This is a genomic window from Corynebacterium jeddahense (assembly GCF_028609865.1).
Taxonomy (GTDB): domain Bacteria; phylum Actinomycetota; class Actinomycetes; order Mycobacteriales; family Mycobacteriaceae; genus Corynebacterium; species Corynebacterium jeddahense.
This window is the reverse complement of sequence record NZ_CP063194.1, coordinates 1-115,343: the sequence shown is the minus strand read 5'-3', so window position 1 is coordinate 115,343 and position 115,343 is coordinate 1. Positions and strand designations below refer to the sequence as shown.

Here is a 115,343-nt window from a genome sequence, read left to right as displayed (position 1 = left end):
GACTTCCGGGCGTCTGGCGTTCAGAGAAGCGCTTTTTAACAGCGGATTGCGTCACTTCTTGCTGAAAATAAGAGTGGAGGGGGTTCCGGTGAAAGTTTTCCGAACTCTTTCGAAAAGTTCTCCGAACCCCCCACCGAATTGTGCCCCAGGTGAGGTGGTCACCGTCGGCGTCTCAGTCACCGTCGTCGTCGGCGTCTCAGTGTCCGTCACCGTAGTGGTAGTAGGCGTAGGAGTTTCGGGCGGGACGATGCCCAGGTCGTAACTCATGTCGCCTTCAGCGGGCACCGGATCGGTGGTGAACTCGAGGCCGTTTGAATCGTTATCGCGGGTTCCGGCGGCCAGTTTTCGTCACCTCATACTTCGCGTACTCGCCGGTAGTCGCAAGCTCAAACTTGACCTTGCGCGCAACGCGGTTCTTCCTAGTTTTCTCGCTCATGTTCGACCTCCACATCGTGAGCGGGTTGTCGCCGGGTAACCCGCCCCCGTGGGAAAATTCGAAGCGAGACGGGAATGACCGGCACTATACACCCGTCTTAGATCCGGTTGCCAGGGTAATCCTAAGAATTGATCGAAATTTCAGGTTCGCCCCTTAAGCAAAAGTCCCCAAAAGAAAATGGCGGAGACGGCGGGATTTGAACCCGCGGAGGGATAAACCTCGCCGGTTTTCAAGACCGGTGCATTCGGCCACTCTGCCACGTCTCCAACGCGAGCAGTCTAACGTAGCCTGGCCGCATGAAAGCAATCAATGATGAGCTCAAGCTTCACGACGTCGCAACGCCCGCCCTCCGCGACGGCGAAGTCCTGGTGAAGGTCGCCGCCGCCGGCGTCAACGGCGGGGACCTCGCGCAGGCCGCCGGCAAGTACCCGCCGCCGAAGGGCGAGTCCGAGATCATGGGCCTGGAGTGCGCCGGCGTGATCGTGGACCCCGGCACCACCGGCCGCGCCGAGGGCGAGGAAGTCGGCTGCCTGCTCGCCGGCGGCGGCTACGCCGAGTACGTCGCGGTGCCGGAGGGCCAGCTCACGCCAAAACCCGCAAACCTGACGCTGGAGGAGACCGCGGCGGTGGTCGAGGCCGCCTGCACCGTGTGGTCGAACCTGGGCATGGTCGCCGGCATTGAGGAGGGCGACCGGGTGCTCATCCACGGCGGCTCGGGCGGCATCGGGTCCTTCGCCATCCAGCTGGGCAAGGCTTTGGGCTGCAAGGTCGCGGTCACCGCCGGCAGCGCCGAGAAGCTGGAGTACTGCCGGGGCCTCGGCGCGGACGTCCTTATTAACTACAACGATCAGGACTTCGCCGAGGAGCTGCCCGAGTGGGCGGACGCGATCCTCGACGTCGTCGGCGGGCCGTACCTGGAGCAGAACATCAAGACCCTGCGTCACGACGGCCACCTGGTGGTCATCTCCGTCCTCGGCGGGCCGAAGGGCACCCTCTCCCTTGGGCGGATGATGCCGCGGCGCCTCTCCGTCACGGCGACCACGCTGCGGGCGCGCCCCCGGCCGATGAAGGCCGCCATCGTCGCCTCCACCGTGGAGCACGTCTGGCCACTCATCGAGTCGGGCCAGATCACCCCCAACATCTCCGAGCGCTTCCCGCTCGCGGACGCGAAGAAGGCGCACGAGCGCCTCGCCTCCGGCGCCAATACCGGCAAGATCATCCTCACCGTCTAGGCCAGAGAGGCCACCGTCCGCACGAGCTGCTCGATGTCGTTCTGGGTGTTAAACGGCGACATCGCGATGGTCACTGCGCCGCCCATGTCGGCCACGCCCATGTCCTCGAGCAGCTGGCAGTCGCGCGTGCGCGTGGCCACGATCCCGTTCGCGGTGAGGCGCTGCAGCACAGTCTGCGAGGGTACCCCGGTCACGCCAAACGCGAGGCGCGGAATGCGCTCCACGCGCGCGTCCGCCGCCGCCTCGCCGCTCACGCCCACGATGTGCACCGCGGGCAGCGTGCCCAGAAACGTGTGCAGGTCGTCGCGCAGCCCGTTGAGGTAGGCCGTCGTCTCCCCCATCGAGTGCTTCAAGCGATTGCGTCTCGACGCCCTCCCGGCCGGCCCCGCCACCAACGACGCGTAGTGGTCCACCACCGCCGGCACGCCCCCGGCCAGCCCCGGCGAGACCTCGAGCTCCAGCGCCTCGGTGTCCAGCCGCTTGAACATCGCCGCGTCCCGGAAGATCAGGGCCGCGATCTCCGGCCCGCCGAGCTGCGCCATGTCCACCGCCGCGACGTCAGCGCCCCACGCGTCCAAGTCGAGGGGCCTGTACGGGGCGTACGCGGTCGCGTCGACAAGCACCCACGCCCGCGAGCGCTCCCGCACCGCCTCGGCGATGTCCGCAACACCCACGACATTGCCCAGCTCCGCGTGCGCCGCCGGCACCGACACCAGCCGCGTCGAGCCGTCCGCGATGTCCGCGTACTGCCAGGCGGGCAGGTCGCCCGTGGCCAGGTCCGCCTGCGCCCACGCCGCCTTCGCGTCCGCGCGCCGCAGCTGGGCGGTGAGCTCCGGGCGGTCGAGCGGGTTGAGCACGATCGCGGAGCTGCGGCGCAACATCGGCTTCATCGCCGCGACGAGCGCCGCGTACAGGGCCGGCACGCTCGGGCCGAGCACCACCTGGTCCGGCGCGACGCCCGCGAGGTCCGCGATCGCCCGGCGCGCCGCCGCCGGGTATCCCGCCCCCTCGGGCTGGCCCGCCGAGTGCTTCGAGTGCGAGCCGAGCGCGGGCTCCGGCGGCGGCACCGACGCGGCGGAGCGGAAGCTGCGTGCCACCGCCGAGGCGACCTTCTCCGGGATCTGCGGGGTGTCGTGGGCGTTGAGGTACGTCCAGCCGCTGCCCAGCGACGTGTACAACCCGCGTACCCCCCACACGTCGTACGCCACGGCCAGCCTCCCTTCACGCAAGAACGCCCCCAATTATGCACGGGCGTCTGATACAGCGCACACCGCCAGCTCGGGCGCGGAAATCCGGTGCACTAGGGTGAACAGCGTGCACAACGTAGAACAGCTGCGCGCAGACGTCGCCCGGATGACCAGCGCGCCCGGCGACGACACCCCACCCTCGAAGTCGAAGACCTTCCGCAAGGCGTTCGACGACCTCGTCCGCGGCTGGGGCCAGCACGAGCTCTGGCTGCAGCTGGGCTGGCAGGACATCAAGCAGCGCTACCGCCGCTCGACGCTCGGCCCGCTATGGATCACCATCGCCACCGGCGTGATGTCGCTCGCGCTTGGGCTGCTCTACTCCATGCTCTTCCAGATCTCCGTGCCGGACTTCCTCCCGCACGTCACCGTCGGCTTCATCATCTGGGGCTTCATCTCCGGGTGCATCAAGGACGGCGCGAACGTGTTCATCGAGAACGAGGGCCTGATCAAGCAGCTCCCCTCCGCCCTGTCCGTGCACGTCTACCGCCTCGTGTGGCGCCAGCTGCTGTTCTTGGCGCACAACATGATCATCTGGCTGCTGCTCGTGTTCATCTTCCGCATCCACCTCGGCTGGAACTTCTGGCTGTTCCTCCCCGGCCTGTTGTTATTGGTGGTCAACGGGGTGTGGGTGGCCATGTTCTTCGGCATGATCGCCACCCGCTTCCGAGACGTCGCGCCGCTGCTCGAGGCCCTGGTTCAGCTGCTGTTCTACGTCACCCCGATTGTCTGGACGACCCGGACGCTCAAGGAGCAAGGCGGAGCCGTCGAGAAGCGGGCGATGCTCGCGGAGATCAACCCGCTCTACCACTACCTCGAGATCGTCCGCGCGCCGCTCATCGGCCAGCCCGTCGCCGGCTACCACTGGCTCGTGGTGCTCGCCTGCACGGTGGTCGGCGTGCTGGTGACGCTGCTGGCCATGAAGCGTTGGCGCTTCCGCGTCCCCTACTGGGTTTAGGAGTTTGCCGTGGTTTCCATCGACACCTACAACGCCTGCGTCGACTTCCCCATCTTCGACGCAAAGTCCCGGTCCCTGAAGAAGGCGATGATGTCCACCGCCGGCGGCAAGATCGGCAAGAACGACTCGAACACCGTGGTCGTCGAGGCGCTTCGAGACATCAACCTGCACCTTCGCGAGGGCGACCGCGTCGGTCTCGTCGGCCACAACGGCGCCGGCAAGTCGACGCTGCTGCGCCTGCTCTCCGGCATCTACGAGCCCACCCGCGGCGTCGCCGACGTGCGCGGTCGCGTCGCCCCCGTCTTCGACCTCGGCGTGGGCATGGACCCGGAGATCTCCGGCTACGAGAACATCATCATCCGCGGCCTATTTTTGGGCCAGACGCGCAGGCAGATGAAGGCGAAGATGGACGAGATCGCCGAGTTCTCCGAGCTGGGCGACTACCTCTCCATGCCGCTCCGGACCTACTCCACCGGCATGCGGGTTCGCCTGGCCCTGGGCGTGGTCACCTCCATCGAGCCGGAGATTTTGTTGTTGGACGAGGGCATCGGCGCCGTCGACGCCGCCTTCATGGCCAAGGCCCGCGTCCGCCTCGCCGAGATGGTGGAGCGCTCCGGCATCCTGGTCTTCGCGTCCCACTCCAACGACTTCCTGGCGCAGCTGTGCAACACCGCGCTGTGGGTCGACCACGGCGAGATCCGCGAAGCGGGCCTGGTCGCCGACGTGGTGGGCGCCTACGAGGGCCCGGAGGCCGGCCGGTACGTCGGGGACTTGGTGGAGCGGTTCCGGGGCGAAGCTGACGTCGAATAGTTCAGCCGCCCCTGAACTATCCGGGGGCCAGCGCCAAATTGTTCAGTTTCCCCAGCTCGGCTGCGGGTGCCCGGCGGAATAGTTCAGTCACGCGGGCCGCTGGGCTGAACTTTTCTGCATGACCTCCTCGATGAAGGCGAGGCACTCGAACATCGTCGTCGAGGAGCAGCGGGCCGGCGTCCACCCGGCGCTGGCGATCTTGAGGTTGATCGACGAGTCCTTGTTGCGCTGCTTCCATTCCCAGTGGTGCTCGCCGTCGTACATGATGGCGATCTGGAGCTCCGGAATTGCCAGGTCAAACACCGTCACAATCTCGCCGTCGACGATGAGCGGCATCTGTTCCCGGACCGTGTAGCCGTACCGGTGCGCGAGCGCCGTGACCAGGAGGCGCATCTCGGTTTCTTTCGGCGAGTCGGCGAGGGCGCTGCTGCTGGCCAGCAGCGGGCGCAACCACTTCGCATCCACCTTGCCGCGCGCCGCGCCCAGGACGTCCGGCGCGGAGACGTCCAGGAAGCGCCGGGCGCAGTCGATGAGCTGGAGCGCCATCACATCGCGCGGCTCCCAGCCGGCGACCTTGACCGTGCCCCACCCGTGCTCGCCACGCCTGACCTGCTGCAACGCCTGGACCACCGCGTCGGCGGGGGCCGCCGCCCTGAATGACACGCCGCGGTGGGTGAGCGTCCACGTCGAGGACACCGCGCGGGACGGGCGCCGCACCGTCGGGGTCAGCTCGCCGCCTTGGGTAGACCGCGGCGCCGTCGGCGAAAACAGCAGCGTGTCCGCCCCCTCCACGAGGTACGGCTGCCCGTACAGCGCCAGCGCCGAGAACCCGCCGACCACGCACCCCGGCCGCTCGACCGCGTGCGCGACGGCGCGGGCAGCCGCCGGAGCCGCATACTCCACCCCGCGCGGGTGGTACCGGGCGCCAAGGTCCACCTGCCACGGCTCCCGGCAGTGCTCGGCCGCCACGTACCGTTTCGCGCTCACCCGCGTGTACCCGGCCCCTCCCACGCGCTGGGACTCGTGCACCAGAACCGCCGCGAACTTCACATTCATGCCGTCGTGCAAATTCACCATGTCCAATCAGACGCAACCGACACCCCCGCGGTTCCCTCGGGCACAATAAACCCCATGACCGCGCTGAACCCGAACGGCACCACCGCCGCCGTGATTGTCACCCACCACCGCGTTGAGCTGCTCAAACACTCGCTGGAGCAGGTGGTGGGCCAGACCCACCCGGTGGACTGGGTGATCGTGGTGGACAACGGGGCGCAGGAGGAGGTCAGGCAGCTTATCGACGCCCTCGCGGCCGACCGCGCCGTCTACCTGCCCAGCCGCACCAACCTCGGCGGCGCGGGCGGCTTCGCCTACGGCTTCCTCCACGCCCTCGCGCTCGGAGCGGACGCGATCTGGTGCGCCGACGACGACGGCCGCCCCGCCGACGAGCACGTCCTCGAGGAGCTCTACCGCACCGCCGCGCAGCACCAGCTCGCGCAGGTCTCCCCGGTCGTGGCGAACATCGATGACCCGGCGAAGCTCGCCTTCCCGCTGCGGCAGGGCACCACCTGGCACCGGCGCGTGGACGAGCTCGAGGGCGACTTCCTCCCCCAGTACGCCAGCCTGTTCAACGGCGCGCTCATCAGCGCCGCAGCCATGGAGCGCATCGGCGTGCCGGACTACCGCCTGTTCATCCGGGGCGACGAGGTGGAGTACCACCGCCGCCTCGCCCAGTCGGGCCTGAAGTACGGCACGGCGCTGACCACGTTCTACCTGCACCCGGACGGCTCGGGCGAGTTCCACCCGATCATGGGCGGGCGCGCCCACGCGCAGTTCCCGGACAACCCGACAAAGCGCTACTTCACGTACCGCAACCGCGGCTACATCATCAACCAGCGCGGCATGAAGAAGATGCAGCTGCAGGAGGTCGTGCGCTTCGGCTGGTTCTTCCTCCTCGAGCGCAAGGACCCGAAGGGCTTCGTCCAGTGGCTCAAGCTGCTCAGGCGGGGGGCGCGAGAGGACTTCCGGCGTCCTTAGATTCCTTGGAGTCACGGAAGATCCAGTGGCGCTGGAGCAGGAAGTTGGTCACCGTAGCCACGCCCTGCGCGATGATGAAGGAGACGGCGTTCTTCCATGGGTTTACCAGGCCTAACCGCGCCAAGGGTGCATCCGTCACCCGCTACAACAACACCTGCACCCCGAGCGTGACGGCGTAGAGCACGAAGACGGCGCCGGCCTTCTTCGAGTCGATCTTCGCGTTGAACGAATACTTCGAGTTGAGCACGTACGCCGCGGTGGTGCCGAAGATCCAGCCCACGACCTTGGCCAGGTCGCGCTGGACGCCCATGTACTGGTCGAGGGTGTTGGTGATGCCGAAGTCGATGACGGCGCAGCCGACGCCGATGACGAGGAACGGCACGAGCTGCTGCTTTAAGGACCCAGATGAAGCCACGGGCGAATACCCTACCCGCGCAGCAGCTCCCGGTAGAGCTCCAACATCTCCGCCTGGTTTCGGTCGCCGGCGATCTGGTCGAGCTCGGCGAGGGAGGAGGGGCAGAGGGACCGGAGGGCGTCGATACGCAATGGCTCGTAGCCGAGCGAGGCGAAGATCCCCTCGGCGATGGTCGCGGTGTCGGTGCCCGCGCAGCAGATGTGGGCGAAGACGAGCGCCCAGAACGCGTCGCGCTCGCGGCGACCGGCCTCCACGGGCAGGCGCGAGATGCGCGGGCCGCGCCCCACCTCGAGGGCGTGCAGGAGGGGCACGAAGTCGTGGTTCTCGGCGCGCGCCACGAAGTCGCGCACCTCCTCGCGCAGGCAGCCCACCTGCACCTCCCCCATGAGGCGGGCGTTGACCTCCGCGATGTCGAAGGGGTAGCCGCCGAAGGAGCCGGAGCCGGCGACGCAGACGGACGGTGGAGTCGACTCGTCGCGCGGGTAGACGTCCGCGAGCTGCATCTCGAAGGACCAGAGGCCGCGCGAGAAATGGGTGGATTCGCCGGGCGTGCGGAGGACGTCGTGAAGCTCGAGGCCCCGCGGCGCGTCCGCGCCGACCCCGTCGACGCCGAAGACGGTGCCCACCACCTCGCAGCACTCGGCGATGGTGGTGGATTCGTCGATGCCCACCCAGCGGTAGACAACGTCGTCCGAGACCAGCCCGACGCGCACGAGCAGCGTCGCGCCGGCGCGACGGTCCGCGAGGCGGATCACCGGTGCGAGGTGGTCGGAGCGGTAGAGGGTGCTGGACATGGCGCCCAATATAGGCTGATCCGACATGAGGAAGCATTACCAAGGCGACGACCCCGACGCGATCCACGAGGCTGCGCAGCGCGTCACCGCCCCGCTGTCCGACTTCATGGTCCGCCTCATGGCGCAGGAACTGCCGCTCGTGGACTCGACGGGGCGCGGCCGGATCTACGAGATCCTCCGCGAGTACGACGGCCCTGTGATTTCGAGCCAAGAAGAGCTGCCCGAGGAGATTCGCAGCATTATGGACCTCTGATCCGGCGGTAGGGTTGGGGGCATGGAACTGACAACCCGATCCCTCAACGGCTGGGGCCGCACGGCCCCCTCGACCGCCCAGGTGCTTTCCACCGCGGACGTGGACACGATCGCGAAGGCTGTGCAGGAGGCCGCCGAGCGCGGCCGCGGCGTCATCGCCCGCGGCATGGGCCGCTCCTACGGCGACCCGGCCCAGAACGGCGGCGGCCTCGTCGTGGACATGACGCCGCTCAACCGGATCCACTCCATCGACCCGGACAGCGGCATTGTCGACGTCGACGCGGGCGTCACCCTCGACCAGCTCATGAAGGCCGCGCTGCCCTACGGCCTGTGGGTCCCGGTGCTGCCCGGCACGCGCCAGGTGACCATCGGCGGCGCGATCGGCCCGGACATCCACGGCAAGAACCACCACTCCGCCGGCTCCTTTGGCAACCACGTGCTGTCCATGGAGCTGCTCGTCGCGGACGGGCGCGTGCTGCACCTCGAGCCGTCGGACGAGCTGTTCTGGGCCACCGTCGGCGGCATGGGCCTGACCGGCATCATCCTCCGCGCGCGCATCCAGATGACCAAGACGGAGACCGCCTACTTCATCGCGGACACCGACCGCACGGACACCCTCGACGAGACGATCGCGTTCCACTCCGACGGCTCCGAGGTGAACTACACGTACTCCTCCGCCTGGTTCGACGCCATCTCCGGCCCGCCGAAGACCGGCCGCTCCACCATCTCCCGCGGCTCGCTGGCCACCCTGGACCAGCTCAAGGAGTACGCGCCGAAGCTGGCGAAGGACCCGCTGAAGTTCAACGCCCCGCAGCTGATGACGGTGCCGGACATCTTCCCCTCTTGGACCATGAACAAGGTCACGCTCATGGCCATCGGCGAGGCGTACTACCTCATGGGCAAGCCGAGCCGCAACGACGTGAAAAACCTCACGCAGTTCTACCAGCCGCTCGACCTCATCGGCGAGTGGAACCGCGGCTACGGCAAGGCCGGCTTCCTGCAGTACCAGTTCGTCGTGCCCACCGACGCGGTCGAGCCGTTCAAGGACATCATCTACGACATCCAGTCGTCCGGCCACTACTCCGCGCTCAACGTGTTCAAGCTGTTCGGCGAGGGCAACAAGGCCCCGCTGTCCTACCCGATGAAGGGCTGGAACGTCTGCGTCGACTTCCCCATCCGCCCGGGCCTCAACGCGTTCCTCGACCGCCTCGACGACCAGGTCATGCAGTTCGGCGGCCGCCTCTACCTGGCCAAGGAGTCGCGCACCTCGCCGGAGAAGTTCCACCAGATGTACCCGGAGCTGCCGCACTGGCTCGAGGTCCGCCGCGCCATCGACCCAACCGGCGTCTTCGCCTCCGACATGTCCCGCCGCCTCGAGCTGAACTAGAAAGGAACCGCCCATGCTCAACGCAGTAGGCCAAGCCCAGCACATCCTCCTCCTCGGCGGCACGAGCGAGATCGGCCTCGCCATCGTCGACGAGCTCGCCTCCCGCGGCGGGGACCCCACCGTCACCCTCTGCGCGCGCCGGAGCTCCCCGCGTATCGACGACGCTATCGCCGAAGTCCAGCGCGCCGGCGCCGCCCACGTGCGCCTCATCGACTTCGACGCCCTCGACTTCGCCTCCCACCCGGCCGTCATCGACGCCGCCTTCGCCGACGGGGACGTCGACGTGGCCGTCGTGGCGTTCGGCACCCTCGGCGACCAGGAGCAGCTGTGGCAGGACCAGGCGGCGGCTGTCGCCTCCGCGCAGACGAACTTCACCGCCCCGATGTCCGTGGGCGTGCTCCTGGGCCAGCGCATGAAGCGCCAGGGCCACGGCACGATCATCGCGATGTCTTCGGTGGCGGGCCAGCGCGTGCGCCGCTCCAACTTCGTCTACGGCGCCTCGAAGGCCGGCATCGACGGGTTCTACATGCAGCTCGGCGAGGCGCTCAAGGACGACGGCGTGAAGGTCACCGTCGTGCGCCCCGGCCAGGTGCGCACGAAGATGACCGCCGGGCTGGACGAGGCGCCGCTCACCGTGAACAAGGAGGACGTGGCGAAGGCCGCTGTCGACGCGGCCCTGGCCGGCAAGCCCGCCGTGTTCGTGCACAAGCTGTTCGGCCCGATTTCGCTGGTGCTCAAGTCGATCCCGGCGCCGATCATGAGCAAACTCAACTTCTAGGCCCGCACCAGAGCGGGAACGCGGGGCGGGATAGCGTATGCGACACTGTTACGCATGACAACCGCTTACCACTCCGACGCACTGCCGGCGGGCCAGACCGCGCTGCGCACCGCGGCGGCCGGGCTCGCGGGCGGCGTGCTCGCCCTCGCCGCCTGGTTCGTGCTCCACCGCATCTCGCTGCCGGCGTTCAATACGTCGATGGTCACGAGGGGGCTGGCCACCGCGTCGTCTTTCGTGCTCGTCGGCCTCGCCGCGGTGCTCGCCGTGCTGTGGATGAAGGGCAAGCGGTCCTGGGTCTCCTCCGCCGTCATCTCGCTCGTGCCGGCGGGCGTGGTGGTGGCCTCGATCGGCATCCCGCTCGCGGCGACGAAGCTCTACCTCGACGGCATCCAGGTGGACCAGGGCTTCCGCACCCAGTTCCTCTCCCGCATGACGGAGAACATGGGCCACGAGGACATGGCGTACAAGGGCCTGCCCACGTTCTACCCGATGGGCTGGTTCTGGCTCGGCGGCCGGGCGGCGAACGCGCTGGGCATGCAGGGCTGGGACGTGTACCAGCCGTGGGCGATCGCGACCCTCGCGGCGGGCGCGGCGATGCTCACCCCGGTGTGGCGCCGGCTCACCGGGTCGCTGCCCACGGCCGCCGCGATCGCGACGGTGACCACGGCAGTCGTGCTCACGGACGCGTCGGTGGAGCCGTACGCGGCGGTCGTGGGCATGTTCGTGCCCGCGGCGGCGGTGCTCGCGTACCGGGCGCTCGACGGCTCCTGGGCCGCGGCGGCAGCGGTGGCGGTGTACCTGGGTATTTCCGCGAGCTTCTACACGCTGTTCACGGCCATCGCGGCGCTCACGGTCGTGGTCATCGCCGCGGTGCTCATGTTCACGCGCCGCTCTTGGGCGCCGCTCACCCCGCTGCTCGCCATCGGCGCCGGCTCGATCGCCATCGCGTCGGTGGCGTGGGGGCCGTACCTGTGGCGGGTGGTCACGGGCGACGAGCAGCTCGAGTCCACCGCGCACCACTTCCTGCCCGTGGAGGGCACGACGTTCCCGATGCCGTTCTTCTCGCTCTCCCTCGTGGGCCTGCTCTGCCTCGTGGGGCTGGTGTACCTGGTCGTGCGGATTCGGGAGCCTGAGGTGGGGGCCCTTGGTGCGTCGATAGGCGCCTGCTACTTCTGGGCCCTCGCCTCGATGGCGGCGACGCTGCTGGGCAGCTCGCTGCTGGGCTTCCGCCTCGAGGTGGTCATCGTGGAGCTGTTTGCCACGCTCGGCATCCTCGCGATCGCGGACCAGGCAGTGCGGTTCAACGGCGTCGTGCTCGCGGTGGTGGTCGCGCTCGGCGCGCTGCAGATGGTGCAGCACATCCCGGCGGCGAACCAGGAGTTCATCGACCAGGCGTACGCGGACACGGACGGCAACGGCGAGCGCGCCGACCGCTTCCCGCCGGACGCGGGGCGCTACTACAACGAGATCGCCGCCTACATCGAGGACCACGGCCACAAGGAGAACGACGCGGTGGTCTACACCGACGAGATCAACTTCATGGCCTTCCACCCGTTCTACGGCTTCAACGCGTTCACCAGCCACTATGCCAACCCGCTCGGCGAGTTCGAGCAGCGCAACAGCGAGCTCGAGCAGTGGGCGCAGCTCTCCTACGACGACCCGGGCAAGCTCGCCGAGGCGATCGACAACTCGCAGTGGGAGCCGCCGGCCGCGTTCATCTTCCGCGACAACGGCAAGGACGGGTACAAGACCCACATCGCCCACGACATCTACCCGAGCCAGCCGAACGTGCGCTACCAGGGCCTGTTCTTCAACCCGGACGCGTTCAATGGCCCGGAGTGGGACGTGAAGATCATCGGCCCGTTCGCCGTCGTGGTGAGGAAGTAAGGTTTCCGCTGTGCAACATTCCGCGCAAAAATCCGCGTACCAGACCGTCGCGCTCGTGTCCGGCCTCCTCGCCTTCGTGCTCCTGCTACTCACGCCGTTCCTCCCGGTGCGGCAGACGGAGTCGAGCGTGGCGTGGCCGCAGCAGGACTCGGTGGCCTCCGTCAACGCCCCGCTCATCTCGCTCGCGCCGCAGGAGCTCGACGTGACCGTGCCGGTGAGCAGCGTCAACGACCTGCGCCGGGGCCAGACCATGATCCTGGGCACCCTCCCCGAGGGCTCGTCGCAGGCCACGGACCGCGGCCTCTTTGTCACCTCCCCCGACGGCGGCATCGTGGTCAGCTCGCTCAACGACGTGCTCCTCGAGCTCTCCCCGTCCGAGCTGCAGAAGCTCCCCGACGGCGCGCAGCTGCGCATCACGCTCACGGACGACGACACCGTCGTGGAAATCCCGGGCACCGAGTACAAGGAGACGAGCGAGGACGACTACCGCCCGCAGCTCACCGGCATCTACACCGAGCTTGAGGATAAGCATTCGCTTATCGACGACGGCCTCGCCGCCAACGTCACCATCAACTCCCGCTTCACCTCCCACCCCACCGCGCTGAAGAACATCGCCATGTGGGGCGGGTTCCTCGCCGCGCTGGTGAGCCTGTGGGCGCTGCGCAAGCTCGACGGGCCGAAGCTGCCGCGGCGCAAGACTGGCCTCACCCCGCTCGACGGCGTCGTCGCCGGAGTGCTCGGCTTCTGGCACGTCTTTGGCGCGAACACCTCCGACGACGGTTTCCTGCTCACCATGGCGCGCGTGGCCGCGAACTCGGACTACATGGCCAACTACTACCGCTGGTACGGCGTGCCCGAGGCGCCGTTCGGCTCACCGTTCTACGACCTGCTCGCGCTGCTGTCGCGGGTCACCGCGGCGTCGATGTGGATGCGCCTGCCCGCCCTGCTCGCCGGGCTGGGCACGTGGTGGCTGCTCTCGCGCGAGATCCTGCCGAAGCTCGGCCCCGCGGTGGCGCAGCGCCGCGTCGCGCAGTGGACCGCCGCACTCGTGTTCCTCGCGTTCTGGCTGCCGTACAACAACGGCACGCGCCCCGAGCCGATCATCGCGTTCGGCCTCATGCTCACCTGGGCGCTGTTCGAGCGCGCCATCGCGGAGGACCGCCTCGCGCCGGCCGCGTGGGGCACGCTGGTCGCCGCGTTCACGCTGGCCTGCGGCCCGACGGGCCTGGCCGCGGTGGGTGTGTTCCTCATTGCGCTGCCGTGGGTGTTGCGGACCATTGGGCGTCGCAACGCAAAGCTCGCGAACGCCGCCCCGTTCCTCGGCGCCGGCATGGCGGTGATGGTGCCGGTGTTCCACGACCAGACGCTCGCCGCCGTGCTCGAGGCGACCGCGGTGCGCGCCGAGGTCGGCCCGGCCCTGCACTGGTACGAAGAGTGGAGCCGCTACTCCGTCCTCTTCGAGCAGACCGTGGACGGCTCGCTCGCGCGCCGCTTCCCGATGTTCGTGCTCGCCCTGTGCGTCGGCCTCATCCTCTGGTGGTTCGCGCGCGGCGAGGAGAAGACGCCGACGGCGACGCGGATGATGCTCATCATCGGCCTGTCCACCTTCTTCCTCATGTTCACCCCGACGAAGTGGACGCACCACTTCGGCATCTACGCCGGCATCGGCGGCGCGATCGCGGCGTACGGCGCGGTGGTACTCTCCCGGCTCGCGCTCAAGTCGAACCGCAACCGCACCTTCGCGTTCGCCGCGGTGCTCTTCCTCCTCGCGCTCACGTTCGCGGGCTGGAACGGCTGGTGGTACGTCTCCTCCTACGCCGTGCCGTGGTGGGACCGCGTCCCGCAGATCAAGGGCATCGAGGCAAACATGGTCATCCTGGTCATCGCCCTCGTCGTGTTCGCGGTGGGCGTGGTGCAGTCCATGCGGGGGCCCAAGCGTATCGACGCCGGACGGTGGGCCGGCGTCATGTCCGCCCCCATCGCCGTGGCCGCCGCGCTCGTCCTGGCGCTGTCGTGCCTCACCTTTGTGAAGTCCTTCGTGCAGCAGGCCCCCGCGTACTCGGTGGGCATGGGCAACGTGAACACGTTCAAGGGCGACGTGTGCGCGCAGGGCAAGGACGTGCTGCTGGAGTCGGACACCAACGAGTCCTTCCTCACCCCCGTCGGCGGCGTGCCGCTGGGCAAGTCCCTCGACGCGGGCACGAACGAGGGCTTCACGCCGGACGGGGTGCCGGCCTACATCGCCTCCGAGAACTCGAGCACCACCGACGCGTCGAACCAGCAGGTGCAGGACGACGGCACGTCCTCGCAGGACCCGGCCTCCGACGAGGCGCAGTCCACCTCGCGCGTGAACACGCAGGGCAACCGCCCGAAGTCGATGCGCGGCGTGAACGGCTCCACCGTCCGCCTGCCGTTCAACCTGGACTACAACCGCGTGCCGGTGGTGGGCACGTTCGAGGACGAGCCCTCCCAGTCCGCGAAGCTGGAGACCACGTGGTTCGAGCTCCCGGAGAAGTCCGACGACGCCCCGCTGCTCGTCGCGTCCGTCGCCGGGCGCATCAAGCACCACGACATCAACGGCGTGGAGCAGGAGGGTACGGACCTGGAGCTGCAGTACGGGAAGGTGTCCGGAGGTAGCGTCGAAAAGCTGGGCGCCGTGGAGATGCTCGACCAGGGCCCGACCCCGACCTGGCGCAACCTGCGCTACCCCATCGCCGACCTGCCGGACGAGGCGGACGCGGTGCGCATCGTGGCCAAGGACACGTCGCTGGCGGAGGAGGACTGGCTCGCCGTCACCCCGCTGCGCAACCCGACGCTCGAGCCGCTCAACGAGCGCTTCGGCTCCGACGTCCCGGGCCTGCTCGACTGGACCGTCGCGTTCCAGTACCCGTGCCAGCGGCCGTTCTACCACCACGCCGGCGTGGACGAGATCCCGCAGTTCCGCATCATGCCGGATGCCCCGGGCAAGGCGCAGCTCTCCGGGTTCATGGACTTCCTCGGCGGCGGCGCGCTCGCCCCGGCGGAGGCCGTGAACACCTCCTACGAGATCCCGGGCTATCTTAAGGACGACTGGCAGCGCGACTGGGGCTCCATCGCCCAGTACGTGCCGCGCACGAATTCCGCGGGCGAGACCCCGGCGCTCGCGCAGGTGAACACGGAAGAAACGACCAGGTGGGGCCTGTACACGCCTGGCCCGATGAAGGTGAGGGAACCATAATGCTCAGACGACTCGCGGCCGTGTGCGCCGCCGCACTCGCGCTCGTGGCCGCGGCGCCCGCCGCCACCGCGCAGCCGGTGAAGACGGTGCCGCACCAGGGCTGCGCGGAGCACTACCTCGTCGCCGTCCCCGGCGGCGCGAACACGGCGGAGGGCATCCCGGACTGGATGCCGCACGGCGGCAACGTGTTCATGACCGGTATCCTCACCCGGCTCGGCACGGACGGGCACATCCAGCCGCTGTGGGTGGCCTACCCTTCCACCCCGTTCGCCACCACCGAGTACCAGAGGTCCTCGGCGGGCGGCTACCAGCGGGTGCGCCGCACCGTGGTGAAGCTGGCCAACCAGTGCCCGGCGGCGCGGTTTAGCTTCACCGGCTACTCCCTCGGCGCGGACATCGCCGCGCGCATGACCAGCGACATCGCCAACGGGCGCGGGCCGATCCCGCCGGAGAAGGTCTCTGGCGTCGCCCTCTTTGCCAACCCGTACCAGGGCGGCAACGGCGCGGTGCTCTCCGCGGGCACGTCGCCGGACTCGCGCGGGGCGCTCGGCTCCCTGCCCGGCGGCTACGGCGTGCTTGGCAACCGGGTGCTGGAGATCTGCAACCCCGAGGACATCGTCTGCTCCACGAAGGACTCGATGCGCGGCCTGGTCTCCCCGGCGCTGCGCACGAACGTTGTGGCCGGGCGCGTCCCGCTCAACGAGTTCGCCTCCGTGTTCCGCACCCTCGGCCTCGCGTCGTACGGCGTGCTGCACGACATGGGCGCGCACGGCGACTACTCGCTCGCGCAGCAGCAGGAGGCGACGAACTGGATCATCGAGCGCTCCGAGGCGCCGGTCCAGATTCCGGTAGAGTTGGGGCATGAATGACCTTTTTGCACTGGTAAACGGTGAGTGGGCCGCCACCCACGAGATCCCGGCCGACCGCGGCATCGACGGCGCGTTCTACGTGCTGCGCGACAAGTCCGAGGAGGACGTGCGCGCCATCCTCGAGGCGGGCGCGGGCCTCGGTGGGGACATCTACCAGTCCTTCATGGACGTCGACGCGGTGAACACCGCGGGCATGGAGGCGCTCGCCCCCGACCTGGAGAAGATCGAGGTCGCCACCGTCGAGGAGTTCGCGAAGGCCCTCGCCGAGCTCGACCGCGCCGGCATCGGCGGGCCGCTCGCGTTCTGGGTGGAGAAGGACTCCCAGGGCGAGGACTCGGTGGCCTACCTCGTGCAGTCCGGCCTCGGCCTGCCGGACGAGGCGTACTACCGCGAGGAAGAGCACAAGGAGACGCTGGAGAAGTACCGCGCCCACGTGGCCACGATGCTCGGCTTCCTCGAGCCGAAGTACCTCCAGGGCCTCACCCCGGAGATCGCGGCGGAGCGCATCGTCAACCTCGAGACCCACCTCGCCGCGAGCCACTGGGACGTGGTCAAGGCCCGCGACGCCGTGGCCACCTACAACCCCACCGAGCTCGCCGACCTGCCGCCGCTCGTGCAGTTGCTTCTCGACGGCCTCCCGGACGGCAAGGTCGTCGACATGATGCCGTCCTACACCGCCGACCTCGACGGCATGCTGCGCCGGGAGACGCTCGCGGACTGGCAGCTCTGGGCCGCGTGGACCATCCTCCGCTCCCGCGCGGGCGTGCTGCCGGAAGAGGTTGGCAAGGCGAACTTCGAGTTCTACGGCAAGCACCTCTCCGGCGCGACGGAGCAGCGCGACCGGTGGAAGCGCGGCGTCGGGCTCGCGGAGTCCCTGGTGGGCGAGGATATTGGGCGAAGCTACGTCGAGAAGCACTTCCCGCCCTCGTCGAAGGACACGATGCTCGAGCTCGTGCAGTACCTCATCCGCGCGTACCGGGAGCGCATCAGCAAGCTTGCGTGGATGAGCGAGCCGACGAAGGACAAGGCGCAGGAGAAGCTCGCGCAGTTCACCTCCAAGATCGGCTACCCGGACCGCTGGCGCAGCTACCAGGGCCTCGAATTCGGCCCGAACCTGCTGGAAAACGTGCGCCGCGGCGCGCGCTACGAGCACGACTACCAGCTGAGCAAGATCGGCAAACCCGCGGACCGCGGCGAGTGGGTGACCAGCCCGCAGACGGTGAACGCCTTCTACAACCCCGTGGTCAACGACATCACGTTCCCGGCCGCGATCCTGCAGCCGCCGTTCTTCGACCCGGAGGCCGACGCGGCGGAGAACTTCGGGGCGATCGGCGCCGTCATCGGCCACGAGATCGGCCACGGCTTCGACGACCAGGGCTCGCGCTACGACGGCCTGGGCAACCTCAACTCGTGGTGGACCGACGAGGACCGCGCAAACTTCGAGGCGCTCACCGGCAAGCTCGTCGAGCAGTTCGACGGGCTCGTGCCCGCCGTGCTCGAGGGCACCGGGTCGAAGGGGGTCAACGGCGCGTTCACCCTCGGCGAGAGCATCGGCGACCTGGGCGGCCTGGGCATCGCTGTGGTGGCGTACCAGATGTACCTCGAGGACAAGGGCATCGCCGACGTCGAGCCGCAGGCGTTCGGCGACCTCGAGGGCGAGTACACCGGCTTCCAGCGCCTCTTCCTCGCGTGGGCGCGCGTGTGGCGCTCGAAGGCGCGCCCGGAGATGGCCGCCCAGCTGCTGGCCATCGACCCGCACGCGCCGAACGAGTTCCGCTGCAACGTCATCGCCTCGAACGTCGACGAGTTCTACGATGCCTTCGACGTGCCGGAGGGCTCCGCGATGTGGATCGCGCCGGAGGACCGGGTGACAATTTGGTAGCCGAGCACATCAACGAGCAGGGCGACCCCGACTTCAACGTCGGGGGCGTCAAGCGCGACATGCCGCCCGAGCTGCAGTTGGAACAGCTCGCCTCCTACATCCACGCGACGTACGAGGACGGGCCGAACTACCTCGCCCTGCTGCCGGACCGGATCACGCACGCCGCGATGCTCATGCTCGGCAGCGCCGTCGACCACGCTATGCCCGCGACGAAGTGGGCCGGCGGGGTCGAGGTGCGGCCGCACGAGCTCGGCGCGGTGTTCGCGCCGAGCGAGCCGACCGGGGCGTGGGCAGTATCGGTGTGGGACGGGCCGGCGAACGCGAAGGAGATGCTCTGGCGCCCCGACGTCGCGGCCGCCGCGGAGCTCTCCGGCACGACGATCCTCGACGTGGACGACCCCGCGGACGCGCAGCGCGCCGTCGACGCCGTGGGCGCGGGCGTGGTGTGGGCGCTCGGCGACGTCGCGCTCCCGGACGCCGCGTGCTACATCGTCACGTTCCCGTCGGCGCAGCCGGAGCGGCCCGGCCTCGTGCAGGTGCGCGCCGGGTCGGGCCTGGCGGGCACGGAGTACCACGCGGACGGGCTCATCTCCACGCCCGCGGAGATCCGCCGCCGGGTGGAGGAGGCGGCTACATTCCTACGATCGGCGCCATCAGCGTCGGCGGAATGAACTGCAGCCACTGCATGGGCAGGTCCAGGCGGCCACCGCGGCGGCGCGCTTCATCGCTTCGCCTGCTTCGGCGTGTCTTCGACCAGCTCGACGCCCGCCTTGGCGTCGATAGTGTTCTCGTACGCCGTGCCGTACGTCAGCGCCGCGACCGCCCAGGTCTCCTTGCCGGTCTCGCCGTAGGAGACGCTGCCGGTCGCGCTCGCGCGGTCGTCGGCCCACCCCATCTTCGAGCCCTTCGCCCCGTCGAGCCGGGCGGTGCCGAAGCCCTGGATGAACCCGTCGTTGGCCACCGCCGCCTGCCGCTCCATGCCCCTGAGCAGCGGTTTGGCCACCGGGTCCCAGAGGATGGCGCAGATGAAGGTGGCCAGGTCCCGCGCCGAGGTCTCCGTGTTGCCCCAGGAGGAGCCGCGCGTGGTGTTTTTCAGTTCGAAGTCCTTGACAATCTCGTCGATCGCCTCCGGGTGCGCGGCGTCGAGTTCGCCGGCGACCGCGTCGTCGGAGTTCGCGATCATGCCCTGCACTTTGCGCTGCTCCTCGCTCGTGCCGTGGTAGAGCACCCAGTACCCGAGGTAGAGCTTCGCCAGCGAGAGCGCCGGGCGCGGCTCCTCGGCGTCCGCGGACATGGAGATCCGCCCGTCCGGGTGCACCACCGCGAGCGCCGTGCGCTCCCGCAGGTACGTCGGGGCCACGTGGACCGCCTGCGCGTTCGGCGCGAGCAGCACGCTTATCGACGCCGCCAGCGCCACCGCCCGCGTCCCCACAGCCCTCACAGCTCCGAGTCCGCTTCGTCGATCTCCTCGAACACCGGCTCGTCCACCTCCGAGAGGAAGAACTGCGCCCCGTTCGGGTCGTGCACGCCGGCCGTGCCGTTCTCGGGCCCGAACTCGACGCCGCCGCCGAGCTGCTCGAGCTGCCTGCACGCGGCCTCGAGGTCGCGGACGCCGAAGTAGCTGAACCACTGCGCCGTCTCCCCGACGAACATGCCCAAAAACGGCGCGCCGTCCTCGAACGCGAGGAAGTAGCCGTCGTCCTCGCGGATCTCCCAGTCGAAGAGTTCGCCGTAGAAGTCGATCGCCTCCATGCCCGGGGCGACGTATTCGTACCACACCGGCACGCCCGGCTCGCCGGCGGCGACGAAGCGCTCGTCGGAGTCCTTGAGCCCGAACAGCCCGCCCGCCGGGTCTTGGCACAGCGTGATCGTCTCGTCGGCGCTGAGCACCTTGCCGCCGAGCCGCTCCACGTCGTCGGGGGTGCCGAGGAACGACGTCACCCACATGTCCATCTGCGCGTTCACCAGCCCGGCGACCGGCAGCCCCTCCTTGCGCGCGGTGCCGTCCACGATCTCCCACCCGAGCAGCTCGGAGTAGAAGTGCGTGGACTTGAGCAGGCTGGTGGTCACCAGGTCCTGCCAGAACGGCATGCCTTCCTTGCCCTCGAACGCCGGCATTACATGTTCCTCCACTTCTCGGGGTCGAAGTCGTCGTCGGCGGTGCGCTCGTCGAAGTAGTCGTCATCGTCGTCGCCGGTGATCACGGTCGCGGAGTCCTCGCCGAGGGAGACGGTATCGCCGTCGATAAGCGAATGTCCCCGCGAGGTGACCACCTCGTTGTTCACCGCGACCTCGCCGGACGCGATGGCCTCCTTCGCGTGGCCGCCGGACTCGACGAGGTTGGCCAGTTTGAGAAACTGGCCGAGTTTGATCGTCTCGCCCGAAATGGGCACGTCGATATGCATGCGGGACAGTGTAATGCCGCTAGCGCTCTGCCTGGTCCACCGGCATGATGCTCATCGTGTCCACGTTCACGTGCGCGGGCAGGCTGGCCACCCACCGCACGGCCTCCGCGATGTCCTCCGGGCCCAGGTTGCACTTGCCCTCGTAGACCTCGTTCGCGCGCTCCGCGTCGCCGTTGAACCGGTTGAGCGAGAAGTCCGTCTTCACCCGCCGGAACGCGCGCGTGGCGCCGCGCAGCCCGTACTTCGCCGCGTTGTAGCCGGAGCCGCCCTTGTACGCGTCCGTGCCGGCGACCGACCCGATGTTGACCACCAGCCCCTTCGACGCCTTGAGCTGCGGGTACAGCGTGCGGGTGACACGCATCGTGCCCATCACGTTCGCCTCGAACATCCACTCCCAGTCGCCGTCGTCGGCGTCGCGCAGGTAGTCGAGCTCCTTCGCCCCGCCCCCGATCTCCTCGGCGATGCGCTCGCACCGCTCCAGGCGCCGGGCCGCCACGACGACCTGCCAGCCGTCCTTCGCCAGCGCCCTGCACGTCGCCTCGCCGATGCCCGCCGAGCCCCCGGTGACCACTGCTACCTTCTGTTCGCTCATGCGCCGAAGTGTAGGCCCTCCCAGAGCATCCACACGGCTAACGCGATGAAGATGGCGCCCGTTGCGACGTCGATAAGCCTGCCGTACCGCTCGATCGTGCCCGCCATCGCGCGGACGCCGAGCGCGACGCCGACGAACCACGCCACGCCGGTGGCGACGAGCAGCGGCGCCGCGGCCCAGCCCACGTCCGCGAACTGGGCGAAGATCGCGCCGAAGAAGAGCACCGCCTTCGGGTTGGAGAGGTTCGTGGCCAGCCCGGTGAGGAACGGCCTGCGCACGTGCTGCGCCTCCGGCAGCGACGGGTCCTTCGCGCGCATCGCGCCGACGCCCATCCACAGCAGGTAGGCCCCGCCGACGATCTGCAGCACCGAGAGGACCTGCGGGAACGCCTCGATGATCGCGCTCAGCCCGGCGAGCGAGGCGACGATCCAGATGGTGTTGCCCGCCATGATGCCGAGCGCGCACAGGACCCCCGCGCGGCGGTCCTTCGCGCCGACGCGGACGATCTGGAACAGGTCCGGGCCCGGGCTCGCGATCGCGGCGAGCCACACGCCGAGCAGCGCGATCATGTCTCCTCCATCTGCCGCATCGTGATGTTCAGCCGGCCGTCGAGCAGCGTCGACGTGCCCCGCTTGGCGCCCAGCACGGCGTGCCTCGCACGGCGGGCGGGGCCGCCGAAGACCACGGCGTCGCCGGACATGAGGAGGATATCGCGGCCCCCGATGCGGAACACCGCGTCCTGCCCGAACGAGAGGCTCACCACCGCGTTGTCGGACTCTTCCTCCGCGTCCACGTGCGCGCCCATCCCCTTGCCCGGCGGGTAGAAGTTCACCAGCGCCGTCTCGATCCGCGGCGTCGGGCCCACGAGCGGGTCGATCGCGCGGGCGCCTCTGAGGGCTGCGTCCGCGAGCGCCTGGAAGTTGTCGGGGATCGGCGGGACCTGCGGGTGCCTGACCATGCGGTACGGGTTCGTCGCCCAGAACCAGCCGAGGGAGAGCATCCAGGCGTCCATTTGGCCGTTGCCGACCTGTGGGCGTCGCATAGCAACCGGCGTCCCGGCCACACTGCGCGCGAGCTGGCGGGCCTGGTCGACGAGCGACGCTTGCTCGTCGGGGGCGAGGAACGCGGGCAAGTGCACGACGCCCGGCAGCGGGTTGGCGGGGCGGCGGGGGATGGCGTCGAACAGCACGCGCTCAGCGTAGCGTGTCGGCAGCGTTTTGTATGGTGTGTTCAGCCGGGTATGTAGGTAATCGCACAGATGTTGGGCGATTAGCTTATTTTTCCCGCGTATAGGGTTGCGCACCGTTCGTATGTTCGTTATAACGGAACGCAACAACAAAAAGGGGGCGGCAATGACAACGGCAACCACGGCACCAAAAACGTTCCGTAACCAGCGAGAACACGACCCAGATAGCGAAGCAGCACAACTCATCCGCGACACCTACTGGGCAATGTTCGGGCACTACTCCTACCCAGGGTTCGACATCGAAGACTTCGACGTCGCGGTCACAAAACTGCAAGCCGCCACCGGGTGGTCAAAAACCCTCGTCAAACACGCCATCCTCGGACACGCCGCACTACAGGAACTCCCGAACCTGCGGGCACTCCAACGCGACACCCGCGTCATGGACATCGCCCACCTCACCGCGGTCTACACCACACTCGAAGAACTCGGACCCGACGCGGACGACGAGTTCTACGCAGTCATCGACGACATCCTCGTCGACACCTTCACCCCGAAACGCCACAACCAACTCCTCCCCCAACGCAAAACAGTCACCGACCGGATCCGCGCCGCCATCAAACGCCTCGACCCCACCCGCGCCTACGACAAACGCAAACGCACCAAGCGGGAACAAAACACCGACGACACCCTCCGCTTCGACACCTACAGCATCGACGGCACCCAGCGCTGCCGCATCGAACTGCTCACCAACGCCACGACCAGCAAACGCATCCACGTCCACGTCACCGCCATCGCACGCGAACACGGCATCAGCACGGTAGAAGCCGCCGAACAACTTCTCTCCGGCGAACTCGCAGGCGCGCAAGCACGACCCGTCATCAACGTCTACAGTCCAAAAGGCCGCGCGGAGGGCGACCCGGTGTACATCCCCGGCAGCGGGTGGACCGACCCGGAGGCGACCGCCGCCTTCGACGATTGGCTGGCCGAGTCGGAGCCCGTCGAGCGCAACCTCGACGCCGCCGCCGAGCAGGTGCTCCGGGGCTACGCCCCGAGCGAGGCGATGCGCCAGGCGGTGGGCGCCCGAAACAGGACGTGCGTCTACCCGGGCTGCAACCGCCCCGCGGAACAGTGCCAGCTCGACCACCGCATCCCCTACGAAGAAGGCGGCGAAACCGCGGTGGGCAACCTGTTCCCCCTCTGCCAACACCACCACAACATGAAGACAGACCGCCGGGCCTTCTACATCCCCGACCCCACCACCGGCGACATCATCTGGCTCTTCGCCGACGGCACCTTCGAGATCGAATCGCCCGACAGCCTCCTGCACAGCCAGTTCACGCCGACGACACCCCGGTGGCGCTCCAGCCTGGCCAACGTACGCAAAAACCGGGCCCGCCTGGCGGAGTTCTACGCCAAAGGCCACACCATCCTCGACCAATTCGACACAGACCTCGACCTCACACGCGCCACCACAGCAATCCAACACCTCGAAGAGGAATACGACATGCGCTTCCCCTTCACCCCACACATGCCCTACCAAGAACCACTACCCGAAGAACCCTACGAACCACCCATCCCCGACCCCGAATACACCTACCCCGCCGAAGAACTACACCACATAGACCTCACCCAATACCTCCTCAACTACGACTTCGCACTCCAACACGGATGCGTCTACTTCCCATACGGCTTCATCGAAATCCCCGGCGAAACCACCGCCTAGCGCAGGTAGAACGTGTCCACGACCTCGTACTTCGGCCCGCCGCTGCGGCCCTTGCCCAGGTGGGACTCGAGCAGCAACACCTCGTCGGCGGCGAACTCCGGCCCGGTGTAGATGGCGAGGGCGTGCGCGTGGTCGTCGAGAAGCCAATGGTCCCTCGTCCTCGTCCCAGTGCGCGCGACGGAGAGGTGGGCGCGCTGGCGGCGCCGCGTGTCCGGGTCGAGCTGGCAGTCGGCCATGAGGTCCTTCAGGGGCGCCTTGTCCCCGCCGACGCCGATCCAGAGGGTGCGCCGATCAAAACACCCGGCCCCCCGCAGGTGTAAGCGGAGGGGCCGGGTGAAAGCGGTGGCCTGGGCGAGATGGTCGGTGACCGCGGCGGCGTCGTTAGGCTGGGCCCCGTAGAACGCGACCGTGATGTGCCAGTTGTCCGGGTCTGTCCACCGCACCTCGGTGCCGGAGAAGTCGCGGATGGGGCGCAGGGCGGTGATGAGGTGTTCGCGCACATCGGCCGGTGGGACGATCGCTGCGAAGAGGCGTCTCATGGCCCACACGCTACCCTGGATTGCCATGTTCGACCTGGTGAAAATCGGCAGCGGTCTCCCCGTGTCGCGCGTGATCGGCGGGCTGCCCACCACGGGCCCGCTCGTCGTCGAGGCGCCGCCCGGCACCGGCAAGACCACGCTGGTCCCGCCCGCGATTGCGAACGTGGCGGGAAAGACGCTGGTCACGGCGCCGCGCAGGGTGGCGGTGCGGTCCGCGGCGCGGAGGCTTTCGCTTCTCGACGGCACTCCGCTCGGCACCAACGTCGGCTACAGCATCCGCGGCGAACATAAGGACGGCGCGCTCGTCGAATTCGTCACGCCCGGCGTGCTGCTCAACCGCCTGCTCAAGGACCCTGACCTCGAGGGCGTCGGCGCCGTGGTCATCGACGAGGTGCACGAGCGCCAGCTGGACACGGACCTCGTGCTCGCGATGTGCATGGAGGTCGCCGAACTGCGCGAGGACCTCTACCTCGCCGCCATGTCCGCGACCCTCGACGCGCGGAAGTTCGCCGACCACATGGGCGCCCGCATCCTGTCGACGGAGGCGGTGACCCACCCCCTCGACATCAGCTACGCGCCGCACCCGGAGCGGATCCGGGGCACCCGGGAGTTCTACCGCCACGTCGCGGAGCAGGCGAAGCACGGCGAGCGCACGCTGGTGTTCGTGCCCGGGGTGCGCGAGGTGGACCTCGTCTGCGGCTTCCTCGACGACGCCGCGCCGCTGCACGGCAGGCTCACCAGCAAGGAGCAGGACGCCGCGCTCAACGGCGATGCACGCGTGGTGGTGGCGACGTCGGTCGCCGAGTCCTCGATCACGGTGCCGGGTGTGCGCAAGGTGGTCGACGCCGGGCTGTCGAGGGTCCCGAAACGCGACAGTCGCGGCATGACCGGCCTGGTCACGGTGACGGAGGCGAAGACGAGCGCCGACCAGCGGGCGGGCCGCGCCGGCCGCGAGGGTCCCGGCGAGGTTGTCCGCGTGTTTTCGCGCGACGAGTACGCGAAGATGCAGCCCGACATCACCCCCGAAATCCTCACCGCGGACCTCACCGCCGCCGCGCTCACGATGGCGGCGTGGGGGTCGCCGGACCTCCCGCTTCTCGACGCCCCTCCGGACCTCACCGAAGCCGAACACAACCTCGAGGCGATCGGGGCATTGGACGGCGGCACGATCACGGATCTGGGCAAGCGGCTGGCCACGCTCCCCCTCGACCCCAGGCTCGGCGCCGCCCTGCTCGAGTTCGGCGCCCAGGCCGCGCCCACCGTGGCCCGGCTCGCGGGCGACGCGGACCCGAAGCGGCTGGCCAGGCTCGTCGAAGATAAGGGTCCCGCACCTGCCGGGGAGGTGATTGCGTCTGCGTTCCCACAGTGGATCGCGAAGAAGGTGGGCGACGAGTACCAGCTCGCCTCGGGCACGCGCGCGGCGTTCCACTCGCGCGCGGAGTGGATCGCGGCGGCGGAGGTGCAGCGCACGAAGGGTGGCGCGGTCATCCGCGAGGCCGAACCGATCGCGTTCCCGCAGCACAGGGTTGTCGAGGAGACGCGGGCCTTCCTCGAGGACGGCAAGGTGCGCGGCCGGAAGATCACCCGCGTCGGCGCGATCGAGCTCTCCTCCACGCCGGTGAAGCTCACCCCGGACGAGGCCGCGGCGGCGCTGGCGGGCGTGGACTTCGACAGTTTCCCGCTCACGGAGTCCGAGCAGCACCTCAAGGAGCGGCTCGACTTCCTCCACGCGACGCTGGGCTGGCCGGATGTCGCCCAGGGCGACTACTCGGTGGAGGTGCGGGAGGTGGCCGGAGGTGCGTCGATACGCAACTGCGATATGCGCGCCGCGATGCTGCGCCAGCTCGACTGGAAGCAGGCCGCGGAGCTCGACCGGGTGGCGCCGAGGGAGTTCGAGTACGGCAGCGGGCGGCCGGTGAAGCGGGTGAAGCTGCAGCACATGTTCGGGCAGACGAACGCGACGGTCGCGGGCGTGAAGGTGCAGTACCACCTGCTCTCTCCGGCGGGGCGGCCGCTCGCGGTGACGGACGACCTGGACAGTTTCTGGGCCGGGCCGTACCAGGACGTGCGCCGCGAGATGCGGGGGCGCTACCCCAAGCACGCGTGGCCGGAGGACCCTACGAGCACTGGGAAATGATGGCGCCGGCGCCGGCGAGGCCCGCGACGGTGAGCGCGCCGGCGATGCCCATGTCCACCTTCTGCGAGTTGAGGTCGCGCAGGTGAACGTCGATGTTGAGCGGGGGGAGGAACGGCAGGTTCGCTACCTGCAGGTTCAGCTCGCTCTGCTTGGCCACGAACGGGAGGCTGAGCTGGGAGGCGAAGCCGAGCGGCAGGAGGACGAGCAGGGGCAGGCCGACGCCGAGGGCGGTGGCGGAGCACTGCTTGGTCACCTCGGGGGCGTACTGCACGAACGCGTCGATGACGGCGCCCTCCTGGGAGGCGTCGGCCGTCTGCTCCTGCCCGACGGTGACGCGGACCGGGTAGGTCTCGGTGTGGTTGTCCTGGAAGGTCGCCTGCACGGGCCACTCGTAGGTGCCGGGGGTGACGTCCTCCCCCGGCGCGAGGCGGATGGTGCCGTCTGGGCCGACCATGGCCCAATCCGGGTTGGAGGTCGCCTCGAACCAGGCCTCGCCGCGCGGCAGCGGCGCGTCGAGGGTGCCGGTGAAGCCGGGCAGCACTGAGGTCGGCTGGTATTCCGCTGCCTGAGCAGGCGCGACGGTGGCGAGGGTGAGCGTGGCAGCGACTGCGGCGCAGGCCATGCGTGTGCGCATCCGCACCTCCCTCACACGGTTGTCTCAGTTGTTTGCACGATTAACGGTTGATGATTGTAATGCAACTCCTGGGGTAGTGTTACTCGCCATGTCAAACCGCACCGTCTCGGTCTGGACGCTGGTCTCCCTCATCATCGGATCCACCATCGGATCGGGTATTTTCGCCCTGCCGCAGAACATCGGCTCCGTCGCCGGGCCCGGCGCGATGCTGCTCGGCTGGGCCATCGCCGGGGTGGGCATGCTCTCCATCGCGTTCGTGTTCCAGATCCTGGCGGTGCGCAAGCCCGAGCTGGACTCCGGCGTGTACGCATACGTGCGCGCGGGGCTTGGCGACTTCATCGGCTTCACATCCGGGATGGGCTACTGGCTCGGCTCGGTGATGGCGCAGGTGGGGTACGCGACGCTGTTCTTTAACACGCTCGGCTACTACTTCCCCGTCTTCCTCAACCGCTGGGTGCTCGCGATCTCGGTGTCGGTGCTCAGCTGGGTCATCTACTGGGGGCTCACGCGCGGGCTGAAGCAGGCGGCGGTGATGAACGCGGTGACCACCATCGCCAAGCTCGTGCCCATCCTCGCGTTCGTGGTGCTCGTGGCGTTCCTCGGCTTCTCCCGGGACACGTTCACCGCGGACTTCTGGGGCTCGGGCATGCCGTTTACCCAGCAGCTCAAGGGCATCATGCTCTACACGGTGTGGGTATTTATCGGCATCGAGGGCGCGTCGGTGTACTCGAAGCAGGCGGCGCGGCGTTCCGACGTCGGCAAGGCCACCATCATCGGCTTCCTCTCCGTGCTCGCGCTGCTCGTCGCGGTGTCCACCCTCTCCTACGGCGTGCTCAGCCAGGAGGAGCTCGCCGCGCTGCCGGACAACTCGATGGGCGCGGTGCTCGAGGCGGTCGTCGGCCCGTGGGGCGGCGTGCTCGTCTCGGTGGGCCTGTGCCTGTCCGTGCTCGGCGCCTACGTGTCCTGGCAGATGCTGTGCGCGGAGCCGATCGTGCTCATGGCGGAGGACGGCCTGTTGCCCGAGTCGATGGCGCGCCACAACGCGAACGGTTCCCCGTCGCGCGCGCAGCTGCTGTCCACGGTGGTCATCCAGTTCTTCGTGGTGGTGTTCTTCCTCTCCTCGGCGTCCTACACCGCCATGGTGCAGCTGGCCACCATCATGTACCTGCTGCCGTACATCTTCTCCGCGATCTACCTCGTGCTGCTCACGGCGCGCGAGCCGGGCAAGGACCTCGCCGTCGGCGTCGTCGCGTCGGTGTATTCGCTGTGGCTCATCTACGCCGCGGACCCGGTCTACGTCCTCCTCGGCGCGCTCGCGGTCCTGCCGGGCACGATCGTCTACGTGTGGAACCGCAGGCGGCGCGGCGAGCGGCTCTTCAACACGTTCGAGTGGGTCGTGGTCGCCCTCGTGTGCGTCGGCGCCGTCGTCGCCGTCGCCGGGCTCGCGGACGGGTCACTGTCCCTGGACTAGGTCCCAGGTCAGCTTCGCACACAGCGTGACGACGAGCCCAAAGAGCGCCACGCGCACCTGTTCGCCGGGTGGCTGCCCCGAATCCTCGCGCGGCGCTAGTGGTTGAGCACCTCGTTGGCGAGCATGTCCATGGGCATCGAGCCGAGCGAGAGCGCCTTGGCGTGGAACTCCTCTTCCGTGAAGCCCTGAGCGAGCGCCTGGCCGCGCAAGTCCACCCAGTCCTTGTAGCCGAGGGCGTAGGACGGCGCCTGTCCCGGCCAGCCCATGTAGCGGTCGAGCTCGAAGGCGAGGTTCGCCTCGGGCATGGCGGTGTTGTCGCGCAAGAACGCCTTCGCGTACTGGGCGTCCCAGGTGCCGTTGCCGTCCGGGGTCGGCTTCTTCATGTGCACGCCGATGTCCACTAAGACGCGGGCGAGGCGCAGGCGCCGCGAGTCGAGCAGGCCCATGCGGTAGCCCGGGTCGTCGAAGAAGCCGCGGTCCGCCATGAGGTGCTCGGCGTAGAGCGCCCAGCCCTCGCCGTGCGCGGCGTTCCAGCACACGGAGCGGCGCCACATGTTCAGCTCGGCGCGGTTGTCCAGCGCGGCGGACATCTGCAGGTGGTGGCCGGGCACGCCCTCGTGGAAGACGGTGGCCAGCTCCTGCCAGGTGTGGAACGTCGTCTGCCCCGCCGGGACGGACCACCACATCGTGCCCGGGCGGATCATGTCGTCCGAGGGCGGGGTGTAGAAGATGCCGCCGGAGCCCGCCGGGTCGATGGCGCACTCGACGGTGTTGTCCACCCCGAACGCGCGCGCGGCGGCCTCGTTGACCTCGGTCATCCAGTCGAGGAGGGCGTCCGTGCCCTCGATGGTGTAGCGGTGCTCGCCGTTGAGGCGTCGATACGCACCTGCGACCGACGCGTCGCCGTAGAGCTCGCGGGCGATCCGCTCCTGCTCGGCGATGGTCTCCCTGAGCTGGTCCTGCGCCCACTCGTAGCCGGCGTCGAGGTCGACGTCGCGGCCGTGGTAGTACTCGGCGAACAGGGTGTAGCGCTCGCGGCCGACGCCGTCCTCATGGCCCGCCTGCGGGGAGAGCTCGGTGGAGAGCCAGTCCGCCATCTGGGCGAAGGCCTCCTTCGCGCCGTCCACGACGGCCGAGTCGGGGGACAGCCCGAGCTCGTCGAGCTGCGACTCGCTCGCGGCGAGGAGCTCGCACTGGTTGATCACGGCGTCGATCTGGCGGTGCGAGGCGATGTCGCCGGCCGCGGCGGCCTCGGCGAGGGACTCGCGGTAGCCGGCGAGCGCGCTCGGGATGCGCGACATGCGCGAGGCGATGGTGTCGAAGTCCTCCTCCGTCACCTTCGGCATGAGCGCGAACGAGTCGCGGATGGTCTGCACGGGCGACTCAATGGAGTTGAGCAGGCGCAGCAGCTCGCCGCGGTGGTGGAACTCGAGCTGGGCGGTCATCCGGTCGCGCAGGAGTGCGGCGGTGAGGTTATCCACGTCGTCGAAGTCGTCCTCGTCGTCGGACTGGTCCGTCGAGTCGTTGAGCGCGTCCACGTCCGCGACGAGGTCCCGGATCCGGTCGGCGAGGCGGTCCCAGTACGCCGGGGAGAAATCCTGCAGCTCGCCGTCGTGGCCGTCGATGCCGATCTGGGTGGCCAAAGTCGGCGTGATGTCCGCGAGGTCGTAGACGAAGTCTTCACAGGTCGCATCCAGGAGCGACGGTTCGCGCGCAGCGGTGGTCATGACGTGCGATTGTACAATTCTGCGCATCCGCAGGTAAATATATTCATATGACCTCGTTCTCTCGGCCGCGGACGCCGGCGGCGAAGTGCCTGCACTTGATCCGCCTGCAGGAGCAGACGTCGAGAAGCGAGCTCGTCCGGGCGACCGGCCTGTCCCAGCCCACCGTCACCCGCGCGATCGCCTCACTCGTGGACGCCGGGTACGTCACCGAGCGCAACGACCTCACCCGGTCGAAGGGGCGGGGGCGGCCCACCATCCCGCTCGAGCTCGCGGAGACGCCCGCGGTGCATGCCGGGGTGGCCGTGGGCACCGACTCGACGTACATCGCGCTGTTCGACATCAAGGGGCGCACCCTGCGCTTCGCGGACCTCGACCTGCCGGTGGCGCGGCTGAGCCAGGACGACTTCATTCAGCACATCATGGCCGGGCTGAACCACCTCACCGCGAGCGTGCGGCGCCCGCTGGCCACCGTCGGCGTGACGGCGTCCGGCACGGTGCGCGAGGGCGGCAACGTCGTCGCGCCGAACCTCGGGTGGGATGGGGTGAACATCGGCGAGCAGATGCGCGAGCAGTTCTCGGTGCCGGTGGAGGTGACGTCGATTAGCAGCGCGATCGTGGGCTCGGAGATGCAGTCGAGCACCGAGCTGGACACGCCGTCCGTGCTCGCGCTGTTCGCCGACGACTCGCTCGCCTGCGCGATTTCGAGCGAGTCCGGCGTGCAGCCGATCGAGGTGGAGCAGGGCGAGCTGACCACGCAGGGGCTCATCGACAGCATCGGCGACCCCGCGATTGCCACCCTCGCCGACGCGGTTGCCGACCCGCGCGAGGGCACGCGCTACGCCCTCGACCGTCGCGCGCGCGGCCTCGGCTCGCTTGTCGCCGGGCTGTGCGCGGAGCACTCGCCCGCCACGATCGTGGTCGCGGGCAGCGCGTTTATCGACGACCCGCTCTCTTCCGCCCCCTTCGTCCGCGCCGTGCGAGCCGAGGCGCGGACCCAGCCGGACCTGCGCAAGATCCCCTCCCACGACGAGGTGGTGCGCGACATCGCCCGCGCCGTGGCGCTCGACCACGTGCTGCGCGAGCCGCTCGCCGTGGTGGGGCGATGAGAAAGCGCGCCGTCGTGCTTGCGCCGCTGCTCCTCGCCGGGTGCGGCGCCGGGGGCCCGGGCGAGCCGCTGACCACCCCGGTGACCACGGTGCGCGCGCCGTACGACGGGCTGGCCATTCAGGTGGAGAAGATAGAAAAGGACACCCACACCGAAATCGGCGTAGCGCTCTACGACGGCACCACGCTCACCCAGGCCGGCTCGCTCGACTGGCTGCCGGCGTGGTCCACGATCAAGATCCCCATCGCTTTCGCCGCGGCGGAGCACTGCGACTACTCGGAGGACACCGTCACGGAGCTCACAGAGGCGTCCATCGAGTGGTCCGACAACGACTCGGCCCGCGCGCTGTGGGACTGCATGGGCAGCGACGAGGAGGCGTCGAAGAAGGTCGCCGCCGAGATCGCGAAATCGGGCGCGAGCGTGAAGGTCAACGGCGCGTTCGGCACCACACGCTGGCCGTTCGCGGGCCAGGCCCGCTACGCGCACATGCTGAGCGCGATGAACCCCGACAACCCCATCATCGCGGACATGCGCCACATCGACGACGAGCAGTCCTACGGGCTCGGCCAGCTCGGCGTCCCGTTCAAGGGTGGCTGGTCCGACAACGAGGCCGACGGCGCCTGGCACAACCGCCAGTTCGGGTGGATCGGCCGCGTCGGCGTGGCCATCGGCGCGCGCTCCGCCGACGGCGACTACGACGCCACCGTCGAGGCCCTGGACACGGTGGCCAGGCTGCTTAGCGCTGGAACTGGCTCATAAACTGCCGGATCTGCGGCTCCGCGTACTGGTAGAGCCACTGCAGGGCCGACAGCACCGTGAGCACGATGCTGATGATCTCGATGATCTGCCGCGGCGACGCGCTGCTGCCCGCGCCGCCCAGGATCAGCTTCTTCGGGGTGGTGCTCGGCTTCTCGACGCCGTTGGCCGGCCGGTGCAGCACCGTCAGCCCGCCGCTCATGGCCGGCGCGCCCGTCGTCTCCGATCCCATGCGCGCGACGGAGGCCTCGCCCTCGGCGGTGACCACGCCCGCGAACCCCATGCGGGTGTTCGCGGGGTTGATCAGGCTGTACAGGTGGCCGTTCTGCGGGCTGAACACGCCGTTCGCGGCGACGAGCGCCGGGACCTCTTCGTAGCCCCAGCCCCGCATCGCGCGGCCGATGCTTGCCGTACTGTGGATGTTCTCCGCACTGTAGCCGCCCTTGCCCTGCCACGTGGCGGAGGTGGAGGCGCCGCAGTTGTTCGAGCACGTGGAGTTGTAGGGGCGGGTGTGACTGAAGGACCGCGCGACCTCAGCGCCGCGCTGCACGGCGATGCGGGCGTAGCCGTTGTCGATCTTCGCCGCGTCGACGTACTGCTGCTTCGTCGTGTAGCCCTTGGCGGCCGCGGCCTGGCGCAGCGGCTTGCCGTCGAACGGCACGTTGCGGTCCCACATGTCCGCGCGCAGCTGCTTGAGCTCGCGCAGGGCGGTCTCCTGGTCGCCGGCGAAGTCGAACTTCGCCTCCACGGCGACGACCTGGCTGGCGGGCTGGTTGAGCTCGACGCCGGTGGCGGGCGCCGGGTCAGCTGCGGCGAACGGGGCGAGGGTGAGGGCGGTGGCTGTCGCGGTCGCCGCGGCGATGATTCGAGTGCGCATAGCCTGAGCGTAGCGCGTACACCGCCATGAAGCAGACTGGCACCAGCATAAAGAGCAGCTGGGGCACCTCGAACAAACCGTCCGACACGTTCACCGAGACGAATGGCAGCATGAGCAGGAGGAACACGAGCGCGCCGTACTCCTCGAACACGAACACGCCCCAGGGCACGATCCACACCCAGTGGTGGAACCAGGAAAACGGGCTGACCATGCAGGCCGCCATGCCGATGAAGGAGGCGGCGAGGGGGGCTGAAGCTCGTCGAGAAGCGAAGAGCGCGAGCACCGTCACAGCGAGGGAGAGGGCGAGCCACACCCGCGGGTCGTCGACGCCCGCGCGGGCGAGGAGCTGGCGGATGGACTGGGCGCCGGGGTTGTCGTCGGTGCCCACGCGGGCGGTCTGGAAGATGTCGTGGGTCCAGAACTCGCCGGCGTCCGTCACCTCCATGCCGGTGGCCACGGTGCACACGAACGTGAACGCGGCGACGAACACCGCGCCCCACCTGCGCTGCTGGATGAGCAGGACGACGAAGAACGCGGGCGTGAGCTTGAGCCCCGCGGCGAGCCCGGTGCCGATGCCGGGCAGGCGGTTCTTCGGCAGGAAGTCGAGGCAGACGAGCCCCATGAGGAACAGGTTGATCTGCCCGAAGTACAGCGTCCCCTGCACCGGCCCGGTGCACAGCACGAAGAAGGCGGTGAGCAGGGCCACGCCGCGCTTCGTCTCCGAGGACGCCGCGACCACCCCGGCGAGCACGGCCACGCTCGCGATCTTCCACGCGACGCCGAGCGCCTCGGACTCGTGGAACCAGGAGAAGACGACGGCGGCGAACGGCGGGTAGGTGAACGGCAGGCCGGGCAGGAGGTCGTCGCCGTAGAGCGGCAGGTGCTCGGCCACCTTCCGCCCGCCGAGGAGGTACACCTCGAGGTCGGAGGGGAAATCGGTGGTGAACGCGCTGGGCAGGTCCCCGGTGGCGTAGCGGAACGCGGCGAGCGCGACGGCGATGGCGAGGAGGATCACAGGCCCAGCCCGTCCAGCACGTCGTCGAGGGCCGCGCCGACGTCCGCGCGCCACAGCGTGTCCACCTTCGCGTCGGCGCGCCCCGGCCCGCCGTTGATCACGGCGGTGGGTTTGCCCTGCTTAATGGCGTCGAGGATGAATCTGTAGCCGCTCATGACGGCGAGGCTCGTGCCGACGGCGAGGACGCCGGTCGACTCCGCGAGCCACCGGGCGGCAGCGTCTCGACGCTCCTTCGGCACGTTCTCCCCGAAATACACCACGTGCGGTTTGAGGCGCTGGCCCCCGCAGGACGGGCAGGCGATCATGTGGAATCGCTCCACGTCCGCGGCGCGCAGCTCCACGTCGCCGTCGGGGTTGAGCATGGAGCCTTCGACTTCGACGCTGTCGAAGAAGGTGGGGTTGGCGGCCGTGAGGAGGGCGTCGATACGCGAGCGCTCGTGCAGCGCCTTGCAGTCGAGGCAGACGACGTGGTCCATGTCGCCGTGGAGCGCGATGACGTTGCGGCTGCCCGCGCGCTGGTGCAGCCCGTCGACGTTTTGGGTGACGATGCCGCGGATGAGCCCGGCGCGCTCGAGCTCGACGAGGGCGTAGTGCGCGCGGTTCGGGCGGGCGGCGCGCATGTACTGCGTGCCGACGAACGCGCGCGCCCAGTACCGCCGCACCTGCGCGGGCGAGTGCGCGAACTCCTGGAACGTCATGGGCCGGCCCTTCGTGAGGCGGCCGTTCGCGGAGCGGTAGTCCGGGATGCCGGACGCCGTGGACACGCCCGCACCGGTGACCACGAGCGTCTGCGGGTCGCGCAGCTGCGCGAGGATCCGCGGGAGCGGGTCGCGCGTGGGCGGGGTGGTTTCGCGGACGACCCGCTCGATCGAGCGCACGGCGGAACGGTGCGCCATGGCGATCGCCGGGTCGTCGAAGTGGGTGTCCATCGGTGGGGAGTGTAGCCCGCGCGGCCGCAATAGACCGTATTGTCTGTTTTGACGTGTGGGGTTTGGGGAGTAGTTTGTCCACGTTATCGTTCGCCGAGGGAGCTTGGTGAACCAGTCTGTCTATAAGGAGTGTGGAGTGCGCCTTCCAAAATGGGCCACGAGCTTCGGCGCCCAAGTCATCTACGGCCTCATCATCGGCCTCATCCTCGGCTTCATCGCCGCCGGCATGCCCGGCGGCAACGCGCTCGCCGAAACCCTCGACTGGGTCGGCTCGACGTACGTGAAGCTGCTCAAGCTGCTCATCCCGCCGCTCGTGTTCACGGCCGTGGTGACGTCGATAGCCAACCTGCGCCAGGTGACCAACGCCGCGCGCCTCGCCGTGCAAACCCTTGTCTGGTTCGCCATCACTTCGCTGTTCTCCGTGCTCATCGGCATCGGCGTCGGCGCGCTGATGAAGCCCGGCGCGAACACCACCGTCGACGCCGCCACCGCCGCCGAGCCGTCCACCACCGGCTCCTGGATGGGCTTTTTGAACTCCGTCGTGCCGGCCAACATCTTCGGCCTCGGCGTGAAGGTCTCGGACAGCGGCGCGTCCGCGAACTTCAACGTCCTGCAGATCCTCGTCGTGGCCATGCTCTTCGGCATCGCCGCGGTGCGCGTGGGCAAGGCGGCCGAGCCGTTCATCGGCTTCAACGAGTCCCTGCTCAAGGTGGTCCAGGAGGTGCTGTGGTGGGTCATCCGCCTCGCGCCGATCGGCACCGCCGCGCTCATCGGCAACGCCGTCGTGTCCTACGGCTGGGACGCGCTCGGCTCGCTGGGCAAGTTCGTGCTGGCCATCTACATCGCGCTCGCGCTCGTGCTGTTCGTGCTCTACCCGATCGTGCTCGCCGCGCACAAGATCCCGGTCGTTGAGTTCTACCGCCGCGTCTGGCCCGTGACCACCCTCGGCTTCGCCACCCGCTCCTCCATGGGCACCATGCCGGTGACGCAGCGCACCACCGAGGAGGCGATGGGCGTGCCCACCGAGTACGCCTCCTTCGCCATCCCGCTCGGCGCCACGACGAAGATGGACGGCTGCGCGTCCGTCTACCCCGCCATCTCGGCCCTCTTCGTCGCACAGTTCTACGGCATCCCGCTCTCGCTGTCGGACTACCTGCTCATCGTCGTCGTGTCCGTCCTCGGCTCCGCGGCCACCGCGGGCACGACCGGCGCGACCGTCATGCTCACCCTCACGCTGTCCACACTTGGCCTGCCGCTCGCGGGCGTTGGCCTGCTCCTCGCCGTCGACCCGATCATCGACATGGGCCGCACCGCCATCAACGTCACCGGGCAGTCCGTCGTGGCCACGGTCGTGGCCAAGCGCGAGGGGATTCTCGACGAATCACGGTGGGCCTTGACACCTTCCAAGTAATTTGCGATTATTCGGTTTATGGGGGGATGGAAGACCGGTATTCGCAACCAGCTTATCGACGTCCGGGGGTGCGTCGAGCCCGGAAACGATCGTCGTCAAGCATTGCTCGACGGCGAGCTCGTGCGGCTGTCCACCTCGCACGCGCTCGGGCGCGACGCCTTTGACGCGCTGCGCATCCACCAGCAGCACTGGGCGCGGGCGTACTGCGTCGGGCTGTCGATGCGCGAGGCCGTGCTCACCGGGCGGGCGTCGGCGTACCTCAACGACATGTGGGTGGCCAACACGCCGCTCGACCAGGTCCACGCGGTGCTCAAATCCGTACCGCCGCGGCAGGCCTGGCCGAGCGGCGTCGTGTATATCCAGCGCACGCTGACCGAGGACCAGATCCGGCGGGGCACGGCGATGTCCACCACGACGACGCTGCAGACCTTCTTCGACATCGCCCGCATCCCACGCCCTCGTCGCCGCCGACTGGCTCGTGAAATTCGGCGGCTACACCCCCGCCCAGCTGCAGAAACTCGTCGAACTCTCGCCGCGGTTCACGGGCAAGCCTGTGGCCCGTCGCGCTGCGGCCTGCGCCTCCACGCTTCCCGACTCCGCCCCGGAGTCCTACGCCCGCGGCCTCCTCCTCGCCGCCGGCTTCACCGACGTCCGCGCGAACGTCACCCTCACCGAGTGGGGCTACCGCGTCGACCTGCTCATCGACGGCTGGCTCGTCATCGAGATCGACGGCCTAGTCAAGTACGACGACACCACCTACGGCCCCGCGCAGGAGGCGCTGCTCAACGAGAAAACGCGCGCCGACCGGATCGGCAACGCCGGCTTCCCCATCCTGCGCTTCTCCCCGAGCTACCTCGAGCGGCACCCGGACAAGTTCATCGCCACCGTGCGGGAGCGCTGGCGGCGCGGGCGGTAGTGGGGGTTCGCGTCGGCCCTGGTCACGCGTTCCGGGATTCGCCCCGCTCCCCTACAAACGCTCCCGTGCCCCCCGCAAACGCTCCCGGGAATCGCCGCGCACCCCCGCAAACGCTCCCGTGCAGGGTTTCATATGCGTTTATGCAGGTAGACGGGTTACGGGCGATTTCGATTACAGGTGACTTACACACGCTCTACCAGCGTTTACGCATATAAAGACCTGCACGGGAGCTCCTGGGGCCCGCATCACGCCCGAACCACGCCCGAACCGCCGCCCCGCCGAACCGCGCTACCGGAACGGCACCTCCCCGATCGCGCGCCGCAGCTTGCGCGTCCGCAGCCGCTCAGGGTGCCGCGCCAGCTTCTCCATCGCCCGAACGGCGCACATCACGTGGGCCTCCTTCGAGTTGGAGTAGAACGCCTGGGCGCCGGCCGGCAGCTTCGGCACGGCGTGCAGGGGCAGGTCGGAAACGGCGAGTAGGGTCCCGTACGGCACGCGGTAGCGGTACCCGTTCGCGGCGATGGTGCACGACTCCATGTCCACGGCCGCGGCGGTGGAGCCGCGCAACCATTCCCACAGGTCGCGCGGGTCCTTCCATTCCCAGTTCCGGTCGCCGGTGGACAACACGGTGCCGGTGCGCATGAGTGACGCGTCCGCCCCGTAGACCTTCGACACCGCCTTCTCCAGCGTGCGCTGGATCTCGGGCACGGCGGGGATGGGCAGCTCGCGCCGCAAGTAGTCGTCGAGGACGTGGTCGTGGCGCTCGTACGCGTTGCCAAGGATGAGGTCGCCGATGCGCATGCGGGCGTCGAGGCCGGCGCAGTGCCCGATCATGATCCAGGCCTCCGGGCGCAGCACCGCGAGCGAGTCCGTGATGGTCTTCGCGTTCGACGGCCCCACCCCGATGTTGATCATGGTGATGCCGTCGCCGTCCTCGGTGACCAGGTCGTAGCGCGGCATCTGGAACTTCGAGCCCAGCTCCAGGTCCTCGAGTGCCACGGTGTCGGACACGGTTTCCCCACTCGGCAGCACCAGGCGCGTGTACCGGGACGACGGATCCGACAGTTCCCGTAGCCCGAACTTCACAAACTCGGTCACGTGCATCGCGTAGTTCGTGAACAGGATGTAGCGCTGCAGCGAGTCCGCCTCGATGCCGGTGTAGTGCTCGAGGCGGGCGAGCGCGAGGTCGAAGCGCTGCGGCCCGAAGTGGAAGAGCGGTTTCTCGTCGCCGTGGAAGGCGTCCCAGTGGCCGTCGACAATCGCGTCGTGCACCTCGTCCAGGGTGGGGCGCGGCAGGTTCGCGGTCTCGTCGATAGGCGGCATGCCCTTGATGTAGGCGGGCGGGATGACCACGTCCGAGTACCCCACCTCCACCTCGCACGGGTAGTTCGAGGTGAGCGCGTCGAGCTGCGCGGTGAGGTAGCCCTCCATGAGGTCCGGGCGCGAGAGCACCGCGGAGTAGGTGCCGGCCTCGTCGACGTAGCCGAACGGCTCGGAGCGGTCGATCGGGCGCCACTCGCGCACCTTCACCGTCAGCTTCGGGTAGCGCACCTCGTTGTAGCGCGCGAAGTCCCCCGAGCGTGCCAGCTCGCACGAGGCTTCGTACAGGGCCTTAAGCTTCTCGACGACCATACGGCCAGGCTAGTCACGGATGAGGGCACGCCGCACAGCCTCCATGCGCTGCGCGATGTGTTCCGGCGTGTCGTGCTCGCGAATACCCTGCTCAAGCACGGACTGGGCGCCGGCGGTGTAGAAGCGCGCCATGTCGTCGATCAGCTGCGGGTCCTGCTCCCCGGCGCGCTCGCGCAGCTGGTCGCGCATCGTCGGCAGCATCGTGTCGTAGACCTCGTTGTCGAGGCGGCTGTGAATCGGCGAGTCGAGCAGGTGCGTCACGGCCGAGTAGTGCTCGCGCAGCGGGTCCATGAGCGCGGTGACGGAGGCGACGAAGTCGTTGTCAATGCGGAAGCGCTCCGAGAACCGCAGGTACGCCGCGACGACGAGCTCCTGGGCCGCGGCGAGCACGAGCGCGTCGCGGTCGGCGAAGTGCTGGTAGAAGACCTGCCTGCTCACGCCCGCTTCCTTCACAATCTGCGAGACGTTGAGGTCGGCGACTGGGTAGTCGTGGAGGAGCCGGACGGTGGCGTCGACAAGCGACTTGCGCGTACGGACCGCCCTCGGGTCCTGGCTCTCCGAGCGGCGCCCCGTCACATCCTGCCCCATACCAGCTCCCAATCATTAGTCTTGTCTTACGTGACCCTCACCGAGACTACACTGACGCTGCTGCAAGACCTGATCAAAAACGGGTGTGTCAACGACCTGACCGCCGACTCCGGCCAGGAGGTGCGCAACGCCGACACCCTCGAGGCGTTCTTCGCCGGATCCGGCGTGCGCGTGGAGCGCTACGAGCCGCACCCCGGTCGCGTCTCCGTCGCGTTCACCGTCGAGGGCGACGGCGGGGAGCCGCTCACGCTGCTCGGCCACACCGACGTCGTGCCCGTCGACGAGGCGAAGTGGACGCGCGACCCGTTCGGCGCCGAGATCGACGGCGGGCGGCTGTACGGGCGCGGGGCGACCGACATGCTCTACATCACCGCGGCGATGGCGGCGTGCGTGCGCGACGTGGCGCTGTCTGGGGCGCGGCCGTCCGGCGACCTCACGTTCGTGGCCTGCGCCGACGAGGAGGCGCGTGGCGGGCTCGGGGCGAAGTGGCTCGCCGAGCACGCGTCGTTCTCCTGGGCGAACTGCCTGTCCGAGGAGGGCGGCTCGCACCTGCCCGTGAGCTCCGACGCGCTCGTTGTCGTCGTCGGCGAGAAGGGCGCGGCGCAGCGGCGGCTCACCGTCCACGGTGACGCCGGCCACGGCTCCACGCCGCACGGGCGCGACCTCGCGGTCTCCCGGATCGCGGAGGTCGCGCGGCGCGTCGCCGGGGTGGCGCCATTGCGTGCCGACGACCTCTGGCACGACTACGTCAAAGCCTGGAAGTTCGACCCAGAAACGGAGGCCGCGCTGCTGTCCGGCTCCGGCTACTCGGCGTTCGGGGAGCTCGAGCAGTACTCCCACGCGATGAGCCACCTCACCGTCGCGCCCACCGTCCTGCGCGCCGGCGGCGCCATCAACGTCCTGCCTTCGACGGCGTGGCTCGAGCTGGACATCCGCCCCCTGCCGGGCCAGACGCAGGAGGAGGTTGACGAGGTGTTGGTCGAGGCGCTCGGCGACTTGGCCGATTCCGTGGAGATCACCCACCTGATCTGCGAGGACGGCACCGTCTCCCCCACTTCCGGGCCGTTGTTCGACGCCATCTGCGCCACCTTCGACGAGTTCTTCCCCGGCGTCCCCGTCGTACCGACCATCGCCGCCGGCGGCTCCGACCTGCGCTTCGCCCGCCGCAGCGGCGGCGTCGGCTACGGCTTCGCGCTCCACGGGCGTTCCGAGACGCTCGGGTCGGTGCTCGGACAGCTGCACAGCCACGACGAGTCCGTCGCCCTCGAGGACGTGGACCTTACCGCGCGGGCGTACCGGTCGCTCATCCGCCGCTTCCTCGGGGCGTAGGGCTGGTTGTTTCCGCGCTTTCGCGCCACCTGCCCCTCTCGCCCCACCCGCCCCTCTCGCCCCTCTCGCCGCCCTCCAACCCCTCCCCGACCGCAAACCATGAGAACCAAACCATGAGAATCCCCCAATTCGGCCCGTTCTCATGGTTTGGTTCTCATGGTTTGCGGGGAAGAAGGGGGCAAAGCAGGGGGCCGGGGGTCAGTAGATCGCGCGGAGCAGGTCGGCCATGGCGGGGCCGTGCTCGACGTGGCGGCCTGGGCCGTTGGGCACGTACTGCTTCGGCGTCTCCAGTATGGGGAGGCGTTTCTGGCCCCTCTCCCAGGCGCGGCGGATGCGTTTGATGAGCGAAGCTTCGTCGCCAAGTATGTCGCCCGTGTAAATGTGCAGCACCTCGAAGCCTTGCTCGTTGAGCCAGTCGTCGCGCTGGCGCTGCTTGCGCAACACTTCGTGGGGAACGTCTTCGTACTTCACCCAGCCGTCGACCTCCACCACGACGTTCTCCGCGACGAGGAAGTCCACGCGAAACCAGCCGATTTTCACTTGGGCGCGGTAGGGAACCCTGTGGGCGTCGAGAATGAGGCGCAACAGCGTCTCGTACGGGGAGTCCGACTGGCGCGTGGCCTGCGCGAGCGCGGTGCGGGCGTGGCCGATCCCCTTCGTACCGGCGAGCCGCTTGATCACCGCCTCGCATTCCAGACGCAGGTGGGCAACGGCGATGTCGTTGTGGCCCGAAAACACGCTCTCAAATGCGACGACTCCCTCGCGCACGCCGCGCTCCCTAGCGATGTCGACGGCCGTCCGGATCGCGTTGGTGTAGCGGAGGGGGCCGTCGGACAGGATGTCGTCGATAGGCAGTTGCATGTAGCGGTAGGTGTAGCCCGTCCAGCTGCCGGCGACGGAGGGCGGCTGGCCGCTGGGCACGGCGAGCGTGACCGGTTCGCTCTGCGCGACCACCCAGACGCCGTTGATGCGCGCGGCGGAGCGGCCGACCAGCACGGCCTTTGTGCTCTGCCGCGACGCGGCGCAGCAGCGGAGGAACGTTTGCTCGTGGTCTTTGAGCCCGTTCCACGCCTCGGTGTCGCAGTACATCGACTTCGTGAGCTGCGTCAACGCGCCGCTTTGGACGCGCGCGTGCGTTTCGGTGTCGGTCGCGGCGACACCCCGGATGTCGACGATCAGCGCGCGCAGTTCTTGCTTTCGTGCAGGCTTCATGTGCCCCCTCCATTCCCCACGAGGGAGGCTACAGGACGGGCGTGGTCGCCGCTCACCGAGCGCAAACCATGAGAAGCAAACCATGAGAATCCCCCAATTCGGCGGGTTTTCGTGGTTTGGTTCTCATGGTTTGCGCCGAGGGGACGGGGCCCACGCCGCACCTGTCACTTTTGCCCCATCCGTGACATACTGGCGCGCATGAAGTACCGCACCCTCGCACTCACCGCCGCGCTCGCCGGCACCGCCGCGCTCGCGCCCGCCGCGCACGCCGACGCCATCGACGACACCCTGGCCAAGCTCCCGTCCGGCCCGATCTCCTGCGACCAGGCCGCCCGCTACTGGACCAACGACGCCGACTACCAGCAGAAAGCCCGCCAGGCGCAGGCCATCGCGGCGTTCGACAGCCGCGGCCCGCAGATCCTCGATGCGCTCTCGCGTGTCGACGACGCTGCCACCCGCTGCGGTCTCAAAGGCACGCAGGGCACAGCCAAGCCGGCGCAGCAGCCAAACCAGCAGCCGAAGCCGGCCGCGAACCAACAGAACCAGCAGCCGAAGCCAGCACAGCAGAACCCGCAAAACCAGCTCGCCATCCAGCCGCAGATCCCGGCGCGCATCAACCTCACGCCGCAGGGCATGCCGTCCTTCGATGTGCCGGTCGCGGGCGTGACCACGCTGCAGCTGCCGGACATCCTGAAGATGCTTCAGGCGGCGCTCGCGCAGATCCTCGCCTACTTCCACATCCAGCTGTAAAGCTCCTCCCCGCCCGCGTGCACGCGCACGCCCGGCGCGGGGTCGAGCCAGAGGTCCACCTGCAGGGAATTCTCGCCGGAGACGCAGCGGTAGGAGATCGTCTCGTTGGTCTTGTGCAGTACTTCGAGGTGGGAGTGCGTGAGCCACGCTTGGCGACGTCGCAAAGCGATAAGCTCGCAGTATTCGTCGTAGATCCACGCCCCGAGGGGCGAGAGCTCCGCGGGCAGGACGGGCCGGACGCTGTCGTCGGCGGACCAGCCCTCGCCGCGCACGCCGGTGAAGCCTTGCTCGTCGCCGTAGTAGATAGACGGCATGCCGGGCACCGTCAAGAGCACCGCCGCGGCGAGCACCACCTTCTCCGGGCCGACTGTTGAAGCGACGCGGTCGACGTCGTGGTTGCCGACGAAGGTGTTGGGCAAGACGTCGGTGGGGTGGCGCTCGAGCGCGTGGGCGAGCTCCCAGAAGTTGGCGTCGACGAGCGAGGACCACGTCGCCTTCCACAGCTCGTACTGCGTGACGGCGTCGAGGGTGCCGGCGCGGGCGATCTCCGCGTAGTCGCCGTGGATCACCTCGCCGAGGAACATCGCGTCGGGGAACTCCTCGCGCACCCGGGCAAGCACCGTGCGCCAGAACTCGGGCGGGACGGCGTAGGCGACGTCGAGGCGCCAGCCAGCGATGCCGCGCCGCAGCCAGTGCAGCATGATCTCCGCGACGGCGTCCTGCACGCGCGGGTCGTCGTGGTTCAGCGTGGCGAGCTCGCCGTGGCCCTCCCAGTCCGTATCCCCGGCCAGGCCGGACGCGACCCAGGGGTGGGAGCGCGCGACGTGGTTGAACACCCCGTCGAGCATGAGGTTGACGCCGCGCTGCCGGCAGGCGTCGATAAGCCAATCGAAGTCCTCGTCGTCGCCGAGTCGCGGGTCGATGCGGAAGTGATCGAGCGTGTCGTAGCCGTGCGTGGCGGAGGCGAAGATGGGGCCGAGGAGGAGGCCGTTGCAGCCGAGCTCGACGAGGTAGTCCAGCCACGGCTCCAAAGCACGCAGGCGGTGGGCGGTATCGGGGGTCTCGCGGATCGGCGCGCCGAGGGCCGCGAGCGGGTAGACGTGCCACCAGATTGTGCGGTCGAGCATGTCGCCGAGCCTACGCACCGAGCAGGGCGAGGGGGACGACCGCGACGCCGTCGGGGCGCCGGTACGCGCGGGTGCCGGTGGTGAGGATGACGGTGTCGACGACGTCGTCGGGCAGTTTCTCCCGCAGCCAGAGCAGGTGCTTGACGTCGCCGTCACCGATGTTGGCCGCCAACTTGACCTCGAACGCGACGATCGCGCCGTCCTGGTCCTGCGCGATGAGGTCCACCTCCCGGTCGCCCTTGACGGTGCGGAAGTGGCCGACCGTGTCAAAGGAGGCCTGCGCGGCGACGCGGACCGAGAGCGTGGCCAGCGACTCGAAGAGAGGGCCGAGCAGGTAGTTGAACCGGGTGGTCAGCTTCGCGGCGGGCACGTCGAGGAGGCGCAGCGCGAACGCCGGGTCCGCGAGCTGGTGCTTCGGGGCTTTGGCGAGGCCCGCGAATGGCGAGCGCCGCATGTCCCACGCCGGCACCGGGTCGAGCATCCACAGCTCGGCGAGCTTCTCGCGGTACACCATGGTGGTGGACTTGGCGGGCTTGTTGGACTCCCCCGGCGTCGCGGCGTCGAGGATCTCCTGGTAACTCGTGGTGGTCGAGCTCGCCGCCGCATACGCCGCGAGCCAGTTCATCAGCGCCGCCGGGTTGCGCGCGGTGTAGCCCTGTTCTGGCAGGTCCCGGTCCACCACTCGGGCGAGATACGAGTCGAGCTGCTGGTTGCGCAGCACCGGCGGCGCCTCGTAGAACCCGGGAAAGCCGCCGGACGCGATCGCGTTGATGTAGTCCTTGAGCGTGCACTCAGTCTCACCTGCAATCGCCGCGCTCCCTTGGAACAGCGAGCCCATGCTTATCGACGGCTCCGCCCCCGCCCGTTCAAACAACGCCAGCGGGCGCATGCGCAAGGAGAGGATCCGGCCGGCTCCGCTGTGGGTGTCTGTGCCCGCCGCCGGCGTCGCGGAGCCGGTGAGCAGGAACCTGCCGGGAGCTGCCCCGCCGTCCACCGCGCGGCGGACGTAGTCCCAGGATTCGGGGCGCCGCTGCCACTCGTCGATGAGGATCGTGCCGGGCCCTTCCGCCGCGAACGTCGGGTCGGCCGCGAGAACGCCGGCGCCCTCGCCGGTGTCGAGCTGCAACACGGTGGAGGCACGGCGGCGCGCCGTCTCGGTCTTCCCCACGCCCTTCGGCCCTTCGACCGCAATCGCCGCAGCGTATGGAAGGAGCTGGTCAAGTTGGTTGTCCACGGCCCGCCGGAGGTAGCTCATGGCGCCCTACACTACCAATTTTCCGTTCCCTATCGGTCGGATTTTCCTATCTGAACGCTACGAATTTTCCTCCCGCCCGATGAGCGGCTGCAGGCCTTTGGCGATGCGGTCCTTCCACGTCTTGGCAATTTCTTCGTACCCGCGGTCGTGCGGGCGCATGCCGCGGTGGGTGAAGTTCACCTTGGTCTCGCCGTCGTCGTCCTCTTCGATGTCGAAGATGAGCGAGGTGTCGTCCCACTCGTGGTCTTCTTGGTCGGTCGGCTCGACGTTCCAGACCACGCGCTTGCCGTCGTCGGCCTCCTGCACGGAAAAGTCGTGGTCTTGCGCGTGGAACTCGCCGCCCTGCTCGCCGGCGTTGCCCTCCGCCTGCTGGTCCCACCAGCTGTTCGGCGTGGTGATCGCGCGGTAGACCTCCTCGCGGGTGGCCGGGACGGAGAAGGTGGCGGTGAAGTCCCGGATGGCCTGGGCGGTGGTGCCATCCGCGAACGTCCAGTCGGACAGGGTGTGGTCTGGGTCGTAGATGGCCACCTCGCAGCCGTCGTCCTTGAACTTCATCAGCCCGTCCTTGATCAGGTCGCGGCCGGCCTTGTTGAAGCCGGTGACGCCAGAGACGTCCAAGATCAGCTTCTTACGGGGCAGGCGGCGGTACATCAGCCCGCGCAGGATCTTCTCCGCGTTGGTGAAGTTGATCATGCCCTGCAGCTCCACAATGTCCGCGTCGTCGCGGCGCTCCACGGACTTGATGCCCGGCGCGACGTAGAAGTTGGAGGACAGCAGGTTGAGCCCGAGCGAGCTGGACAGCTCGCGGAAGATTTTCACCCCGCGCACCGAGTTGCCCTGCTTGTTCAAGCGCGGGCTTAGCGACGCGATTCCGAGCTGCCCCGGCAGCGTCCCAATCAACCCCCCGGCCACGCCGGACTTCGCGGGGATGCCCACGTTGACCATCCACTGCCCCGACGCGTCGTACATGCCCGCGGAGACCATGACGGCCTGGGCCAGGCGCGCGGCCTCGGCGGAGATGATCTTCTCGCCGGTGACGGGTTGGGTGCCGCCGCCCGCTAGGGTGGCGGCCATGACGGCGAGGTCCTTCACGGTGACCAGCACGGCGCACTGGGCGATGTAGCTGGCCACGGCGTCGTGCGCGTCGTCGCTGATCGTGCCGGCCTCGCGCAGCATGTGGGCGAACGCCTTGTTGCGGTCCGCGGTTTCCAGCTCGGATTCCAGCACGCGCTGGTCGATGGTGAGCTCCCGACCGGCCAGGCGCGAGAAGTATTCCCGCAGTTTCTCGCTGCGCTGCTCCACCGCAATGTCGGGGCCGCCGATGAGCTGGTTGACCGTGATGGCGCCCGCGTTGATGAGGGGGTTGGCGGGACGGCCGTCGCTATCAAGCGAAAGCTTGTTAAACGCCTCGCCCGAGGGTTCCACCCCCACGTGCTGGTGCACCTCGTCGGGGCCGTACATGTCCAGCGCGAGGGCGTAGACGAAGGGTTTGGAGATGGACTGGATGGAAAACTCGTAGTCCGCGTCGCCCACAGCGTAGAGGTGCCCGTCCGTGGTGCACATGGCGAGCGCGAGCTTGTCCGGGTCGGCGTTTTTGAGCACGTCGATGTAGTCGGCGGGTTCACCGCCGTCCTCGCCGCGGACACTGTCGAGGATGACTTGGAGGTGTTCTGTCACAGACGGAAGCATGGGGACAAGTCTAGGTGGCGTGGTGTGATGTACCCCATGGACACAATCACAGGCTCGGGTGTGTGCGGCGGCCACCGCATCACCTGGCGCATCAGCGGCGACATGGACGCGCGCGAGTTACGCAACGTCAACGCATTTATGGACGACTTCTGCGCCACGTGGCGGCCGCGCGGGCGCTCGCACGTGGTCGAACCGCGCCACTACGCGGACCTCGCGCACGCGTGGCAGTGCTTCACTTTCGTGGACGGGCACGTGTCCGACCAGTACTTCCACCTGAAGGATCTGCGCGACGCGCTGGGCCGGCTCGAGGAGGTGGAGCCGCGGTTCGCGTACGCCTACTGCCTTGCGGAATACGCCGTGCAGCTTGCCGGGGAGTTTGAGGACGTGGACAACGTGTTGGATGAGCTCGAGGCGGTGATGGTGCGGCCGCTGGCTGAGCCCGCCGCCGACGAGTACGCCGTGGTGGGCGACGCCTTCTCCGTGCAGTTCACGCCCGAGCCGGAGTTCGGGGCGGAGGGCCAGATGGTCTTTATCGCCGACCTCCACCCCGGTTACCGCGACGCGACGCTGGCAATGGACCGCTCCTGGCGCGCCGGCGGGTTAACCCTCCGCGCGGACATCGGCGACGACGGCACCGAGCTGCCCTACGAGATCCTCCGCGACCTGCGCCGCGGCCTGGACGCGCACTTCAGCTACCTCTCCTACCCCTCCAGCGCGGTGGAGTACTACCTGTCGTGCGCGTGGGTGCAGGAGTTAACGGGCCTGCTCGTGGAGGACCCCTCCCGCACCGAACTCATCATCGCCGTGCGGGACGGCCTGGAGCACATCGTCGCCCGCAACCCGTCCGTGGCACCCGCGCGTGTGCTTTACGACGCCCTGACGGCCGCCGCCGAATCCGGCAACGACGACGCCGTCTTCGACTACGCCAACGCGCTGTACCACTGGGTCCCGCGAGTTTTCCGCCCCGCCTTCCCCGAAGCAAACACTGCCGCCGCGAACCGGATCAAGGGCGAGTTGTTCCGGGAGTACGCCGAGCAGGGCATCGGGTTCGCGCGCGTGGTGAGCAGACAGCCGGCGGGCGAGGCCCCGTTGCTGCGGCACTTCGCCGCGGACTTTCTGGGGCCGGACGGGGATGCGGACGACCTGCCGTACCCCAACTGCTTCCTCATCCAAGACATCGAGTCCGCGGCGGGGGCGGAAGGAGTTGTTTGAAACAACTATTTCAACAACTCTTGGCGCTTTGCTTTGTTTTCGCTGCTCAAGATAGTTGTTTGGAGTTGTTTCGAGTTGTTTTATACTCCGATCCATTGGACCCCGGGCCCACGTTGGGGCCCTGTGGGGTCAATCCGCGCCCGCCCGACTGCGCGCTGCTCTGACACGCCGGCGAGGCTCCCTTCCTTCTAAATCGCGAGCTTCTTGCGCTGAGCTGCTGCGGCGGCGGCCAACGACACCAATCCGGCGCCGAGAATCCACAAGACCCCTGAACCACCTGATGCAGGCATATCGCCCTTGGTGGAGTCGGTGACCTGGACGGTCTGGACCTTGTAGTTCTCTACTTTCGGCTTTCCGTTCTCGTAAACAACGTCACCAGCAGCATTGCGAACGAAGCGGGTGTGCTCCTGCTCGCCTGCTTTGGCAACCCAGAACTTCTGGTCCTGCGTGTCCTGCCCCGGTACCTTGAGAATGGCCTTGCCGTCGTTGCCACGCGTGATGTCAACCTGTACGGGTGCCGCCAACAGGCTGTACCCCTGAGGCGAGTTGATCTCAACGATGACCAACTTGGTCGCGTTTCCAGGGACTACGACGGTTGAGCGAGACGTCGGGTAGTCGTTGCCACCCTCTTTCTTCGGGACGTTCGAGGTAGTGTCTCCGCGCCGAAGTTCGTCGTACACAGGGGTGGAGAAGGTCGTGTCGCCGATCGTGTTCCCCTGGCCGTCGTAGAACTGCATTGCGAATCCGGCGCCCGGGATGCCCTGATAGTTCGGGTCGAGCTTTTCCAGTTCGATCCGGTCCACAGGGATTCGAATTGGCAGGCAGGCGTCGTCGTCGCGGTACTGATTGCCCGAGTGCATGCGTGCAATGTTATTCAATCCCGAGCCTGCAGCATCACACTCGGTCTTACCCTTCAACGCATTTGCCGGATCGGCGGGCAGCTTGTACTTCACCTTCACGTTGTACTTCTCCATCGCACCAGGTTGGATCTGGCGCGGAGAGGTGCTTGGAACAATCGCGATCGGAATAGTTCCCTGCGTGCTCGACTTCTCCTGGAAGTTAGCGACATTGTCGCCCACGACGTTCCAACCGGTGATGGTCACGCCTTGCGGGAACCGCGGGGTGTCCTCCAGCCAGTAGTACAAAGGCTTGTCCACCTTCGTGCCGTTCGGACCAGCCACGTTTGAGGTGTTGCGAACTGCCACAGTGTACTCGGCCGTGTAAACGCCGTCTTTGTCCGGGCCCGAAGTGCCGACTTCCTGCTTAATTACTTCCGGCACTGCCGGCTCTGCGCAGGCGCTCGCATTCTTCCGATCAAGCGTGTCGCGGTCCACGTATGTGATGTTCGCCTGGTTGAGGAATCCGCCCCGTTCGGGACCGTCAGACCCCGACTTGCATCGCATACCCCTGGGGGAAGATCCGCCGTCCGCAAGGCTGGCGGTCACTTTGACGGTGTAGGTGTCTCTAATCCCCTTGTTGATATCGCGCTTCCTTGCTAGTTCAGTGGTCGCATTGTTTGGCAAGCCCGACCACTGACCAGATGTCGTCTTTGACCCAGCCGTCGTCTTGCTGCTCCAACTAGCGCTTTCCGGGATAAGCCCTTCACCGAAGTTCAAGGTGTCTTCAAGTGTGTAATCGAAATCGCGGGTGCCCGTGTTCCACACCACAATGTCGTAGGTAATCTCCCACTTTCCATCAGGACGCTGCGCAGAGTTCGTCACCGTTTTGAAGAGCTCGTAGGAATCACGTGGCGTAGACGTCTCCGGCGTCCGCTGACGGTTCTGCACGTCGCATTCCCACGTCTGGAGGCGGCCGAGTTGCGGCAAGTTGAACTTTGCCGGATCGGTGATCGTTATTTCATCACCAAGCTTTCGCCCATCGAAGGTCTTCTTGGTGCATTTCGCCTGGTAGAAGTCGAAGTTCTCTTGTGCCGCTTCGTTGACGGTGATGTCGGCGGTCTCATTGACGTTATCGGTCTTGTAGTTCACACCCCATTTCACTTGACCACCGCTCGACGTCTTCGACGTGAACTTGGCACCCCGCTCGCTGCCACTTACAAGGTTGATGGTCCCGTTCTTGGTGTTTTTCAACGCAGCGGTGAAGTCCCACCCTGCACCGGGACCGACAGGGATCACGGTGTTCGTTGTGGCGCGGAGATCGGTCGCGTCCTTACCGTCCTGACCAAGGACGCGAACGATCTGCTTGGTGATCACAACGTTCGACTCACACACGGAGCCACGGACAGAGTCGACAAGGTTCTTCGAGAGCTCGTCCCACGAACCGTTGTAGTAGTCCTCGTTTTCCTTCTTGCCAGACACCAACACCAGGTTCTCCGGGGTGTTCTGCCCGGGCCCACCGGCTGCGATAGCCATGACGCGTGTGCCGCTGAACTTCAACAAGTTTGCGGCATAGGCGCCACCCTCAAGCGCGCGAAGCGACACGTCGTTCCCGTCAGGGCGGTAGCGGTTGGGACCCGTCGTGTTCGGGTTACCGTCGGTGACGAACAGCACGATGTCGTACCCAGTGCCGTACGGGAGGCGCGGGTTCTTGATCTGCTGCCCTGCCTCGTATGCCTTGGTCAAACCATCGTTCCAGTTCGTGCGGCCACCGCGATTCATGCGGTCGTTAACAATGCGTTTTGCCTCGGCCATGTTGGTGTCAAGGTTGACTAGCCCCGGGTAGTTGCCAATCCGCTCGTTATCCTCGGACGGCGAACCCCAGCTGAAGGTGAACGCTGAGATCGACGCATTCGTGCCCTTCAGTTTGTCCAGTAGACCACCGTCACCAGTCAGAGCCTGCTGGTACGTGCGCATCTCATCGCTGCTAATCGACGCCGACATGTCCATCACAATGCCGATACGGGGACCCGGGTTACACGTCGCCGGGATTGGCGGGTTCGGAACTGCCTGTACTGCGGCTCCGAAAGACCGGTCCTTGTCGTTCCCCTGGGTATATGTTTTGTACCACTGACCACCCTGCACCCTTGGGGTTTGCCCAATCGTGTAGGTGATGTCTTCGGGGCTTTGGTAATCACCGGTCTTGATCTGATTGGCGAAATAAGGGTCCCCGGGTACGTCGGCAAAGCGATCAGCGCCCTTAATCTGCTTTACCCAGTACTGCTGCCCAAACCCTTCTTTGGGGATACGGAAGTCAGCAAAGCCACCGTCGCCGACGGTAGCCGTACCCCAGGAGGCAGTCACTTCGGTCTCAGGACCGCGGTTACCAGTGAAGAGTCGGAACTGCGCACCCTTGGTCATTCGCAGGTCCGCTTCCTGAGTGGGATCGGAGCTTTCCGAGTCGGGGCCGGGCTTGTAGAAGAATGCACGCGCGTATTGGCGGATCACTGCTTCGTTGGGGCCGACGGAGGGTTTTTCCGGGAGAGGGTCTACCTTCTCGCCGGGCTTGTAATCGGTGCGAGACTTGTCCCAGTCCCGGGTGGGCCCGGAGGGTTCAGTTGGATCGGTGGGGTCGGCGGGATCAACTTCGTCGGAGCCGGAGCACCCGACAGTGATACTCGGAATTCTCTTCTGATCCTTGGCCTGATCATAAACTAGGTAGAGACGGAACCGTTGGCCTTCGGCGACCGATTGGAGTTCGGTGAACTCCAAAACAGCGGCCCCTTCTTGTGTTTTGGAAACGGTAAAGTCACGCCCCTGCTCCAAGTTAGGATTGGTATCTAACCACCACTTGGTCTTGTCAGTTATGTACTCATGACCACTGTCAATACGGCCAAGTGTGATCTTGCTGAACGATCCTTGTTTGGTAGCTGCCAAATCTACGTAGTAGATCGAGTATCCGGCGCGAACCAGATTTGTGTTCGGCCACACCTGCCCGCCGTCCGAGAATCGGAGATCCGCTGTTTCTTCTCGGCACACATCGATATTCATAACACCTTCGTTTCCGGCTGCGAAGGGCATGACCGCGGACGCACGTTTGGTGGCGTCCGAATCAAAGGGATTTTCGAGCTGACCAGAGTGCGCGGAGACCATCCCCTGCTCCCCATCAATATTCTCTACTAAGAAGCTTGAGGGGTCGCCAGTCGCAATTGCGCTCCCCGAAACGAAGAACCGCACCCACTGCCCGTCGTGGATCTGGTAGCCCTCGTTGAGCTCGTAGAGCAGGGAGCCGTCCTCTTCGCCGTATGCAGCGGAGTCGTTGCTCATCGGGTAGATGGTGTTGCCGAAGGTCCGCGCCGACGCGTTCGGGTCGAAGTCGTAGAGCGGGGAGCCAAAGCCTTCAACCTCCTCGCTTGCCGGGGAAAGAACAGCCCCGGGCAGGGAGAGACGGATATCGCTCAACGGTACGGTCTCACCGGTATACAAAACGTCGATTACGTAGTTCGCCGGCAGCTCGGATCCGGCTTGATATTCGGTAAGCGGCCGTTCCTCAATGGATTTGACTGTGAAGCCCGGCTTAGCCGCAGCCGTGGTCGTCTCTGCGGGCGCGGGTGGCGCGATCATGAGGATGAGCGCCAGGGCACCGAGCATGCTCAGCAGGATTCGCCAGGTGGGAGCGGCCCCACGTGCAACGGCCACGCCACCGTGGGGGGAAACGTTTCGGTTCAGCATGATGGGCCTTTCTTAGTCCTCCCGCTTACGGCGGGAGAAGGCGAGTCCGAGGAGGATGAATATCAAGCCAGCCAGTGCGACCCAAAGGACGTTCGCACCGGTGGACGCAAGGCGTCCTTGCGGTCGTTCCGGGGTTTCCTCCGGAGTTTTGGCAACCGTGACCGTGGATTTCACCGGGTCCGGCATGCGTTCAACCGTGGCTGTAACGGGGACATGAATTGTCGGCGGCGGAGTCGTGGGTGGCACCGACGTCGTCGTGACAGTCTCTCGGTCCGAAGACGTGGTGGTCGCAGTTGTCGTCGCGGTGGACACTGTCGTAGACACCGAGGTCGTCGGAGTCGGCGTCGGGGTTCCGCAGGGGATGATCTTCACCCTGGCCGGGTTGCTCACGATGCCGGGCTTGCGCGACAGGTCGAAGGAGGGGAAACCGTTCGGCAGCAGATACGCCTGGTTGGTCACCTCGGTCACCGCCGGATCGACCTTCGCCTCGAAGACCACGTCGATCGTGGCACTCGCATCACTGTCCCGCAGCTCCGCCAGCTTTGCGCGACCGCCGTCGGAGAACCGAATGCGGAGAACGTTATCTCCGTCAACTGTGAGCTTGTAGTCCGCTTTGTCCAATTCGGCCGTTGGCGTGTTGCCGGACCGCGTTGACGTGGTTAACCGAACGGAGTCGTCGACAAGCGTCAGGCCCTTCTGCAGGGGATCGGCGATTTCGAACGACCGCAGTGCGCGGTTCCCGTCGAGGAACGGGATAGACGTGGAGAAGCCGAACTTCACGGTCTCCTTGGTTCCATCCGAGCAGTACGGCTCCGCGGTCTTGGCCACGTCGAGGGCCTCTGGCTTGGCGTAAGCGGTCATGTCATAGATCCACCGCTCACCGGTTTCATCGGTATCCGGAACGAACGTGAAGAACGGGCGCGAGATAACGTAGCGCTGGTACGCGGCCTCAGACGGCACCTCCTCAACCAAGTACAGCCCCGGCTTGATGTCGGAGAACACGGCGCGGCCATCCTTGTTGGTTGTAACCGGACCGACCGGCGCCTCCAACCGAGAACGGGATGCGCCATCTTTGAAAAACGCCTGCGGGTGGTCCGACAGCTTCGTTGCCTGGTTCCACCCCTTGTTAGTGGTCAGGTCAATGTCCCCAACGCGGCGAATCTCGAACTTCGCGCCGGCGATGGGCGTTCGGTCCAAGTCAGCGTTCGGGTTGCTCGGGTCGCCGAAAGCGGTGCCGGGGTCACCAGCGGACTTCACCACCGTCAGGCTGAACGGCCCACGCGGGTCGATCACTGAGGGCAGCTTCTCGCTTGCTTGGCCGTGCGCCTGCATCGGGTGAATAAGTAGCCCCGAAACCACGGCTAAGACGAGGGAGACCGCCGCCACCCATCCGGGAAGAGACTTAACTTTCGTCATTGAGGTTCTCCATGTGTTTCCGCTTGTGAGCCTTCAGTCTGCTCGTTCGATCGCCGCGCCCAGAGCCACCACCCGATGACTGCCAGGAGAGCGAATAACGCGATTGCGAGCGCGGCAGTCATCCACCATTGCCACGGCGTGTACACCTTGGCCAGCGCCTGCTCGTCTTCCGGATCCATCGGCACCCGGTGAGCGTGGACAAGCAATCGGTGAGAGTTGATGCCGTACGGCGTGCAGGTAATGAGCGTGAGGAGGTCTTTTCCCTCCACAACGCGCAGCGAATCCGTCTGTTCGGGCAGTACAACTTCGATGTTGTCTACCTGGTATTTCAGCTTCTCCGCCGCGTTCTGCACGTACACCGCGTCACCGATCTTTACTGACCGTAGGTTGTCCCACAGTGTCGAATCCGCAAAGCCTGTGTGGCCGGTGATAACGGCGTGGGTGCCGGGACCACCAGTCGGCAGAGAGCTTCCGAAGAGGTGGCCGAGACCGCTCTTCAGCACTTGTTCCGTCGTACCGTGGCGAAGTGGCAAATCCGAGTTAATCGACGGAATGACCACTCGCCCCATAATTGGCTCGGTGTTGAGTTGTTCTAGGTAGTCGAGATAGAGCGGGTTATCTTCTCGGACACGCGTGAGCCACGGGTCAAGAATCGGGGCATTCGCATGCTCCATGTTCCAGCGCTTCGCCCGCTCGAGTGAATCCTGCCGCTCTTTCACGCGATCTTGGTCTTCGACCTGACCGGCGAAAATACGCGACGTCTCACTTTGGTGTTGGTTATTCGACCACGTCGCGATAACCGGATAAAGCAAACAAATGAGCCCGATGATCAGGAAGAGCACGGTGAACGGGCTTAGTTGCCGCTTCGCCTTGCTCTCCTTCCCCAGCACGGGGGGTTCCATCACAACGGTGCTCATCTGCTCAACCCTTGCTTATCGACGGTTCCCGGCTTACGCCGACTGACGGCGACGCTTCTCCTGCGCACCCAGAGCCACGAGCAGGGACAGCACGCCGAGGCCGAGGATCCAGAACGCACCGTTACCACCAGTGAACGGCAGCTTGAAGCCGCCCTTCTCCGGCTGGTTCACGGTCTCATTGGTCTTGATGACGGTCAGCGGCACGGTGTTGTTCTTGGTGTCGGCGATAACCTGGAAGAACACCGGCTGAGCGAGGAGCTCGTAGTTCGAGGTCTCGCCAGTCGGCTTACCTTGCGCGTCCACGACTGCGACACGCGGAGCCTGAGTCTCAACGATGCAGTAGCCGTTGTTGCCGGCGTCAACCGCCTTGTTGTCGACGAAGCTGTTTGCGTGAACGCCGGAGAAGTACGCGAGGCCACCCTCGCCGGAGGTGGCAGACCCGAGCGCACCGGTCTTCTGATCCAGCGTGAGCTTGCCGTCGTCAGCCTTCGTGCACTTGAAGAGCTCGAACTTAGCGCCCTTGAGGTTGCCACCCTCATTGTTCTGCTTCTGGATCTTCACATTGCCGTAGTAGGACTGGGTGAACGGCGTCGGCGTCGTGGTGCCGGGTGGCGGAGTGTTGGTCGCAGGGGTGGACGATGTCGGCGGCGTGTTCGTTGCAGGCGGAGTCGTGGTTACCGGGGTGTTTGGGGTGGTCGGCGGGTTGTCGCCAACGCGCTGCCACAGGCGCAGATCGGTGTTATCGACAGACTTCAGTGCCGCTTCCTTGTCCCCGATCTCAACGAGCTCCGCATTGAACTCGAACGCGAGGCGGCGCTGCCCCGTCGTTCCGTTGAGCTTTGCCAGACCCTGCGGGGTGAGCTCGACGGCGAGGAACGCGTTTGCGGTGCCAGTATTCTCCAGGCTCACGCCGTAATCACCAGCAGACAGCGTGGCGAGCGACTTGTTGTTCTCGTCAGTGACGCGGACGTTGGTCACCAGTGCGGTCTCGCCCTGCTGCTTGTCTCCTGCGGTGCGCTGGCGCAGGCGGGTGCCGTCGAAGTGATCCTCAATGCGGTAGTACTCGAGCGTGCCGTTCTCGACGCGGGAGGAAATCGGGTAGGTGACGTTATTGCCCTTGACCAGCGCCGCAGGGGTAGAGGTGTCGTAGCTGTCGGTGGACACGAATGCGTGCGAGTTCGCATCCTTGACATCCTTGGTGAACAGCTTGCGGTCGTCCGGGGTGTTCTTCGGGTAGACGTGAACGTCGTAGTTCCAAGCATCGCCCTTGACGTTCGTCATCGGGAGGGTGACATAGAACGGAGTCGCGTTGATCTCGTGGCCGGGGGCGGCAAGCTCCGTGACACGGTACAGGCCGAGCGGCAGGGTCGTCGTCACATCGCCGTTCTCACCGGTGGTAACGGTGCGGCTCTTCTCGCCGGTCTTGATATCGATGACGTTGGCGCGCTCAGTCCCCGCCGCGATCTTCGATGCCTTGCGCCAACCCTCGTTGGTCTTCAGGTCAGCGTCGATGCGCTCGATCTTGTACTGCGCACCCTTCACGATATTGAAGGTCGGTGCCGGAGTCAGGGCCTCGCCGTTGCCGTTCTTCTCGCTGCCGTCGAGCTTGTGGGAGTACTTGTGGATGGTCAGGTTAGCTTCGTCCTTGTTCGTGCGAACAAGGCTGTTGATCTGATCCTGGGTGACCGGGATGCCTGCCGCACCGACGGTGGTGGGGGCCGGGGTCTGAGCAAAGACGGGGGCCGCGCCACCCGCCAGAATCACGCCTGCAGCGACGGACGCAACCAGGCTTCGCTTGAAAGTGTTCATGTGAGTCCTTCAATCGTGGACCCGGATTTCGGGTCCGGTTCCAAGTGACATGGAAAGCCCAGTTCGCCAAGAGACGATTGAGCAAGGCGAATCCCCTAGGCGCCACGACACGTCCTGCAAACGAGTTTCCAAGGCGTATCCGAGGGTTCTAGCAGTAGCCACCTAGAAATATAAACCTCTACCCAAGCGATTGCCAGCCAAGTAGTCTTTAATTTTCACGCGTGTAGAGATGAGATAAATCACACAACCGGCGGCCGATTACTCCATCGGCTAGACACGGATGTCGCCGTGTTTGTGACCACCACGGACTTGCCTGTCCCGATGCAACAGCACCTTTGTGGCGCCCACGCCGCCACCATCTAGACCACGATCGGCCCGGTCGCGGAGAACATCGAGACCAAAGCCGAAGGCTCGTCGAGACGCTCGCGGATGCCTCAATCCCGCTCTACTTCCGCGACCGCGACGTCCTTGCGGGCCACTCCCCCGCGGACGTCTTCTACGAGCTGTTCAGCTCGAACGACTGGCTGGTGAACTAGCCGCGCTTGGTCAGGCGCGCCCCGCACTGGCCCGAACGATCGTGCGGGCGCAGCTCCACCTGCACGTCGCCGATGCCCTCGTCGAGGAAGCCCTCGTGCATCGCGCAGATGACCGGCTCGGGGCGCTCGCCCTGGGCGGTGATGAACGGGCAGGCGTTGAGCCCCAGCTCGCGCACGTTGCCCACGGAGGTGTCCGGGCGCTGCACCGGGTCGAACCCCATCTCGCGCAGCACCTTCGCGGTGCATTGCTCCGCGGTGTCGAGGTCCATGCGCAGGTTCGTGTGGTGCTTCGCGTTCACCTTGGCCGCCCACTTGCGCCCCATGGCTTTGGCGGCAGTGGTGTCGCCGTCGTCAAGCGTGTCCGCGAACACCTCGATGAGGCCGATGAACGCGCGCGACGCCTTGTCCGTGCGCGGGACGCGGGCGGTGTAGATGTGGCTCGGGCGGCCCCGCCCCGGCGACGGCGCGACCCGGCGGTCCACCACGCCGGCGGACATGAGCTCGTCCAGGTGGCCGCGCACCGTGTTCGCGTGCATGCCGAGCGCCTCGGCGAGCTGGGCGACCTGGGCGCCGTCGGGACGCTGCTGGAGCTCGCGGAACACCTCGACCTGCTTCGGGCTGAGCTGGCTGAGGGTGCTGAGCAAATCGCTGGTCGGCCGCGGTGCCTGCACACGTTCCATGGCGCTCTCCTGGGGCGATATTGTTGATCCGTCAGGGAGTGTACGCCTTACTGAGATGTCCGACAATTTAACCGGCATGTTTCTTCGTGGACGACCATCTCTTTTGTCAACTTTTGCACGCGGTGGCACCATCGATACCATGACCCCGAGCCGCACCGACGCCGCAGCCTGGGCGGTCGTCGGCAGTCTCGTCGCGGGCGCCGCCGGGTTCGCCGCGTTCGCGCCCCCGCGTGACGACGCCGTCCCGCACGGCCCCGACATCACCACCATCGACGTGGACATCCGCGACATGCGCTTCGTCCCGGACACCGTCGAGGTCGCGCCCGGCACGAAGCTCGTCGTCCGGCTGACAAACTCGGACGACACCGTCCACGACCTCAAGCTCGGCGGCGGCTACTCCGGGCGCGTCGAGCCGGGGAAGCAGAAGAGCGCCTACTTCGGCGAGTTCGACCAGGACACGCAGGGCTGGTGCACCATCGCCGGGCACAAGAAGATGGGCATGGTGTTCACCCTCGACGTGCAGCCTTGATCACGCCCACCTGCGCTTTCACCGCCCGGCCGAGCAGCGGCAGGAACGCCACGAGCGCGCCGACCGAGACGAGCGACGCCGCGATGCGCACGAGCGAGCTGCCCGCCGCGAGCCACACCGCAAGCCCCGCGTTGCACAGGACCACGCGGGTCCAGGTGCCCCGGTTGAGCTCGCGCAGGCCGGCCTTCACCGCCGCCGGCCCGCCGCCCATCGTGGTGGGCATGAGGTAGCTCATGGTGCCGATGAGCAGCTGGCCCGCGAACCCCACGAGCAGCGGCAGGACCGGGACCTCGGCGTCGCCACGCAAGAGCCGCACAGCGAACCAGGTCAGCCCGCCGATGAGCCACGCCACCGCGCACAGGGCCGACAGCCCCGGGTAGCTCGCCGTGCCCCGCAGCGCGTTGACCACGAAGCCCTGGGCGAGCCACACCCACCCGGCCACGACGACGAGCACGCCGGCCGCGACGACCCAGTCCGCGCGGCCGAGCGAGCCCGCGACGGCCACCACGACGCCGCCGAGCCCGAGCCACACCGCCAGCCCCGCCCGGTCGTGCCCGCGGGTGCGCCACATCGCCGGGAAGAGCACGCTCAGCGCGCCCATCGCGGCGAGGCCCACGAAGCCGCCGACGTTGGTCACGATGTGGGCCTGGCGCACCGCGCCCTGCCACGGCCCCGGCAGCCCCTGGGCCAGCGCGGCGCCGAACAGTGCGCCGACGGGCAGGCAGCAGGCGGAAAGGAGGAAGGCGGTGGGGGCCGGATGGCGTCGAGAAGCAGTGCGCACCTGCGTAAACAACGCCCACGCGTGCCAGGCGAGCACCACCGCGACCACGAGCGCGCCGGCCCACGTCGCGCCGACCAGGACGAGCACGATCCCGGCGTTGAGCGCGTAGGTGCGGGCGAGCTGGGCGGGGCGGGCGGCGTCGTCGAGGCGCTGGCCGAGGAAGCGCTCGGTGAGGTTCTGCGACCACAGCACGATGGAGTTCGCGAGGATGCCGAGCGTGAAGATGTGCACGAGCAGCCACGTCGCGTTCGGCAGCCACGGGTGGGCCAGCCCGGCGAGGACGAACACGGCCATCCAGACGGAGACGGGGCGCGAGGCCTTGCGGTGCCACGCGCGCGGGTTCATGTCAGGCATGGGTTCCTCCAGATTTCGGGTTGTCGCGGAAGCACCACCACGTCGCGGCGCAGAACCCCGCCGCCGCCACCGCGAGCACGACGAGCACCGAGCGGTAGGCGTCGGTGTACTCCGCGCCCGCGTCGAGCCCGCGCTGCAGCCGCGACCCGGTCAGCGCGACGGTGACCAGCGTGCCCAGCTCGTAGGACACCTCCTCCACGCCCGCGGCCATCCCGGAGCGGTGCAGCGGCGCGGCGCCGATGATGGCGATGGAGGACACGCTCATCACCGACCCCGCCGAGAGTCCGAGCACAATCAGCCCGCTTATCGACGATCCTCCGGCCACCAACAGCCCCAACCCCAGCACCGCGCCCCCGAAGCCGCCCGCGATGAGCGGCAGGAAGCCGACCCGGTGCAGGTACGCGCCGCCGAGTGTGGAGGCGGGGATGGCGGCGACGGCCATGACGGCGACGGTGGCGCCGGCGGAAAGGGGCGAGAGCTCGTCGACAAGCTGGAGCTTCTGTGTGGTCATGATCTCGGCGCCGGCCATGACAAACATGCCGCCGACCGCCGCGAGCACGCCGCCGGTGAACATGCGGGAGCGGAAGATGTCGAACGTGAGCAGCGGGTCGGCGAGGCGGTGCTGGCGGCGCACGAAGAGGGCCGCGCCGGCGACGGTGGCTACGATCGCGCCGGCGAGGAGCGCGGCGCTTTGGGTGTTCGCGGCCTGCTTGATGGCCATGGTGAGGCCGGACAGGGCGATCAGGGCGTAGAGGGAGGACACGGCGTCCCAGTGCTTGTTCGGGTTGGGCAGGTTCTCCGGCGCGAGCGCGGCGGTGAGCGCGATGGCGACGATGACGATCGGCACGTTGATGAGGAACACCGAGCCCACCCAGAAGTGCTGGATAAGCGCTCCGCCCACGATCGGGCCGAGCGCGCCACCGATGACGGCGACGGAGCCCCAGATGCCGATGGCGAGGTTGCGCTCGCGCTCGTTCGGGAACGTGAGGCGGATGAGCGCGAGCGTGGCCGGCATCATCACCGCCGCGCCGGCGCCGAGGAGCCCGCGCGCGGCGATGAGCTCTCCTGGGCCCGGCGCGAACGCGGCGCCGAGGGACGCGACGCCGAAGACGGCCAGGCCCGCGAGGAACATGAGGCGGTGGCCGACCCGGTCCCCGAGCGCGCCCGTGCCCAGCAGCAGGCCGGAGAGGACGAGCGGGTAGGCGTTGATGATCCACAGCCCCTGGCTCGGCGTGGTGTTCAGGCTGTGCTCGAGCGCGGGCAGGGCGGTGTAGAGGATCGAGTTGTCCAGGCCGATCATGAGCAGCCCGAGGGAGACGACGGCGAAGAAGCCCCAGCGCTGCGCCTTAGTCATGCCGTGATGTTACCCCGCGTTGCGACGCACCTTCTCACGGCGCATATCGATCGCCAGCGCGATCCCGATGACGGCGGCGTGCTGCCACTCGTCGAGACCCGGCTCCATCCGCACCCGGTAGCTCGTCTTCCCCATCACCGCGCGCCCGACGCCGGAAAACTCCGCGTCCACGCGCGCGATCGGCCTGCCTTGGCTGGTCAGCTCGTAGTTGAGGTTGAACGGCTCGCCCACAATCTTCGCGTCCGGGAAGCCCGCGATGGCGACATCCCACTTCGACCCCACCCACGAGAACCGTTTGGTCAGCCTCGCCAGCTCCATCGCCGGCTCGACGAGCTCGACCACGTACGCGTCCCGCACGAGGTTCACCGGGTCCTCCACCGTGAGCACGTGCGCGCCAGTGTGGTCGAACACCCGGACGCCCCGCGACGCCTTGACCAGGTCTTTCGCCCGCAGCGTCTGCTTTGCTGAGCCCAGCGGCTCCCCCGCCGCGCCCTCGATCGCGAATTCGTCGCGCCCGAGCGCTTTCGTTTGCTTCACGACGATCTCACGTTCCGTAAACACAGCCCCCACCCTAGTGCCCGCCGCCCGGCTTTCGGCGGTTGATCGGTGCTGGGGTGGTGGTGAGAGGGAATGAGGTCAATATTGTCCTCATTCCCTCTCGGCCATCCCCCTACGCCAGTTCCGAGCGGCCCGGCGCCCGTTCGGCGGATCGGCGGTCCCGGGGCCCAAACCATGAGAACCAAACCATGAGAATGGCCGGTTTTGGGGGATTCTCATGGTTTGGTTCTCAGGGTTTGCGGGCTGGGGGGCGGGCGGTTGGGGCTGAGGCGGTTGGGGCTGGGGCGGGCACGGCGAAGCGCCCCGGCCGAAAGTGGCCGAGGCGCTCAGGAGGCCCGGGCCGAGCTCGGTGCTAGTTCGAGGAGCCAGCCGAGGAGCCGAACTCACCACGACCCGGGGTCACCGTGACGGGCGGGACCGTCGTCGTCACGGAGGTGGTCACCGTGCCGGACGCTGCAGCCGACGCCGACGCGGACGCCGACTCCTGCGCCTGGGCGCCTCCACGGCGGCCGGTGGTGGACGAGCCGTTGATGCGGATGTCGCGAGCTCTACACCACCAATTCAATCGAGTCGCTGAATGCTGAACTGCGTAAAGCTACCCGCAACAGGGGCCAATTCCCGAACGATACCGCGGCGCAGAAAACGCTGTGGCTGATGATCTGCAACATCGAACAAGCGTGCCGCCCAGCGGGCGAAGAAAGCAAAGCGCGACATTGAATGCAACGGCTATATTGAAGGAGCGAAAGCCACCGGGTGGAAACAAGCCATCAACCAACTAGCCGTGGCTTACCCCGACCGATTCGCGGACTACTTGTAAACCACCCCCCGCACACAAACAATCGGACACCCTCTGCCCGGTATGCGCCTGCTCGCGCGCGCAAGCCGCACACTTGGCGAATACCTAGGCCGCGCCGGATGGCCGCCCTCGGACCGCGACGCTGCGGCTGGCGAGGGAGCGGACCAGGGTCAGACCGAGGAGAGCGCCCTTGCCTTGATCTGGTCGAACTCCTGCTGGGTAATCGCTCCCGAGTCGAGAAGGGCCTTCGCCGAGGCGATCTCATCGGTCGGGCTCGATCCGGCGGAGCCGCCGGCGACGGACTTGATGTACTCATCCTGCCGCTGCTGGAGCTCCTGGCGCGCCTCGACCGCGCGGTCGGTCATCCCCCGACCTCGAACAAGCAGGTACGCGAGCATTCCGATGAACGGCAGCGCGACGATGAACACCACCCACAGCGCCTTCGCGAAGCCGCCGAGGTCCTTGCTGCGGAAGAGATCTCCGAAGATCCACCACAGGGACATGAACCATGCGAAGAAGATGAAGAACTCGAACATGGCGAGTAGGAATGAGCCGTTGTCGTCGAACATCTGCTGACTACCTCCTGACTGGATGGACGCTGGCCGAGCGGTCCACGCGGACCCCAGCGCACGACGGTTAGGAACAAGGACGTGCCCGGGCCGTCGCCGAACCACGTTAGCAGCTCTTCCTCACCAAACGTGGTAGCCGGGTTGCGACGCGCTGACCGGGTTGGGCTGGTGAAGACGGGCCTGGGACTCCACGATTCGTAGCGACCAAGCAACGGATCGAGAGGAGTCCCAGGTGAGTGTTGAGGCTACCGTCCTGCCCGCTGCGATGCTCGGCATCTCGGGGTTGGTGGTGCTTGCCGTCGGTGAGTACGGCGGTGAGCTGGAGCTGTTGGTGGAGACCTCCGAGTCGGTGACCGGGTGCCCGCGGTGCGGGGTGGTCGCGGTGGCCCACGGCCGGCGTGAGCATCTGGTGCGTGACATCCCCTCGGCGGGGCGGCCGGTGCTGCTGGTGTGGCGCAAGCGGCTGTGGCGGTGCGCCGAACCGGCGTGCCCGCAACGTACCCGGTCAGTACACCTAATAAAGCGACGTCAGTACGTTCGCTAATGCCCGAGCTGATCTTTCATCGCTCGTACCTCTTGGCTGCCAGCGTGGTCACTTATTCGCAACCGCCCACCGTGCGTTCTCTACACCCCTCACCGTTGCACTCATGTGAGACATTTGAACGCGCTGTGGCCTTATCCGTCCCCGCGGATTGCTCCTCGCCTGTCATTCCTGAAGGGTGTCAGGAAGTTTGTGTGTGAGGCTCTGATCTAGAAGGAGTTTCACCGATAATGACTACGGTGTCACCGAAGAAAAACCATGACCCGGCGAGGGTCAACGAGATCTGCGAGAAGCTGATGGAAAATCCTGAGCTCGCCAGCCTGATCAGCGAGCTGTCGACCACTGCTGATGATGCCAGCGAGCTGGTCAAAGGCTTGTTGCAGGCATCGATCAACGCTGGTCTTAAGGCAGAGATGGATGCGCATTTGGGCTATAGCCATTCCGACCGCAAGGCCAAAGCCCAGGTGGAAACCGCGCAGGAGAGCAATCACCGCAACGGGTCGTACACCAAGACCGTCAATTCTGGCTACGGCCCGGTGGAAGTGACCGTGCCCAGGGATCGTGCCAGCACGTTTACGCCACGGATGGTGCCCAAAGGCGCACGCCGACTCACAGAGCTCGACGACATGATCGTCTCGCTGTACGCCGGCGGGATGACCGTGCGCGATATCCAGCATCACCTCGCGACCACCCTTGGGGTGGATATGAGCCCGGATACGATCAGCACCATTACCGATGCGGTGTTAGACGAGGTCATGATCTGGCAGAACCGCCAGCTCGACGAGTTTTACCCGGTGATCTTCCTCGACGCGCTGCGCGTGAAGATCCGTGACGGCCACCGCGTGGTCAACAAAGCCTGCTATATGGCGGTTGGTGTCGACATGGACGGCATCAAGCACATCCTGGGATTGTGGATCGCGGAAAATGAAGGTGCTGCATTCTGGGCATCGGTGTGCGCGGATCTGGCCAACCGCGGTGTCCAGGACGTGTTCATTGTGTGCTGCGACGGGCTCAAAGGCTTGCCGGAAGCCGTGGAGGCAACCTGGCCGAATTCCATGGTGCAGACCTGCATTGTGCACCTGATTCGGGCTACGAACCGGTGGGTGTCGTATCAGGGGTTGCGTCCCTTAGTGTGGTGTAACGCTTGCTGATGGTGGGCCCTTGAAAATAGTGGGGCGGCCACCGCCAGTAACCTTTCGACTCAACTACCACATCTCACCGAAAGGCACATGACGATGACCGCTGCACAGCATTCTATCGACCCTGCAACCTACTTGGATGATCTCCTCGCCCAAGCCTCCCCTGACCTGATGCGGCAGATGCTGCAAGGGTTTATCAACCAGATCCTCTCCGCCCAGGCCGACACCGTCTGCGGCGCCGAATACGGCGTCTCTTCTGAACAGCGGGTCAACCACCGCAACGGGTACCGCCACCGCGACCTCGACACCCGTGTCGGCACGATCGACGTGGCAGTGCCGAAACTGCGCCACGCACGCGTTCTTCCCCGACTGGCTGCTAGAGCGCCGCTCACGAGCAGAACGCGCACTATCGACCGTGATCGCCACGTGCTACCTCAAAGGGGTCTCCACCCGCAGAATGAACGATCTGGTGGCAACCCTTGGGATTTCTAACCTGTCGAAATCGCAAGTTTCGCGCATGTCGGAAGAACTCGACGAGATGGTCGCCGACTTCAAAAACCGCCCACTCGACCCCGGCGGGCATGCCTACCTGTCGTGCGACGCGCTCACGATCAAAGTCCGCGAAGGCGGCCGGGGGGTCAAATGCTCGGTGCTACTTGCCACCGGGGTCAACGCCGACGGCTACCGGGAAATGCTCGGCATGCACGTCGCCACCACGGAATCCAACGCATCGTGGAAAGGCTTCTTCCAAGACCTCAAAGCCCGCGGGCTTCGCGGTGTCTTCCTAATCACCAGTGACGCCCATGAGGGCATCCAGCACGCGATATCCGAAGTGCTGCCCGATGCGTCGTGGCAGCGCTGTCGCACCCACTTCGCCAAAAACCTCTACGAAAAGGTGCGGGTCCGGAGAACGTCAACGGAAAATGCTCGAGTGGTACCTCCGCACCAAAAAGCAACTGCCTGACGACCCACTAGACATCGCCAGGCAGTGCGATTTTGGCCAAGATCAACTCGTCAAAGTCAACGATCTTGCCGAAGAAGACCACAACAAAGCCGACCAGGAAACAGGACGACCAGCCTTCTACGACAACGCTATCCCAACCGAATACGAACACTCGATAGGAATCAGAAAAGGCCCCATGAAATAACAAACGGTGTGCCCGCCCCACGACACGCCGAGCGGACACACATTTTGCTACTTAACCCGCGATCCGGGTGACACTGGCAGGGGCCAGCTAGAACGGGTTAAACGACAAAATGTGTGTCCGGATTCGTCGATTTGTTTGGGATGACCAGGGGTAATCCGGAAAGTATATGCTCCTGGAGCTTATATCCGCCCCGGGGCGGCGAAATACTGGGGTGTGACAGCAGCATGTGGTAGTAGCCGGTGTTGGCTTGATCAATGCCGAAGAACCAACCCCGCTGCCAGGTGTGCGGCGGCGAGATGAAACGCAATGGAAAGACTTCTGCCAACCGCACCCGGTGGCGGTGCAAGAACTGCGGCGCTTCCACCACCAAGCAGCGCCCCGATATCACCAACTCCGCAGCCTTCGCAGCATTTATCGCCCACCTCACGACCGGTGCAAGCTTGAACACCGCTGCCGCCGAAGCAGGGTGTCATCCTCGTACCCTGCAACGCCGGTTTGAACACTTCTGGCTAGTTGATATCCCCGATCCCACAATCGGGCACGAAGGCCGGGTTTACGACCAGGTCTTTCTTGACGGCACCTACACCGCCGGTGGGTGTCTCATCGTGGCCGCCACCTTGGATCACGTCATCGCCTGGCACTGGTGCACACGTGAAACCACCCGCGACTACCAAAGACTTCTCGAACGTATCCCCGCACCCCTGATCGCTGTCATCGACGGCGGCCAAGGTGCTGCCAGCGCGATCAAGACATGCTGGCCCACAACGAAAGTGCAGCGCTGCCTCGTCCACGCCCAACGCGTGGTACGCCGGCACACCACCGCACGCCCACGCACCGATGCAGGACGAGCGATCTACCAGCTTGCGCTCAACCTCACGAAAATCACCGATCTTGACGAAGCCGCCGCGTGGGGTGCGCAGCTGCACGAATACGGCACTATCTACCGCGACTGGATGAACCAGAAAACGTGGACAACCGACCCGGCGACACGGCAACGCACCTGGTCATGGACACATGAACGCACCCGCAAGGCCTACAACAGCCTCAACCACCTATGGCGCAACCAGCTGTTATTTGTCTATCTCGACCCACCCGACGGTGTCCTCGATGCCAGCCGGATCAAATCCACCACCAACAGCCTAGAAGGCGGCATCAACGCCCAACTGAAACTGCTGGCCCGCACCCACCGCGGCAGATCCGGGGAGCATCAACGCCGGATGCTGGAGTGGTGGCTGTATCTGCAAACGGAACTGCCTGACGATCCGGTAGAGATCGCCAGGCAGTCCAACTGGGGCCAGGACCAACTCGCCAAAGTATCCACCCTGACCCACAACGAGAACCAAGCCGACCACGAAACCGGACGACCAGCCCTCTACGACAACGCTATCGACACCAACTACACACACTCAATCGGCATCCAAAAAGGCCACATCTAACCCCGCGACACGCCGGAGCCAGACACACATTTTGTCGTTTAACCCGCTAGAACCGGTTGGCCACATAAGAAAAGGCCCGCCGTACGTCCTGCGCGGCGGGCTTTCGGTTGTGCCCGGGGGGGGACTTGAACCCCCACGTTCTTGCGAACACTGGCACCTGAAGCCAGCGCGTCTGCCAATTCCGCCACCCGGGCGGGCGACGTGATCAATATAGAACGCAGGTCACACAATCTACAAACCCGCAGCGCATCCCCTTTTTCACCCCGCCCCGCGGACAGGCGCGCCACGGTGGACGGATAGGTCGTGTCGGGGCTGGCACCTATACTGTCTGAGTTACTTAAATTCGCATGTGAGGAAAGGAGGTGTACGGGAAGTGGCGGTAATGGACAGGCTGGCAAAGTTGGACAGTTCCCTGCAACGCGGCTTGGACAATTCCATGGCCGCGCTGTTCGGCGGCAAGGTCGTGCCTGAAGAGCTGGAAGAGCTGGTCAAGCAAGAGGCCCAGGACTCGCTGGTGGTCACGGACAAGGACGAGTACGTCGCGCCGAACGTGTACGCGGTGGGCGTGTCCTCGAAGGATCTGGAGAACCTGTCGCAGAACCGCGAGCTTCCTGTAGACCTCGCCGACCAGCTCATGCGGTACGCGCGCAACCAGCAGTGGTTCCTCGACGGGCCGGTGGTCGTGCGTATCGCGGAGGAGTCGGGCCTGCGCACTGGCCAGCTGCGGGTGTCGTCCTACATCGACACCATGCCGGACGTGGTCAGCGGCTTCGACGCCATCCTGGCGGAGCCGAAAACGCGCCGCGCCTCACGCTCGCAATTGAAGGAGGATGCAATGTCCGAACCCACCACCGATAACGCGCAGACGAGCGCGACCGGCACGCCGACGGTGAGCCTGCTGCTGCAGGACGGCTCCTCGCGCACCTACCTTGTGCACGAAGGCTCCAACATCCTGGGCCGCTCGAACGACTCGGACTTCCGTCTGCCGGACACGGGCGTGTCCCGCCAGCACGCGGAGATCACCTGGGACGGCCAGGTGGCGGTGCTGGTGGACCTGCAATCCACGAACGGCACGACGGTCAACGACGAGCCGGTGGATAACTGGATGCTCGCGGACGGCGACGTGATTACGCTGGGCCACTCCAACATCGAGGTGCGCATCGTCGGCCCGGGCGACCAGCCCGCCGCGGATGCGAGCCAGCCGCAGTTCACGGACTCGGTCTCCCACCCCAGTACCGAATACTTCCGCCCGTAAGGGGGCCACATGGATTCCACGGTGATCCTCAGCGCGCGCTTCGGCCTGCTCGCCCTGCTTTGGGTGTTCATCTTTCTGGTCATGTGGACGCAGCGGAAGGATGTGGTGAAGGCGGGCGGAACGCAACGTCGTCACGCGACGGCCTCTGCCCCCGCCCCCAGGGAGAAAGCGCGGACCCTTGCGGTAGTTGAGGGGCCGCTGAAAGGCTCGCACATGGAAATTGCCAGCCTGGAAGACTTCACTGTTGGCCGGGCTGGAGACAACGACTTCCAGCTGGGCGACGACTTCGCGTCGTCGCGCCACGCCCGGCTGTTCCGCCGCGGCAGCGACTGGTTTGTGGAGGACTTGGATTCGCGCAACGGCACCTTCGTCAACGGGGTGCGCATTGACCAGCCCGAGCGGGTGACCGTGGGCACGGACATGAAGATGGGACGCACGATTGTGAGGCTGATGCCGTGAAGCTCGCACTAGATTTCGTGGCGGTGTCCGACCGCGGCCTGGTCCGGGGCAACAACGAGGACTCCGCGTACGCTGGCCCGCACCTGCTCGTCCTCGCGGACGGGATGGGCGGCCACGCGGCCGGTGAGGTGGCCAGCCAGCTCATGGTCGAGCACCTCGAGCACCTTGACCGCGACCCCGAGGACGCGGACGTGCTCGCGCTGCTCGGCGCCGCCGCCGAGGACGGCAACGCCGCCATCGAGGCCTCCGTGGCCGAGCACCCCGAACAGGCCGGCATGGGTACGACGCTCACGGCGCTTATGTTCAACGGCGCCGCCTTCGGCATGATCCACGTGGGGGATTCGCGGGGCTATTTGCTTCGCGACGGCAAGCTCCGCCAGCTCACCGTGGACGACACCTTCGTCCAGTCCCTGGTTGACGAGGGCAAGCTGGCCCCCGAGGACGTGTCGACGCACCCGCAGAAGTCCCTCATCCTCAAGGCGTACACCGGCCACCCGGTGGAGCCGCACCTGGAGATGGTGGAGGTGCAGCCGGGCGACCGCGTGCTGCTGTGCTCCGACGGACTCTCAGACCCCGTCACGCGCGAGACCATCGAGATCGCGCTCGGCGACGGCACCCCGGAGATGGCGGCCCAGCGCCTCATCGAGCTCGCGCTGCGCTCCGGCGGGCCGGACAACGTCACGGCGGTAGTCGCCGAGGTCGTCGAGGCGGGCGAGGGCGCGGGTGAGGGCGCCACGCACGAGCCGCGCGCGGCCGTGAAGGCCGGAGCGCTGGCGCCGGGCTACGAGTCAACGCACCCGGACTCCTCGGCCTCCCGCGCGGCGGCACTGCTGCGCAAGTCCGAGACCATCGCGCCGGATCACAACCGGGCGAAGCTGCAGGAGGCGGACGCCGCCGACGACGAGGAGGCCCACACTAGGGCCTTCGAGGCCGTGGGCGCCTCCACCGCCGTGGCCGGTGCGTCCGCCGGAGCGTCCGCCGGCGCGGCCACCGCGAAGGCGAAGCAGCCGGGGACGGTGTGGCCGTGGGTCGTCGCAACGCTGCTGCTCCTGCTCGTTCTCGCGCTCGCGGGCGTGATGTGGGCGCACTCGCGCAACGGGGACTCCTACGGGCTGCGCGTGGAGGATTCCGGCGAGTTCGTGGTGCAGCACACCTCGCGCGAGAACGCGTTCGCGCACGAGGAGACCGAGGACCTGCAGCACGCGTGCCTGAGCGAGTCCGGGGACCTGCGCGTGATTGGCAAGGACGCGAAGCCGGGCGACTGCCACGTGTTCTCGCTGCAAGACCTGCCGAGGGACCGCCGGGACGCGGCGCGCGAGGACGCGGAGAACGCCACCGGCTCCTACGACGACGTATTAGCCAAACTGAATGAGTTGGCGGACGGCGCGTTGCCCGGGTGCGTGGACAAGCAGACGCCCGACAAGGACAAGTGCCGGGAGGTGCGATGAGCCGCCTGACCTCCCGCAGCCGCGAGCTGCTCCTCCTGCTCTGCTCGACGGGGCTACTCGCCCTCATGCTCTTCGGCTTAGAGACGAGCCAGGGGCGCACCCTGTCCAAGGAGATGCTCTACATCATCGGCGGCTTCGCCGGCGTCTACGCCATCGCGCACCTCGCCATCGCCTTCCTGGCGCCGCACGCGGACCAGGTGCTGCTACCCGTGGTCTCGCTGCTCAACGCGGTGGGGCTGGTGGTCATCCACCGCCTCGACCTCGCCGAGCGCCCCGGCTACGGCCCTCTCGCGGAGCGACAGATGCTCTGGTCGCTCGTCGGCGTGGGCCTCATGGTGCTCACGCTCATCGTCGTGCGCGACCACAAGGCGCTCTCGCGCTACTCCTACCTGCTCGGCCTGCTCGGCCTCATCCTGCTCGCGCTGCCGCTCGTGTGGCCGCAGCCGCCGGGGTACGAGGACGCCCGCATCTGGCTCTGGCTCGGACCGTTTTCCATCCAGCCGGGTGAGTTCTCCAAGATCCTGCTCCTCATCTTCTTCGCACAGCTGCTCGCCCAGAAGCGCGCGCTGTTCACCGTGGCGGGCCGGCGCATTTTGGGCCTCACGCTCCCCCGCCTGCGCGACCTCGCGCCGATTCTCATGGTGTGGGCGATCGCGATATTGATCATGGCCGTGTCCAACGACTTCGGCCCGGCACTGCTGCTCTTCGCCACCGTGCTGGGCATGGTCTACTTTGCCACCGACCGCGCGTCCTGGCTGTTCATCGGCCTCACGCTCGTGGCCGTCGGCGGCTACGCCGTGTACCAGGTGAGCGCGAAGATCCAGGAGCGCGTCTCCAACTTCATCGACCCGTTCGCGGACTTCGAGGGCATTGGCAACCAGCCCGCCAACGCCCTGATCAGCCTGAGCTGGGGCGGTATCACCGGCACCGGCCTGGGCTACGGCCACCCGGAGCTCGTGCCCGTGGCGCACTCCGACTACATCCTCGCCGCCATCGGCGAGGAACTCGGCTTCGCGGGCATCGCCGCCGTGCTGTGCCTCTTCGCCATCTTTGTCACCCGCGGCTTCCGCGCCGCGATGCAGGTGCGCGACTCCTACGGCAAGCTGCTCGCCTCCGGGCTCGCGCTCACCATCGCGATCCAGATCTTCGTCGTCGCCGGCGGCGTGTCCGCGATGCTGCCAATGACGGGCCTGACCACGCCGTTCATGTCCGCCGGCGGCTCGTCCGTGATGGCCAACTACATCCTGCTCGGCCTGCTGCTGCGCATCTCCAACAGCGCGAACCGGCCCGCGGATTACGACGCCGTGGCCGAGGGCACCGCCCAGCGCTTCGGCCGCGAGCGTGAGGCGGTGGCCGCGCGATGAACAAGTCCATCCGCTACGGCGCCGTCGTCTCGCTGCTCCTCATCGTGGCGCTGCTGGTCAACTTCACCATCGTCCAGGGCATGCGCGAGGACGAGTACGCGCAGAACGAGCACAACTCGCGCACGCTCATGGAGCTCAAGCAGGTCAACCGCGGCAACATCCTCGCCGGCGGCACCGTCCTCGCCGAGAGCTACCGCAACGAGAACACCGGGTACTACCAGCGCACCTACCCGAACATGCCGTTTTCTTTCGCCCCGATCGTCGGGTACGTCTCCGACCAGTTCGGCACCTCCCAGGTGGAGGCGAGCTACAACGGGCTGCTCACCGGGGACACCGGGTCCTCCTCGCGCTTCCTGCGCACCGGCAAGGAGGACGCGCAGAAGGGCGACGACGTCGACCTCACCCTCGACCCGAACCTGCAGGCGTTCGCGTACGACCAGCTGGCGAAGCCGGGGTACGACGGCGCGGTGGTGGCCCTTCGGCCGTCGTCAGGCGAGGTGCTCGCGATGGCCTCGACGCCGAGCTACGACCCGAACACCATCGCCAACCCCGACAGCGCCGGCGACGCGTGGGCCGAGGTAAACGACAACCCGGGCAAGCCGCTGCTCAACCACGCGACGCAGGAACAGCTGCCGCCGGGGTCCATCTTCAAGATCATCACCACCGCCGCGGGGCTGCGCAACGGGTACACGCCGGACTCGCCGCTCACCGGCGAGGCGCAGATCATCCTCCCCGGCACCGAGGGCATCCCGCTCACCAACTACGCCGGCCAGGCCTGCGCGGGCGGCGGGCAGGTGCCGCTGCGCACCGCGTTCGCCCTGTCCTGCAACACCGCGTTCGTGCAGATGGGCCTGGACATGGGCGCCGACGCGCTGCGCGACGCGGCGGACCGCTTCGGCATCGGGCAGCGCTACGACCTCGGCCTGCCCAACGCGAACGGCTCGCTCGGCGACCTGCCGGGCCCGGCGGAGCTCGCGCAGTCCGCGATCGGCCAGCGCGACGTGACCATGACGGCGCTGCAGGCGGCGGTCATGGCCGCGACCATCGCGAACAAGGGCAAGCGCATGCAGCCCTACGTGGTGCGCCAGGTACGCGACGCCGACGGCAAGACCGTGCAGGAGACCAAGCCCGTGGAACTCAACGAGGCCGTAACGGAAGAAGAGGCCGCGACGATCACGGACTTGATGTACGGCTCCGAACGCTGGAGCTACGGCTACGACGGCAACGGCTACGCCTCGAAGACCGGTACCGCCGAGCACGCCGAGGGCGCCGCCCCGCACGTGTGGTACGTCGCGTTCGACCCGCAAAAGGACGTCGCCGTGGCCGTGGTGGTGAAAAACGGCGGCCACCTCGGCGAGGCCGCCACCGGCGGGCAGGTGTCCGGGCCGATCGGCCGGGCCGTGCTGCGCGCCGCCCCCGCCCCCGTGGAAGGAGCACAACGATGAACACCGAAAACCGCGAGGACCTCCAGCAGCTCGTCGGCGACGGCTACCAGCTGCAGTGGATCATCGGCCACGGCGGCATGTCCACCGTGTGGCTGGCGGACGACCTGGCCAACGAGCGCGAGGTGGCCATCAAGGTCCTGCGCCCCGAGTACAGCTCCAACGCCGAATTCCTCGCCCGCTTCCGCAACGAGGCGATGAGCGCACAGGGCATCAACTCCGACAACGTCGTGGCCACCTACGACTACCGCGAGGCGGACACCGGCGCGGGCTTCACCGTCTGCTACATCATCATGGAGTACATCCGCGGCGAGTCGCTCGCGGACCTCATCGCGCGCGAGGGCCAGCTCGACGAGGCCGTCGCCCTCGACGTGCTCGAGCAGGCCGCCCACGGCTTGGCCGTCATCCACCGCATGGGCCTGGTGCACCGCGACATCAAGCCGGGCAACCTCATGATCACCCAGAACGGGCAGGTCAAGATCACCGACTTCGGCATCGCCAAGGCCGCCGCCGCGGTGCCACTCACCCGCACCGGCATGGTCGTGGGCACCGCCCAGTACGTCTCCCCGGAGCAGGCGCAGGGCATGAAGGTCACCGCCGCCTCCGACGTGTACTCCCTCGGCGTCGTGGGCTACGAGATGCTCTCCGGCCAGCGCCCCTTCACCGGCGACTCGTCCGTGTCGGTGGCGCTCGCGCACGTCTCCGCGGAGCCGCCCGCGCTGCCGATCTCGGTGTCCGCCCCGGCGCGCGAGCTCATCGAGATCGCGCTGCGCAAGGACCCGAACCAGCGCTTCCGCGACGGCAACGAGCTCCAGCTCGCCATCTCCCAGGTGCGCCAGGGCCTGCGCCCCGCCCAGCCCGGCGGCCACACCCAGGTCGTGGCCACGGAGCCGTCCGCCACCGCGTCGACCCAGATGCTCGCCAGCGTCGCCGACGAGCGCACCGCCCGCCCCGAGGGCGCCTACCCGCCGTCCGCCGCCCGGGCCGTTGCTTCTCGACGCCCTCCGGCACAGCCCGTCCCCGCCCCGGCCCCGCGCGCTACCCAACCCGCGCCGGAGAAGACGTCCTCGGCCGGCCCCGTCATCGCCGCGATCCTTCTCATCGCGCTGCTCGGCGGCGCCGCCGCGTGGGCCTACACCGCGGGCGTCTTCGACCGCTTCACCGGCTCCGGCACGGCCACCACCACCTCCGCGACGAAGACGAAGCCGGCGCCCACGCCCACCGAGAGCGAGGAGCCGACGGAGGAAACCGCGGTCACCGAGACCACCACCGAGCGCGAGCGCACCACCGTCACGGAGCGCCGCACGCCCGGGACCTTGCGTTTCGACGAACCTTCGGCCGAGCACTCCCCCGCCGCGCCGGCCGCACCCGCGCAGCCTGAGAAGTCGCCGCAGGAGCAGACGTCGTCGGCGCGTGAGGTGCCGGAGGTGGAGACGTCGATAAGCAATCAGCCCGAGGCCACACCTTCCCCCTCACCTGGGATAGAATTGCCGAATCTTGACAGCTTGCTTGGAGGTGGCAGGTAAATGCTGATCGCGGACCGGTACGAACTCGGCGACATCATCGGCACCGGCGGGATGTCGGACGTGTACGCCGCCACCGACGTCGCGCTCGGGCGCCCCGTCGCCGTGAAGATGCTGAAGATCGACATGGCGCGCGACGAGAACTTCCGCGAGCGCTTCCGCCGCGAGGCGCAGAACTCCGCGCGGCTGAACCACCCGAACATCGTGTCGGTGTACGACACCGGGTCCGTGGAGACGGGCGGCGTGGACGTGCCCTACATCGTCATGGAGCGCGTCAACGGGATGAACCTGCGCGACATCGTGCGCAACGAGGGCCCGCTCACCCCCGAACGCGCCGCCGGGCTGCTGCTGCCGGTCACGCGCGCGCTGCAGGCGAGCCACGACGCCGGGATCATCCACCGCGACATCAAGCCCGCGAACATCATGGTCACCAACACCGGCGCGGTGAAGGTGATGGACTTCGGCATCGCCCGCGCGCTGGACGACTCGACCTCCGCGATGACGCAGACCTCCGCCGTCATCGGCACCGCGCAGTACCTCTCCCCCGAGCAGGCGCGCGGGAAGGCCGCCGACGCGCGCAGCGACATCTACGCCCTCGGCTGCGTCATGTACGAGGCCGTCACGGGCGCCCCGCCGTTCGAGGGCGAGTCCCCTTTCGCCGTCGCCTACCAGCACGTGCAGGAGGACCCGGTCCCGCCGTCGGAGCGCGTGCCGTACGACCTCACCGACAACGAGGCCGTCAACGTCGACTCCGTCATCCTCACCGCGATGGCGAAGCACCCCGCCGACCGCTACCAGTCCGCGTCCGAGATGGGCAACGACCTGGCACTTTTGGAGCGCGGCAGCGTGACGACGGCCGCACGCAACCACCTCGCCGCCGCTTCCCAGGCCGCCGGCGCGCACGCCGCCGATTCGCCGGCGGATGGCCACACCGTGGTCGTTGGGGAGCCGGTGCGCGAGCCTGTGGTGCGTCGAGAAGCACCTGCCTCCGAGAGCCACACACGCTACGCCGACCATCGCGCCGCGAACGAGAAGACCTCCTCGAACTGGCTGAAGTGGCTCGCGGCGCTGCTCGGGCTGCTGCTCGCGGCGGCCGTGTCCTGGTTCGCGTACGACTACTTCTCCAGTTCCTCCGGCGACGACTCCGCGCCGACCCCCGTGCAGGAGGCGATGGTGCCCGTCCCCGACGTCGCGGGCAAGCCGCGTAACGACGCCGTCCGGGAGCTCGAGGACCTCGGCTTTTCCGTCAACGTCATGGAGGAGCCCAGCCCCGACATCAAGCGCGGCGACGTGATTTCCACGAACCCGGCCGCGGGCTCCGAGCTGAAGAAGGGCACGCAGATCACGCTCACGGTGTCCTCGGGCAAGGAGATGACGGACGTGCCCGACATCACGAACCTGACCACCGAGGAGGCCGTCGACGAGTTGAAGAAGGCCGGCCTCGAGCTCAACCCGAACGTGCGCCGCGAGTCCAGCGACAACATCCCCGACGGGATCATCCTGGGCCAGCAGCCCGCGGGCGGCACCCAGATTGCGAAGGGCTCCCGGATCGCCATCACCGTGTCCTCCGGGCCAAAGATGGTGCAGGTGCCCTCGCTCGTGGGGCTCAACGTGGAGCAGGCGACGGCGACGCTGTCCTCCCTGCAGCTGCGCTCGACGGTGACGAAGGTGGATTCGGCGAAGCCCGAGGGCGAGGTGCTCGCCGTCGCCGGCGAAAACACCGACGTGGAGGCGGGCACGACCGTCGAGCTGCGGGTGTCCAACGGCATGCTCATGACCATGCCGGAGATCACGCGCATGAACCCGACCGATGCGGAGCGCGTGCTTCGCGACGCCGGATGGAACGGCCGCCTCGTCCCCGGCCCCACCGTGCCGACGGGCGCCCTCGTCGACTCCGGCCTCATCGGCCACCAGGAGGTCAAGGCCGGCGACACGATCCGCAAGGACCAGGCCATCGGCTACAACCTGTGGAAGTTCGACGCCGGCGAACTCATCCCGCAGAATAACGCGGCCAGCGGGCAGGCTGATACAGTTCAACCCCAGAACCCGGCGAACGCGCTGCGCGGTGTGCAGCGCGGGCTCGGCTTGTGAGTTGCCCCTCTTGCCGGCCCACTTCGACCCATTCACCCATAACCCACGACGGAGCACACGATGCCTAAAGCGAAAGTAACCAACGAGCCGGTCCGCCCAGCGAGCACGACCGCGACCGGCGCCACCCGCACCCCGGTGAAGGTGAACACCGGCGGCACGCCGATCTGGTACAAGGTGATCATGTTCGGCCTCATGCTGCTCGGCCTGGCGTGGCTGATCTTCTACTACCTCGCCGGCGACCAGATCTCCTGGCTCGCGCAGCTCGGGCCGTGGAACTACGCGATCGGTTTCGCGGGCATGATCCTGGGCCTGCTCATGACGATGGGGTGGCGCTAGGCCTCTCGCGCTGTTGTTGCACTGTTGTGGCGCTGGCACTTTCGGGTGCCGGCGTCTTTTTTGTTTTTCCGGGCGGGGTAGGGGGTGGTGTCTCAGGGGAATGAGGTCAATATTGCCCTCATTCCCTCGCGGCACCACCCCACCCCCGCCGCTGGGGTGGGTTAAACGACAAAATGTGTGTCTGGCTCCGGCGTGTCGCGGGGTTAGATGTGGCCTTTTTGGATGCCGATTGAGTGTGTGTAGTTGGTGTCGATAGCGTTGTCGTAGAGGGCTGGTCGTCCGGTTTCGTGGTCGGCTTGGTTCTCGTTGTGGGTCAGGGTGGATACTTTGGCGAGTTGGTCCTGGCCCCAGTTGGACTGCCTGGCGATCTCTACCGGATCGTCAGGCAGTTCCGTTTGCAGATACAGCCACCACTCCAGCATCCGGCGTTGATGCTCCCCGGATCTGCCGCGGTGGGTGCGGGCCAGCAGTTTCAGTTGGGCGTTGATGCCGCCTTCTAGGCTGTTGGTGGTGGATTTGATCCGGCTGGCATCGAGGACACCGTCGGGTGGGTCGAGATAGACAAATAACAGCTGGTTGCGCCATAGGTGGTTGAGGCTGTTGTAGGCCTTGCGGGTGCGTTCATGTGTCCATGACCAGGTGCGTTGCCGTGTCGCCGGGTCGGTTGTCCACGTTTTCTGGTTCATCCAGTCGCGGTAGATAGTGCCGTATTCGTGCAGCTGCGCACCCCACGCGGCGGCTTCGTCAAGATCGGTGATTTTCGTGAGGTTGAGCGCAAGCTGGTAGATCGCTCGTCCTGCATCGGTGCGTGGGCGTGCGGTGGTGTGCCGGCGTACCACGCGTTGGGCGTGGACGAGGCAGCGCTGCACTTTCGTTGTGGGCCAGCATGTCTTGATCGCGCTGGCAGCACCTTGGCCGCCGTCGATGACAGCGATCAGGGGTGCGGGGATACGTTCGAGAAGTCTTTGGTAGTCGCGGGTGGTTTCACGTGTGCACCAGTGCCAGGCGATGACGTGATCCAAGGTGGCGGCCACGATGAGACACCCACCGGCGGTGTAGGTGCCGTCAAGAAAGACCTGGTCGTAAACCCGGCCTTCGTGCCCGATTGTGGGATCGGGGATATCAACTAGCCAGAAGTGTTCAAACCGGCGTTGCAGGGTACGAGGATGACACCCTGCTTCGGCGGCAGCGGTGTTCAAGCTTGCACCGGTCGTGAGGTGGGCGATAAATGCTGCGAAGGCTGCGGAGTTGGTGATATCGGGGCGCTGCTTGGTGGTGGAAGCGCCGCAGTTCTTGCACCGCCACCGGGTGCGGTTGGCAGAAGTCTTTCCATTGCGTTTCATCTCGCCGCCGCACACCTGGCAGCGGGGTTGGTTCTTCGGCATTGATCAAGCCAACACCGGCTACTACCACATGCTGCTGTCACACCCCAGTATTTCGCCGCCCCGGGGCGGATATAAGCTCCAGGAGCATATACTTTCCGGATTACCCCTGGTCATCCCAAACAAATCGACGAATCCGGACACACATTTTGTCGTTTAACCCGCTGGGGTGTTGTTTGGGGCGGGTGGGGCCGGAGGTGTCGTCGATACGCGAATGCCAGAAGACATCTCCGAGGTCATCGATGCCACCACCAACACCGTGCGCGACCTGGACCTCCAGCCGTACTTCACCACCTCCACCTGGAAGGCCTCCGGCTTCGCCGGCTCCGTGGCCCTGCGCGTGGAGATCGTCGGCGCCAAGCGCTACTGGGGCGAGTTCCCGGCCGTGACCTTCCGCGTCGAGGTTGCCACCTTCGCCGGCCCGGAGGGCGTCGACCGCCCGATCACCACCACCAACTACAACGGCTCCCACGTCCGTGACCTGGGCTCCGACTTCGACCGCGGCGTGCGCACCTTCGAGGTCACCCTCTCCAACCCGGTTGCCGCCGGGTGACCCAGACCGGCCGCCTCTCCGCTTCGCTTCTGCGCTTCGAATTTCCCGCGCCGGCTGCATTCCCGTGCAGCCGGCGCGGTTTTGCGTGTGCTTTACAGCCCCGCCTTTCGCGCGTTTCCAGCTACTAAGACCCAGCTAATCGTCCCTAGGGGCCAAATAGCTGGCTCTTAGTAGCTGGATCCGCGGGATGGCGACGGGATGGTGGCGGCTGGCGGCCGTCGGCCGGCCGGCGGACACGCGATCTATCCACACCTGTGGATAACTCTGTGCACTACTTCCACAACCCAGTAGAATGTGCAGTGTTTCGTTCGAAAATGCCAGCAATTCTCGGCGTGTCGCTCACCCCGTTCGGCGCGCCGTTCGACTAAGTACACGCGTGTAGTTCTCCACATTGTGGATAACCGGTGTGGAAAACCCGCGCCCGTCGCCTAGTGCACCGGCACCGTCGACGGCATTGTGAGTAGCCAAATCGCCACACACGCCAGCACCAGCGCGACGGCCCCGGTGGCCCAGCGGGTGCGCATACTTCTCGACGTCAACGGCCACGCCATCCCCGCCCCCGCCGCCAACCCACCGAGGTGCCCCCACAGCGACACCGTCCCCGGCGACAGCAGGGTGTACGCCACGTTGACGCCCACGAGGATGAGGGGGGCCCGGAGGTCGGTTCGTCGTCGATACGCAATTGCGATGAGGACGGCCATGAGGGTGTAGAGGGCGCCGGAGGCGCCGGCCGTTGGCGTCGAGAAGCTGAAGGCTAGCACGCTTGTCGACGCCCAAAGGACCCCCGCGAGATACGCCAACACGAACGGCCCGGTGCCCACGAAGCGCTCGACCTCCGCGCCCACGAAGACGAGCATGAACATGTTGACGAAGAGGTGCGTGATGTCGAGGTGGAGGAACCCGGATGTGAGTGTGCGCAGGTAGCCCGGGCCGGCGATTTCGGGGCCGTAGAGGATGGCGTCGGCGCCGACGGCGGAATCCCACACGACGTCCGTGAGGCTGCGGGCCTGCAGCGCGGCGGCGAGGAAGACGAGCGTGCAGATCGCCGCGATCGCCGCGGTGGCGGGGGCGTTGCGGAGGGTGTTGCGGAGCATGGGATTCAGGGTACGAAAAAGCCCCCGCGCGGTGGCGGGGGCGCTCGTTGTGCGGTGCTTTACGCGGTGTCTTACGCGGTGTCCTAGGCGACCTCGATGGACTCGATGACGACGTCCTCGACCGGGCGGTCCATGCGGCCGGTCTCCACGTTGGCGATTTCGTCGACGACCTTCTTGGAGGCCTCGTCCGTGACCTCGCCGAAGATGGTGTGGCGGTTGTTCAGCCACGGGGTCGCGTCGACGGTGATGAAGAACTGGGAGCCGTTCGTGCCCGGGCCGGCGTTCGCCATGGCCAGGAGGTACGGACGGTCGAACTGCAGCTCCGGGTGGAACTCGTCGGCGAACTGGAAGCCCGGGCCGCCGGTGCCGGTGCCGGTCGGGTCGCCACCCTGGATCATGAAGCCCGGGATGATGCGGTGGAAAATCGCGCCGTCGTAGAACGGGCCCTCGTTCGTGCCCTGGGCGTTCGCGGCGGAGTACTCCTTGTCGCCGGTGGCCAGGCCGGTAATCGTCTCGACGGTCTTCGGCGCGTGGTTGCCGAACAAGTCGATCACGATGTCGCCGTGGTTCGTGTGCAGGGTCATGGTCTGCGTTTTCTGAGTCATGCGTTCCAGAGTACGCGGGTTTCGGCGGGCGGGTCGGGGCGGGGCGTGCGTCGCCGCGTGGTCGGGTCGGGGTGTGGTCGCCGCCCCGTTCTCCGCCCCGTTCTCCGCCCCCTCGCCGCGTGATCGCCCCGTTCTCCGCCCCCTCGCCGCGAAAGTCGAGTTCGGGTGGTCGAGTTCGCCCGCTTTACGGGGTGAACTCGACTTCCGCAACTCGACTTTTGGTCGTTGGGCGGGGTGAACTCGACTTTTGGTCGTCGGGCGGGGTGAATTCGACGTTTGGTCGTCGGGCGGGGTGAATTCGACGTTTGGCCGCCGGGCGGGGTGAACTCGACTTTTGGCCGCCGCACCCGCACGCCCCTACACGCGCCAGTGCTCCCCCTTGCTCGGCCGCGCCCGCGTCGCCGGGACCTTCGGCGGGCCGAGCGTCTCCGAGTGCGCCTTGAGCTCGAGGATTTCACGGACGCAACCTTCCTCGTCCTTGAGGATGCGCTTGGGTTTGAACCGGGCGGCGTCGTAAAGCTGCTTGCGCAACCAGTTCTCGCGGTCCAGCTGGTCCTGGGCCACCTCCTCGGCGTTGTGCTTCAGCTTCACCGCGCCGTCGATTTCGATGGCGAGCTGCCCCCACAGCAGGTCAGGACGCACGTAGCGCCCGACCCACATCTGCTCTTCGGCGACGATGCCGCGCTCGAGGAGGACGACCCGCATGAGCGATTCGTACGCCGATTCGGACCACCCCGAGCACCACTGGAACGCCTGGCGCGCGTTCGCGATGCCCTTCTTGCCGGCGAGCCGGCCGATCGTGGCCTCGAGCTCGCCGAGGATGCGCTGCTGCTCCGCTGGGCTTTTCTTCGACAGGAGCGAATCCATCGCCACCACCCCCTCGCGCACGCCGTGGAGTCGGGCGACGTCGACCGCAGTGCGCACCGGGGTGGTCACGCGGAGGACGTCGCCGGGGGTCGCGCACACAATCGTCTCGACGTCCACCGGCGGAATCCCCATGCAGCTGTACTCCACCCCCTCGGGCCACGAGGCCCTGGCCGGCGGCTTCTTCCCGGGCACGGCAAGGGTGACTGCTGCGTGGTGGTCGGGCAGCGTCCACATCCCGTGGATCACGGCGGCCGACCGCCCTACGAGCACCGCTTTCCGCGCCCCCGTCCCCGCCGCGTAGCAGCGCAGGAACTCGCGCTCGTGATGCTCCAGCGCCTCCCAGGCGGCCTCGGGCACGAACTTGTTCGCCGAGAGCCTCAGGCACGGCTGCCGGTCCGCCTCCCCCGGCCGCACCAATAGCTTGACCAACGCTTTCCTGTCCATTGTCCCCCCATTCGTTCGTTTCGCACATGGTAACCCACACCCGAGCAAAACGAAACCCCGCGCCAAAAGTCGAGTCCGGGAAGTCGAGTAGACGCCTCAACACGGGCGAACTCGACCTCCCGGACTCGACTTTCGCGGCCCGCAACGGCCCGCAACGGCCCGCAACGGCCCGCAACGGCCCGGAGGGAAGGGGCGGAGGCGTATCGACGCCCTACAGCCCGCCGACGACCTCGTCGCGCGCGGCCACGAGGTTGCGCAGGGAGGGCTCAACCTCCTTGTAGCCGCGGGTCTTCAGGCCGCAGTCCGGGTTGACCCAGAGGCGCTCGGCAGGCACGTGCTCCAACGCGGCGCGCAGCAGGCCGGCGATCTCCTCCTGGGACGGCACGCGCGGGGAGTGGATGTCCCACACGCCGGGGCCGATCTCGGAGTGGAAGGTCTCGTCGATGTCCTCAAGCAGCTCCATCTTCGAGCGGGCCGCCTCGATGGAGGTGACGTCGGCGTCGAGGCCGGCGACGGCGTCGATGATCTGGCCGAACTCGGAGTAGCAGAGGTGGGTGTGAATCTGCGTGGCAGGCGAAGCCTGCAGCGAGACGAGGCGGAACGCGCGGACGGCCCAGTCGAGGTAGGCCGCACGGTCGTCGCTACGCAGGGGCAGAAGCTCGCGCAGCGCCGGCTCGTCGATCTGGATGACCTTGATGCCCGCGGACTCGAGGTCGCGCACCTCGTCGGCGAGCGCCAACGCGATCTGGTCGGCGGAGACGGACAGGGGCACGTCGTCGCGCTTGAAGGACCACGCGAGGATGGTCACCGGGCCCGTGAGCATGCCCTTCACCGGCTTCTCGGAGAGCGACTGCGCGTAGGAGGACCACTCCACGGACATCGCGGCCGGGCGCGAGACGTCGCCGACGACGATCGGCGGACGGGTGCAGCGGGAGCCGTACGACTGGACCCAGCCGTTCTCGGTGACCACGAAGCCGTCGAGAAGCTCGGCGAAGTACTGCACCATGTCGTTGCGCTCGGCCTCGCCGTGGACGAGCACGTCGAGCCCGATCTCCTCCTGCAGGTCGATGACGCTCTTGATCTCGGCCTTGAGCGCGTCCTGGTACTCGGCGTCGGTGAGCGTGCCTTCGCGGTGGTCGGCGCGCGCCTTGCGGATCTCGGGGGTCTGCGGGAAGGAGCCGATCGTGGTGATGGGCAGGGTGGGCAGGCCGAGCTCGTCGCGCTGGACCTTGTTGCGCTCGCTAAACGACGGCTCGCGCTGCACCTCGCCCGCCGGCAGGCCGGCGACGCGGTCGGCGACGGCCTTGTTGTGGATGGTCTCGGACTCGGCGCGGGTGCGCACGGCACGGTCGGACTGCGCGAACGCCTCCTTCGCGCCCTCCTCGCCCGCGACGAGGGCCTTGATCTCCGCCAGCTTCTCGTCGGCGAAGGACAGCCACGGCGCGACCTCGACGGGCAGGTTGCGCTCCGCCTTGAGGGTGTGCGGCACGTGCTGTAGCGAGGTGGACGTGGACACGGACGCATCGGCGCGGCCCAGGGACTCGAGGACCTCGGTGCGCTCGCGGAGGTTGGCGGCCCAGACGTTGCGGCCGTCGATGAGACCGGCGACGAGGTGGGTCGACTCCGGGACCTGCTCGCGGATGCGCTCCGGGTAGCCGGCGTCCGCCTCGAGGGTCCACGGGGAAAGGTCGACGTGCAGCGCCTCGACGCCGAGCGAACCGAGCACCGGCAGCGCCTCGCGCGCGGAGCCGTACGGGGTGGTCAGGTACACGTTCGGGCGGTCCTCGGACGCCAGCAGCTCGGTCCACGCCTCTTTGAGGTGCGCGGCGATCTCGGCGTCCGGGGTGGACAGGTCGGCCACGACGGCCGGCTCGGCCACCTGGACCCACTCGACCCCAGCGTCCTTCAGGGCGGCGAAGACTTGGCCGTAGGCGTCGATAAGCGAGGGCAACAGGGACCACTCCGCCGGCTTCGACAGGGCGATGAGCGTGACCGGGCCGACGAGGTACGGGCGCACCTTGTGGCCGGCCTCCTCCGCCTCCGACACGATGCGCAGGATGCGCTCCGGCGCCGGCGTGATGTCCTGGCCTGCGGAAATCTCGGGCACGAGGTAGTGGTAGTTGGTGTCGAACCACTTGGTCATCTCCAGCGGCACGCGCGTGTCGTTGCCGCGGGCGAGCGCGAACTCCTCGTCCAGGTCGGCGCCGCCGGGCACGAGGCCGACGGTGAGCGCGGTCTCGAGGACCTGGTCGTAGAGCGCCACGTCCGCGGGGATGGCGTAATCCTCGGTGAGGCCGAGGTCGCGGAGGTGGTTGTAGTTGTTCACGCGCAGCGCGTGCGCCGTGGAGCGGAACGTCTCGGCGTCGATGCGGCCCGCCCAGTAGCTCTCGAGCGCGCGCTTGAGCTCGCGGTTCGCGCCGATGCGGGGGTAGCCCTCGATGGTGGCTTTGGGGAACGTGGTCATGGTTGTCCTTTGTCTAATCCGGTGTGTCTATGCCGATGCGGTCCAAAAAGTCCCGCGTCGCGGCCAGGTTGTTGTGCGTGTACACGTGGAGCCCGCCCGTGCCGGCGTCGAGGATCTCGCGCGCCAGGTTGGCGGTGAGCTCCATGCCGGCCTCGTACTCGTCGTCCGCTTCGAGCAGTTGCTTCTCGACGCCCTCCGGCACCTCCAGCCCCGACAACTCCCCCATGCGCCTCACCCTTTTCAGCGAGGTCATGGGCATAATGCCGGGGATGAGCGGGATGCGCACCCCGGCCATCCGCGCCACCTCCACGAAGTCCAGGTAGTCCTGAGCCTCGAAGAAGAGCTGGGTGATGGCGAAGTCCGCGCCCAGGCGCTGTTTGGTCAGCAGCACGTCCAGGTCGTGGTCGAGGTTGCGCGATTCCGCGTGGCCCTTCGGGTAGCACGCCACCGACAGCGCGAGCTTGCCGGCGGCGAGGTGGAACGCCTCCTCCTCCTGGACGTCCTGGATGAGGTTGAGCAGGTCCGTGGCGTGCTGGAGGTAGCCCTCCGGCAGGCCGGTTTCGGGCAGGTCCCCGCGGAGGGCGAGGAAGCCGCGGACACCGGCGTCGATAAGCACCCGCACCCATTCCTGCAGCTCCTCGCGCGTGCCCGCCGTGCAGGCGAGGTGCGCGATGGGGCGCAGGTCGGTGGTGTCCGCGATGCGGGAGATGACGGCGGCGGTGCCCTCGAGCCACTCGCTGCGGCGCGAGCTGGTTACCGAGACGTAGTCCGGGTTGTAGGCGGCCAGGCCCGCGATGAGCTCGTCGATCTTCCCGGGGTCGTCCGTGGGGCGCGGCGGGATGATCTCGAAGCTGAGCGCGGTCCGCTGGCGCTTCGGCCGGGGGCGGCGGATCAGGGGCCCCTCCCTGTCCAGGGGCGCCGAGGCAGACAGCCGCGTCGAAGGGGAGTCTTCGAACATGGCGGGACCTTTCTCGGCTGGTGTTCAGGTTGTTTCAGGTTGCACCGCGGTTACACGGTGACTTGAAAGATATGTGGCGCGTGGTGGCGTCTCAATTACGCGTGGATTTTGGCGTCGTCGGCGCAGGTCAGCGCGGTGATGAGCGTGAATGTTAATCACCGGTTCTGTACCGCTTGGTTCATTTTTGCGTAACGCTTGGTACGCAAGCAGGTTATCGCGGGGCCGGACCCCCAACCTGCATGTTTCGCTACCCTGGTCGCCGTAACCACACGACGTACAAAAGGAGACCCCATGAAGCTCAACCTCAAGCAGATCGGCCTCGCCGCCACCGCCGCTAGCCAGGCCGCGAAGTACCTCAAGTCCCAGGGCGACAAGCGCGAGCGCGACATCTACCAGTCGCTCCTGGACAACCTCAAGGACGGCGGCCTCGACGACATCCACGACAAGCTCGACATCGACGAGCTCGAGGAGCTCTACGGCGCCGCCCGCGCCCACGCCGGCGACATCACCCGCGACGCCCACGACCGCCTCGACCGCCGCCGCGCCGCCTTCGCCGCGGCCGCGCCGAGCCGCAAGGAGCGCCAGGAGTTCCTCGAGTCCTACGCGAAGCCGAAGAAGAAGAAAAAGAAGGGCGCCGGCAACGTGATCAAGCTGACGCTCGGCACCGCCGCCCTCGCCGGCGCCGGCTGGGCCGCGTGGGAGTTCTGGCTCAAGGACAAGCTCAACTCCGACGAGCCGGTGAAGACGTACCGCCCCGCCCCCACCCGCACCGAGACCGACCGCGCCGGCAACTCCACCATCGTCTACTCCACCCGCACCGAGGACGCGCGCGAGTCCGGCATCGAGGGCAGCGTGTTCCCCGTCGAGCCGTCGCGTGACGACGCCACCTCCGGCACCTCCCGCCTGATCACCGGCACCGGTGCTGGTGCTGGCTCTGCTGCCGGCTCCGGCTCCGACGACGAGCTGCGCCCCCTCGACGACCAGCTGACCACCCTGGACACCCTCGACGACAACCAGCGCAAGGCCACCGAGTCCAGCCGCAGCGTCGAAGATGCCGCGGATGCCGGCCGCCACGAGCTGAAGTAGCCCCGGCGCGCCAACCCACGCGCCAGAACTCACACCGCGGTGCGCCACCCCGCCATCAAGTGCCGCACGAGCCTGTCCCGCACGTTCGGCAGGGTCGACGCGAGCGGGGCGGCCAAGGGGCGCGTGGCCACGATGAGCTCGTTTAAGCCGTACCATGGTGGGGTCAACCCCTCTTGAAAGGAGACCCTCCCATGTTCAACCCGCTCAAGGTCATCCCGTCCGGCATCTTTACCAAGCAGGACAAGGCCGGCGTGCGCCTTTCCTCCGCCGCGCTGCGCATCCCCACCGGCGCGTACATCCTCAACGCCGGCCTGGGCAAGTTCCAGGTGGACAAGGAGGGCGCGGAGGGCCTGCGCGACATGGCCACCGACGGCATTCCGGCCGTCGAGCAGATCGATGCCGAGAACTTCGCCACCGGCCTCGCCGCCGCGGAGACCGCGCTCGGCGCCGCGCTGCTCTGCCCGCTCATCCCGAACCGCCTTGCCGGCCTCGGCCTCGCCGCATTCGGCTCCGGCCTGCTCACCATGTACTTCGGCGGCGACCAGTACACCGAGGACGACGGCATCCGCCCGTCCGACGACGGCAAGGCCATCGCGAAGGATTCCTGGCTCGTCGGCGCCGGCCTGGCGCTCGCCGCGCTGCCGCGCAAGTAGGTCGCGCAGGAAAGCCCCGGCGGTAGACTTCCCGCATGTGAAACGCGCCACAGCCCTCGCCCTCACCGTCGCCCTCATCCTCGCGACGGCGGTCGCGCCGAGGGCCGAGGCGCTGCAGCTGCGCTGCCACCCCGTCCACGTCGTCCAGGCGGCTGGGTCGGGGTTTTCGCATTCCTGGCACCCCGTCGCGCGCGAGACGCTTTTCGACGACGCATCGTCCCCCGCCGACGACCTCCAGATCCGCTTCGGCGCCCGCACCGTCTCCACGTTCCAGGTGAAATACCCGGCCTCGCTCGGGCGCTTCAGCGCGTTCGGCACCGCCGGGGTGCCGCCGGAGGGGACCGAGGCGGCGACGTATGGGGAATCGGTGCGCTACGGGCGCGACGTCGCAACGCTTGAGCTCGAAACCGTCGCCCGGCAGTGCCCCTCCACCCGCTTCATCATGGTGGGCTACTCGCAGGGCGCCCAGGTGGTCGGCGACGCCGCCGCCGAAGCCGCGGCCGGGCGGGTGCACGGCGTCGGGCCGGACCAGATCGCGGGTGTGGTCATGTTCTCGGACCCGGCCCGCGCGCGGCTCGCCGCCCCCGCCGAACCGGAGCGACCCTCCCGGCTCTACGCCCGTCCACCGAAGGGCGTGCGCGGCGCGAACTACGAGACCGTCGTGCCCGGCGGCACGACCATCGACCCCACGTTCGTGGGCATGGCCGGCACCCGCACGGCGTCCTTCAACGGGCTGGGGGGCAAGATCCTCTCCGAGTGCAACGGCGCGGACATGGCGTGCGCGACACCACCCGACTCGGTGATCCGCACCCTCGCCGACGTCGCCATGCGCGACGAGTGGACCGGCCCCTTCAACGCGATCACGGGCATCCGCGTCGCGCGCTTCCAGCAGCTGCTGCAGGACGGCGTCCCCGTCCCGGAGGCGTTCGCGCAGGCGGGCTTCTCCCCCATCGACGCCATCCTCGTCCCCCAGCTCGCCCTCGAGCTCGGCGAGGCGTTCGTCGCCGTCGTGGACCACTCGCGCGCCGCGAGCCCCACCCCGCTCGAGCAGCAGGCGGCCATCGCGCTCCTTGCCGCGCTCCCGGAGCTGGCGAAGGAGGGCGTGGCCTGGCCGTGGCTCTTCCAGGCGCTCTACGCGGTGCGCGGCCTGCTTCCCGACGCCGCCGTGCCCGCCTACGCCCTCGCCCTCACCACCTGCCACGCCCTCGAGGCCGCCGAGCGCCTCGAGTGGCAGCTCCAGCGCATGGGCGCGCTGCCCCAGTCCACCACCGGCACGCAGCGGCGCCGCGAGGTCGCGCAAGCCGCCGTGTCGCGGCTGAGCTACATACTTATCGACGCCTCCGGCCTCCGCCCCGCCTACAACGACCCCGCGAACGCGAACCTGGTCGCCTCGGCGAAGATCGCGGGCGACTTCGGGCCGCGCCACATGTCGTACTACAAGCTCGGCTACACCGACATCCCGGGCGGGTACCGCGTCGACGGCCAAACGGGCTACGACTACGCCATGGGCTGGCTCGGCGACGTCGTCCGCGGCGTGGTCGACGCTGCCGGCTAGCGGGGCATGCGAAAAGCCCGCCGGGGACATCCCCGGGGGGCTTTCGCCGCGCTAGACGCTACTACTAGTGCTCAGGGGCGGGCTTGTCCGTCGGCTTCGCCTCCGAGTTGCCCGGCTTGGTCGAGGACGCGTACTGGATGTTCTCCTTGCCGGTCGCCTTACCGAACTGGTAGGAGGAGGTGTACTCCTCGGCGCCGCAGGCGCGCATGACGCCGTCCACGGCCAGCAGGCCGAGGGTGATCGCGCCGAGCGCGGACGCAGCGAGGCCGATGGCCTGCGGGTTCTGGATGTTGAACGCCGCCTGGATCTCGGCCGCGGTTGCAGAGCGGTTCTCGTCGTAGATGCCGAGACCCTTCTGGATCTGAGTGTTCGCATCCTGGATCGCCGCGTTGATCTGCGCGGACAGGCCCTCAAGGCCCGGGATCTGCACCTGGGAGAGGATGCCGACCGGGATGGCCAGCAGCAGCGGGGCGGTCAGGCCCACGATGCCGGCGATGCACTTGCCGTCGAGCTCGACGTCAGCATTGCCCGCGGTGGCGCCGGTGGTGGGCACCGTCTTCGTCGTCTCGGAGGACGTGTCGATGTTGACGGTGATGGTCAGCTGCTGCTCGTCCCAGCCCTGCATGCCGTTCTCGCCGACGAAGATGTACTTCACCGGGATGTCGCAGTCGCCCGGCTTGATCTGCTCGCCCTTCGCCTTCTTCTCGGCGATGCACTTCTGGATCTCAGCCTTGGCCTCGTCGCTCAGGGAGATCGTCGCGCCCTCGGAGGTGCCCGCGGACTTGACCTTGTCACCGTTCTCGGTGACGGCCATGCCCTTGACGCCCTCCGGGAACTTGATGGTGATCTCGCCCGTGTAGGTGCCGTTGTTGATGACGACCGGCAGCTTGTCCTTGTCGGCCTTGCCGTAGTCGTCGTTGCGGCCGATGGTGTTGCCCTCGGCGGTCACGGAGCCGGCCGGCACGACGCTGAGGATGAGCGTGCGGACGACGTCGCCGTTCTGGTTGCGCTCCTCAACGGTGACGAAGTCGCCGATGCCGTTCGCCTTCGCCGTCAGCGTCAGGGCGCCGTTGTCGCCCTTCTTCTGGTCGACGAAGTTGGAGCCGGAGACGACCGTCAGGGTGTTCGCCTTGTCCAGCGGCTTGAACTCCTTCGCGGAGCCCACCATGACGAAGTCACGGTCGGTGCGCTTCTGCTGCACCTTGCCCTGGGTGATCCAGACGGTGTAGCGGCTAATCTCCTCGCCCTTCGGGCCGTACTCGGCAACCACGCCACGCTTACCGGCGGCGTCAGCCTTCGGCTGCAGGATCCACTGGTTGCCCTCCAGCTTCGGAGCCTCGAAGTACTGCGAGCCCTCGATGACCTTGAAGCTGCTGTCGCCGTTCGCCGCTGTGGCGATGAACTGGGAGTTCGTGCTCACCGTGTACTCGCTGAGCTGCACCTTCGGCGTCACCACGTTGATCTCGTACCTCGCCCAGGTGCCGCGGTCGTCGTAGACCTCGACGACGGACTTGCCCGTCTTTTCCGGCACGCCCTTGATCACGAGGTGGTCGCCCTCGCGGACGGGGTTCACAATGCCCTCGCCCTCGATGACGCGGAACTTGTCGTCGTTGTTGAACGGGACGCGGGCGGTGCCGTTCCAGTTCATCTCGCGCGACAGGGTCGGGAACGACGCCTCGCGGCCCGGGGTGACGTTGATGGTGTAGCGCTCGAAGAGGAAGCCCTCCTTCGTGCGATTCTCAACGACAAGCTTCCCGTCGGCGGTGCGCTTGAAGTCGAGCACGAACTTGCCGCCCGCCTCCGGCGTCTTCGCCAGCAGGTCCTGGCCCTCGGTGACGGTGAGGTTGGTGCCCGCGAGGGTGATCTGGTTGTCGGACGTGACGTTGTACTCGAGCTCGCGCACCGGAGCCGGGGCGACGGTGTAGATGAAATCGGTCACCGGCACGTAGGTGGTCTTGCCGTCCTTGACCACGGCCTGCTGCTCCCGGACCTTGACGGTACCCTTGGCGCCCGGCTTGAAGTACAGGGTCCACTGGCCGGTGGCGCCCATCTTGGAGCGGTCCGTGTCGATGAGGTCCTTGCCCTCGATGATCTCGAGGGTGTTGCCCGGGATGTCCTGCTCCTTGTCATCCTCGAAGCCGCGCGTGATGCGAACCTCGGAGCGGTCCACGACGTCGCGCTCGCGAGTTTCGAGGGAGAGCTTGTCCAGGTCGCGTGCCGAGTTGATGCGCACGGTCCAGACGACGAGGAGGTTGCCGTCCTTGTCCTTGACGTGGACGATGACGTCGCCGTAGTTGTCGCCCTTCGGGGTGACGCGCAGCTTGCCACCGACCTTCTCCACGTCGGCCTTGTCGCCGCCGTCGACGACCTCGAAGGTCCAGTCCTTGACCTTCGGATCGATCTCGGCGAACGGCTTGTCGGCCTTGTCGTTGGAGTTGACGTTGGTGATCTCGTCCGTGCGCGTGACCGGGCCGAACTGATCCTCGATGATCTTCAGGGTGTAGTTGTAATCCACACCGTGCGCGTCCGTGAACACGATCTGCACGTCGCCGGTCGCGTCCTTGTTCGGCTTGATCAGCCAGTTCTGGCCGTCCTCGCTCTGCTTGATGTCGACCTTGTCCTTGCCGGAGACGATCTTGTAGGTGCCGCCGCGGCGCTCGATGATCGCCGTGGAGGTGTTGTAGATCTCGCGGGTGACGTCGAACTTCGTGTCGTTGTTCTCGATCGTGATGATGTTCTCGCGAACGTCACCGTTCTCGTTGGTCACGCGGACCACGACGTTGCCGCGGACGTCCTTGTCCAGAACCTCGACGGTGATCTTGTTCTCGTCGTCGACCACCTTGATGGTGCCCGGCTTCGGCTGGACGCGGTTGCCGTTCTCGTCAACGAGGTACCAGTTGTACTTCTCCTTGACGTTCTTGTCGATCTCCTGGACGCGGTTCGAGGAGCCCGGGTTGATCGTGTAGAAGTAGTTGTTCACCGTGACGTTGGTCTTGTCCACCACGTTGATCGTGTCGGACACCTTCACGGTGTAGACGTACTGGTTGCCCTGGCCGTCGGTGATGAGGATCTCGACGTCGCCCTCACCCTTGAAGTCCGGCTTCGGGGTGATAACGAGCTTGCCGTCGTCCGTGCGCTCGACGTCGACGATGTCGCGGCCCTTGGTGATCTCGAAGGTCCAGGAGTCGCCGACGTTCTTCGGGACCTCGATCTCCTTGGACTTCTCGCCCTCGACGAAGCCCGCGAAGTAGTAGTACTCGTGGACTTCCTTCGTCTTCTCGATGACCTTCTCGCGGTACTCGGTGTAGTTGTTGTACACCGTCGAGGTCGAAACCTCCGGCTTCGGGGTGACGGTCGTGGTCACGCGACGCGTCGTGGCCGGCACGGTGACCTCGGTGGTCTTCACCGGGGTCGTGGTCAGCGTCTGCACCTCGGTGCTCGGCTCGCGGGTGATGGTCTTCGTCTCAGCGGTGCGCGTCTCGGTGACCGTCTGCGGCTCGCCCGGCTCCGTCAGGGTGGTGACGACGGCCGGCGGCTGGGTGATCCTGGTCTCCGTCTTCGGCGTGTTGTTCACCGTGGTGGTGTAGGTGGAGGTGACCGGCTCCGGGGTGACGGTCTTGGTGACCTCGCGGCCCGGCGTGGTGACGGTGGTGACCACCTGCTGGCCCGGGAGGGTGGTGGTCTCGGTCACGGTGGTCGGCGGGTACTTGATGACGTTCGTGCGCGTCGTCGTCGGCAGCGTGATGGTCTCGGTGACCGTCGTGGCCGGGCGGGTGCTGGTCACGGTCGACGTCGTGGCCGGGAGCGTCTTGGTCTCGGTGACCGTCGTGGCCGGGTGGGTGACCGTCGTGACCGTGGTCTGCGGCGGCTGGTTCACCGTGGTGGTGACAACGCGGGGCGGCTGGGTGACCGTGGTGGTCACTTCCTTCGCCGGCGGGGTGGTGTAGATGGTCTCGGTAATCTTGCCGTCCCAGCCGTCCTTCGGCGGGTTGATGCCCGGCTGCTCGATCGGGATGATGCGCTGGAAGGTCACACCCCGCTGGCGGGTCATCTGGTAGTTGTAGTTGTTCGGCACCAGGATGGTGACGTAGTTGTTCTCGTACTGCTTCTTCCACGCGTCAAGCTTCGCGCGATCCTTCGGCACGAGGTAGTAGTTCGGCACGCCCGAACCCGCCTTGACGGTGCCGTATGCGATCTCGAAGCCGGTGAGGTTGCGGAACTGCGACTGGCTCACCTGGTAGCCGAACTGGTCCGGCGTGCCGTAGAAGATGTTCCCGCGGACCTCGTTCAGGGCGGCCAGGTCGTTGCCCAGCAGCGCGCGCAGGACGGTCGTCTCAACGTCGATCGCTTGCTTCTTGCTGGCGTCGCCCTTGTCGTACGCCTCGTAGTCCTTCGTCAGCTGCGTGACCACGTTGATCGCTGCGGCGCGGACGTCGTCGTTGATCTTGAAGCCGTCGCCGTAGCGGCCGGAGCTACCGGTGAGCTTGCGGACGGAGTAGCCGCTGGAGTTGGCCCAGGGGTTATCCAGGCCCCAGTCGATGCACCATCCGGAGCCCTTGTCGGTGGGCAGCAGCTTGATGTTGGCGTCCTGGTATCCGGTGCGGGTCTGCTGGTAGTAGCGGGCCTCGTCGGCCTGAGACAGCTGCTCGTAGGCGCCTGCGGTCAGCCACGAGTCAGCGGTGGTCTTGGCGGCGGCGGACGCATCCGGAGCGACTACAGCGATGGACCCAGCCACCATCGTGGCCGAGACGAGCGCGGTCATCACGCGCTTCTTCAAATGTGCGTTCTTCAACGGCTTCTTTCCTTACAAGTCGGAGGAGATATTCGAAGCAGCCTTGAGATCACCTGAACACGGATCTCCAAACTGATAAACACACATTTAATCGCAAGAACGCCTTGGAGAATAGTCCGAACCCCTGCATAACACCCCAAAACGCCAGATCACCCCCACAAACCCCAAAATCCGGCCCGCTGACCTTGACCTTTAGACAGTACTCAGGAAGAAAAACACAAGGTGATCTTCACCACAATCACAACGATTGTTCAACAACGCGGGTACCAACGTCGAAAGCCCGGAACCATTCCGGTTCCGGGCTTTCGGGGCGCTAGGCGGGACTACTTCTTGTCGTCCGCCTTGCCGGAGGAGCCGTACATGAGGGTGTCGTTATTGGTCGCCTTGCCAATCTGGTAGGAGGACGTCATCTCCTCCTGGCCGCAGGCACGCAGCACCTGATCGATCAGGAACAGGCCGAGCGTGATCGCGCCGAGCGAGCCAGCGGCCAGCTGGAGCATCTGCGGGTTGTCCACGGAGAACGCGCCCTGCAGGCTCGCGGCGCGCTGCGCGCGATCCTCGTCGTAGATGCCCAGGCCCTTCTGGATCTGGTCGTTTGCCTGCCGGATGGCGTCGTTAATCTGCGCGGAGAGGCCCTCGAGGCCCGGGATCTGCACCTGGGAGAGGATGCCCACCGGGATGGCCAGCAGCAGCGGGGCGGTCAGGCCCACGATGCCGGCGATGCACTTGCCGTCGAGGTCGGACGAGCCCTGGTCGGCCCCGGAATCACCGTGCGCACCGTTCTTGTTCTCAGAATTGGTGTTGACGTTGATCTCCAGCTTCGCCTCACCCTGGCGGATGCTGCTCGGCAGGCCGATGATCTCGAGGTGGTCGGTGCCGGCCGGGATCGGGGCGCCCGGGAGGACCTGGATGCCGTCCTCGGTCGGTTTGACCCACTTCGGGTCGAGCACGGTGCAGCTGCTGCCGTTGCAGGTGTTGACGATGACGGAGTTGGAGCCGCCCTCGACCTTGATTGTCCAGCCCTTGTCGCGGTCGCCCTTACCCTTCTCGGTGAGCTTCGGCGGCTCGGCGGTGGTGCCCTGAGCGGTTTCCGGGACCTCCATCTCGATGACTCGCACCAGGCTGCCCTGCGCGTCGAGCTCCTCGACCACGACGTAGCCGGACTTGCCCTCCTGCGGGACGATCTGCAGCTCACCCGGCGCCGGCTCGACAACCGTCACGATGTCGTTGCCGCGGCGGACGTGCAGCGTGTTGCCTTCCTTGCCGGCGACGACCTGGCCGTCGACCTGCTCGAGGAAGACGCGACGCTCTTCCTTGTAGCCCAGCGGCGTCGGATCCGGCTGGATCGTGATCTCGTGGCGCTTGACGATGACGTCACCGCGCGTCTCCACGACGGTGACGGTCTTGCCCACGGAATCCGGACCCTTCGGGGTGAGGATCCACTCGCCGTTGCGCTCCTCGATGTTGACCCACTGGGAGCCAGACTCGACGGACAGCGGGTTCTTGTTCACGCGGGTGATCTTGAACGTGCCGCTCTGGGTGAGGTCGAAGGAGTTGTTGATCGTGGACCCGGTGGCGCCACGCTTCGTGCCGTCCACCGCGAGGGGGTAGCGGTACACGACGGTGCCGTTCTCGTCCTTGACCTCGAGGGTCGCGGCGGTGCCCTTCTGGCCGCTCTTCGGCTTGAGCACGAGCGTGTCGCCCTGGCGGGTGACGTCGACCACGTCGTCGCCCTTGAGCTCGTAGGTGTAGTCCTTCGGCAGCGACACCTCGGCGCGGCTGTCGCCCGTCAGCTCAATCGTCTGCTCCTGCGCCTGCACCGGGGTGACGTTGTAGGTGAACTCCTGGAACGGGATGCCGCGGGAGTTGAGGTTCTCGATGACCACCTTGCCGGTCACGCCCGGCTTGAACACGACGCTTCCGGCCGTGAGGTGGGTCTTGTTCAGGTCGAGGAGGTTCTCGCCCTCGACGACGCGGATCTCGGAGCCGCCGGGCTTGATGTCGGAGATCTCCAGCGGGGAGCCAGCCTTGACATCCTTTTCACGCTTTTCAACATCGCCCTTTGCCACGTGCAGGGTGTAGATGGCGATCGGCTTGCCCTGCGCGGTCTCGGTGACCTCAATGTCGCCCTCAAAGCCCGGCTTCGGCATGATGCGGTACTTGCCGTCCTGGAAGACGACGGTGGCGTTGTCCTTGCCCTTCGTCACCTTGATCTCGTTGCCGGCGTCACCCGGGGTGAGCTCCACCGTGTTGCGGTCGAGGATGTTGCGCTCGGTCTTCACCGGCTCGAACTTCTCGTCCTGGATCGGCTGCGCGATCACGGTGTATACGCCGACGAGGATGCGGCCGCCCTCGGCGTTCTTGTCCTCGGCGTAGAGGTTGAACGTCGCGGAGCCGTTCACCTTGTTGACGATCTTGTAGCCGCCGTCAACGGGCAGCCAATCCCAGTTCTTCTTGTCGCCGGAGATCTGCTCGAGCTTCAGACCGTCCTCGGCCTTGATCGTCGCGCTGTCGCCCTCGTTGATCTTGATGGTCTGGACGTCCACCAGCACGTTGGTGCCCTGCTTGATCTTCAGGGTGTAGGTGTAGACGTCGCCGTTCTTGTCGGTCGCCTCGATGACCGCGTCGCCCTGGGCGTCCTTGCGCGGGGTGATGATCCAGAAGCCTTCGCTGTCACGCGAGATGCTCTCGATGAACTCGGCGCCGGAGACGATCTTCGGCTGCTTCTCAACGTCATTGACCTCGAGCTTGTAGGAGTTGGCGTTGCCGATGATGCGGGTCTGCTCGAAGCGGTTGCGGGAACCGTCGATGTTGAAGATGTAGTTGTTCTGGTTGCGGTTGTTCTCGGACTTGCCCTTTTCGAACACCTCGATCTTGGAGGTGCCGGACGCGCCCTCGTTGAACGTGACCTTGAGGCCGCCGTCGACGAGGCCAGTGGTGATGTTCTGGCCACCCTCGGTGATCTTGTAGTCCCAGTTCTGCGGGATCTGGATCGTCTGGTCCTTCGCGCCGACGCCCACGTTGAAGTAGTGGTTGTTGACCGTGACGTTGTTCTCCACGATCTTCTCGGACTTCTCGTTGACCACGTTGATCGCGTACTCGTGGCGGTTGCCCTCGCCGTCGACCACGACGACGCGGACGAGGCCGCGGCCCTCGCGCTGCGGGGTGATCTTCAGCTGCGCCTTGCCGTCGACGATGACTTTCTCAACCTTGACCAGGCCGTTGGAGTCGTCGACAAAGTCGATCTTCCAGTCGCCGAGGCCCTCGACCGGGATGGTCTGGGAAGCACCCTCCTTGAAACCGAAGTCGAAGGCGTAGCTGTAGTGGCGGTAGTAGCGCTCGACCTCGGTCGTGCGCTCGATGTTGGCCACGTTCTTGATGGTCTCGGTGACGTAGGAGACCTCGGTCTTCGGCGCCGCGGTGACGGTCGCGGTCTCGGTGACCGGCTCGAGCGTCTTGGTGACGGTCTCATAGGACGGCTCAGCCGTCTTGGTCACCACTGCGGTCTGGGTCTGGCCGTCGACGGTGGACTGCGGGGTCACGGTCTCGGTGACGGTCTTGATCACCGGCTCTTCCTTGCGCACCGTGACGGTCTGCGCCGGCAGTGTGGAGGTGACGGTGGTCGGCTGCACCTCGCGGGTGTAGGTCTCGGTCACGCCGGACATCTCCGGGCGACGCGTCTCGGTGACGGTGGTGTCCGGCTGAGTAACGGTCTCGGTCACCTGCGTCTTCGGCTGGTAGTACTCGGTAACCGTGAGCTTCGGGCGCTCCTCAACCCAGGTCTCTGCGGACGGCTGGACGCGCTCGGTGACGGTGACAACCTGGCCCGGCTTCGTCTCGGTGACGGTGACCGGCGGCTGGGGCACCCACTTGGTCTCGCGGACCTCCGGGCGCTTCACGTTCGGCTCGTAGCCCTCGAGGCCCGGCTGCGCGACGATGACGATGCGCTGGTGCGTCGGCTCGATGTTCTGGTCCGCGTACACGTTGTAGTCGCGCGGCACCAGCACGGTGACGTACTCGCCGGACTTGACGTTGAGCTGGTTGAAGACCTGTTCGTTCTTCACCAGGTAGAAGCGGGTCTGGCCGAGCTGCCTCTTCGGGTTCTGCGCGACGTCGAAGCCGGTCCACTGCAGGAACTCCTGCGCGGTGACCTTCGGCGGCAGCTGAGCGTAGCGGTCGCGCGGAATCGCGGTCACGGAGCCCTCGATGAGGCCGCGGATCTTGTCCAGGGTTCCCTCGTCGTTGGACAGCAGCGCCTGCAGCGCCAAGTTCATCTTCTTGACCTGGTCGCCGTTGCCGCGCTTGTACTCGGTGAGCATGAGCTTGGTCAGGTTGATGGCGGCCTTCTGGATGTCCGGGTGGATGCGCAGGTCGCCGCCCAGGTCGCCGTTAAAGCCGTAGTAGCCGGACGTGCCGTCGAGCTTACGGACGTCGAACAGGGTGTCCACCTGCGGCACCGGCAGGTCCTCGTCGATGCACCAACCCGCGCCGTACGCGGTGTTGAAGTTGCCGAACGTGGCGTGGTCCGCGCGGAACTGCTTGTTGTACGCCTTCGCGGCGTCGAGGTCGGCCTGGTCGAGCTGGGAGTACTGGCTGGTAATGCGGATGTCAGCGTCGGCGGAGGGAGCGACGATCGCTACACCACCGAAAGCCACCGTGGCGGAAACCATGGTGGCCATGACGCGCTTCTTAAGCTGTGCGTTCTTCAACGGCTTCTTTCCTTACAAGTCGGAGGAGATATTCGAAGCAGCCTTGAGATCACCTGAACACGGATCTCCAAACTGATAAACACACATTTAATCGCAAGAACGCCTTGGAGAATAGTCCGAACCCCCGTATAACAGCCCAAAACGCCAGATCACCCCCACAAACCCCAAAATCCGGCCCGCTGACCTTGACCTTTAGACAGTACTCAGGAAGAAAAACACAAGGTGATCTTCACCACAATCACAACGATTGTTCAACAACGCCCTACTCACGCGTCAAGCGGGCCGGAGCTGCGGTCCCCGCGCACGCGCTTGAGCACATTCTCGGCGGATATCAGGCACATCGGCACACCCACCCCGGGCACCGTCGTCGCGCCGGCGTAGTACAGGTTGCCCAGCTTCCGGCTCCGGTTACGCCCGCGCAGGAACGCGGACTGCCGCAGCGTGTGCGCCGGCCCGATCGACCCGCCCGACCACGCGTGGTATCGCTCCGCGAAGTCCGCCGGCCCGAGCGTTCGCTTAACGACGACCCTCCGGCCCAACCCGTCATCCCCACACACCCGCGCGACCTGTTCGACCGCCGCGTCGGCGATGCGGCGCACCTGCTCGCTCGCCTCGCCCCGGTACATGTCGCCGTGGCCGACCGCCTCGTCCGCCGGCACCGGCACGAGGATGAACAGGTTCTCGCAGCCGCGGGGTGCGACGGACGGGTCGGTGGCGCTCGGCTTGCACACGTAGATGGAGCGCGAGGCCCCGAGCGGGCGCGACGGCACCGGCCCGTCGAAGACCGCGTCGAAGTCCTCCGACCAGTCCTCGCTGAACAGGAAGTTGTGGTGAGCCAGCCGCGGCAGCGCGCCCTCGACGCCGAGCATGACGAGCACCGTGCCCAGCCCCGGGTCGCGCGGGGCGAAGTAGCGCTCGCGGTAGGTGCGCTTGCGTTGCGGCAGCAGACGCGTCTCGGTGTGGTGGAGGTCCGCGCAGGAGACGACGAGGTCGGCGGGGACCGTGAGGCCGTCGATAAGCGTGACGCCCGTGGCCCGTCGCCCGGAGTACGCGATGGCGGCGACCTCGGCGCCGAGGCGGAACGTCACGCCCTGCTCGAGGCACAGCGCGTAGAGGGCGTCCGTCACGGCGGCGAACCCGCCCTGCGGGTAGCGCACACCCTGCGTGAGGTCGGTGTGGCTCAGCAGGTGGTACATGCTCGGCGTGCGCTCCGGGCGCGAGGAGAGGAACACCGCGGGGTAGGTGAGCATCTGGCGCAGTCGGGTGTCGGCGAAGCTCCGCGCGGCGAAGCGGTCGAGCGGCTCGGCGAGGAAGCGGGCGAGCCGGCGGTAGTTGCCGCGCAGGGCCTTGAGCGGCGCCGGGGAGCTGAACGTGGTGTAGAGGAAGTTCTGGGTGGCCAGGTCGTAGGTTTCCGCAGCGCTGTCGAGGTACGCCCGCAGCTTGTCGCCGGCGCCGGGCTCGATTGACTCGAAAAGCGCGGCGGCGTTCTTGCGGCCGGAGGTGACGTCGATGGGCTCGCCGCGCTCCGGGAAGAGGCGGTAGGCCGGGGTGAGCGGGACGAGGTCAAGCAGGTCGTCCGCGCGCTTGCCAAAGAGGCCGAAGAAGTGGTCGAACGCGTCCGGCATGAGGTACCAGCTCGGGCCGGTGTCGAAGCGAAAGCCGTCGACGGTCTCGCTGCCCGCGCGGCCGCCGACCGTGGGCAGCTGCTCCACCACCGTCGTGTCCATGCCCTCGCGCGCGAGCAGCGCGGCGGTGGCCATGCCGGCGATGCCCGCGCCGATGACCACGGCGGATTGCGTCATCGCTGCCCCGCGATCGCCCGCGCCGTGAGCACGAGCTTGCGGTGGTTCGGCACGCAAATGCGTGTCGACGCCAGCTCCGCCGCCGGCGCCGCCTCAATCATCTCGTTGAGCTCGCGGAACAGCGCCTCCGCGGCCGCCACTCCCCCGCGCGCGGACCGCGGCAGGAGCGGGATCGCTTCGCGCGCTTGGTCGAGCTCGGCGGTGATGTGGGTGGTGAGGGTGTGCTTGAGTGCGTCGTCAAGCGGGCCCGCGAGGTACACCCGGCCGAGCTCGCGGTGGTCCTCCCCGTAGTCGCGCAGGAAGTTCACCTTCTGGAAAGCGCTGCCGAGCGCCCGCGCCCCGCGCTCCATCGTGGCGCGCTCGGCCGGCGCCGGACCCGCGCCGCGGAGGAAGACGGCGAGGCACATGAGCCCGATCGCCTCCGCGGAGCCATATATATAGGTATCCAGCTCCTCCGCGCTGTACGACGTCTGCGTCAGGTCCGCGCGCATGGAGGCGAAAAACGCGCGCACGTGGGCGTCGTCGAGCTCGCACTCCCGGTGCGTGCGGGCGTAGGCGTGCAGGACCGGGTCCGTGTGGAAGCGGTGGTGCGGGGCGTGGAGCACCTGCTCCTCGTACATGTCCAGGGCGGTCTCCGGGCACTCGTGCGCCTCGGCCGCCGTGCCGTCGACGAGCTCGTCCGCGATGCGCACCATGGCGTAGATGTTGCGGATGTGCTTCCGCTCCGGCTGGCCCAGCGCTTTCGCCGCGAGCGCGAAACTCGTCGAGTACGCCGCGATGACCTGCGCCGCGGCGCGGTCGCACATGCGGTCGTAGCGCGCGAGATTGGTTGCGGTCACGGTGTGGCAGTGTACCGCGCGGGTGCGGCCGGGAGGTGGGGGTGGTGGTGAGAGGGAATGAGGTCAATATTGTCCTCATTCCCTCTCGGCTATCCCCCCCTACGCTGGTCCCGTGCGGCTCGGCGGGGCCGGGGGCCCAAACCATGAGAACCAAACCATGAGAATGGCCGGTTTTGGGGGATTCTCATGGTTTGATTCTCAGGGTTTGCGGGCTGGCGCTCGGGAAGTCCGGGCGAAGCTGGCGTCGCAACGCAAAAGCTCCCTCCGCGTCTCGGAGGGAGCGATTGTGGAGCATAGGAGAATCGAACTCCTGACATCCTGCTTGCAAAGCAGGTGCTCTACCAACTGAGCTAATGCCCCGTGTGCCCGGGGGCACTGTGGGCCTAGCAGGAATCGAACCTGCGACCTCATCGTTATCAGCGATGCGCTCTAACCGACTGAGCTATAGGCCCTTTGAACGAAAAGAGATATTACAGAGACCCCAACACTCCTCCAAATCGCCAGCGTGAGGGGCCTTTGCGTAGCGACGACCACAGGCCCACCACGGCGGGGGTAATTTGCGGGGGTAGGGGTGCTGGGCGAAGTGGTGAACAATCCGGGACGAAGGTCGGATCATTGAACAATCCGGGCCGTTCAGCTGCGGATTCGGCGCCGCCAACGCGAGCCGGGGCGCGTCATGCGGGGAAACGCGCAGGTCAGCCCGCGCCTGCAACGAAGGGCTCGCGCAAACGCATAATATGCGCGTTTTATGCATTGTTCAACTATCCGGGCGCTACGGTCCGGCGATCGTTCAACAACCCGCGCGGGGCCCGGAACCGGGGGCGCGGATTGGTGAACAATCTGCAGCTCAATAGGGGCGAAAACGTTGAACAATCCGGAAACATTGTTCAACGATCGGCTATAAAATCGCGCCGGATTCCGCCGGGTTTACGTGCGCATAGTTGCTGCATAAACTCATGGCCGTCACCTGAACACTGGCATTGCACGTCACTTCCACCACACCAAAGGAGCCCCGGATGCGCGCACAGACCCGCACCGCAGTCGCCGCCGCACTCACCGCCGCTGTCGCTTTCTTCGGCATCGCCCCCACCGCCAGCGCCAACGAGATCCTCGTCGAGCCCGCCCCCGCCGCGGCCGACGAGCAGCGCCTCCCCGACGCCGACGGCGACGGCCTCCCGGACGAGTGGGAGACCAACGGCGTCGTCCTGCGCGACGGCACCGAGATCCCGCTGCCCGACTGGGGCGCGGACCCGCACCGCCCGGACCTGTTCCTCCAGCTCAACTGGATGGAAGACGGCAACGGTAGGTCGTTTGCCCCGTCCGCGGCGATCCTGCAGGACCTCGTCGACCTCTTCGACGCCCACGGCATCGCCCTCCACATCGACGCCGGCGACGTCTACACCAACATCCCGAACTACGGCAAGCCGTTCGGCGGCGAGACCCTCGCCTACACCCAGAACTACTTCGAGGGCCAGGTCCCGGCGGCGCGCCTGCTCAACGACATCGACCAGCGCCTCGGCGAGCGCCAGAACATCTTCCGCGTCGGCGTCATCGGCGACAACACCGAGCGTGGCAGCCTCGCCGTGGGCACCGCGCTGGTGAGCGACAACGCGTTCTACGTGGCCGCGGGCAAACTGGAGACCCAGGAGCAGCTGCGCAACGCCATCCTCCACGAGCTCGGCCACACCCTCGGCCTGCGCCACGGTGGCGCCCGCGAGGCTACCGGCACCGTGCACACCTCCACCCCGGTGAACCCGGACTACCGCTCGGTGATGAACTACCAGTACCTCACCTCCACCTTCAACTACTCGGAGAAGCCCTACACCGTGAACGGTGCCGAGGGCCCCGTCGCGGTCCCGGCCGACTGGGACGCGCTGCAGCTGCGCACCCAGCGCCTCGGCCACGCCGCGCAGTCCGTCGGCGCCCGCGCCACGAGCCACGGCGCCGTCGCGGCGGAGAAGAAGCCGCAGCGTAACGACGCCCCGAAGGCCACCCCCAAAGCCCCCACGACCACGACCACCACCCCGGCCGTGGCGGAGACCGCCACGACGGTGAACATCAACGCCGTCCTCGGCCCGGTCCTCGCGCTGCTCGCGGTCGCGGGCATCGGCGCCGCGGGCGTCTACGCACTCAACGCCCTCGGCGTGCTGAAGTAGCGGCTACTTGTTCGACATCGTGTAGCGCACGCCGCCGACAAGGTCGGCGACCGCGTTGTACAGGATCGCCGTGAGCGGCGCCATCACCGCGGTGAACACCACGCCGATGAGGCCGAGCAGCGCCGCCGCCGTCATCGCGAGCTTCATGTCCACCACCTGGTCGCCGCCCACGCCGCCGATGAGCGAGTTCACGGACTCCACCACCCCGGCGCGATCCAGCCCGTAGTAGACGAGCGCGCACGCGCCCATCCAGGCGATGAACCCGAGGAGCGCGAGCAGCGTCGCCACCTTGAAGACGGATCCCGCGCCAATGTTGCGCACCGTCACTTTGCGGACAGCCACGGGTTACTCCTCGTCCTCAGCGTCGGCGTCGGCGCTGTCGGCGTCGTCCCACTCGCCGGTGTAGCCGCGCTCGCCGGAGGCGGCGTCGTCAAGCGACTGCTCGAGCGTCTTCTGCCCGGTGGCCACGGCGGTGGCCTTCTCCTCGCCCTCGTCCTCGACGTTGCGGTCGATGGCGAGCAACTCGACGCCGTCGGCGAGGTCCACGAGCCGCACGCCCATGGTGGCGCGCGAGGACGGCCGGATCTGCGCGACCTCGGTGCGGATCACGCCGCCGGCGGAGGTGATGGCGAAGATCTGGTCTTCCTCCTCCACGGCGAGTGCGCCGATGAGCTTGCCGCGCTTCGGGGTGTACTTGAACGTCATCACGCCCATGCCGCCGCGGCCCTGCGCGTTGTATTCCTCGATGGAGGTGCGCTTGCCGTAGCCGCCCGAGGTGGCCACGAGCAGGTACTGGCCGTCGCGCGCGACCGTCATGGCGAGCAGCTGGTCGTCGCCGCGGAAGCGCATGCCCTTCACGCCGGCGGTGGCGCGGCCCATCGGGCGCAGCTGCTCGTCGTCGGCGGAGAAGCGGATGGCCTGGCCCTGCTCGGAGACGAGCAGGATGTCGTCGTCGTCGCCCACGAGCGAGGCGCCGATGAGCGCGTCGCCCTCGTTGAGGTTGATGGCGATGAGCCCGGCCGAGCGCGCGGACTCGTAGTCGGTCAGGCGCGACTTCTTCACGCGCCCGTCGCGGGTGGCCAGCACGAGGTACGGGGCGTCCTCGTAGGTGCGGATCTGGATGATCTGGGCGATCTTCTCCTCCGGCTGGAACTCCAGCAGGTTGGCCACGTGCTGGCCGCGGGCGGTGCGGCCCGCCTCCGGCAGCTCGTACGCCTTGAGGCGGTAGACGCGACCGAAGTTCGTGAAGAAGAGGATCCAGTCGTGCGTGGAGCAGATGAAGAAGTTCTTCACCACGTCGTCCTGCTTGAGCTCCGCGCCGCGCACGCCCTTGCCGCCGCGCTTCTGGCTCTTGTAGGCGTCCACCTTCGTGCGCTTCGCGTATCCGGTCGAGGTGATGGTGACCACCACGTTCTCGCGCGCGATGAGGTCCTCCTCGGTGACGTCGCCCGTCGAGGCGACAATCTGGGTGCGGCGCTCGTCGCCATACTTATCGACGATCTCTTTCAGCTCGTCGCCAACAATCTCGCGCTGCCGCTCCGGCTTGGCAAGGATGTCCTTGTAATCCGCGATCTGTTCCTCGATCGCGGCCAGGTCGTCCACGATCTTCTGGCGCTCGAGGGCGGCCAGGCGCCGCAGCTGCATGGCCAGGATTTCGTTGGCCTGGATCTCGTCGACGTCGAGGAGCTGCATGAGGCCCGCGCGGGCGTCGTCAACAGTCGGCGAGTTGCGGATGAGCGCGATGACCTCGTCGAGCGCGTCGAGAGCCTTGACCAGGCCGCGCAGGATGTGGGCGCGCTTCTCGGCCTCGTCGAGGCGGTACTGGGTGCGCCGGACGATGACCTCGATCTGGTGCTTGACGTAGAAGCGCAGCATCTGGTCCATGCGCAGGGTGCGCGGGACGCCGTCGACAATCGAGAGCATGTTCGCGGAGAAGTTCGTCTCCAGCGCCGAGTGCTTGTACAGGTTGTTGAGCACCACGCGCGGGACGGCGTCGCGCTTGAGCGTGATCACGATGCGCATGCCCACGCGGTCGGAGGACTCGTCCTCGATCTTCGAGATGCCCACCATCTTGCCCGCCGTGACCTGCTCGGCGATGTTGTGGATGAAGTTGTCCGGGTTGACCTGGTACGGCAGCTCCGTGATCACGATGACCTGGCGGGAGCCGATCTCCTCGATCTCCGTCACGCCGCGCATGCGGATCGAGCCGCGGCCCGTGGTGTAGGCGTCCTTGATGCCCTGGTCGCCGACGATGAGGCCGGCCGTCGGGAAGTCCGGGCCCTTCACGCGCTCAACCACGGCGTCGAGCGTGGTCTTCTCGTCCGCGTCGTGGTGGTCGAGGATCCACTGGATCGCGTCCGCGAGCTCGCCGAGGTTATGCGGCGGGATGTTCGTGGCCATGCCGACCGCGATACCGTTCGAACCGTTCATGAGCAGGTTGGGCACGCGGCTCGGCAGCACCGTGGGCTCCTGCGTCTTGCCGTCGTAGTTCGGCATGAAGTCGACGGAGTTCTCGCGGATGTCGCGCACCATCTCCATCGCCAGCGGTGTGAGCTTGCACTCCGTGTAACGCATGGCGGCCGGGCCGTCGTTGCCGGGGGAGCCGAAGTTCCCTTGGCCGTCGACAAGCGGGTAGCGCATGGACCACGACTGCGCCATGCGCACCAAGGTGTCGTAAATCGCTCTGTCGCCGTGCGGGTGGTAGTTACCCATCGTGTCGGCGACCGGCTTCGCGCTCTTCACGTAGGAGCGCTCCGGGCGGTAGCCGTTGTCGTACATCGCGTAGATGATGCGGCGGTGCACCGGCTTCATGCCGTCGCGGACATCCGGGAGCGCGCGGCCCACGATCACGCTCATCGCGTAATCGATGTAGCTGGTCTGCATCTCCTCGTTGATGTCGATGGGTTGGATGCGGTCGATGCCGCCTATCGTCTCGTCTGCCATAGTTGTGCAGTCTACCGGCCCTGAGCGCGGTTTCCGGGTTTGGCGGTGTACGGGCGTGGTATCAAAGTGGTATGGCGATGACACTGCGACTGACCGCGGACGAGGACAAGGCGCTCGTCCTGCTCGCCTCCGCGTGGGGATGCTCGAAGCAGGAGGCCGCCCGGCGCGCGGTGGTCGCGTCGGCCGCGCGGGTGCTCGACGAGGCGTTTGTCCGGTCCCTCGCCCGGGACCTGGTGCCCGAGTTCAAGGCCACCGAGTCCCGGGTGAAGCAGGCGCGATGAGGGGGCTCACCGCCGAGCAGCTCCTCGCCGCAGCCGACGAGTTCTGCGCCGCACACCGGGCGCAGATCCGGTCCTTTTCGGGCCTGGCCGCCTGCGCCGCGGTACCCGGGTCCCGGTTCCACGGGGTGCCCGTGTTCGACTCGGTGACCGCGGCGGCGGCGGCGCTGGCCGAGGCGGTCCGGGCGCTCGAGCCGCTCACCGCCGGCAACGCGCAGTTCGCGGAGGTCGCCGCGGAGGTGTACCGGCGCTGGGCCGGGTGAGGGCGGTGTGGATTTTTACAAGGCGCTCCCCTGCACCGCCCTGCTGCAGCGCCCCCACCCTTTACCATGTCACCCATGAAGCAATCCGCCGCCGCCGCGCTCGCCGCCGCCGCCGCCCTCACGGGAACCGCCGTCGCCGCAACCCCCGCCCACGCCGAACCGGCCATCTTCGAGCTGTTCTCGGGCAGCTCGTTGGGCTCGTCGAAGCCGGACTACTACCCCGACTACGACAAGGGCATCGAGGTCCCGGAGAAGCGCCCGCTTGAGAGCTCGTACACGGGCAACGCGCCGATCTCGCTGGGCATCGCGGTCCTGGCGACGCTCGCGACAATCCAGGTCATCGTCGATTTCGTGCCGCCGGTGCGCGCGGCGGTGGACGACATCGCGGCGCAGCTCAACCTCGCGCAGGTGCCGGGCTCGTCGGAGGGCAACCGCATCATCCCGGCCGACCAGATCAAGGCGTTCGTGCAGAGCTACATCGACGAGTACCTGCCCCAGAAGTAACCAGAAGTAGCGCCCTCCCACAGCCTATGTTACGGTTGTGGCCGTTGTGGTTGCAGCGACCTATGTGACCGGTGTGACGAAGCGAAGATAAGCGGGCACCGGTGGCGCTGCGGTGGAAGAGCTGCAACCAAGAACGGCCGGCAAAAGCCCGGCCGTTTTTCCAGTTAAACTGTCCGCATGACTGATCTTTCCAACCTCCTCTCCCCCGCCAACCGCTCGCAGGTCGTGCAGGAGCTCACCCGGCTCGTCGACACCACCGTCTCCCGCCAGTCCGGGCTCACCGGCATGGCGCTGAAGTCCGCCGTCGCCGCGGGCAAGAAGGCGGATGCGGATGCGATTCCGAAGGGCGTCGATAAGTTCCTGCCCCAGATCGTCGACGAGCTCGGCCCCTACTGGAGCGCCTACACCGCCTCCGGCCAGCAGGGCTTCGGTCAGTTCCTCTCCGGGCGCGAGGACGAGGTGGTTAAGTCCATCCTCGACGCCGGCGACAAGCAGGTCGACTCCATGCCCGGCCCGGTGAAGAAGGCCTACTCCACCCTCCGCGGCAAGGCCGCCAAGATCGTCGGCCCCGCCATCCCGGAGTTCGGCGACATCGTGGAGCGGTTTGCGTAACGACGTCGCAAGCGCCTACACGTCGAGGAAGCGGACGTCCTTCGCGCGGCGGGTGATAAACGAGCGGCGCGCGGCCACGTCGTCACCCATGAGGATGGAAAACAGCTCGTCGGCGCGCTGCGCGTCCTCGATGTCCACGCGGCGCAGGATGCGGGTCTCCGGATCGAGCGTCGTCTCCCACAGCTCCTTCGGGTTCATCTCGCCGAGGCCCTTGTAGCGCTGGATGCCGTCGTCGGTGTTGATCTTGCGGCCCTCTTCGAGGCCCTGCGCGAGCAGCGCGTCGCGCTCGGCGTCGGAGTAGGCGTAGCCCGGCTCGCCCTTGCCCCACTTCAGCTTGTACAGCGGCGGGTTGGCCAGGTAGACGTGGCCGTGCTCGACGAGCTCCGGCATGAAGCGGAACAGCAGCGTGAGCAGGAGCGTCGCGATGTGCTGGCCGTCGACGTCCGCGTCCGCCATGAGCACGATCTTGTGGTAGCGCAGCTTGGCGATGTCGAACTCGTCGTTAATGCCAGTGCCCAGCGCGGTGATGATGGCCTGGACCTCGGCGTTCTTGAGCACGCGGTCCATGCGCGCCTTCTCCACGTTGAGGATCTTGCCGCGCAGCGGGAGGATCGCCTGGTACATGGAGTCGCGCCCGCCCTTCGCGGAGCCGCCCGCGGAGTCGCCCTCCACGATGAACAGCTCGGACTTCGACGGGTCCTTCGAGCGGCAGTCCGCGAGCTTGCCCGGCAGGCCGCCGAGGTCGGTGGCGGACTTGCGGCGCACGAGGTCGCGGGCCTTGCGGGCGGCCTGGCGGGCCTGGGAGGAGGACACCGCCTTGTTCACGATGGCCTTCGCCTCCGCCGGGTTGGCGTCGAACCAGTCGGAGAGGTTCTCGTTCACCGCGCGCTGGACAAATCCCTTGACCTCGGTGTTGCCCAGCTTCGTCTTTGTCTGGCCCTCGAACTGCGGGTCGGCCACGCGCACGGAGACGACGGCGGCGAGGCCCTCGCGGCAGTCGTCGCCAGTGAGGTTCGGCTCCTTGTCCTTGAGCAGCTTGTGGTCGCGCGCGTAGCGGTTCATCAGCGAGGTCAGCGCGGCGCGGAAGCCCTCCTCGTGCGTGCCGCCCTCGTGGGTGTTGATGGTGTTGGCGAAGGTGTGGACGGATTCCTTGTAGGACTGGTTCCACTGCATGGCGATCTCGGCCTCGAGCCCATCGCCCTTCTGGTCGAAGCCGATGATCGTCGGGTGGATCGCCGTCTTCGACTTGTTCAGGTACTCGACGTAGTCGATGAGCCCGTCCGGGTAGTGGTACGTGACCTTCTTCTCGCGCTTCTTCTTCACGTCGGGCGCGACCTCGTCGCCCGGCTCGACCGGGTCACCGTCGCCGTCCTGGTCCACGGAGGCGGCGTCGACGGTCTCCACGGTGTCGTCGAACGAGTCGCCGTCGATGAGCGCGGCGGTGTCGCCCTCCTCCGCGATGGCCTCGAGCTCGAGCTCCTCGTCGCTCACGCGCTGGTCGGTGAGGGTGATGGTGAGGCCCTTGTTCAGGAACGCCATCTCCTGCAGGCGGCGCGCGATGGTGTCGTAGTTGAACTCGACGGTCTCGAAGATCTCGGCGTCCGGCCAGAAGCGGATGGTCGTGCCGGTGCCGCGGGCATTACCGCCCTCGACGAGCTCGTCCGGCACCGCCATGTCGAAGTTCTGGATCCAGTGCTTGCCGTCGCGCTTGATGTCCGCCTCGACGCGGGTGGACAGCGCGTTGACCACGGAGATACCCACGCCGTGCAGGCCGCCGGAGACCGCGTAGGACTCCGAGTCGAACTTACCGCCGGCGTGCAGCTGCGTCATCACGACCTGCACCGTCGGGGCGCCGGAGGGGTGCATCTCCACCGGGATGCCGCGGCCGTTGTCCACGACCTCCACGCCGCCGTCGGCCAGCAGCGTCACGTCGACGCGGTCGGCGTAGCCCGCCATCGCCTCGTCGACGGAGTTATCCACGACCTCCCACACCAGGTGGTGCAGGCCGCGCACGCCCGTCGAGCCGATGTACATGCCCGGACGCTTGCGCACCGCCTCCAGGCCCTCGAGGATCGTGATCGACGACGCGTCGTAATGGGGTTGCTGCTCTGCCACGTTCGGAAAGCTCCTCCATGCGTGAAATGTGGGCCGAAGGCCCGTTGAACCCGTCTCATCTTACACGGTGAGGGGGAGATTACGGGCACCCGTCCAACCCGCGAGAGGGCGTTTCACGCGCGTTTTTACCGCCTCAGAGAATTGTCAACCCGTCGAGAAATTCCTGCTGCTGCTTCATCACGCTCTCGAAGCGGTTACCCGTACGTGTCGCGCGGGCCCCTCCCCTTCACGTGCAGCGGCCCGTATCGCCAACTCTTCGTCCGCGGCCCGTACACGTGCAGCTTCGTCACCACGTCCGGCCCCACCTTCGCGGCGATCGCGGCGAGCACCTCGCGCTGAATGTACTTCATCTGCGTCGCCCAGGCCGTGGAGTCGCAGCTCACGTGCACCTCGCCGCCCTTGATCATCTCCACGTGCGTGTGCTGCGCGATCTTCGCTCCGACGAGCTCGTCCCAGTGGCCCATCACCCAGCCGTGCGCCATCTTCTCGGTCCAGTCGCGCTTGCGGATCTCGCTGCCCAGCAGCGCGCCGAACGAGCTCACCTTGTACCCGCGCGGCAGCGCCCGTCCGTCGGCCCCGGTGGGGATCCCCCGGACAGTTGCGTGACGACGTTCCTCCGGCAAGTCCAGCCCGGGCACCGTCACCTGTGGTCCGTCGGTAAGCGAGGGTGTGTTGCGGCGCGGCACGACGGCGCTGCCCTGCCTGGACAGGTCCGGCAGGCGCACGCCGCGGCGCCGCGCGGTCTCGCGGAGGGTGTCGAAGGTCTGGCGCACGAGGTCACTCAATCGAGCTCACCCCGCTGACCATGGTCACGGCGTAGCGCGCGGCGACGGCATCGTCGAGGTTGCCGGGCAGATCGTCGCCCACGGCCGCGGTGACGAGCACCTGCTCGGCGCCCGCGGCGACGTGGACGAGGCGCTCCCGGCGCGCGGCGTCGAGCTCGGCGAAGACGTCGTCGAGGATGAGCACCGGGTCCGAGCCGCCCGCGGCGAGCAGCTGGTACTCCGCGAGGTGCAGCGCGAGCGCGAACGACCACGTCTCCCCGTGCGAGGCGTAGCCCTTCGCGGGCTGATCGCCGAGCATGAGCGCGAGGTCGTCGCGGTGCGGGCCGACGAGCGTGACGCCCCGGTCGATCTCCTCCTTGCGGCGCCGGCCCAGCTCCGCAAGCATCGCCGCCTCGAGCACCGCCGGGTCGCGCGACGGGCCGCCGGCGAGCTCGCGCACCGCGCCCTCGAGCGTCGACGCGTACGCGATCGAGGCCGGGCGCGACTCCGGCGCGACGGAGCGGTAGGCCTCGGCGACGGGCTCCGCCAGCGTATCGACGAGCTCCATCCGGCCCGCCACGACCTGCGCGCCGAGCGCCGCGAGCTGGCCGTCCCACACGTCGAGCGTGGACAGCGCGCTCGCCCCGTCCTCGTCGCCGTAGCCGCGGCGCAACGCCATGTTCGAGTGCTTGAGCAGGGCGTTGCGCTGGCGCAGCACCTTCTCGTAGTCCGCCCGGGCCCCGCCGAGCCGGGGCGTGCGCTGGGCCGCGAGGTCGTCGAGAAACCTGCGGCGCTCCGCCGGCTCGCCGTTGACGAGGCGCAGGTCCTCGGGCGAGAACATGACCACACGTAGCACCCCGAGCAGCTCGCGGGCGGACTTGAGGCGCGTGCGGTTGATCTGTGCCTGGTTCGCGCCGTGGGGCTTGATGAGCAGGTGGGTGGTCAGCTCGCGCCCCTCGTTTACCGTCGTGGCGGAGACGCGGGCGTTGTCGGCTGCGGCGTTGATGAGCGGAGCATCCGTCGATACGCGGTGGCTCGAGAGCTTGGACGAGTAGTGCACCGCCTCAACGATGTTCGTCTTGCCGTGCCCGTTGCGGCCAGCGAAGACCGTGACCCCCGGTTCGAGCTTGAGGTTCAGCTCGGGCCACGAGCGGAAATCGCGCAGGTCGAGCTCGCGCAGGTACATGCTTAGCCCGGCAGGCGCACCGGCATGAGCAGGTAGGTGAAGTGCGTCTGCGGCGTCGGGAACGCGCCGTCCGCGCCCTGCTCCGGCATCTGCTCCGGCTGCGGGACCATGATCGCCGGGCGGGAGGCCTCGGTAAAGCCGAAGAGCACGTGGTCGGTGCCGATGACGGCCAGTCCCTCGCGCAGGTAACCCGCGTTGAAGGCGATGAGCAGCTCGTCCGCGCCGGAGAAGTCGGCGTGCATCGTCTCCTGCGCCGCGCCGGAATCCGCGCCGGAGGAAAAGAGCGTGAGCTCGTCGCCACGGAACTGCATGCGGATCTGGGCGTTGCGGTCCGCGACCAGGCTCACGCGGCGGATCGCCTCAAGCAGCGGGGCGACCTCGATGGAGGCGATCGAGGTATGCGTCTTCGGCAGCAGCGGCGCGACGTTCGGGAAGTCCGCGTCGAGCATGCGCGTCGTGGTCTCTCGATTGCCGGTGTGCAACCCGAAGAGGCCATCGCCGCCGATGTTGTCGCCCGCGCCGACGGCGATCTCCACCGGCTCGTCGAGGGAGGTGTCCAGCGTGCGGGCGTTGTCCAGCAGCGTCTTCGCCGGGATGAGCAGGTCCGCCTGCACGCCCGGCGCGGCCGGCTCCCACGTGAGGTGGCGCTGCGCGAGGCGGAAGCGGTCGGTGGCGGTGAGCTTGACGTTCTCGCCCTCGATCTCGACGTGGATGCCGGTGAGCATCGGCAGCGTGTCGTCGCGTCCCGCGGCGGCGGCGACCTGGGTCACGGCCCCGGTGAGCGCGGCTGGGGAGATCTTGCCGGTGACCTCGGGCAGGGTCGGCAGCTGCGGGTAGTCGTCGAGCGGGACGAGCGGGAGCTCGAAGCGCGACGAGCGCGCCTTGAGCGTCATCACCTTGCCGTCCGTGGTCACCTCGATGGCGTCGCTCGGCATCGTGCCCACGATGTCGGAGAGGAGCTTGCCGGCCACGGCGACGCGACCGGGCTCGTTCACCTCGGCGCCGATGCGCACCCGCGAGGAGACCTCGTAGTCGAAGCCCGCGAACTCCAGGCCGTTGTCGTCGGCTGTGATCACCACGGCGCGAAGCACCGGCTGCGTGGTCTTCGTGGGCAGGCTGCGCGCGACCCACGAGACGGCGTCGGCGAGCTCGTCCTTGTGCACGCGGAACGACACGTTGGTTTCCATGATGGCGCGGGCCCCCTTCGTCGTTGGGCAGTCGTTGGGCTGTCGTTGGGCAGATGCGATTCGCAACCACTCTACATTTGTCATTCTCGGCGGGTTTTCACACGCTCTGTTTCTACAGGTTGAATTACAAGTAAATAGAGGGGAACAACAGTAGGTGTTGGGGAAACTGTGGAATTCACCGTTCCGGGGCCGGTCGCCCGGCGTGTCGGCCGTGTGATTCGGGGTGTGGATAACTTGTGGATAAGTCGGCCCCTCTGTGGATAATTCCCCGGCGGGGTTGAAATTACACACTCAGGCGCCGGGTGATCCACCGGCTATGCACACGCTGTCCCCAGCCAGGCGGCGCCTGTGATTTTCGGAAATGTGACTCAGGTCGCCGAGTTACACGGCCGTAATTACACAGGTGTGGATAGGGCTGTGGATGCGCGCTGAACTATTCCGCGTGACCGGAGCGGCGACCTGGGAAAACTGAAGAATTCCCGCTGCGGAGAGGGAATAGTTCACCGAGCCCCTACCGCCCCCGGGTGCGGGCGCGGTTCTTCACCACCTGCGTGAGCTCCTGGATCTCGTCGTAGGTGCCGCGGTTTTCCGTCATCTCCTTGCGAATTTTCCTGTCCGCGTACATGACGGTCGTGTGGTCTTTGCCGCCGAACTCGTCGCCAATCTTCGGCAGCGACAGCTCGGTGAGCTCGCGGCAGAGGTACATGGCGATCTGGCGGGCGTGCGCCACCTGCCGCGTCTTGCCGGCGCCGACGAGCTGATCGGGCGAGACCTGGAAGTACTCGGCCGCGGCGTCCTTGATGGTGGCGGCGGTGATGTTCACGTCGCCCTCGTCGGGGAGGATGTCGCGCAGCGCCACCTGAGCGACGTCCATCGTGATCGGCTCGTTGATGAGGGACGAGTACGCCGAGACGCGGATGAGCGCGCCCTCGAGCTCGCGGATCGAGGACTCGAACTGCGAGGCGATGAGCTCGAGGACCTCGTGGTCCACCTGGGTGCCGTCGGCGGCCGCCTTCTTCATCAAGATGGCGATGCGGGTCTCCAGGTCCGGCGGCTGGACGTCGGTAATGAGCCCGCCCTCGAAGCGGGTGCGCAGACGGTCCTCGAGCGTGGTCAGCTGCTTCGGCGGCCGGTCCGAGGAGAGGATGATCTGCTTGTTCGCCTGGTGCAGCGCGTTGAAGGTGTGGAAGAACTCCTCCTGCGTGCCCTCCTTGCCCTCGAGGAACTGGATGTCGTCGACCATGAGGATGTCCAGGTTGCGGTAGCGCCGCTTGAAGGACTCCTGCCGGTCGTCGCGCACCGAGTTGATGTAGTCGTTGGTGAACTCCTCCGAGGAGACGTACTTGATGCGCAGGCCCGGCTGCAGCACGCGCGCGTAGTTGCCGGCGGCGTGGAGCAGGTGCGTCTTACCCAGGCCCGAGCCGCCCCAGATAAATAGCGGGTTGTAGGCCTTCGCGGGGTTCTCGGCGACGGCGACGGCGGCGCCGTTGGCGAAGCGGTTCGAGGAGCCGATGACGAAGTTTTCAAACGTGTACTTCGGGTTGAGGCTCGCCTCGCGGTCAGGGTCGTGCGCCGGCTTCTCGCGCGGGATGCGGCGGTCCACGGTGGGGTGGGCAGTTGCGTCTCGACGTCGTCCCGCCACCTGCGCCGCGTGCATCTGCGCCAGCTCGTCCAGGCCCATCGGGATCTGCTCCCCCGCCGGCGCGGTGGCCTGGGACTTCGTAGTCTCCCAGGCGAGCTCCGGCTCGGGCACCGGTTCCGGATCAGGCTCCGGTTGGGGTTCCGGTTCCGGCGCGGCGACGGAGACGGCGAGGTTGTAGGGCTGGCCGGTGTGAGAGGACAGCAGCGCGGTGATGTGCGGGGCAAGGGACTCCTCCACCACACTCTTCGCGGCCTGGTGGGGCGCGGAGAGGAGGGCGTAGCCGTCGACAAGCACGACCGGCTTCATGAGCCGGAGGTAGGCGCGCTGTTGTGGGGTGAGCGTGGGTACCGAGGAGGTGGGTTGCTCGGAGAGGCGCACGAGCTCGTCGACGACGCCACGCCACAGGTCCTCGAGGTGTTGATCGGCCAC

General features: G+C 67.1%; 93 protein-coding genes, 4 tRNA genes and 5 pseudogenes. 47 read left to right on the top strand and 55 right to left on the bottom strand.

The genetic code is table 11. The annotated features are described in order from the left end of the window. Window positions 1–614 precede the first annotated feature (614 nt). Window positions 615–702, bottom strand: a tRNA-Ser gene (locus CJEDD_RS00510). Between the two features lie 30 nt (window positions 703–732). Here CJEDD_RS00510 and CJEDD_RS00505 point away from each other — a divergent pair. Beyond that, on the top strand, window positions 733–1,668 hold the full coding sequence (locus CJEDD_RS00505; RefSeq protein ID WP_042407403.1) for an NAD(P)H-quinone oxidoreductase: 936 nt from the start codon (window positions 733–735) through the stop codon (window positions 1,666–1,668). Here the strand turns inward: CJEDD_RS00505 and CJEDD_RS00500 are convergent. Continuing rightward, on the bottom strand, window positions 1,665–2,876 hold the full coding sequence (locus CJEDD_RS00500; protein WP_042407407.1) for an aminotransferase class V-fold PLP-dependent enzyme: 1,212 nt from the start codon (window positions 2,874–2,876) through the stop codon (window positions 1,665–1,667). The two genes, CJEDD_RS00505 and CJEDD_RS00500, sit on opposite strands and share 4 nt — an antisense overlap. 145 nt (window positions 2,877–3,021) lie before the next feature. Between CJEDD_RS00500 and wzm the strand changes: the two genes are divergently transcribed. Then, the gene (wzm, locus tag CJEDD_RS00495) at window positions 3,022–3,870 is read left to right on the top strand and encodes a galactan export ABC transporter permease subunit Wzm/RfbD (RefSeq protein WP_042407409.1); all 849 of its coding nucleotides are present in this window, start codon (window positions 3,022–3,024) and stop codon (window positions 3,868–3,870) included. A 9-nt stretch (window positions 3,871–3,879) separates the two neighbouring features. Beyond that, window positions 3,880–4,680 carry a galactan export ABC transporter ATP-binding subunit Wzt/RfbE gene (gene wzt, locus CJEDD_RS00490; protein ID WP_042407410.1) on the top strand — a complete coding sequence of 267 codons (801 nt, stop codon included), beginning with the start codon at window positions 3,880–3,882 and terminating at the stop codon, window positions 4,678–4,680. Window positions 4,681–4,767: 87 nt separating this feature from the next. Here the strand turns inward: wzt and CJEDD_RS00485 are convergent, their stop codons facing one another. Further along, entirely contained in the window at window positions 4,768–5,757 is a 990-nt protein-coding gene (locus tag CJEDD_RS00485; protein WP_273657559.1) for a hypothetical protein, read from the bottom strand. A gap of 54 nt (window positions 5,758–5,811) precedes the next feature. Between CJEDD_RS00485 and glfT1 the strand changes: the two genes are divergently transcribed. Continuing rightward, entirely contained in the window at window positions 5,812–6,714 is a 903-nt protein-coding gene (gene glfT1 / locus CJEDD_RS00480) for a galactofuranosyltransferase GlfT1 (RefSeq protein ID WP_042406733.1), read from the top strand. A 142-nt stretch (window positions 6,715–6,856) separates the two neighbouring features. On the opposite strand, the gene CJEDD_RS00475 is transcribed toward glfT1, so the two are convergent. Further along, window positions 6,857–7,129: a GtrA family protein gene (locus CJEDD_RS00475; RefSeq protein ID WP_232297700.1), complete on the bottom strand. Its 273-nt coding sequence runs from the start codon at window positions 7,127–7,129 to the stop codon at window positions 6,857–6,859. Between the two features lie 11 nt (window positions 7,130–7,140). After that, window positions 7,141–7,923 (bottom strand): hypothetical protein, encoded by a 783-nt coding sequence (locus CJEDD_RS00470; RefSeq protein WP_042406729.1) that lies wholly within the window; start codon window positions 7,921–7,923, stop codon window positions 7,141–7,143. Window positions 7,924–7,948: 25 nt separating this feature from the next. On the opposite strand from CJEDD_RS00470, the gene CJEDD_RS00465 reads away from it, so the two are divergent. From CJEDD_RS00465 to CJEDD_RS00430, 8 genes are read left to right on the top strand one after another with little or no spacing between them, the layout of a single operon-like run. Next, window positions 7,949–8,176 (top strand): hypothetical protein, encoded by a 228-nt coding sequence (locus tag CJEDD_RS00465; RefSeq protein ID WP_042406726.1) that lies wholly within the window; start codon window positions 7,949–7,951, stop codon window positions 8,174–8,176. Window positions 8,177–8,197: 21 nt separating this feature from the next. Continuing rightward, window positions 8,198–9,562: a decaprenylphosphoryl-beta-D-ribose oxidase gene (locus CJEDD_RS00460; RefSeq protein WP_042406724.1), complete on the top strand. Its 1,365-nt coding sequence runs from the start codon at window positions 8,198–8,200 to the stop codon at window positions 9,560–9,562. A gap of 13 nt (window positions 9,563–9,575) precedes the next feature. Continuing rightward, window positions 9,576–10,340: a decaprenylphospho-beta-D-erythro-pentofuranosid-2-ulose 2-reductase gene (locus CJEDD_RS00455; RefSeq protein ID WP_042406721.1), complete on the top strand. Its 765-nt coding sequence runs from the start codon at window positions 9,576–9,578 to the stop codon at window positions 10,338–10,340. 54 nt (window positions 10,341–10,394) lie between these two features. Next, complete coding sequence (locus tag CJEDD_RS00450) at window positions 10,395–12,227, top strand: arabinofuranosyltransferase (protein ID WP_042406719.1); 1,833 nt, start codon at window positions 10,395–10,397, stop codon at window positions 12,225–12,227. A gap of 10 nt (window positions 12,228–12,237) precedes the next feature. Then, window positions 12,238–15,444, top strand: a complete 3,207-nt coding sequence (locus tag CJEDD_RS00445) for an arabinosyltransferase domain-containing protein (protein ID WP_042406715.1) — start codon at window positions 12,238–12,240, stop codon at window positions 15,442–15,444. Continuing rightward, window positions 15,444–16,313, top strand: a complete 870-nt coding sequence (locus CJEDD_RS00440; RefSeq protein WP_052333769.1) for a cutinase family protein — start codon at window positions 15,444–15,446, stop codon at window positions 16,311–16,313. The genes CJEDD_RS00445 and CJEDD_RS00440 overlap by 1 nt, the downstream gene beginning before the upstream one ends. Then, window positions 16,306–18,195, top strand: a complete 1,890-nt coding sequence (locus CJEDD_RS00435; protein ID WP_042406712.1) for a M13 family metallopeptidase — start codon at window positions 16,306–16,308, stop codon at window positions 18,193–18,195. Before CJEDD_RS00440 ends, CJEDD_RS00435 begins: the two co-directional genes overlap by 8 nt. Then, complete coding sequence (locus CJEDD_RS00430; RefSeq protein ID WP_052333768.1) at window positions 18,189–18,866, top strand: hypothetical protein; 678 nt, start codon at window positions 18,189–18,191, stop codon at window positions 18,864–18,866. Before CJEDD_RS00435 ends, CJEDD_RS00430 begins: the two co-directional genes overlap by 7 nt. A gap of 50 nt (window positions 18,867–18,916) precedes the next feature. On the opposite strand, the gene CJEDD_RS00425 is transcribed toward CJEDD_RS00430, so the two are convergent. Genes CJEDD_RS00425 through CJEDD_RS00400 form a run of 6 tightly spaced genes read right to left on the bottom strand, consistent with a single transcriptional unit; the run spans window position 18,917 to window position 22,381 of the window. Continuing rightward, window positions 18,917–19,636: a hypothetical protein gene (locus CJEDD_RS00425; RefSeq protein WP_157034453.1), complete on the bottom strand. Its 720-nt coding sequence runs from the start codon at window positions 19,634–19,636 to the stop codon at window positions 18,917–18,919. Further along, a complete protein-coding gene (locus CJEDD_RS00420; RefSeq protein ID WP_042406707.1) occupies window positions 19,633–20,313 on the bottom strand; it encodes a VOC family protein in 681 nt (226 codons plus the stop codon). The genes CJEDD_RS00425 and CJEDD_RS00420 overlap by 4 nt, the downstream gene beginning before the upstream one ends. After that, entirely contained in the window at window positions 20,313–20,600 is a 288-nt protein-coding gene (locus CJEDD_RS00415; protein ID WP_042406705.1) for an RNA-binding S4 domain-containing protein, read from the bottom strand. Before CJEDD_RS00415 ends, CJEDD_RS00420 begins: the two co-directional genes overlap by 1 nt. 19 nt (window positions 20,601–20,619) lie before the next feature. Beyond that, window positions 20,620–21,192: an SDR family oxidoreductase gene (locus tag CJEDD_RS00410; protein WP_042406701.1), complete on the bottom strand. Its 573-nt coding sequence runs from the start codon at window positions 21,190–21,192 to the stop codon at window positions 20,620–20,622. Next, window positions 21,189–21,761, bottom strand: coding sequence for a LysE family translocator (locus CJEDD_RS00405; RefSeq protein ID WP_042406699.1), 573 nt, complete (start codon window positions 21,759–21,761; stop codon window positions 21,189–21,191). The genes CJEDD_RS00410 and CJEDD_RS00405 overlap by 4 nt, the downstream gene beginning before the upstream one ends. Then, complete coding sequence (locus tag CJEDD_RS00400; protein ID WP_042406697.1) at window positions 21,758–22,381, bottom strand: alpha-ketoglutarate-dependent dioxygenase AlkB; 624 nt, start codon at window positions 22,379–22,381, stop codon at window positions 21,758–21,760. The genes CJEDD_RS00405 and CJEDD_RS00400 overlap by 4 nt, the downstream gene beginning before the upstream one ends. 163 nt (window positions 22,382–22,544) lie before the next feature. Between CJEDD_RS00400 and CJEDD_RS00395 the strand changes: the two genes are divergently transcribed. Then, on the top strand, window positions 22,545–24,101 hold the full coding sequence (locus tag CJEDD_RS00395) for an HNH endonuclease signature motif containing protein (protein ID WP_273657558.1): 1,557 nt from the start codon (window positions 22,545–22,547) through the stop codon (window positions 24,099–24,101). On the opposite strand, the gene thpR is transcribed toward CJEDD_RS00395, so the two are convergent. After that, on the bottom strand, window positions 24,098–24,640 hold the full coding sequence (gene thpR / locus CJEDD_RS00390) for an RNA 2',3'-cyclic phosphodiesterase (RefSeq protein WP_273657557.1): 543 nt from the start codon (window positions 24,638–24,640) through the stop codon (window positions 24,098–24,100). The two genes, CJEDD_RS00395 and thpR, sit on opposite strands and share 4 nt — an antisense overlap. A gap of 25 nt (window positions 24,641–24,665) precedes the next feature. Between thpR and CJEDD_RS00385 the strand changes: the two genes are divergently transcribed. Further along, window positions 24,666–26,777 carry an ATP-dependent helicase C-terminal domain-containing protein gene (locus CJEDD_RS00385; protein WP_042408793.1) on the top strand — a complete coding sequence of 704 codons (2,112 nt, stop codon included), beginning with the start codon at window positions 24,666–24,668 and terminating at the stop codon, window positions 26,775–26,777. Here CJEDD_RS00385 and CJEDD_RS00380 read toward each other — a convergent pair. Further along, entirely contained in the window at window positions 26,758–27,411 is a 654-nt protein-coding gene (locus tag CJEDD_RS00380) for a Rib/alpha-like domain-containing protein (RefSeq protein ID WP_042408796.1), read from the bottom strand. The genes CJEDD_RS00385 and CJEDD_RS00380 overlap by 20 nt on opposite strands. Window positions 27,412–27,499: 88 nt before the next feature. Between CJEDD_RS00380 and CJEDD_RS00375 the strand changes: the two genes are divergently transcribed. After that, window positions 27,500–28,882 (top strand): basic amino acid/polyamine antiporter, encoded by a 1,383-nt coding sequence (locus tag CJEDD_RS00375; protein ID WP_042408798.1) that lies wholly within the window; start codon window positions 27,500–27,502, stop codon window positions 28,880–28,882. Between the two features lie 95 nt (window positions 28,883–28,977). Here CJEDD_RS00375 and CJEDD_RS00370 read toward each other — a convergent pair whose 3' ends face one another. Beyond that, window positions 28,978–30,609: a DUF885 domain-containing protein gene (locus CJEDD_RS00370; protein WP_081764575.1), complete on the bottom strand. Its 1,632-nt coding sequence runs from the start codon at window positions 30,607–30,609 to the stop codon at window positions 28,978–28,980. Window positions 30,610–30,656: 47 nt separating this feature from the next. On the opposite strand from CJEDD_RS00370, the gene CJEDD_RS00365 reads away from it, so the two are divergent. After that, window positions 30,657–31,715, top strand: a complete 1,059-nt coding sequence (locus CJEDD_RS00365) for an ROK family protein (protein WP_042408801.1) — start codon at window positions 30,657–30,659, stop codon at window positions 31,713–31,715. After that, the gene (locus tag CJEDD_RS00360; protein WP_052333843.1) at window positions 31,712–32,473 is read left to right on the top strand and encodes a hypothetical protein; all 762 of its coding nucleotides are present in this window, start codon (window positions 31,712–31,714) and stop codon (window positions 32,471–32,473) included. The genes CJEDD_RS00365 and CJEDD_RS00360 overlap by 4 nt, the downstream gene beginning before the upstream one ends. Here CJEDD_RS00360 and CJEDD_RS00355 read toward each other — a convergent pair. Genes CJEDD_RS00355 through CJEDD_RS00345 form a run of 3 tightly spaced genes read right to left on the bottom strand, consistent with a single transcriptional unit; the run spans window position 32,451 to window position 35,291 of the window. After that, complete coding sequence (locus tag CJEDD_RS00355; protein ID WP_052333844.1) at window positions 32,451–33,347, bottom strand: hypothetical protein; 897 nt, start codon at window positions 33,345–33,347, stop codon at window positions 32,451–32,453. The genes CJEDD_RS00360 and CJEDD_RS00355 overlap by 23 nt on opposite strands. After that, complete coding sequence (locus tag CJEDD_RS00350) at window positions 33,274–34,362, bottom strand: glycosyltransferase 87 family protein (protein ID WP_273657556.1); 1,089 nt, start codon at window positions 34,360–34,362, stop codon at window positions 33,274–33,276. Before CJEDD_RS00350 ends, CJEDD_RS00355 begins: the two co-directional genes overlap by 74 nt. After that, window positions 34,359–35,291 (bottom strand): Sir2 family NAD-dependent protein deacetylase, encoded by a 933-nt coding sequence (locus tag CJEDD_RS00345; protein WP_042409584.1) that lies wholly within the window; start codon window positions 35,289–35,291, stop codon window positions 34,359–34,361. Before CJEDD_RS00345 ends, CJEDD_RS00350 begins: the two co-directional genes overlap by 4 nt. 136 nt (window positions 35,292–35,427) lie before the next feature. Between CJEDD_RS00345 and CJEDD_RS00340 the strand changes: the two genes are divergently transcribed. Further along, on the top strand, window positions 35,428–36,702 hold the full coding sequence (locus tag CJEDD_RS00340; RefSeq protein ID WP_232297767.1) for a dicarboxylate/amino acid:cation symporter: 1,275 nt from the start codon (window positions 35,428–35,430) through the stop codon (window positions 36,700–36,702). Window positions 36,703–36,797: 95 nt separating this feature from the next. Here CJEDD_RS00340 and CJEDD_RS00335 read toward each other — a convergent pair whose 3' ends face one another. Further along, window positions 36,798–37,142: a hypothetical protein gene (locus tag CJEDD_RS00335; protein WP_157034530.1), complete on the bottom strand. Its 345-nt coding sequence runs from the start codon at window positions 37,140–37,142 to the stop codon at window positions 36,798–36,800. 38 nt (window positions 37,143–37,180) lie between these two features. On the opposite strand from CJEDD_RS00335, the gene CJEDD_RS00330 reads away from it, so the two are divergent. Continuing rightward, entirely contained in the window at window positions 37,181–37,618 is a 438-nt protein-coding gene (locus tag CJEDD_RS00330) for a hypothetical protein (RefSeq protein ID WP_052333861.1), read from the top strand. A 288-nt stretch (window positions 37,619–37,906) separates the two neighbouring features. Here CJEDD_RS00330 and amn read toward each other — a convergent pair whose 3' ends face one another. Next, window positions 37,907–39,250, bottom strand: a complete 1,344-nt coding sequence (gene amn / locus CJEDD_RS00325; RefSeq protein WP_042409577.1) for an AMP nucleosidase — start codon at window positions 39,248–39,250, stop codon at window positions 37,907–37,909. A gap of 9 nt (window positions 39,251–39,259) precedes the next feature. Then, entirely contained in the window at window positions 39,260–39,838 is a 579-nt protein-coding gene (locus CJEDD_RS00320; protein ID WP_052333860.1) for a TetR/AcrR family transcriptional regulator, read from the bottom strand. A 30-nt stretch (window positions 39,839–39,868) separates the two neighbouring features. Between CJEDD_RS00320 and CJEDD_RS00315 the strand changes: the two genes are divergently transcribed. Beyond that, window positions 39,869–41,167, top strand: a complete 1,299-nt coding sequence (locus CJEDD_RS00315) for a M20/M25/M40 family metallo-hydrolase (RefSeq protein ID WP_273657555.1) — start codon at window positions 39,869–39,871, stop codon at window positions 41,165–41,167. Window positions 41,168–41,365: 198 nt separating this feature from the next. On the opposite strand, the gene CJEDD_RS00310 is transcribed toward CJEDD_RS00315, so the two are convergent. Next, the gene (locus CJEDD_RS00310; RefSeq protein ID WP_042406126.1) at window positions 41,366–42,379 is read right to left on the bottom strand and encodes an endonuclease domain-containing protein; all 1,014 of its coding nucleotides are present in this window, start codon (window positions 42,377–42,379) and stop codon (window positions 41,366–41,368) included. Between the two features lie 198 nt (window positions 42,380–42,577). On the opposite strand from CJEDD_RS00310, the gene CJEDD_RS00305 reads away from it, so the two are divergent. Continuing rightward, on the top strand, window positions 42,578–43,129 hold the full coding sequence (locus CJEDD_RS00305; protein ID WP_042406122.1) for a hypothetical protein: 552 nt from the start codon (window positions 42,578–42,580) through the stop codon (window positions 43,127–43,129). Here the strand turns inward: CJEDD_RS00305 and CJEDD_RS00300 are convergent. From CJEDD_RS00300 to CJEDD_RS00285, 4 genes and pseudogenes are all read right to left on the bottom strand, one after another. After that, a complete protein-coding gene (locus CJEDD_RS00300) occupies window positions 43,108–44,256 on the bottom strand; it encodes an alpha-amylase family protein (protein WP_042406133.1) in 1,149 nt (382 codons plus the stop codon). The two genes, CJEDD_RS00305 and CJEDD_RS00300, sit on opposite strands and share 22 nt — an antisense overlap. 10 nt (window positions 44,257–44,266) lie before the next feature. Then, window positions 44,267–45,511, bottom strand: a complete 1,245-nt coding sequence (locus CJEDD_RS00295) for an ATP-binding protein (protein ID WP_042406120.1) — start codon at window positions 45,509–45,511, stop codon at window positions 44,267–44,269. A gap of 57 nt (window positions 45,512–45,568) precedes the next feature. Continuing rightward, complete coding sequence (locus CJEDD_RS00290) at window positions 45,569–45,910, bottom strand: SRPBCC domain-containing protein (protein WP_232297686.1); 342 nt, start codon at window positions 45,908–45,910, stop codon at window positions 45,569–45,571. A 51-nt stretch (window positions 45,911–45,961) separates the two neighbouring features. Further along, a pseudogene (locus CJEDD_RS00285) lies at window positions 45,962–47,200 on the bottom strand (glutaminase); the annotation flags it as partial. 36 nt (window positions 47,201–47,236) lie between these two features. Between CJEDD_RS00285 and CJEDD_RS00280 the strand changes: the two are divergent. Further along, entirely contained in the window at window positions 47,237–48,412 is a 1,176-nt protein-coding gene (locus CJEDD_RS00280; protein WP_157034436.1) for a hypothetical protein, read from the top strand. A gap of 188 nt (window positions 48,413–48,600) precedes the next feature. Here the strand turns inward: CJEDD_RS00280 and CJEDD_RS00275 are convergent, their stop codons facing one another. Genes CJEDD_RS00275 through CJEDD_RS00260 form a run of 4 tightly spaced genes read right to left on the bottom strand, consistent with a single transcriptional unit; the run spans window position 48,601 to window position 57,122 of the window. Next, window positions 48,601–52,980, bottom strand: coding sequence for a vWA domain-containing protein (locus CJEDD_RS00275; protein ID WP_157034435.1), 4,380 nt, complete (start codon window positions 52,978–52,980; stop codon window positions 48,601–48,603). Between the two features lie 12 nt (window positions 52,981–52,992). Further along, the gene (locus tag CJEDD_RS00270) at window positions 52,993–54,396 is read right to left on the bottom strand and encodes a SpaH/EbpB family LPXTG-anchored major pilin (RefSeq protein WP_081764498.1); all 1,404 of its coding nucleotides are present in this window, start codon (window positions 54,394–54,396) and stop codon (window positions 52,993–52,995) included. Next, window positions 54,393–55,313 (bottom strand): class C sortase, encoded by a 921-nt coding sequence (locus CJEDD_RS00265; RefSeq protein WP_074432497.1) that lies wholly within the window; start codon window positions 55,311–55,313, stop codon window positions 54,393–54,395. Before CJEDD_RS00265 ends, CJEDD_RS00270 begins: the two co-directional genes overlap by 4 nt. A gap of 33 nt (window positions 55,314–55,346) precedes the next feature. Next, complete coding sequence (locus CJEDD_RS00260; RefSeq protein ID WP_042406112.1) at window positions 55,347–57,122, bottom strand: SpaH/EbpB family LPXTG-anchored major pilin; 1,776 nt, start codon at window positions 57,120–57,122, stop codon at window positions 55,347–55,349. A 335-nt stretch (window positions 57,123–57,457) separates the two neighbouring features. On the opposite strand from CJEDD_RS00260, the gene CJEDD_RS00255 reads away from it, so the two are divergent. Further along, entirely contained in the window at window positions 57,458–57,658 is a 201-nt protein-coding gene (locus CJEDD_RS00255) for a hypothetical protein (protein ID WP_157034434.1), read from the top strand. On the opposite strand, the gene CJEDD_RS00250 is transcribed toward CJEDD_RS00255, so the two are convergent. Beyond that, on the bottom strand, window positions 57,655–58,338 hold the full coding sequence (locus CJEDD_RS00250) for a helix-turn-helix transcriptional regulator (protein ID WP_042406110.1): 684 nt from the start codon (window positions 58,336–58,338) through the stop codon (window positions 57,655–57,657). The genes CJEDD_RS00255 and CJEDD_RS00250 overlap by 4 nt on opposite strands. A gap of 139 nt (window positions 58,339–58,477) precedes the next feature. On the opposite strand from CJEDD_RS00250, the gene CJEDD_RS00245 reads away from it, so the two are divergent. Next, window positions 58,478–58,867 carry a cupredoxin domain-containing protein gene (locus tag CJEDD_RS00245; protein ID WP_042406108.1) on the top strand — a complete coding sequence of 130 codons (390 nt, stop codon included), beginning with the start codon at window positions 58,478–58,480 and terminating at the stop codon, window positions 58,865–58,867. Here the strand turns inward: CJEDD_RS00245 and CJEDD_RS00240 are convergent. The 4 genes from CJEDD_RS00240 to CJEDD_RS00225 all read right to left on the bottom strand — a co-directional run bounded on the left by CJEDD_RS00240 (window position 58,845) and on the right by CJEDD_RS00225 (window position 62,479). Continuing rightward, window positions 58,845–60,002: a copper oxidase gene (locus CJEDD_RS00240; RefSeq protein ID WP_157034431.1), complete on the bottom strand. Its 1,158-nt coding sequence runs from the start codon at window positions 60,000–60,002 to the stop codon at window positions 58,845–58,847. The two genes, CJEDD_RS00245 and CJEDD_RS00240, sit on opposite strands and share 23 nt — an antisense overlap. Continuing rightward, complete coding sequence (locus CJEDD_RS00235; RefSeq protein WP_042406106.1) at window positions 59,995–61,356, bottom strand: MFS transporter; 1,362 nt, start codon at window positions 61,354–61,356, stop codon at window positions 59,995–59,997. Before CJEDD_RS00235 ends, CJEDD_RS00240 begins: the two co-directional genes overlap by 8 nt. A 9-nt stretch (window positions 61,357–61,365) precedes the next feature. Beyond that, window positions 61,366–61,917, bottom strand: a complete 552-nt coding sequence (locus tag CJEDD_RS00230; protein ID WP_052333747.1) for an LURP-one-related family protein — start codon at window positions 61,915–61,917, stop codon at window positions 61,366–61,368. A gap of 349 nt (window positions 61,918–62,266) precedes the next feature. Continuing rightward, a complete protein-coding gene (locus CJEDD_RS00225; protein WP_157034544.1) occupies window positions 62,267–62,479 on the bottom strand; it encodes a hypothetical protein in 213 nt (70 codons plus the stop codon). Here CJEDD_RS00225 and CJEDD_RS00220 point away from each other — a divergent pair. Continuing rightward, window positions 62,461–62,731 (top strand): annotated as a pseudogene (locus CJEDD_RS00220) (transposase); the annotation flags it as partial. The gene CJEDD_RS00225 and the pseudogene CJEDD_RS00220 overlap by 19 nt on opposite strands. Before the next feature lie 149 nt (window positions 62,732–62,880). Here the strand turns inward: CJEDD_RS00220 and CJEDD_RS00215 are convergent. Further along, window positions 62,881–63,279 carry an SHOCT domain-containing protein gene (locus CJEDD_RS00215; RefSeq protein ID WP_042410142.1) on the bottom strand — a complete coding sequence of 133 codons (399 nt, stop codon included), beginning with the start codon at window positions 63,277–63,279 and terminating at the stop codon, window positions 62,881–62,883. A gap of 232 nt (window positions 63,280–63,511) precedes the next feature. Here CJEDD_RS00215 and CJEDD_RS00210 point away from each other — a divergent pair, with 232 nt between their 5' ends. The 5 genes and pseudogenes from CJEDD_RS00210 to CJEDD_RS00190 all read left to right on the top strand — a co-directional run bounded on the left by CJEDD_RS00210 (window position 63,512) and on the right by CJEDD_RS00190 (window position 67,543). After that, a complete protein-coding gene (locus CJEDD_RS00210) occupies window positions 63,512–63,823 on the top strand; it encodes a transposase family protein (protein WP_010189373.1) in 312 nt (103 codons plus the stop codon). Window positions 63,824–64,050: 227 nt separating this feature from the next. After that, a pseudogene (locus CJEDD_RS00205) lies at window positions 64,051–64,932 on the top strand (IS256 family transposase); the annotation flags it as partial. A gap of 123 nt (window positions 64,933–65,055) precedes the next feature. Next, window positions 65,056–65,845, top strand: a pseudogene (locus CJEDD_RS00200) (IS256 family transposase); the annotation flags it as partial. A gap of 16 nt (window positions 65,846–65,861) precedes the next feature. After that, window positions 65,862–66,107 (top strand): annotated as a pseudogene (locus tag CJEDD_RS00195) (IS1249 family transposase); the annotation flags it as partial. Between the two features lie 254 nt (window positions 66,108–66,361). After that, window positions 66,362–67,543, top strand: coding sequence for an IS1249 family transposase (locus tag CJEDD_RS00190; protein ID WP_273657494.1), 1,182 nt, complete (start codon window positions 66,362–66,364; stop codon window positions 67,541–67,543). 110 nt (window positions 67,544–67,653) lie between these two features. Here the strand turns inward: CJEDD_RS00190 and CJEDD_RS00185 are convergent. Beyond that, a tRNA-Leu gene (locus CJEDD_RS00185) sits at window positions 67,654–67,737 on the bottom strand. A gap of 179 nt (window positions 67,738–67,916) precedes the next feature. Here CJEDD_RS00185 and CJEDD_RS00180 point away from each other — a divergent pair. The 8 genes from CJEDD_RS00180 to crgA are packed head-to-tail and all read left to right on the top strand — an operon-like array spanning window position 67,917 to window position 77,461. Next, window positions 67,917–68,798, top strand: a complete 882-nt coding sequence (locus CJEDD_RS00180) for a DUF3662 and FHA domain-containing protein (protein ID WP_042408846.1) — start codon at window positions 67,917–67,919, stop codon at window positions 68,796–68,798. Between the two features lie 9 nt (window positions 68,799–68,807). After that, window positions 68,808–69,257 (top strand): FHA domain-containing protein FhaB/FipA, encoded by a 450-nt coding sequence (locus tag CJEDD_RS00175; RefSeq protein WP_042408849.1) that lies wholly within the window; start codon window positions 68,808–68,810, stop codon window positions 69,255–69,257. Beyond that, on the top strand, window positions 69,254–70,705 hold the full coding sequence (locus CJEDD_RS00170) for a PP2C family protein-serine/threonine phosphatase (protein WP_042408851.1): 1,452 nt from the start codon (window positions 69,254–69,256) through the stop codon (window positions 70,703–70,705). Before CJEDD_RS00175 ends, CJEDD_RS00170 begins: the two co-directional genes overlap by 4 nt. Next, complete coding sequence (locus CJEDD_RS00165; protein ID WP_042408854.1) at window positions 70,702–72,069, top strand: FtsW/RodA/SpoVE family cell cycle protein; 1,368 nt, start codon at window positions 70,702–70,704, stop codon at window positions 72,067–72,069. Before CJEDD_RS00170 ends, CJEDD_RS00165 begins: the two co-directional genes overlap by 4 nt. Next, complete coding sequence (locus tag CJEDD_RS00160; RefSeq protein WP_042408858.1) at window positions 72,066–73,514, top strand: peptidoglycan D,D-transpeptidase FtsI family protein; 1,449 nt, start codon at window positions 72,066–72,068, stop codon at window positions 73,512–73,514. Before CJEDD_RS00165 ends, CJEDD_RS00160 begins: the two co-directional genes overlap by 4 nt. Then, window positions 73,511–75,037 carry a serine/threonine-protein kinase gene (locus CJEDD_RS00155; RefSeq protein ID WP_042408859.1) on the top strand — a complete coding sequence of 509 codons (1,527 nt, stop codon included), beginning with the start codon at window positions 73,511–73,513 and terminating at the stop codon, window positions 75,035–75,037. Before CJEDD_RS00160 ends, CJEDD_RS00155 begins: the two co-directional genes overlap by 4 nt. Beyond that, complete coding sequence (gene pknB, locus CJEDD_RS00150; protein ID WP_074432566.1) at window positions 75,038–77,125, top strand: Stk1 family PASTA domain-containing Ser/Thr kinase; 2,088 nt, start codon at window positions 75,038–75,040, stop codon at window positions 77,123–77,125. It begins immediately after the preceding gene. Window positions 77,126–77,185: 60 nt separating this feature from the next. Then, window positions 77,186–77,461 (top strand): cell division protein CrgA, encoded by a 276-nt coding sequence (gene crgA, locus CJEDD_RS00145; RefSeq protein WP_042408862.1) that lies wholly within the window; start codon window positions 77,186–77,188, stop codon window positions 77,459–77,461. A 203-nt stretch (window positions 77,462–77,664) separates the two neighbouring features. Here the strand turns inward: crgA and CJEDD_RS00140 are convergent, their stop codons facing one another. Then, on the bottom strand, window positions 77,665–78,846 hold the full coding sequence (locus tag CJEDD_RS00140) for an IS1249 family transposase (RefSeq protein WP_273657494.1): 1,182 nt from the start codon (window positions 78,844–78,846) through the stop codon (window positions 77,665–77,667). 211 nt (window positions 78,847–79,057) lie between these two features. On the opposite strand from CJEDD_RS00140, the gene CJEDD_RS00135 reads away from it, so the two are divergent. After that, window positions 79,058–79,396: a hypothetical protein gene (locus CJEDD_RS00135; protein ID WP_052333892.1), complete on the top strand. Its 339-nt coding sequence runs from the start codon at window positions 79,058–79,060 to the stop codon at window positions 79,394–79,396. 428 nt (window positions 79,397–79,824) lie between these two features. On the opposite strand, the gene CJEDD_RS00130 is transcribed toward CJEDD_RS00135, so the two are convergent. From CJEDD_RS00130 to CJEDD_RS00110, 5 genes are all read right to left on the bottom strand, one after another. Continuing rightward, a complete protein-coding gene (locus CJEDD_RS00130) occupies window positions 79,825–80,490 on the bottom strand; it encodes a rhomboid family intramembrane serine protease (RefSeq protein ID WP_042410475.1) in 666 nt (221 codons plus the stop codon). 83 nt (window positions 80,491–80,573) lie between these two features. Further along, entirely contained in the window at window positions 80,574–81,095 is a 522-nt protein-coding gene (locus tag CJEDD_RS00125; protein WP_273657554.1) for a peptidylprolyl isomerase, read from the bottom strand. A gap of 357 nt (window positions 81,096–81,452) precedes the next feature. Next, window positions 81,453–82,406, bottom strand: a complete 954-nt coding sequence (locus CJEDD_RS00120) for a DUF559 domain-containing protein (RefSeq protein ID WP_042408477.1) — start codon at window positions 82,404–82,406, stop codon at window positions 81,453–81,455. A gap of 211 nt (window positions 82,407–82,617) precedes the next feature. Continuing rightward, window positions 82,618–84,870, bottom strand: a complete 2,253-nt coding sequence (metE, locus tag CJEDD_RS00115) for a 5-methyltetrahydropteroyltriglutamate--homocysteine S-methyltransferase (protein ID WP_042408479.1) — start codon at window positions 84,868–84,870, stop codon at window positions 82,618–82,620. A 13-nt stretch (window positions 84,871–84,883) separates the two neighbouring features. Beyond that, window positions 84,884–85,828 (bottom strand): methylenetetrahydrofolate reductase, encoded by a 945-nt coding sequence (locus CJEDD_RS00110; protein ID WP_042408480.1) that lies wholly within the window; start codon window positions 85,826–85,828, stop codon window positions 84,884–84,886. A gap of 291 nt (window positions 85,829–86,119) precedes the next feature. On the opposite strand from CJEDD_RS00110, the gene CJEDD_RS00105 reads away from it, so the two are divergent. The 3 genes from CJEDD_RS00105 to CJEDD_RS00095 all read left to right on the top strand — a co-directional run bounded on the left by CJEDD_RS00105 (window position 86,120) and on the right by CJEDD_RS00095 (window position 89,122). Continuing rightward, the gene (locus tag CJEDD_RS00105) at window positions 86,120–86,914 is read left to right on the top strand and encodes a hypothetical protein (RefSeq protein ID WP_042408483.1); all 795 of its coding nucleotides are present in this window, start codon (window positions 86,120–86,122) and stop codon (window positions 86,912–86,914) included. Between the two features lie 191 nt (window positions 86,915–87,105). Continuing rightward, entirely contained in the window at window positions 87,106–87,567 is a 462-nt protein-coding gene (locus tag CJEDD_RS00100; protein ID WP_042408484.1) for a hypothetical protein, read from the top strand. 37 nt (window positions 87,568–87,604) lie between these two features. Beyond that, on the top strand, window positions 87,605–89,122 hold the full coding sequence (locus CJEDD_RS00095; protein ID WP_052333838.1) for a cutinase family protein: 1,518 nt from the start codon (window positions 87,605–87,607) through the stop codon (window positions 89,120–89,122). A 64-nt stretch (window positions 89,123–89,186) separates the two neighbouring features. On the opposite strand, the gene CJEDD_RS00090 is transcribed toward CJEDD_RS00095, so the two are convergent. The 6 genes from CJEDD_RS00090 to CJEDD_RS00065 form a co-directional block, all read right to left on the bottom strand. Then, a complete protein-coding gene (locus tag CJEDD_RS00090; protein ID WP_273657553.1) occupies window positions 89,187–93,914 on the bottom strand; it encodes a hypothetical protein in 4,728 nt (1,575 codons plus the stop codon). Between the two features lie 323 nt (window positions 93,915–94,237). Then, on the bottom strand, window positions 94,238–98,623 hold the full coding sequence (locus tag CJEDD_RS00085) for a hypothetical protein (protein ID WP_042405307.1): 4,386 nt from the start codon (window positions 98,621–98,623) through the stop codon (window positions 94,238–94,240). A gap of 266 nt (window positions 98,624–98,889) precedes the next feature. Beyond that, window positions 98,890–100,425 (bottom strand): phytoene desaturase family protein, encoded by a 1,536-nt coding sequence (crtI, locus tag CJEDD_RS00080; protein WP_042405309.1) that lies wholly within the window; start codon window positions 100,423–100,425, stop codon window positions 98,890–98,892. Further along, a complete protein-coding gene (locus CJEDD_RS00075) occupies window positions 100,422–101,264 on the bottom strand; it encodes a phytoene/squalene synthase family protein (protein WP_232297660.1) in 843 nt (280 codons plus the stop codon). The genes crtI and CJEDD_RS00075 overlap by 4 nt, the downstream gene beginning before the upstream one ends. Before the next feature lie 287 nt (window positions 101,265–101,551). Continuing rightward, window positions 101,552–101,624 (bottom strand) — tRNA-Ala (locus tag CJEDD_RS00070). Between the two features lie 18 nt (window positions 101,625–101,642). Then, window positions 101,643–101,716: transfer RNA gene (locus CJEDD_RS00065), tRNA-Ile, on the bottom strand. 564 nt (window positions 101,717–102,280) lie between these two features. On the opposite strand from CJEDD_RS00065, the gene CJEDD_RS00060 reads away from it, so the two are divergent. After that, window positions 102,281–103,420, top strand: coding sequence for a hypothetical protein (locus CJEDD_RS00060; RefSeq protein ID WP_052333715.1), 1,140 nt, complete (start codon window positions 102,281–102,283; stop codon window positions 103,418–103,420). A gap of 3 nt (window positions 103,421–103,423) precedes the next feature. On the opposite strand, the gene CJEDD_RS00055 is transcribed toward CJEDD_RS00060, so the two are convergent. Both CJEDD_RS00055 and gyrA read right to left on the bottom strand, forming a co-directional pair. Beyond that, a complete protein-coding gene (locus CJEDD_RS00055; protein ID WP_042405313.1) occupies window positions 103,424–103,762 on the bottom strand; it encodes a DUF3566 domain-containing protein in 339 nt (112 codons plus the stop codon). Between the two features lie 3 nt (window positions 103,763–103,765). Beyond that, window positions 103,766–106,363: a DNA gyrase subunit A gene (gyrA, locus tag CJEDD_RS00050; protein ID WP_042405315.1), complete on the bottom strand. Its 2,598-nt coding sequence runs from the start codon at window positions 106,361–106,363 to the stop codon at window positions 103,766–103,768. A 71-nt stretch (window positions 106,364–106,434) separates the two neighbouring features. On the opposite strand from gyrA, the gene CJEDD_RS00045 reads away from it, so the two are divergent. The 4 genes from CJEDD_RS00045 to CJEDD_RS00030 all read left to right on the top strand — a co-directional run bounded on the left by CJEDD_RS00045 (window position 106,435) and on the right by CJEDD_RS00030 (window position 108,020). Continuing rightward, window positions 106,435–106,644, top strand: coding sequence for a hypothetical protein (locus tag CJEDD_RS00045; RefSeq protein ID WP_042405317.1), 210 nt, complete (start codon window positions 106,435–106,437; stop codon window positions 106,642–106,644). Further along, window positions 106,641–106,904, top strand: a complete 264-nt coding sequence (locus CJEDD_RS00040) for a hypothetical protein (protein ID WP_042405319.1) — start codon at window positions 106,641–106,643, stop codon at window positions 106,902–106,904. The genes CJEDD_RS00045 and CJEDD_RS00040 overlap by 4 nt, the downstream gene beginning before the upstream one ends. 75 nt (window positions 106,905–106,979) lie before the next feature. Then, window positions 106,980–107,408: a hypothetical protein gene (locus CJEDD_RS00035; RefSeq protein WP_042405321.1), complete on the top strand. Its 429-nt coding sequence runs from the start codon at window positions 106,980–106,982 to the stop codon at window positions 107,406–107,408. 177 nt (window positions 107,409–107,585) lie between these two features. Further along, window positions 107,586–108,020 carry a DUF6918 family protein gene (locus CJEDD_RS00030; RefSeq protein ID WP_042405322.1) on the top strand — a complete coding sequence of 145 codons (435 nt, stop codon included), beginning with the start codon at window positions 107,586–107,588 and terminating at the stop codon, window positions 108,018–108,020. Between the two features lie 15 nt (window positions 108,021–108,035). On the opposite strand, the gene gyrB is transcribed toward CJEDD_RS00030, so the two are convergent. The 5 genes from gyrB to dnaA all read right to left on the bottom strand — a co-directional run bounded on the left by gyrB (window position 108,036) and on the right by dnaA (window position 115,343). After that, a complete protein-coding gene (gene gyrB / locus CJEDD_RS00025; RefSeq protein ID WP_042405325.1) occupies window positions 108,036–110,135 on the bottom strand; it encodes a DNA topoisomerase (ATP-hydrolyzing) subunit B in 2,100 nt (699 codons plus the stop codon). A 194-nt stretch (window positions 110,136–110,329) separates the two neighbouring features. After that, complete coding sequence (locus CJEDD_RS00020; protein WP_042405327.1) at window positions 110,330–110,920, bottom strand: DciA family protein; 591 nt, start codon at window positions 110,918–110,920, stop codon at window positions 110,330–110,332. After that, window positions 110,913–112,085, bottom strand: coding sequence for a DNA replication/repair protein RecF (gene recF / locus CJEDD_RS00015; RefSeq protein ID WP_042405329.1), 1,173 nt, complete (start codon window positions 112,083–112,085; stop codon window positions 110,913–110,915). The genes CJEDD_RS00020 and recF overlap by 8 nt, the downstream gene beginning before the upstream one ends. Before the next feature lie 2 nt (window positions 112,086–112,087). After that, complete coding sequence (gene dnaN / locus CJEDD_RS00010; protein WP_042405331.1) at window positions 112,088–113,272, bottom strand: DNA polymerase III subunit beta; 1,185 nt, start codon at window positions 113,270–113,272, stop codon at window positions 112,088–112,090. Window positions 113,273–113,783: 511 nt separating this feature from the next. Beyond that, window positions 113,784–115,343: a chromosomal replication initiator protein DnaA gene (dnaA, locus tag CJEDD_RS00005; protein WP_042405334.1), complete on the bottom strand. Its 1,560-nt coding sequence runs from the start codon at window positions 115,341–115,343 to the stop codon at window positions 113,784–113,786.

Coding starts and splice junctions, on each gene's coding strand:
- CJEDD_RS00505 (WP_042407403.1), top strand. CDS start 733: ATGAAAGCAATCAATGATGAGCTCAAGCTTCACGACGTCGCAACGCCC.
- wzm (WP_042407409.1), top strand. CDS start 3,022: ATGACCAGCGCGCCCGGCGACGACACCCCACCCTCGAAGTCGAAGACC.
- CJEDD_RS00485 (WP_273657559.1), bottom strand. CDS start 5,757: ATGGTGAATTTGCACGACGGCATGAATGTGAAGTTCGCGGCGGTTCTG.
- glfT1 (WP_042406733.1), top strand. CDS start 5,812: ATGACCGCGCTGAACCCGAACGGCACCACCGCCGCCGTGATTGTCACC.
- CJEDD_RS00470 (WP_042406729.1), bottom strand. CDS start 7,923: ATGTCCAGCACCCTCTACCGCTCCGACCACCTCGCACCGGTGATCCGC.
- CJEDD_RS00465 (WP_042406726.1), top strand. CDS start 7,949: ATGAGGAAGCATTACCAAGGCGACGACCCCGACGCGATCCACGAGGCT.
- CJEDD_RS00460 (WP_042406724.1), top strand. CDS start 8,198: ATGGAACTGACAACCCGATCCCTCAACGGCTGGGGCCGCACGGCCCCC.
- CJEDD_RS00455 (WP_042406721.1), top strand. CDS start 9,576: ATGCTCAACGCAGTAGGCCAAGCCCAGCACATCCTCCTCCTCGGCGGC.
- CJEDD_RS00450 (WP_042406719.1), top strand. CDS start 10,395: ATGACAACCGCTTACCACTCCGACGCACTGCCGGCGGGCCAGACCGCG.
- CJEDD_RS00440 (WP_052333769.1), top strand. CDS start 15,444: ATGCTCAGACGACTCGCGGCCGTGTGCGCCGCCGCACTCGCGCTCGTG.
- CJEDD_RS00435 (WP_042406712.1), top strand. CDS start 16,306: ATGAATGACCTTTTTGCACTGGTAAACGGTGAGTGGGCCGCCACCCAC.
- CJEDD_RS00420 (WP_042406707.1), bottom strand. CDS start 20,313: ATGCCGGCGTTCGAGGGCAAGGAAGGCATGCCGTTCTGGCAGGACCTG.
- CJEDD_RS00415 (WP_042406705.1), bottom strand. CDS start 20,600: ATGCATATCGACGTGCCCATTTCGGGCGAGACGATCAAACTCGGCCAG.
- CJEDD_RS00410 (WP_042406701.1), bottom strand. CDS start 21,192: ATGAGCGAACAGAAGGTAGCAGTGGTCACCGGGGGCTCGGCGGGCATC.
- CJEDD_RS00405 (WP_042406699.1), bottom strand. CDS start 21,761: ATGATCGCGCTGCTCGGCGTGTGGCTCGCCGCGATCGCGAGCCCGGGC.
- CJEDD_RS00395 (WP_273657558.1), top strand. CDS start 22,545: ATGACAACGGCAACCACGGCACCAAAAACGTTCCGTAACCAGCGAGAA.
- thpR (WP_273657557.1), bottom strand. CDS start 24,640: ATGAGACGCCTCTTCGCAGCGATCGTCCCACCGGCCGATGTGCGCGAA.
- CJEDD_RS00385 (WP_042408793.1), top strand. CDS start 24,666: ATGTTCGACCTGGTGAAAATCGGCAGCGGTCTCCCCGTGTCGCGCGTG.
- CJEDD_RS00380 (WP_042408796.1), bottom strand. CDS start 27,411: ATGCGCACACGCATGGCCTGCGCCGCAGTCGCTGCCACGCTCACCCTC.
- CJEDD_RS00375 (WP_042408798.1), top strand. CDS start 27,500: ATGTCAAACCGCACCGTCTCGGTCTGGACGCTGGTCTCCCTCATCATC.
- CJEDD_RS00370 (WP_081764575.1), bottom strand. CDS start 30,609: ATGACCACCGCTGCGCGCGAACCGTCGCTCCTGGATGCGACCTGTGAA.
- CJEDD_RS00365 (WP_042408801.1), top strand. CDS start 30,657: ATGACCTCGTTCTCTCGGCCGCGGACGCCGGCGGCGAAGTGCCTGCAC.
- CJEDD_RS00360 (WP_052333843.1), top strand. CDS start 31,712: ATGAGAAAGCGCGCCGTCGTGCTTGCGCCGCTGCTCCTCGCCGGGTGC.
- CJEDD_RS00355 (WP_052333844.1), bottom strand. CDS start 33,347: ATGCGCACTCGAATCATCGCCGCGGCGACCGCGACAGCCACCGCCCTC.
- CJEDD_RS00345 (WP_042409584.1), bottom strand. CDS start 35,291: ATGGACACCCACTTCGACGACCCGGCGATCGCCATGGCGCACCGTTCC.
- CJEDD_RS00335 (WP_157034530.1), bottom strand. CDS start 37,142: ATGTCGAAGAAGGTCTGCAGCGTCGTCGTGGTGGACATCGCCGTGCCC.
- amn (WP_042409577.1), bottom strand. CDS start 39,250: ATGGTCGTCGAGAAGCTTAAGGCCCTGTACGAAGCCTCGTGCGAGCTG.
- CJEDD_RS00320 (WP_052333860.1), bottom strand. CDS start 39,838: ATGGGGCAGGATGTGACGGGGCGCCGCTCGGAGAGCCAGGACCCGAGG.
- CJEDD_RS00310 (WP_042406126.1), bottom strand. CDS start 42,379: ATGAAGCCTGCACGAAAGCAAGAACTGCGCGCGCTGATCGTCGACATC.
- CJEDD_RS00305 (WP_042406122.1), top strand. CDS start 42,578: ATGAAGTACCGCACCCTCGCACTCACCGCCGCGCTCGCCGGCACCGCC.
- CJEDD_RS00300 (WP_042406133.1), bottom strand. CDS start 44,256: ATGCTCGACCGCACAATCTGGTGGCACGTCTACCCGCTCGCGGCCCTC.
- CJEDD_RS00295 (WP_042406120.1), bottom strand. CDS start 45,511: ATGAGCTACCTCCGGCGGGCCGTGGACAACCAACTTGACCAGCTCCTT.
- CJEDD_RS00280 (WP_157034436.1), top strand. CDS start 47,237: ATGGACACAATCACAGGCTCGGGTGTGTGCGGCGGCCACCGCATCACC.
- CJEDD_RS00275 (WP_157034435.1), bottom strand. CDS start 52,980: ATGCTGAACCGAAACGTTTCCCCCCACGGTGGCGTGGCCGTTGCACGT.
- CJEDD_RS00270 (WP_081764498.1), bottom strand. CDS start 54,396: ATGACGAAAGTTAAGTCTCTTCCCGGATGGGTGGCGGCGGTCTCCCTC.
- CJEDD_RS00265 (WP_074432497.1), bottom strand. CDS start 55,313: ATGAGCACCGTTGTGATGGAACCCCCCGTGCTGGGGAAGGAGAGCAAG.
- CJEDD_RS00260 (WP_042406112.1), bottom strand. CDS start 57,122: ATGAACACTTTCAAGCGAAGCCTGGTTGCGTCCGTCGCTGCAGGCGTG.
- CJEDD_RS00250 (WP_042406110.1), bottom strand. CDS start 58,338: ATGGAACGTGTGCAGGCACCGCGGCCGACCAGCGATTTGCTCAGCACC.
- CJEDD_RS00245 (WP_042406108.1), top strand. CDS start 58,478: ATGACCCCGAGCCGCACCGACGCCGCAGCCTGGGCGGTCGTCGGCAGT.
- CJEDD_RS00240 (WP_157034431.1), bottom strand. CDS start 60,002: ATGCCTGACATGAACCCGCGCGCGTGGCACCGCAAGGCCTCGCGCCCC.
- CJEDD_RS00235 (WP_042406106.1), bottom strand. CDS start 61,356: ATGACTAAGGCGCAGCGCTGGGGCTTCTTCGCCGTCGTCTCCCTCGGG.
- CJEDD_RS00215 (WP_042410142.1), bottom strand. CDS start 63,279: ATGTTCGACGACAACGGCTCATTCCTACTCGCCATGTTCGAGTTCTTC.
- CJEDD_RS00190 (WP_273657494.1), top strand. CDS start 66,362: ATGCCGAAGAACCAACCCCGCTGCCAGGTGTGCGGCGGCGAGATGAAA.
- CJEDD_RS00175 (WP_042408849.1), top strand. CDS start 68,808: ATGGATTCCACGGTGATCCTCAGCGCGCGCTTCGGCCTGCTCGCCCTG.
- CJEDD_RS00165 (WP_042408854.1), top strand. CDS start 70,702: ATGAGCCGCCTGACCTCCCGCAGCCGCGAGCTGCTCCTCCTGCTCTGC.
- CJEDD_RS00160 (WP_042408858.1), top strand. CDS start 72,066: ATGAACAAGTCCATCCGCTACGGCGCCGTCGTCTCGCTGCTCCTCATC.
- CJEDD_RS00155 (WP_042408859.1), top strand. CDS start 73,511: ATGAACACCGAAAACCGCGAGGACCTCCAGCAGCTCGTCGGCGACGGC.
- pknB (WP_074432566.1), top strand. CDS start 75,038: ATGCTGATCGCGGACCGGTACGAACTCGGCGACATCATCGGCACCGGC.
- crgA (WP_042408862.1), top strand. CDS start 77,186: ATGCCTAAAGCGAAAGTAACCAACGAGCCGGTCCGCCCAGCGAGCACG.
- CJEDD_RS00140 (WP_273657494.1), bottom strand. CDS start 78,846: ATGCCGAAGAACCAACCCCGCTGCCAGGTGTGCGGCGGCGAGATGAAA.
- CJEDD_RS00135 (WP_052333892.1), top strand. CDS start 79,058: ATGCCAGAAGACATCTCCGAGGTCATCGATGCCACCACCAACACCGTG.
- CJEDD_RS00130 (WP_042410475.1), bottom strand. CDS start 80,490: ATGCTCCGCAACACCCTCCGCAACGCCCCCGCCACCGCGGCGATCGCG.
- CJEDD_RS00125 (WP_273657554.1), bottom strand. CDS start 81,095: ATGACTCAGAAAACGCAGACCATGACCCTGCACACGAACCACGGCGAC.
- CJEDD_RS00120 (WP_042408477.1), bottom strand. CDS start 82,406: ATGGACAGGAAAGCGTTGGTCAAGCTATTGGTGCGGCCGGGGGAGGCG.
- metE (WP_042408479.1), bottom strand. CDS start 84,870: ATGACCACGTTCCCCAAAGCCACCATCGAGGGCTACCCCCGCATCGGC.
- CJEDD_RS00110 (WP_042408480.1), bottom strand. CDS start 85,828: ATGTTCGAAGACTCCCCTTCGACGCGGCTGTCTGCCTCGGCGCCCCTG.
- CJEDD_RS00105 (WP_042408483.1), top strand. CDS start 86,120: ATGAAGCTCAACCTCAAGCAGATCGGCCTCGCCGCCACCGCCGCTAGC.
- CJEDD_RS00100 (WP_042408484.1), top strand. CDS start 87,106: ATGTTCAACCCGCTCAAGGTCATCCCGTCCGGCATCTTTACCAAGCAG.
- crtI (WP_042405309.1), bottom strand. CDS start 100,425: ATGACGCAATCCGCCGTGGTCATCGGCGCGGGCATCGCCGGCATGGCC.
- CJEDD_RS00060 (WP_052333715.1), top strand. CDS start 102,281: ATGCGCGCACAGACCCGCACCGCAGTCGCCGCCGCACTCACCGCCGCT.
- gyrA (WP_042405315.1), bottom strand. CDS start 106,363: ATGGCAGACGAGACGATAGGCGGCATCGACCGCATCCAACCCATCGAC.
- CJEDD_RS00045 (WP_042405317.1), top strand. CDS start 106,435: ATGGCGATGACACTGCGACTGACCGCGGACGAGGACAAGGCGCTCGTC.
- CJEDD_RS00040 (WP_042405319.1), top strand. CDS start 106,641: ATGAGGGGGCTCACCGCCGAGCAGCTCCTCGCCGCAGCCGACGAGTTC.
- CJEDD_RS00035 (WP_042405321.1), top strand. CDS start 106,980: ATGAAGCAATCCGCCGCCGCCGCGCTCGCCGCCGCCGCCGCCCTCACG.
- CJEDD_RS00030 (WP_042405322.1), top strand. CDS start 107,586: ATGACTGATCTTTCCAACCTCCTCTCCCCCGCCAACCGCTCGCAGGTC.
- recF (WP_042405329.1), bottom strand. CDS start 112,085: ATGTACCTGCGCGAGCTCGACCTGCGCGATTTCCGCTCGTGGCCCGAG.
- dnaN (WP_042405331.1), bottom strand. CDS start 113,272: ATGGAAACCAACGTGTCGTTCCGCGTGCACAAGGACGAGCTCGCCGAC.